The sequence below is a fragment of the Bacillus sp. LJBS17 genome, assembly GCF_019334685.1.
GTDB lineage: Bacteria > Bacillota > Bacilli > Bacillales > Bacillaceae > Bacillus > Bacillus subtilis.
The window spans coordinates 1,034,400-1,149,742 of sequence record NZ_CP079759.1 but is presented as its reverse complement, the minus strand read 5'-3'; the positions used below and the strand labels follow the sequence as shown (position 1 = coordinate 1,149,742).

The window sequence follows — 115,343 nt, the reverse complement described above, 5'->3', positions numbered from 1 at the left end:
CTGCGGAATGTTTCATTCGAGGAATGCCACGGACATTTCAGCTCATTTTCGTATTCAAATATGAAACAAGTTCGATTTGATCACTGTGCTCTTATGCAAAGTGAATGCAGCGATACGGTGCTCCAGCAGACACACTTTGACGGATGCGAATTGGAAGGCGCCAGCTTTACCGGCACGTCCCTTCAAAACATGGACATCAGCACATGCCGTTTTGAACAGCTTCATGTCTCCCTCGACAAATTGAAAGGCTGCAAAATCGCACCTGAGCATGCGATTGCCTTCGCCAGGGCACTGGGAGCTGTCATCGTATAACCAAAGCTTAGGACATCATCAGGCGGCGTGCTGTTTCAGCTGCCGCTTTAATGCCAGTTTCCAAATCTCCAAGAGATGCATAGGAATATGACAGCCTGATGCTGTTTCGGTCTTCACCGTCATAAATATAGCCGGGATTCACAAGCACCTGCCGTTTCAGCAATCCATAAAAGAAACGGCTAACAGGCAGGTTTTTGTGAAATGTCACCCAAATATAAAAGCCGCCTGCGGGAATCCGCCACGTGGCAATGTCCCCGGCATACCGCTCGAGAAAATGAACGGCGGCGTCTCTCCTTTCTTTAAGCTTCCTGCGTACCCAAGTCAGATGCTCTTCATAATACCCCTGTGACAGCCACTCGGCAGCCGCCCACTGGGACAGTCCGCTTGATCCGTAGTCTGTCTGCATTTTAATGTCCGCCAGCCTTTCAATAACCGGCTCCGGACCGGCAAGCCAGCCGATTCGCAGACCGGGGCTAACCGTTTTTGAAAACGTGCCCAGATACAGAATATTGCCCTCATGATCCATTGCTTTCAACGGCTGCGGCGGTTTTTCTTCAAACCATAAATCACCGTACGCATCATCCTCAATGATGGGCAGCTGCTCTTTTTTTGACAGGCTGATGATCTCTTTCCTTCGCTGCTCTGACATGACTGTGCCTGTCGGATTATGAAACGACGGAATCGTGTAAAGCAGCTGTCCTCCATATTGTTTTCGATTAGAAGAAACAAGCCCCGCTTTGACCCCTTCATCATCCATCGGCAAGCCGCGAAGCCGCATCCCAGCTGATTGAAATACATGCAAGGATTGAAGGTAGGACGGCTTCTCCGTCAAAATGACAGAATCTCGTTTTAAAAGTCCAATTGAGATGAGCTGAAGTGCCTGAAGTGCACCGGACACAATTAAAATTGCAGACGGTGACACATGGATCTTCTTTCCTTTTAAATGGTCGGCCACTGCCTCCCGCAGCTGACGGTTTCCTTTCGGCTGCTCATATCCTAAAGACAGGACGCCCGGATTGATTTGCTGAAACATCCGTCCAATTGTGTCAGCAGGCACAAGATCCGGTGAAAGTTCTCCAGTTCCTAATCTGATGATATCCGCTCTTGGTTCGTTCTGATTAATAGCTTGAATGATGGAAGAATTGGCGCGATGAATGCCCGAACGGACGTAATCGCTCCAATCAAGCGGAGGCTCAGCCGCCAGCACGCTCCAAGTACTGTTTACAACCTTCGTACCGCCGCCTCTTCTTCCCTCTAACAAGCCTTGAGACGTGAGTTCATCTATGGCTGCTGTGACTGTGCTGCGGTTGACTTGAAACATGTCGGCCAGCGTTCTCTGTGAGGGGATTTTCGTCCCTACAGCCCACTCTCCGTGAAGAATCTTGTCTTTCATATATTGTTCGATCTGCCGATGCAGCGGAACATCCGACTTTCGGCTTGGCTGCCATTGCGACAAGGTCATGCCCCCCCTTTTTTACACATTATACATTTGGCTGGTTCCTAACCCAACCAAATGGCTGGAGACTTTAGTGACAATCTCTCTTATGATTGAAAAAAAATGTGAAGGGAGCTTTTTCAGCATGAATGCAATCATTCACGGAATTGTGCTCGCGTTTGGCTTAATTTTGCCGCTGGGAGTGCAGAATGTGTATATTTTTCAGCAAGGCGCGTGGCAAAAGCATATTTGGCGGGCTCTCCCAGCTGTCATCAGTGCTTCAGTCTGCGATACCCTGTTAATCGTATTAGCCGTTGCGGGCGTGTCTGTCATTGTGCAGGAGCTGCCTGTGTTTGAGACAGTCATGATGGTCGGCGGATTTTTATTTTTGCTCTATATGGGCTGGGTGACTTGGAACAGCCGTCCGAACACAAGCCAAAACGAGAAACATACGTTCACACCAAAAAAGCAAGTTGCATTTGCGGCCGCTGTTTCTCTTTTAAACCCGCATGCCATTCTGGACACGATCGGCGTCATCGGCACGAGCTCTCTTCAATATTCGGGGCTTGAGAAATGGCTCTTTATGGCCGCCTGCATCGCTGTGTCTTGGATTTGGTTTATCAGCCTTGCAATAGCGGGCCGGTTGTTTCAGACGATAGATACGAGCGGCAGGCTTATGCTGATCGTAAACAAATGCTCTGCAGCGGTAATGTGGGCAGCGGCAGGATATTTTGGGGTGTCACTCTTTTGCAATTGAAGGAGAAACAGATGAAAAAAACGAATTTCTTAGAAAAGGAGGCATGCTGATGACTGATGCAAAACAGTTTTATGACTATCATTCTTGGGCAAACAAGAAAATATTTACCCATATCGAAAACCTGCCGGAGGAAACTGCCTACCAAGAAGTAAAGAGCGTATTTCCTTCTGTCAGCGACGTGCTGCTTCATATGTGCAGGGCTGACTACATTTGGCTGAATGTTCTTTCGGGAGTGGCCTACCAAGAGATTATAGACAGCGCAGGCAAATTAGAGTCCGCGCAAGGTAATATGGCAGCGATTAAACAGCACGCTGCCGAGCTGGAGTCACAGTATCATGATTTCTTCAGCCGCCAGACGGACTTAGAACAGACCTTCACAATGCAGCATCCGAAACTAGGTACACTGGAATCAACCTATGCAGACACCATCCTGCATGTCGTCAATCACGGCACTTACCACAGAGGGAACGTAACCGCCATGCTGAGACAGCTGGACCATTCAGGAGTACCTACTGATTATATGTACTATTTATATGAGAAAAGAGAAAGCAAGGGCTAAAATGTCCTTGCTTTTTTTTGGCGGAAAGCCTCAAATGCAACATGTTAGCTTTTACATACCTGTATAAGCGCGCTTCACATCTAGCTGTACCGGCCTGCCGCTTCGAAAGGAATTGGTTGCGGCGATACCCACTTCTAAATTGATCGTCGCATCAATATCTGTCACAATCGGTGTTTTTCGATCACGGACACACTCGGCAAAATGCTGAAGCTCCAAGAAGTAGGCTTCATGAAAACGAGTTTGAAAGTCTGGAATGATATCAAAACTGCTCCCTTTAGCCGATAGGATGGTCACATGTTGATTTCTCAATGTCCCTATGAAAATACTGCCCTCTGTCCCGATCACCTCCGCCCGGATGTCATGTCCGTATGGAGAGGTTCTGCTTGCCTCGACGTCCCCCGCTGCGCCGGAGTCAAATTCAATATACGTCAGCGCCTGATCCACATCGCCATACTGCTCCATAAACGGATTGTTCAGAATCCTGCCGTGGCCTGAAACAGAAGTGATTTCCGCCCCTAGCAAATAACGGGCAATATCATAGTCATGGATGGAACAGTCAATAAAAATTCCACCGCTGTGTTTGATAAATTCTGCGGGAGGCGCGCCTTGGTCGCGCGTAAAGCCTTTATAATAGATAGGTTTGCCGATTTCTCCAGCGTCGATCCGCCGTTTGGCATCTGCGTATGCTGGATCGAACCGTCTCATAAAGCCGACTTGGCAGATGACACCTGTCTCCTTCACTTTTTCAGAAACTGCTCTTGATTCCTCAAGGCTTAATGTCAGCGGTTTTTCAACGAAGATCTGTTTGCCGTTCTCGGCTGCTTTGATGATCATATCACCATGTGTGCTTGTCGGCGTTACGATAATGACAGCGTCAATGCCGGGATCTTCTAACACTTCATACGGGTCCTCTGACCATTTTTCGATACCGAGTTCTCTGGCAACCTGCTCCGCTCTCCCTTTTAACGGATCACCGACACTAACCAGCTTTGCCCCCGGCACACTGGTGACGAGATTTTTCGCATGATAATAACCGAGCCTTCCTAATCCCAATACTGCACATCTTACTTGATGTTCCACGTCCCATCCTCTCCTTTATCTCATTTCAGGCTCGCTTTGAGAAAGCGCTTTCTCTTAACAACTAAAAAAACAGCGGTTCTATCCGCTCTGCCATTTTGCGCAAGCGCTTTCTCAAAAGATGGTTTCATTTTACACTGCCATTGGTTTACACGCAATATGTTTTTTTTTGCTTCAACTGTCATAATGAAAAAACCCGCTCATTAGCGGGCTCATGTGTTGAGCGGTGATGTAGAATGTCTGACTACAAGCTCAGGCGGGAGCACTATTTTTTGTTTCGCCTTTCGTTTTCCCTCTATTGCTTCTGCCAGCAGTTCGATGACGCTCCGCCCCATCTCTTTTATCGGCTGGGCTACGGTTGTCAGGGGCGGAGCCGCCATTTCTGCGAGTATCGTATTATCAAAACCAATGATAGAAAGATCATCCGGCACTTTTATGCCTCTTATTCTCGCAGCTTGTATGGCGGCACAAGCCAATACGTCGTTGAAGGCAAAAATAGCAGTCGGAGCGTTCCTGTCGAGTAATTTTCCCGCTTCTTCCTTGCCGCTTTCCAAGGAAAACCGCGTCTGGATGATAAGTGATTCATCAATGGGCACGCCCGCTTCCTCCATCGCCTGACGGAAGCCTTTGATTCTATTTTTTTCGCCTGTCGTTGACCCGTCTCCGATAATGCAGGCGATGTTCGTGTGGCCGAGTGACAGAAGATGCTTGGCAGCCTCATATCCGCCACGAACGTCATCTATCACAACAATATCCATCGGAAGAAGCGGCTTATCCTGAGAAATCATGGCAATCGGAATTTGTTCACTGGCGATTTCCTCCAAAGCAGACATACTGTCATGGCTTTCAATCCCTGTTGCAAAAATAATGCCATCCACCTTTTTCTGTTTCAGCACTGAAAAATACTTTGTTTCTTTTTTCGGATCGTAATCGGTGCTGCAAATCAACATTTGAAAACCGAGCTCATCCGCTCTTTCCTCAATGCTTTTGGCCAGTTCGCCGTAAAACGGATTTGAAATATCAGGCGCCACGAGAGCAATCATATTCGTTCGTTTTCCCGTTAACGCCGCGGCGTGGACATTGGGCGTGTATGCCATTTCATTCATGACATTCATGACCTTCTGCCGTGTTTTATCGCTGATTCTCCCCGTATTGTTTATCACACGGGACACAGTTGTGATCGAGACACCCGCCGCCTTTGCCACATCGTAAATTGTTGTTTTCATGTTCATCCCTCGTCTGGTTATTGAACTTTCCGGCTGACAATTTTCCGGTATTCAATTGGTGAAATGCCTTCTATCTGCTTAAAGAGTTTTGAAAAGTATGTCGGATCTTCCATTCCGACCGTTTCCGCAATAACGCCCATTTTATCATTTGTAGAGGATAAAAGACGCTTCGCTTCCGTCATTCTCACCCGGTTCGTGTATTGTGCCGGAGTTACGCCGAGCACCTGCTGCATGCAGCGGCTCACATAATCCTGATGATAGTGAAGGGCGAGCGACAGATCCTTGATTGTCGTCTTTTCCTTATAGTGCTCCTGTAAGTACCGGGCCGCCTCCCAGGCTACCCGCTCTTTCGCAGACGGTATTTGGAACGCTTCTTTTTGAAGATGCAGCATCAGCTCCTCAAATAAGATTTGCTTTCTGAGGGGCAAATCAGAGTTTTCCGCGGAGTAATCAATCAGTCTTTCAAACTGCTGGGCCATAAACTGCGGGCGCTGCACCTTGCCTTTTCTCGGCAAAGCCAATCCGTAGCGGGCCGGCTCTTCGAAGCTCCCTTTTTCCTGCTGAAGCTCAGACCAGTTGCTGCCTCCCTTTGCCGTAAATTCATATCGATGTTCATCGAAGTGAAGCCAATAGTAGGAGGTTGCTTCATCACTGCCCTTCGTCCCGTAGTGTTCAAGACCGGGAGAAAGCAAGATGTACTCGCCGCCTTCAACAGAAAACGATGTTTCATTTTCCGTTATATATAACGTTCCCTGTTTGACATATATCAGATCAAACACGGAGAATACACGTCTCACATGGGTTTCTCCTTTTTTAAAAACCCCTTCCCCAGCTGCGATAAATACCGGAAAAGGCGGGACTGTAAACAGGATGCGAGGCATTTGAATCATCCTCCTTTTTAAGTCGGATTTTTACAAGAAGTATCGTTTCTATCCCTTTTTATTATAAGGAAATGGAGGTACACTTTAAAACGTTGATTTTATTTACGAAAGGGGTTAGACACTATGAAACAAGCTGTCTTCAAATCAACTGCTTTGAAAAAACCCGCTGACAAAACGTTCTCATTATTTTCGCTTACTTGGCCGATCTTTATTGAGGTCTCATTATATATGTTTATGGGTAATGCCGATACACTGATGCTCAGCCAATACTCGGATAACAGCGTGGCAGCAGTCGGCGTCAGCAACCAGATTTTAAATTTAATTATCGTGATGTTCAGCTTTATCGCAACAGGAACGACCGTTATCATTTCACAATTTCTAGGCTCACGGCAAAAGAAAGAAGCCATGGAAGTCGCTTATGTGTCAATCGGCGCCAACTTCTTCATCAGCCTGGCCATCAGCGCCGTCGTCTTTTTCGCGGCTGTCCCTCTGCTTCATATGATGGGATTATCAGACGCACTGATGCCTGATGCGAAAGTCTTTTTACAAGTTGTCGGAGGTCTGTCCTTTATTCAGGCTTTAATCATGACATTCAGCGCGATCTTAAAAAGCTACGGCTACACAAAAGATACAATGTTTGTCACTATCGGCATGAACATTTTAAACATTGCCGGAAACTTTGTTGTGATTTTCGGTTTGTTCGGCTTTCCTGTTCTCGGTGTTGCCGGTGTGGCCATGTCCACATCTATCGCCCGCGTCATCGGATTAATCGCGATGATTGTGATTGTCAACAAACGCATCCAGCTGAAGATGTCGCTGAAAAAAGTCTTTCATATGCATAAAGAGCATTTGCGCAAGCTGCTGAAAATCGGCATTCCTTCTGCGGGAGAGCAGCTTTCATACAACCTGTCGCAAATGATAGTCACGTATTTTATCGCCATCATGGGCGCGCAGGCGTTGACAACAAAAGTGTATACGCAAAATATTACGATGTTTATTTTGCTGTTCGGCACTGCGATCAGCCAGGGTACACAAATCTTAATCGGCCGTTATATCGGCGGCAAACAATTTGATGCCGCTTATGAGCGCTGCATGAAGAGCTTATATTGGGCACTCGGAATTGCTGCGGCTACATCTGTTTTGATGACGATCTTTTCAAAAGACCTGATCGGCCTCTTCACACAAAGCCCTGATATTATAGCAACTGCAAGCCTATTGATTGCCATGACCATTATTCTTGAACCAGGCCGCTCGTTTAATGTCATCATCATTAACTCTCTGCGGGCCGCAGGGGATGCGAAATTCCCGGTTTACATGGCAATGATTTCAATGTGGGGCATCGGCCTCCCGCTTGCTTATCTTTTCGGCATCCACCTCGGTTTCGGTCTTGCCGGCATTTGGATTTCTTTTATCGCGGATGAATGGGTCCGGGGAATCTTAATGTACAGAAGATGGCGCTCACGTATCTGGATTCAAAAAGGTATGGCTTAACACCCGGCTCAATCAAGGCCGGGTGTTTTTTTAGATATCAGAGAGAATCTGCTTCACTTCGGTCTCTGTGAGAGCGAAGTGATGTTGAAATACATCGTGCTGCTTCGCCCGGATTTTTTCTAAAACAGCCCGGTGCAAATGAAGAGCGGCTTTCACCGATTTTTGAGAATACTGCGGAAATAGCGGCAAGGCATCCTGACACTCTTCAAGGTAGGCTTCTGCTTCAAAAGCGATATACTCCCACGTCATTGTGAACGCTTTATTTACGGTGCCTTTTTGGAGATCAGCCTCTGTATAGCCGAATTGCTGCATTACCTGACGGGGAATGCGGTTTTTTTGCTGATCTGTGCCAAGATCACTTAAGAAGCGAACCAGCTGTATGGCCAAGCCGAGAGAGACGGCTGCTTGTTTGAGCTGATCTTGTTTTCGGCGTGTCAGTATCGGCAGCAGCATCAATCCGGCAGAACCGCCCGTCCGATATGCGTACATGAGCAGTTCATCAAGGTCATCATACGGCTTGGCGTCTTCTTTTTGTACGGCAATAAACTCCCGAAAAGGTTCGCTTTCCAATGTAAAGGTCCGATACGCATGATCAAAAGCCTTCCATAGATGTTGATTACCGTTATTTGTCCTTTGGTAAACATGATCAGCTTTAGCTTCAAATGCGGGCAATACCTTTTCGTCTGCACTGGCCACCGTGTGGCAAAACGACAATACTGCCGAAGAGGCTTGTCTTTGCTTTAGCGGGAGATATGATAATGCTTTGAAACAGGCTGGCGCGTATTCGCCAACAATCTGTCCGCATTGCTGGTAAGCTTCTTTTATCTCTTTCATTTTTCTCACTCCTATGTATCACTGCTTCTTCAAGTCTAGTATGTTTTTTCCTAATTGTATATGAAGAAAATGCCGATTCTTACTTTGTAAAAGTAACAAGACGTACAGCATCATCGACGAGATATACATTATTATTTTTAATGCCATACAACAGGTAGAATGTAAACATTTCTCAATCATCACTTCAATAATAGAGGAATCACGGAAAAAAGGGCTAATTGTTATGATACATGATAGTATTGGAGTGAGTTCAGTGATAAAATTTTTTGAATATAACTGGCAGGTTAGAGATCAATGGTTTACTTGGTGTCATCAACTAACCACTGAAGAATTACTTAAAAACCGTCTTGGCGGAGTAGAGAATATTTTATATACCCTTTTTCATATTATTGATGTGGAATATAGTTGGATTCGTGCTATCCAAGGAAAAGAAGATATCGCTGTTCAGTTCGCTGATTATCAAACACTCAATAAAGTGAAATCTCTCTCAAATACATTCCGAACTGAAATAATTGATGTTTTACAAACACATTCAGATCAAATAAAAGATGAACTTGTAAGCGTTCCTTGGGAGACAGGTGTTTTATATACGCGAGATGAAATATTACACCATATCATCGCTCACGAAATTCACCATATTGGTCAACTTTCTGTATGGGCTAGGGAATTAAAGTTAAGCCCGGTATCAGCTGGTTTTATCGGCAGAACATTAAAACCTATTCATTCTTATTGAAGGAATGCGGGGGCAATTCGATAGTGCGTTGTACAAAAAAGGATAGATAGAGCATATATTTCCCTGCTCATCTATCCTTCTTATTTAAATCTATACATCTCTGGATTTTAATCACATTTGCATTGAACCTACCTCTCGTCAATATCAATGCGATACGCTTCAAACCATGTATGAATTTGAGCAAGATGGGCGATTAGCTGAGGCCCCTTCATGAGCTGCCCGAACCACGGCACCTTGAAGGAGGAGCCTTCCGTTTCTAAAAGCTGATCTAATTGTTTTCTGTCTAGCAAGGTATGGAGCACGGAGTCCTTTTGGCTTCTGATCGTTTTCAGCCATTCGCTGACGCCTTTTGTATATTCCGGATGATGGGTTTTCGGATACGGGCTTTTTTTGCGATACAGAATGTCATCAGGCAAAATACCTTCAAGCGCTTTGCGTAAAATGCCTTTTTCCCGATTATCATGCATTTTCATTTCCCACGGAATATTCCAAACATATTCCACAAGCCGGTGATCGGCGAACGGCACCCGCACTTCCAGGCTCGCCCCCATGCTCATGCGATCCTTCCGATCCAAAAGGTTCGTCATAAACCAAAGCATATTTAAATAGAACAGCTGTCTTCTTGCTTTATCCACACCCGTTTCACCATCTAATAATGGCGTTTCTGCCAAGGTTTCTTCATATTTGCCATTTACGTATTCTTTCAGATTCAATTTTTTCTGCCATGAGTCAGAAAGCAGCTTGATCCGCTCCTCCGTTGATCTCATCCATGGAAAGCCAGACTCAACATCTGCCGTATGGAACCACGGGTACCCGCCGAAAATCTCATCCGCGCACTCTCCCGATAGGCTGACGACAAAGTCCTTTTTGATTTCCCGGCAAAACCACAGCAGGGATGAGTCGACATCCGCCATTCCCGGCAAGTCTTTGACCAGTACAGCTTCCTCCAAATGATCAACGAGATCTTTTTGGCTGATGACGCATTTGTGGTGCGTCGTGCCGAAAGTCTCTGTCATTTTTTCAATCCATGGTCCGTCATCATTCGGCTGAAATGCGCTTGCTTGAAAATATTTATCGTTCTCTTCGTAATCAATCGAATAAGTATGAAGCGGTGCTTTTCCTTCCTTTTCAAAATGGCCCGCCGCAATCGCTGTAATTGCGCTTGAGTCCAGACCGCCTGATAGGAACGTACAAACAGGCACATCCGACACAAGCTGCCGCGTCACCGCGTCCTGAAATAACGATCTGACATTGGCAACCGTGTCATCAAAACTGTCCGTATGTTTTTCGCTTTCAACATTCCAATAACGCCAAATATTAAGTCCGTCTTTGGAAAATGTCAGCGCGTGAGCCGGGCGGATTTCTTTTATGCCTTTAAATATGCCAGTGCCCGGGGTTCTGGACGGTCCAAGACCGAAAATTTCAGAAAGTCCCGTTCTGTCCACTCGCGCTTTTATATCAGGGTGCGCGAGGATTGCTTTGATTTCCGACCCGAAGAGAAATGAAGAGCCTTCCTTCGTGTAAAAAAACGGCTTTACGCCGAGACGGTCTCTCGCGGCAAACAGCAGATTACGCTTTTCATCCCACACAGCGAAAGCGAATATGCCATTGAGATGGTCGACACAGTCTTCCTGCCATTCGATGTAGCTGTGCAGAAGCACCTCGGTATCTGACGTACGTTCGAATTGATGGCCCCGCGCCCGCAATTCTTTGCGCAAATCTTCCGTGTTATAAAGCTCGCCATTGTAAATAATGGTGTACGTATCCCCTTTATAGGTACACGCCATCGGCTGGCGTCCGCCTTCAATATCAACAACCGCAAGTCTTTTATGTCCGAATAAAACATGGTGCTCCCCCCAAACGTTTGAATCATCAGGCCCTCGTTTGGAAAGAGTGTCTGTCATTCTGTCCATCGTTTGTTTTTCCTGGACGAGCTGCTTTTTAAAATCGACCCAACCCGTAATTCCACACATGTGATATCAGCTCCAATCCCGTTTCTGTCGTAACAATTTCGTTTCTTTCAGCACCTTAGTAAGTTTATGCATCTATAGGCAGATAGTTGATTTGTCCATAAAAGAGTTGTATGGGACAGGCTTGAATTGGAAAGAAAAGAGAGGAATGAAGAAAAAGGAGACAGCATGGATGAAACGGAAACAATTGATATATACAGAGGAACGAAAATGGGAATACGGCACCATCCTCATCGAAGACGGCATCTGTTTAATCGAAAACGGAGAAGGTGATATACTTTTGGCGGACACTCTCCAACACAGCCCAATCTGGGTCCATCATAAAGGAAAGTGGGAGCAAGCCGGCTTCCAGGATCAATTGGTTCTGGCATGCGGTGAAGAAAACATCTCCCTTTCCGGGGGAGAACGCATCCGCTATGAGAAATCAGTCAAGCGGCCGCTCATGGCGCTTTTGGATTCGCTTGACGACGAAACCTTTCTCGCATTTCTGCAGCACTTGCACAGCTTCGGCTTATCGGTATTCGATTGCGTCTTTTCTTATAATAAAGGAGTCTTTTCGAATACTTCGGCGGGGCAGGGTGTGTCCTTTTATCACTTTTCAAATGACACCGCACAATGCGCGATGCAGCATCACTACAGCAACGAAGGGACAGGAGACCGTTTTGAATGGACGGCTTCAAACGGAAAGCGATCCATTATGTATTCAGCAGTCCAACGGGGGCGCAAATAAAAAAGCGGTGCATCGAGCACCGCTTTTTGGTTACTTTTCAACAACAACTTTTGCTTCCTTGCTTTCTTTTTTATCTGTATCCGCAGCCGTGACGTACAGCACCGTTCCGGCTTTTTGTTTTTTGATTTTCACCGAAAACGTTCCTTTTGCGTCAGCTTTGGCAGAAGCAATGACTTTCTTTGATTTGTTTTTCACTCTGATCATCGCTTTGCTGTTTGCCTTCCCTTTTACTGCCGTATCCTTCGTTTTCACCGCGTTTACTTTCGGTGTGCCGGAAGGTTTTCCTTTGACGACGACAACTTTATACGATGTTTTCGCATCGCCTTTTGTTGCTTTCACATACAGTACTTGATCCTGTTTTTGAGGCGCGATATTAACCTTGAACGCATTGTCTTTTCCGGCTTTGGCGCTGCCGAGTTTCTTTTTGCCGTTCATCACCTCGATAAGTGTGCCTTCCTTCGCGTTTCCTCTGACAGCTGTTTGAGTGCTTTCCAGCTTGTTGACCTTAAGCTGTAAATCAGCTGCGCTGACAGCCTTCATGACGTTCAGCCGCCCGTAGCCTGAATGCCAGTCTACACCAGGTGTCTTCGGAATTTCAATCGGATCGCCATAATCGTCATACAACTCTTCTTCTCCGCCATCGACACTTTCAAAGGAAATATCATCTGCCGTCTTTTTCAACATATCCTCAACTTCTGTTCTTTTCAGCTTAGGATTTTGAGCAAACAGCAATCCTGCAGCAGCGGCAGCATACGGCGTCGCCATAGACGTTCCGCTCATGTACGTGACATTTCCGTTCGGCACTAAGCTCGGGATATCAGACCCTGGAGCAGAGATGTCCAGACCTTTTCCATAGTTAGAGAAATCAGCGGTCATATCCATGCGGTTCGTTGCGCCGACTGACATCACATATTTAGAAGATGCAGGATAAGATAAGGCATTTTCTCCATCATTCCCGCTGGCTGCGGCAATCAAGACATTTTTGTCAGCTGCGTACTTCAAAGCAAATTCAAGCACGCGGCTGTAGCCTCCGCCTAAACTTAAATTAATCACCTTTGCTCCTTTGTCAGCAGCATATTTGATGCCGAGAGCAATTTGTTCAGTATCTCCGGAACCTGCGGAATCAAGCACTTTTACAGGGATGATTTTTGCTTTGGCATTCAATCCAGTCATTGAATAGCCGTTATCGCTTTGGGCCGCAATAATGCCTGCGACATGCGTCCCATGCCCCTGATCATCCATTGCATTGTTATTCCGTCCGACAAAATTGTGTCCGAGATCTGTTCTTACTTTTCCTTTTAAATCAGCAAGCGTGCTGTCTACGCCTGTGTCTACTACTGCAATGAGTGTATCGTTAAGCTTGCGTTTGGACAGCAATGTGTTGGCAGGCTCATATTTCACATCCGCATTTTTGACACCGCCGTTTTCACCGTTGTTTTTAAGCGGCCATTGATAAGGGTACTGAATATCGTTTGCCAGGCTTTTGTATTCCTGCACGGGTTCCGCAAACTCTACATTGGACATCTTGGATAGTGTCGCAGCAGCGCTTTTGACCCTTTTGGCGCTTGCCGTATATGCGCCGTTCTGTTTCTCGTCTTTCGGAAGTTCAAATGAATACAGATTGTCAAACAGTTTCTTTGCCTTTTTCACATTGGATATGTCTTTTTTCGATTGCGCGCTTGCAGAAAAGCCCTTCATTTCATTATGTACGGATGAGAGGCTTTTATTGTCCTTCACCTTGAAAATAACCTTTGTTGTCTGAACTTCACTTTTTGCTGCAATATTGTTTTCTGTTAAAATGGCTCCGGCTGTTTTGCCTTGCAGCTGCTTCATATTTAGTCGGTCCGCTTGTTTCTTTATCTCCTCTTTAAGGAAAGACGGGACTGATTGCAAAGCTTTATCATATAGCCGGTTGATCGCTTTTTGATCTTTTTCAGTTACCTTATACGAAGATGATGCTCCGTTTTCTGACACATCGTCAAATAACGGCTTTAATGTCACAAGATCCTGATAGATTTCATTTCTTGCTGTTTTATTGAGTGCGAGTTTTGCAACGATAAACGGTGCTGCTTTGTAATAAAGGCTTGTCAGTTCTTTGCCTTCTGCTGTTTGGCTCAGCTGCTCATCACGAATCGCTCTCAGCTTATCCAGTATGCCTTTTCCTGATTTCTTCTGATCGACACTCATTTCAACCGGACAAGCTTCTTCCTCTTCTAAATCTGACGGCTGTTTTTTGGTGCCTTTATACCCAATCGTATACTTGGCTTCTGCAGCTGCTTCTGCCGTTCCTTCGTCCTCTGGCTCTTCTTCTCCGAGGTATTCAACTTTTACATAGTAAGGGCCGCTCCACGCGTATGGAAAGATGACTTCGCTTTTTCCATCCTCCGCTGTGAAAGAACGGTACATCTCAAACGTCTCATCTTTAAGCGCTTTTTCCTTACTTGGATATACAGATACATTCAGTACTGAATCACTCTTTACGGTCAGTGCCATATGTGAGTTTTTCTGAATATCCGTTGCTCCCGGGGTCACTTTGTACCATTTCACCTGTTCCGGCTCCTTCATGGCGCCTGTCTGCTCTTTGCCGTTTTCCAGAGCAGCCGCCTGATCGATCGCGCCGGCCGCTGCAGCTTTGGTTCCCGGAGAAAAAAGGCTGAAAATCAGTGCAAAAATAAGCACTGCCGCCACAACCGAGCTGAATTTTCTGCGTTTCATGTTATCCCTCCTGCAAAATAATGAATCTCCTTGAAGGTATCATAATTTCATAGGACGAGATACCGCTTACAGGGAATTTTAAGGTTATTTTAAATGATTTGGAATATGAGGGGATAAATATAAAAAAACCCAACTCTATCAAAGAGCCGGGTTCATAGGTTTTTCTATTAAAACAATTGAAAACCAATTGGCAAATGCAGACCGAGCAGCACTGTCAGCAAAAGGACAATGACGAAGCCGACCCACAGGCCTCCTGTTGATTTTTCTTTTTTCTTGCGGATGAGGAGCATTTCCATCAGGCCGATGGTGATAATGCCCAGAATCATTTTGCCGGCGTATTCTCCGTTCCAGTTGGCGAAACGGACAAACAGCTCAGCTCCTGTCAAAATAATAAGGATATAGAATAACCGCAGAATCATATGAGTGATTTTTGCGCCCTTTGCACTTCCTGACGAATACAGCGAGTAGCTGACGAAAAGCAGAATCAGCGCTACCACCCATGTCGTAATATGTAGGTGTGTCATACATGTTCCCCCTATCAGATAAATTACCCCACTTATAGTACCATGAACTTGTCCTCTGCCACAAAGATGATTATCAGAAAAAACGGGCGGGTCCGGGTCCGCCCTCGAGTTTTATTCAGCCAATTTGGTTTGACAGCGTTCCGATCGGGTCAATTGTAATATCAATTTTGTCACCTGACCGCAAGAATTTTGGAGGCGTAAACCCCTTGCCGACACCAGACGGCGTACCGGTGGCAATAATGTCGCCCGCTTCAAGCGTCATCCCCTTTGAGAGGGTTTCAATTAATTCCGGAATGGAAAAGATCATATCGCTTGCCGAACCGGATTGGCGCAGCTCGCCGTTGACTCTTGTTTCAACCTTGAGGCGCTCTGGCTCCTGAATCGATGATTTATGTACAAGCACGGGCCCCATCGGACATGTCGTATCCAAGCTTTTTCCGATAAAAAACTGCTTATGCCTTTTTTGCAGATCACGCGCAGTGATATCATTCACAATCGTATATCCGAAAACATGGTCATATGCATCTTCTTTTGAAATGCGAGTCCCGCTTTTTCCGATCACGACAGCAAGTTCTCCCTCATAATCAAGCTGAGAGGTAACCTCTTCATGGCTCTTTACGATATCACCATGCCCCGTAACCGTTACCGGCGATTTTGTAAATACCATCGGATGCTCCGGAATATCAGCCTCGCTCCCCATTTCAATCGCGTGATCCCGGTAGTTTTTGCCGATGCAGATGATATTTTTTGATGGCTTCGGAATGGGTGCATGGAGCTTCACCTCAGATAATGAATACATAAATGATCCCAGCTCATCATTCGGTTTCTTTGCCCACTCGGCCAGCTGCCTTGCATGCGCAACGAATTTATCCCCTTCTGCGATACATTCAATCAGCGATCCCGGAATCGTCTCAAGTTCAAACAGTTTTTTTTCAGCCTTCTGCAAATCCATAATTTTCTCATCGTCAATGATCAGGCCGACAAACATTCGGTTGTAAAGTTCCCCTGTCGCAAATTTCATGTTATTCCTCCATCATCTTTTAAATCAGAATGCTCCTTCATGTATTCTCTGTCGAATGCTGAAATCCCTTTTTCTCAATTCCGTTTTCATTTCGTTTCAGGACGGGCTTGCTCTACATATCATACAAATGTCGTTTTGAGAAGGAGGAAAGAATATGGAGCGCGTGCATTTATTTTTTCATCGGGAGCAGCTGAAAAGGAAAGGTACTGCCAAGGGGCTTTTCGTAACAGATCGATCTGTTTCTCCCATTCTTCTCACACAGCGTGACAGAGCGGAAAAGGCATCCTATGAAATCAGCTGGGAAAAGTCTCTGCTTGGTGAAAGGACACTTTTTTTGAATGCAGAACAGGATGATCCGTCCCTGATGCGGCGCAGACTCGCCTATTGTTTTTTTGACCAGATCGGCGTACCTGCTCCCGTTGCCTCGTACAGCTTTCTGACCATCAATGGCCAGCCTGAAGGCATTTATTTGAACATCAAGAACCATCAACCAGCCGGTAAAAGGAGTTACGGAGTGAAGACGGCCGATCCAAGGGTTCCATTGTCCCTTTTTAACAATGATTCCTCGGCATTCTTACATGAATTTTTCATACTGATCCGCACAGCCGGAGATGACGAATTGGCTGAAAGGATTAAATTGTATCTGGATGTCAAGCTGTTTTTTTTGTGGCTGATCGGCAACGCCTGCACCAATCAAGGCTTTTACTGCACATTTTGTTTAAACGAATCCGGTCGGCTTTACGTTTCCCCGATGGAGACAAGATCGCTTGCCGTACAAGAATGGTATGAAGAAGACCCGCTTCTGACAAAAGGAAAGACGCTTTCGTCAAGGCTTCTATCCATTCCCGCCTTCAGGTCGCAATATCACACCTTAATGAAAAACGTGCTGAAGCGGTCGTTTACTATTGAACGATTATCTCCTCTCATCAACGAATGGCACCTTGACATTTGTCAAAGTGCTGCTGATGATCCTTTTATCAAAAAAAGCCCCTTTCAGATCGAAAAGGAGCAGACCAACATACTTAGAGAAATTGAGGAACGGCAGGACTTTTTGCAAGCACACTTAGCAAGACTTTAGTCCTTTCTCCATTAAAAAAGACCGCAGCAAAAATTGTCGCTTTTTTAGTCAAATTGACGAAAGGCAACCTTTTGAGCCAAAATAGGTTATACTAACGATATCCTGTATTTATATCAAAATAAAATCTAGAATTGGAGATAGCGTAATGAACAGTAAAATTGAAGAAATGAGGATCACACTAATTGAAACCGCACAAAAATACGGCATGAATTCAAAAGAAACAATTCAATGCAGCCAAGAGCTGGATATCCTGCTGAATACCCGGATTAAAGAAGAAATGATTTTTGGGAGATATCTTGAAAACTCCCGTATGTAAATCATTTTCTATAACAATTAGAATACACCACATGTAACTCCGATTTTTGCTCAGCACTTCTGAGATATACCTCAGGGCGAGAATGTGCCCGCCCAAAAATCGAATACCGCAGCACGACATACTCCAAAAAGCATTCTACACGCAAAAACACCAAAGAAATAAACAAAAATCACCATAGGCGGATAGCGGCATCCTTCGCCGCATTTCCGCTCAATTTATACCCAACATCCTCTTTTGCCATGTTTAAACATAACGGCCCAAAAAATAAAACGCTTTCATCAAAAGCCGATATATCCCCTTTAAATTTCTCTCACACATATGTGCGTTTGTCATAAGCTATCGTGAATAGCCCAATTGAAATCAGAATTGTCATTTCACTTTACCTGTCTTTTTTCAATTTTTCAACAAAGGATGTGCTCGTATGCCGGCCATTGTCGGAGCGTTTAAAATTAATGCGATTGGTACGAGCGGAGTCGTTCACATCGGGGACTGCATTACGATTTCTCCTCAGGCTCAGGTCAGAACGTTTGCCGGTGCTGGCAGCTTTAATACCGGCGACAGCCTCAAGGTGATGAATTATCAAAACGCGACGAATGTGTATGACAATGATGCGGTTGATCAGCCGATCGTGGCCAATGCGTAAAAGGAGTGAGGCTCATGAACTTCTATATTAATCAAACCATTCAAATCAACTATCTCCGGCTGGAATCAATCAGCAACTCCTCCATTCTGCAAATCGGGAGCGCCGGATCAATCAAGTCTCTGTCAAATTTGTATAATACAGGGAGTTATGTAGAACCGGCACCAGAAGTTTCTGGCTCAGGGCAACCGCTCCAGCTGCAGGAGCCCGACACAGGTTCATTGGTCCCGCTCCAGCCTCCTGGCCGTTAATCATATGAAAGAGGTGAAAGAACATGTATGATCAATCTGTTTCCTCTTACCTGCAAAACTTGAATTCCTTCGTTCAGCAGCAGGCGATTCACATTCAGCAGCTCGAACGTCAGCTGAAAGAGATTCAAACTGAAATGAATACGATGAAACAGCGGCCGGCCACTACCATTGAGCGTGTGGAGTATAAATTTGATCAGCTGAAAATTGAAAGGCTCGACGGGACTTTGAATATCGGCTTAAATCCGACTGACCCGAACAGCGTCCAAAACTTTGAAGTCAGCCAGTCGACACCGCAAATCGGGATGATGCAGCAGGAAGAGAGCGCTCAGCTCATGCAGCAGATCCGCCAGAATGTCGACATGTACTTAACCGAAGAAATCCCAGATATTTTGGAACAGCTTGAAAACCAATATGACAGCAGACTTGACGATACAAACAGACATCATGTTATTGAAGACATCAGAAAACAAATGGACAGCCGGATTCACTATTATATGTCCCATATCAAAAAAGAAGAAAATACACCGCCTGCACAATATGCAGAACATATCGCTGAGCATGTGAAGCGTGATGTCATCCGCGCTGTAGAACACTTTCTGGAGCATATTCCATCAGAAATGAAAGGAGATGAGCAAGCATGATCTTTACAGTCATCAACCGCAGCTTGGAAGTCGGGGACATCCGGATGAACGGTGTGTCCAGTTCCTCCGTTTTCCACATCGGAGACACTGAATCCATCTACCTGTCTTCTATTTTTGATACACCGCCTGAATCTCTTATTATCGGGCCGTTTGCTCCGATTACGCCAGAATAATGCTTAAACGCATATCACGCATCAGACTAGTTAAGTGTAATTCCCTCGGGATCGCAAGTGTGTTTCAAGTTGGCGACACAAATGAAATCGATATGAGTGTAAAAGTATTTGCTGTTCAGCGTTCTCTGTCCACGTTTTACAATAATGAAGGCTCATTTAACAAAAAGGAGTACCAAATCTTTCAGCAGCAGGCAGTGAAGCCGATTCGCGAAACAGGTGTACAAAGCGCATTTTGCCACGAGGTGCCGGCTATTTATGTTCGCAGCATCAAAATTCAAGGGGTGTCCGCCTCTTCTGTTTTACATGCTGGTTCAGCTTCGCTTATCCGCGGTGATGCGAGAATCAAACATATCAGACAGATTCAGTCTCCGCGCTCACAATCGCCCGCCAAGAACATATAATAAACAGAGACTTCGATAAAGGGTGTCGTTTATGCCAGCAATTGTCGGGCCTATAGCTATCAATTCCATATCGGGCGGAGTCGTAAACTTTGGTGATTCCTTTTACCTTTCTCCGAAAAGCTCTTCAAAATCTGCGCTCGGTTCGGGAGCAGGAAACACGGGAGATTTCCTTCTATTAAATAATGCAGTCAACGCGACAAATTATATAGACCCCGATGTCAACGATCAGGATATGGTTGGAAACGGATAAAAGCAGCCGCTCTGCAAAGAGAGGGCTGCTTTTAGTCATTTTTTCTTTTTTCGTTCATTTGATTTCTTAGTTTTGATCAGCTTCTCAGGCGGCTGTTTTCTGATCCATTTGACAAACCGGGCAAGCTCTGGATCGCTTCTGAGTTCAGCCATTCCGTTTAAACGTACAGCGAGCTCTTGATTGGTATATAAGGCATGAATCTGTTTATGACAAGGAATACAGAGCATCGCTGTCGGCAAAAACGTTCCGCCTTCCTCTTTCGGTGTGAGATGATGCTCTGTCAGCTGGACATTGCTCCGGCCGCACAGCTCACATATTCCGGCAGTCTGCTTTGCCATATCCGCTCCTCCCTTACATCAACTCAAGTGATACCCGCGTACCGCGGCCGCTCGGTTCAGCCGGATGGACAATCAGCTTTTTCGGAAGCCGTGCACGCAGTTCCTGCACATGGCTGATGACACCGACAGCCAGATTGTCTGACTGAAGTTTTTCCAAGGCCGTTACAACCGTATCAAGCAGATCTTGATCCAGTGTGCCGAAGCCTTCGTCTAAGAAAAAGAACTGAAGCGGGTATTCCCCGCGAAGCTGGATCTGCGCAGACAGCGCAAGAGCAAGTGAAAGCGAGGTGAGGAAGGTCTCTCCTCCAGACAAACTGGAAACCGGGCGTCTTACGCCTCCATTCGCGTCATCCCGCATCACGAAGCCGCCTTCTGAATCTACTTCGATGGCATAGCGCTGTCTTGTCAGCATACTGAGTCTTGCTGAGGCGTCCCTCGCAACGCTTTCAAGCTGCTCCTCAGCTAAAAATTCGACGAAGGTATTGCCTTTAAACACAGCTTGCAGCTTATCCAGCCTGTCGATATGCGTCTGCCATTTTTTCAGTTCAGCTTCAATTTCATTAAACCGTTTATGATGGTCGCGAATGACAGCCAGTGCTTTTGCGGCCGCGCCTTTTTCCTCTATAGCAGCGCCAAATGCGTCCTCAGCTTCTTGTAATGCTGCAACGGTTTCGTTCCATTCGCTCTCTGATAATGCTCTGCCGGCAAGTATCTCTGCTACTCGTTTTAAGTTTGCAGCATTTTGCTTCAGTTTATCCATAAACTGGTCTATGCCGGTTTTCATCTTTTCAAGTTCATCGGCTGGGATGAGACTTTGTTCAACCTCCTCAGTCCGGGTAATGGAGGTGTTTTTTGTATGCTCAAGCCAAGCAGCTTTTGCTTTTTCCAATCTGCCCTTCGCCTCTTGAAGAGTGAGCTCGCTTGCCGAAGCGCGGCTTTTCGCCTGGTTGAGCTTCATTTGGGCGCTTTGCAGTTCTTCATATAAAGATTGTTCTTTTTCCTTTAACAGCTTTAGATCCTGCTGGATAGAGCGGAGTTTGATTTGAATCGAATCTCCTTTTGCATAATCTCCGAGTTCGTGCTCATAATCAGCTATCACGCTCTTGATGCGTTCAGCCGCATAATGAAGCTCCAGCTTTTCCCGCTCAAGCCGGTGTCCCAATTCCCGCAGTTTTTCCTTTTGTGCTTCATGCTCAGCAAGAAACGCGATACTCTTCTCAATTCGTTTTTCACATTCTTCTGCAGCCCGGTCCTTTTCTTCAATGGATTTCTGCCATTTTTCTGCTTCGTCCACAGATTGATTCTGAAATGCTTCTTTAAACATGTTCAGACTGCTGTCCATTGAGGATTGAAGCTCGCTGATGATGCTTTCAATACGGTCAGCTTCTCTTTTTTCAAAACCGATTTTTTCATTAAGCTGCTCGGCCTTTTTTAAAGATTCCTGATAGGCGCCGATCATTTGTGCCATTCGTGTCTTAACAGAAAGAATGTCCTGCTTGATTCGTTTCCATTCAAATTTGGCAGTTTCAAATGCTTCATACACCGGATGATGTTCAAAGGAAGCTGCCGCTTCAAGGTTCTGTGCTTGAATTGTCTGCAAAAACGGACACTGTTCAATAAAGCGCGCGGACTGTTCTTCAAGCGTAATTTTGGCTGAAAGAATCTCCTGGCTGAGAACTGCAGCTTCCGTCAATAACACATCTGTCCGTTTGATGTCCTCTTCAAGATGGCTGTCGGCTTCATACGTTTCATGTACTGAGGCAGATGGATCATGATCGGTTGAACCGCATACCGGGCAAGGCTTTCCGGCAGTCAGCTTTTGGGCTAACTCTTTTGTCAGCAGTGCCACCCTTGCTTTTTCACGCTGTAAGTGAAGCGTGTGTTGACTCTTTCTAGCCTCTTCCGTCATACGTGTTAATGAGCGTTCCGTTTCGCACACCAAATGATACACAGTTTGAACTGCCTCATATGCCTGAATGATGTTGTTTTCTTCCGCTTCCGTCTTTTGAACGAGTGTATTCTTCTCTTCATTCATCTTCTGCAGCACGAGGTTCAATTCTTCACTTCGTTTTTTCTCTTTTTTGATTTGCTCCTCGGTTTGTCTGATGCGCAATACCATTTCTGCGGCCTGATGGCAGCTTTTTCGCTCATTGGATGTTACCTGCAGGGATTTGAGCTGCTGTTTCAATTCTGTCTGTCTGTTTTGTCCCCGCGTCAGGCGGTCTGTTACCGTCTCCAATTCATTCATGACAGATTGAAGAGCCTCTTCTTTCTGCTGGAGTTCAGTCTTTTTGCGCTCTTTCTCTTGCTTGGCCTCACTCAGTTTGATTTCGATTTCCTGCAAGCGTGAAAGCTGTTCCTGCTCAGTTAAAAGCTCAGGCTCTTTCTCGCTTTTATGCTGGCGCCACGCTTCATACTCTTCATGTTTTTGCTGAAAGAAAGCTGTCCGGTCTGCTAAATCCTTTTGGGCTAGCGTTTGTTCCTTTTCAGCTTGTTCCTCATGCTGGATCGCTTCTGCGTACCGGTCCGCATAGGGCTTAAGAGCTGCTGCTGTTTCTGCTTCCAGCAGGCGTTTTTGCATGCTGTCTATATGCGGCTGTTCTTCTGCGAGACGTTTTTCCTCTTCTTCATAAGCGGATTTTTCCTTTTGGACATTCCATATCTCCTGATGCTCTGTAAACCGCTCCTTCGCCTGATCACGGTTCTTCCTCATCGCTTCCAGCCGGGCTTCAGCTTGTTCGAGAGCCTTTTCAGCCTGCTCAACTGCCTCTGAGCTCGCCTCACCGAGACCGGACTGTTCAGCAAGCATTTCATTTTTTCTCGCATTGGCTTCCTGCGCCTGCCGTCTCAGCTTTTTCACAAGCCTGTCTCCATATTGCTCCAAATTAAATAAACGCTGAAGCATATGCCTGCGCTCTGCCCCTTTTAAAGACAGAAATTCAGCAAATTTCCCTTGGGGCAGCACCACCGCTCTCGTAAAATCGTCGATCGTCAGCCCTAAGAGCTCCTCAACTCTTTTATTCACTTCGCTGGCTTTATCAGCCAGCACCGTATGCTCGTCCTTGATTTCGATGAAGCGGCAAAGTGCCGTTTTTACCTTCATTTCATCCGTTCTCTTAAACACACGCTCGACTTTGTATGAGATTTGGTGATTCGTCTGAAGCGCAAAGGTAAAGGAAACAGACAGCGTATCTTCCGCCTGGTTTAAGATACCGTGCGTATTATTCGCCGCCCGTTCCACCTTTCCGTATAAAGCAAGCGTCATTGCGTCGAGAATAGAGGATTTACCGCTTCCTGTCGGGCCGAAAATGCCGAAAACACCAGCACCGGAAAGGCCTTCAAAATCTATCGTCTGCTCCTCTCTAAAGCTGTGGAGCCCCTTAATGCTTAAGGCGATCGGCTTCATTTCGCATCCTCCTCTTCAACGCCTGATGCAAGCTCTAAAAACAGCTTCACCATTTCTTCATCCGGCACCGCACCGCCAGTTTGTTTTTCATAAAATTTCTTAAAGCGGTCCTCGATTGAGACATGTTTAACCTCGATCCGTTCCCGGTCTTTGTTCCGTTCTTCAAAAACCGGCCTGATATGGATAAAGCCCGGGTGCGCCTTCCGCAGCCTGTGAATCTCTTCAAGTGACAGCTGGTCCGCGACACGGATTTCCAGGTCAATCCAAGCATTCTGATCTCTGTCTTCATCCAGCCAGCTGTACACCTCACTCAATCCATTTGCCGCTTTCCACTTCACAAGTGGCTTGCCGCTTGATAATAACACCTCTTGCCAAGTGGCCTCTTCCCCAGGCTTTGCGTCCACAATCGTCACTGATTTAGCGTAGCCCGCTTCAGAAAAGCTGTAGGCGAGCGGAGATCCTGAATAACGCGCAAGCGTCCGCGCCCGCTTGATCGTTTGCGGGCGATGCAAATGGCCGAGCGCAACGTAAGCGGCATCTGCCGGCAGGCTTTCAGCAGCCACCGTGTATGCACCGCCGACTTCAATCGGCCGCTCTGAATCGGTTTGGTTTCCGCCTGCCACATAAATATGGCTGGCGGCAATCTTCACTGCATCGTTCCGGAACCGGCTTGTCATATGCTCAAACGCCTGCCTGATTTTCACATCATAGTGATCACGGAGCAGCTTTTCATCAAACGTATCGGATAGCACTTCATTTAACCGCGCTTCAGATGGGTACGCCAGCGCTCCAACCGCCAAAAGCTCTCCTGCTGAAGGCACTTCAATATGAATCGGCTCTGTTGTCGGATAACCGATTAAATGAATGCCGTTTTCATGTGTCAGCGGTGAAGCGGCGGACAAACGGTCAGGATTATCGTGGTTTCCGGCAATGACTACGATCGGGCGCTTTCCTCTGTCGCTAAGCGCAGACAGGCTTTCATAAAACAGCTGCTCGGCTAAAGCTGGCGGGTTTACGGTGTCAAATGCATCCCCCGCCATTACAATGGCATCGATCTGCTCATCCTTTACAATCGTATTTATTTCATCCAGCACATCGGCCTGTTCACTCAGCCTGCTTCTTCCTTCAAGCGTTTTTCCAAGATGCCAGTCAGCCGTATGTAAAATCCGCAAATGCTTTCACCTCTCTTTTATATAGAAAACGAGACCCGCTCCGCCTGAAATTCCGGAGCTTTTGGATCTCGCTATAATGTCAGAATGTGCCCTCCGTCAAAGAAATAAAGCGCACATCCCTTTACCTTTGTTTTTGCAATTTGCTCCACTGCCTTCGTGTACAGCTGAATTTGCGTTTCATATCGTTTCTTCAAGATCGGGGCCGCTCCTTCAAATCCATGCTGGAATTTGCCCTCAATCCGGTCCGACTTATAATCCAATAGATATAATCCGTCCTCAGTTTCATAGAGACAGTCAATGATACCCTGCACTAAAAGCGGCTCATCTGCCTCCTGTGCATCAGGATAGATCTCCTTGGCCGGAAGCGCTAAGCTGAATGGTATTTCCCGGTCCTTCCACTTAGCACCGATCAGCTGTCCGCCGATTTCCGTATGGAAAAATTGCACGATTTCTTCTATATCAATAGCGTCTTTTTGTTCTTCAGTGAGAAGCTCTTTTTCATAAAGCCTGTGAACCGTCTGCTCAGCTTCTTCTATCGACGGCACATGTGACAGCGGGATATGCTGCATAACCGTATGCATGGCAGTCCCTTTCTCTGCCGCTGTCAGGCCTTTTTTCATCATAAAAGCGGGACGTCTGTACAGAATGCTTCCATCAGCCGGTTTTACAGGGGCCCTGCCGCTGTATTCATCCTCGTACTCTCTTTTTCTTTTGATCTCAGAAACCGATTGCTTTGTCCGAATTTGCGTCACCTCGTGATGCGGGTATGTCCAGCTCAGCTGCTCGCGGGCTTTTTCATCAAACGCAAACGAGCCGGGAACTGGTTCACCTCGGCGGATTGCTTCTAGGCGCTCGCTTTTTTCTTCCATTCTTTCTTCCAGATCATCATCAAGCAAATCATAGGAATGGATCATTTGAACGGCAAAACGAGCCGGGTGATCTGAGATGTCAGCGTGTGCTGGCACACCAGCCAAATCCCCCAAGTCTCTGTGCCTGGCAAGAGCCGGGCCGATGAAATCTAGATACGTTTTCGCCTGATAGCGGTCAAATTCCGGCAGAAGCCAATCAGTTTGGGACGCGGATGCCTGCCATTTTGCAAGCTGTTTCTGATGATCCTTACATGAGCCAATCAGAAACAGCTTTTCCTTCGCTCTCGTTAATGCAACATAGAGCACACGCAATTCCTCTGACAGCAGCTCCCTGCGCATTTTTTTCTTCATCGCAATGAGCGGAAGTGTCGGATAGCTGATGCGTAATTGCGGATGAATATACTTCGTGCCAAATCCGAGCTCCTTATCCAGCAGGTACGATTTATTTAAATCCATCATGTTGAAATTCCGGCCGAGACCTGCTGCAAACACGACTGGAAATTCGAGCCCTTTGCTGCTGTGGATCGTCATTAAGCGGACAACATCCTCCTGCTCGCTGAGCGCTCTCGCCGTACCAAGATCATCGCCCCGCTCCTGCATGCGTTCGATAAACCGCAGGAAACGGAACAAGCCGCGAAATGCCGTTGATTCATATTGACGCGCCCTGTCATAAAGAACACGCAAATTGGCCTGGCGCTGTTTTCCGCCCGGCATGCCGCCGACATAATCCATATATTTGGTGTCGCGGTACACTTCCCAAATCAGCTCAGATACTGAGTGGTTTTTCGAAAACGCGCGCCATTTTTGCAGATGTCCGTAAAACGTATTTAGCTTTTGATAAAGCTCATCGTTCCGGTCACCAGCAGCCAGGTAGTCTTTCATCGCCTCATAGTACGGCGCTTTTTTATTTTCAAGCCGGATCAAAGACAGCTCGTTTTCATCTGCTCCGACAATCGGTGAGCGCAGCACAGAGGCAAGCGGTATATCCTGATACGGATTATCAATCACCTTCAGCACAGAAAGCGCGACGGCGACTTCGACCGCTTCAAAATAGCCTGACGTTAAATTGGCGTAAACCGGTATGCCCTGTGCTCTCAGCTCCTCCATGATTTGCGGAGCCCACGGCATCGAACGGAGCAAAATCACGATATCTCGGTACTGAATATTGCGATGTGTTTTCTTTTTTCCGTCATACACCTTAAATGGCGATGAAATCAGCTTGCGAATTTCCTTAGCGATGGCTTTTGCCTCAAACTGCACCGTTTCAAGCTCTTCTGCTTCCTCGCTTGCATCCGTATCTTCTGCGTTGTCGATCAGCAGCAGCTCTGTTTCCGTCTCGTCATTGTCCGGATACGCTGCACCAAGTTTCAGCTCAGCCTGCTCGTCATAATCGACCTCACCGATTTTGCCGCCCATCAGCTGTTTAAATAAAAAGTTTGTGCTGTCTAAAATATCAGCCCGGCTTCGGAAATTTTTATTTAAATCGATTTTCCGCCCCGTGCCTTCTCCGCTCTCTGTAAACCGTTTGTATTTAGAGAGGAAAAGAAGCGGCTCCGCAAGCCTGAATCGATAAATCGACTGTTTGACATCTCCTACCATAAACAGGTTACCAGTCTCCTCCGGACCGCTTGTGACGAGCTGCAGAATCGATTCCTGCACGAGGTTGGTATCCTGATATTCGTCAACGAGCACCTCATGAAACTGTTCCTGATAAAACCTCGCAGCCTCGCTCGGCTCACGTTCACCTTTGTCATTCTCAGCTGTCAAAATCGCTAAACAGTAATGCTCCAAATCAGAAAAATCGATGATTGATTTTTCCTGTTTCGCAGCTTCGAATCGTTTTCCATAGCTGATGACAAGCTGTACGAGCGTTTCAATGACAGGCTTCATCTCGGCTAGGCTTTTCAAGTGCTGTTCAGGACTTCGCGTGAAGTAGTCGTTTTTGAGCTTTTCAAGCAGTTTTTTTGCACCGTTTCTCAAATCTGTCGCCTCATCAAGGAGCGCTGGATCGAACTCATCCCCTTTTACTGCTTTGGCACGCTTAAAAGAGACGGCGGGCACCCGCTTATATAGTTCACTGAAATCGTCCTGATGCTGAATCAGTTCATCAATCTGCGCAAGATCATCAAGAAAATTGTCAGCACGCGGCGCCGGGCCGCCCGGCGCTTTCGTCAGCTCAAGCGCGCGCAAGAGCTTTTCCTTCGCCCCGTTAAGCACCATTGCAATATCTTCTTTGACATATTGATAAAACGGCAGCTCCTCGATGGCGCTCTTTTCTGATACATCATACAAATGAACAAAGCTTTCCAGCCACGCCTCGGGGTTGGGATGGGATCGGGAATACTCGTACACCTGTTTAACGAGAAATTGCAGATCCAGATCGTGCCGGTCTGTCGTATAGCGGTCAACAAGCTCAAAAAATGCCTTTTCACCCTTTGCATATTCGTCTTCAAACAGCTCGTCAAGCACTTCATCACCGAGCAGCTCGCCTTCCGTCTGATCAGCTATCCTAAAGCCCGGATCAAGATCGATCAAGTAGTAATATTTCTTCAGCACTTGCAGGCAAAAGGAATGAAGCGTCGAAATGCTGGCCCGGTTTAAAAGAGACAGCTGGCGTCTGATATGCAGCGAGCCGGGGCGCTGTACAAGCTCTTTTTCCAAGGCTTCTGCGATTCGGTGCTTCATCTCTGCCGCTGAGGCGTTTGTAAATGTCACAACGAGAAGACGGTCTACATCTATTGGGTTTTCCTCCGCGGTGATTTTCCGAATCATTCGTTCAACGAGCACAGCGGTTTTACCAGAGCCCGCAGCCGCTGCCACAAGAATATCCTGGCCGGTTGAAACAATGGCATTCCATTGGTCATCTGTCCATGTGCTGTCTGCCGGTTTAGGAATGTTCATTGCCATCCGCCTCCTTTTTTATCCACTCAAGTATTGTCTTGTCCTTTTCAGCCTTTAATGGGCGATACTCGTTTTCTTCCAGTGATTCATCAAATTGGCATACTGATTTGAACGCACAGTATGTGCACGGCGTCTTGTTCTTCATTTTGTACGGCTCAATGGATACGCGCCCGTCGGTGATTTGTTCGCCAGCTTCCTGGAAGGTGCGGCGCACATGCTTTGTCAAAAGATCAAATTCCTTTTCACCGACTGCTGCCGAGTCTGATCTAAGAGATCCGTCTTTTTTCAAGCCGGCGTTTATGATATTTGACCGTCCCTCTTGAAGGGTTGTATCCATGAGGCGAACCACTTCCTGATCACCGAGGAGCAAGCCCTTCATTTTAAATTTCTTAAAGATCTCCTGTTCAATCTCGTCAAGCCCAAGCGGGAGATTAGATTGAATCATCGGGTCATGAATATGGAAATACAGCACTCCGGCAGGCGTCGCCCTCATCCCGAGCCAGTCAGCTGAATGTGTAATCGATAAATCAAGGTACGTCAGCATTTGCAGTGCCAATCCGTAATATACTTCCGCTAAGTCAAGGCCTTTGTCGCTTGATTTATAATCGACAATCCTGAGGAGCAGGCCTTTTGAGCTTTCAGCCTTATCAACACGGTCAATTCGCCCGACGAGTTCCATCGTACAGCCGTTTTTCAGTTGAAAGGTCAGCGGCGGAAGCGGCCCTTTTCCTCCAAAGCCCAGTTCAAGCCCGATCGGTACGAATCCGCTCGCTTTCGCATGCTCGCTTAAAATGCCGGACACACGTGTCACAATTTTTTGCAGTTTTTCCTTCACATAATAATGCCGGTTTGAGCTGAGCAGAATTTCCTTTTGCAGTTTCGGTGCCAGCCGTTCTACCGCATCATAGGAAAACAGCTCGCACTGCTCCTTCGTTAAATCGCGCCAATCCAGCTTTTGCTCACGCAGCCTGTCAGAAATCAGCTTTAAGCTGGAATGAAACAGCTGGCCGATATCCGGTGCTTCAAGCTTGAAGAATTGCCGTTCCTTCAAATGCAGCCCGTGTGACGCAAAATGGGAAAACGGGCATGCGTTAAAGGTTTCCATTCTCGATACACTGCCCTGAATGCGTTCACCATAGAGCTGTCTCGACACGCTGCGTTCAAGCTGCTTCACTTCATTCCGGAAAAACAGGCTTGAGAACAGCTTTTTCGACTGCAGCCTGTCCGGCTCACTCATCAGCACATTGTACGTGCTCCACCAGACGTCGCTGATGTCGTATTCCCGTGTCCATAACCTGAGCTGGCTCGCGGTAAAGGACTGTGCCACGCTTTTATTCACGACATACATCAGCTGTTCCTCATCGCTGACCTGTTCAGGTTCATTTGTTAACAGGCGCTCCTTATGATGCGGAAACAGTTCTTCCAGCCGCTTAACGATCATCGACGGCAAAAGCGTTTTTCCTTCCGCATCAGCAATCGGATACGATACGTAAAGCCGGTCAGACGGACTTGAAAATGCCATGTAGATGAGGAAATGCTCATCAAGCAAACGCTCCCGTCCGCCTGAGGATAGCTCAACCCCAATCGTTTTCAGCCATTCCCGGTCATCATCCGACAGGACTCCGTTTTCATCAGGGCGTGCCGGCAGAACGCCGTCGTTTGCCCCGAGCACAAAGGTGCAGGAGATGCCATACATTCTGGACAAATCCATATTGCCGACAAACACCTGGTCAAGCGCAGGCGGAATTAGAGAAAATGTAAGCGACTCCGCGCCGGCTTCTATCATTTGCTGAAACAAATCAAGAGAAATCTCATCATCTCCCATCATTTCAACAAACTCCTCAAGCAGCTGAATGACTGCGTCCCACGCCTGCTGATGCTGCTGCGCTTCAATGATTCTGCCGTCATCCTCAGCACGCTGCCTTTCCTGATCCAGCTTCAGCGGCACATCCGTCTCTTCTAAATAACGATAGAGCGCCTCCGCCTTCTCTTGAACCGTCTTCGCTTTTTTCATGCGTATTTGAAGCTGAAAAAGCGGCGGAACAATCCAATCGCGGGTGTCATTCAACATGTTTTCCATTTCTATTTCCTGATCAGTCTGCGCAAAATCATCATCCAATGACACAAAACGCCTGTATTGGAAACGATCGCCCTTTGTCCAGCGGTCGCCTTTAATACCATAGGCGATACAGTAATTTTCGAGCTGATCGACCTGTTCTCTCACTTTGGCCTTCGGTTCATTGAGCGGGAATAGCAGTTCGGTTTTCACGCAGCGAAACACCGCTTCATAACGCCAATTCCCTTTCAGAACATCAAGGCTTGACCGGATAAATTCAATTAACGGATGGTTCAGCATAGATGCTTTTCCGTCAATGAAATAAGGAATCTCGTAATCTGCGAAAACTTCCTTCACCATATCCTTGTAGTCTTCCGGCTGGCGCGCAAGAATGGCTACATCCTTATAGCGATATCCCTTCTCTCTGACTAGGGCGTGAATTTCCCGGGCAATGCCTTCCAGCTCAGCTCGTCTGTTTGCGGCCTGCATCACAGTAAGGGCTTCTTGTTTTTCTGCGTATGGAATGGCCGGACGCGCTTCATACTGTGCCTCTAGATGCGCCAATTCCGGCGTCTTTGTATGCCGCTCAGTCCCGCTCAGCTCTTTATACGTAATGTCCAAATTCAGTTCCTTCGCCTTCTGATGCAGGCGGTAATAGGTTTTCCCCGTCATTCTGAACAATTCCAGTTCATGCGGCTCCCGCTCATATGACGGCTTGTCCGCTGTGAGCGAAAACGTGATATGCTCCGCATGAACCATAAGCTGCTCCAACACCCTGAATTCCTGCGGGGTAAACTGATAAAAGCCATCCACATAGATATAGGCGCCTTTTATATCTTCCGCAAGCGGGATATGCTCTGCCAGCAATGTCAAATAATCCTCAGAGTGAAGATATTGATCTGCGAGGCTTTTTTCCATTTGCTGATACAGAATTGATAAGTCATGGAGCTTTTCAGATAAAACACGTTCTCCGCGATACTCGGAAGCCGTTCCGCTTTCCGCCATCCGGCGGATATCCTCCGGTTCCAGACAATAGCGCTTAAACTCTGTCAGCATCCGCTCAACCTGTGCGGTAAACCCGCTTTTGTCACTCGCTTTTTGATAGACTTTGAACTCCTGTTTATGCTCCTCAATGAGCTTCCGCAGGAGCATTTGTACGCCGGTGCTCGTCAGAAACGGCCTGCTCATTCCTCCCGTATGCTGGAGGATGCGCCAGGCCAATCGTGAAAAACTGAATACTTGAGCGCGTATCATCCCGCCCATATCTGGCGTTTTAGCAAGCTCGTATTCCATTAAAAACGTCATTTGATCCGGGACTAGAAAAATGATCGGCTTCCCGAATGGAGCCCGGCGCAATTCATCCTGAATGCTGTCGATGATCAGCTTCGTTTTTCCACTCCCGGACCTGCCTACTAAAAACTCTGCTCCCAAATTAGAAGACCCCTCTCTTTTTATCTCTATATATTTTATCGAATGTTGACGAAAATGACCAATCTGATCTATTGGTAAAAACGGCCTTTTCACATATAAAAAGCTGATTATCTCCGCACATCTCTCCCTGCCCAACATATACTTTTACAGAAGCCCAATTCCTAAGAATGGAGTTGAATCCCCTTGCATTACAGCTACTATCCCTATCCGGTGCCATACAGGGAAGATCCTGTTTTGATTCGGAATTTGCAGAAGGCCATCAACGGAGAATTCAGTGCCATTCAATGCTACCGCAAGCTTGCCGAACTCGCCCACAGCGATGAGGTCAGAAAACAGATTGAAGAAATCAGGCGTGACGAGATTCGCCACCTCCGTGAATTTTCCACACTGTATGGTTCAATTACCGGCAAACACATCATGCCGAAACAAACGGAAGAATGCCCGGACAATTTCACAAGAGGACTGGACGCCGCTTTTAAAGATGAACAAGAAACCGTCGACTTTTACTTGCGTGCGGCCGAGGAAACGTCAAACCTAAAAGCGAAAGGCGTCTTTACGCGCGCAGCACGTGATGAACAAAATCACGCTGTCTGGTTCCTATACTATCTGGTGGAACGTTAGATATACCCGTTCAGGGTATATGTACATATCCCCTTAGCTAAAAACACACTCCCCTGTTTTTTTCAAATGCAGCCGGGAAACATAAAACCATATACTGCGTATACAGGGGGAATCAACCATGGAGCAATATTCTGAAGCTTGTATTGAGGCTTGCATCGATTGCATGAAAGCTTGCAATCATTGTTTCACTAAATGCTTGGAAGAAAGCGTGCAGCATCATCTCAGCGGATGCATCCGGCTTGACAGGGAATGCGCGGATATTTGCGCGCTGGCGGTCAAAGCCATGCAAACGGACAGCCCGTTTATGAAAGAAATTTGTGCACTTTGCGCCGATATTTGTGAAGCATGCGGCACTGAATGCGGAAAGCACGATCATGATCATTGCCAAGCATGTGCGAAAGCCTGCTTCACCTGTGCTGAACAATGCCGCAGCATGGCAGCGTAAAAAAGAGGGTTCAAAAAAGAACCCTCTTTTTATTTGGACAGCCATACGGAGTACAAATCAATCCATCCCTCTTCATCAAGCACCAGGCCTTTTACATTTTTACTTGATGTCACCTGGAGCACATTTTGATACAGCGGGATCGCGTTCAGCTCCTGTATCATCTGCCGGTCAATGTCACGCAGGATGTTGATTCTCGAACACCGGTCAGGCATGGAAAACATCCGCTCTGTCATTCCTGAGCAAATCTGTGTCAGCTTTTTAGATAGATGCTGATACAAGAAACTGTTCTCCGACAGCAGCAAATGCAGAAAACCAAACTCGCTGTCTTGATAAAACGTCGCACTGTCATGAATGATATCCGCCATCTGCACGGTTTCCGGCCGTCGCAGATCAGCAGCATCACAGAATTGAAGTGTAAGCCTGATACCGTGCTGGGCGCAAATATTTTGAATCCATTCGGCGTCCTCACGATGATCCGTTTCCGAAAAGGTATAAAGCACGATTGTTTCGCCCTCGTAACCGCTTTTCTTCAACAATTCAGATGGCGAAACGCCCTCCCACTCAAAAGGACTCGGATGCAAAAAGGACGTAACCGGGATTCTTCGGTGCCCTCCCGCTTCACGAACGAGCCGTTCAGAGGAAATCAGCAGCCGGAGCGCTTTTCTAAAGCTTTGGTGCTGAAGAGGCCCCTTCTTTTTCAGATTGAGCGACAAATACTGAACATGCCGCTCATCAAAAACAGTTTGCTGCTCAGGACATGTTTGTTTTTCTTGAATGGTAAAACCGTTCATCTCTCCGGCTTGCTCAGAAAACACAAACTCAACGCGATCCAAATAGGGGCGTCCCTTGAAGTAGCGCTCATTGGCTTCAAGCACAAGCATCCCGCTGTGAAGCTGATTCACCTGAAAAGGCCCTGTTCCATTTTTCCCGCCGCCCTGTTCTGCCGGCAGTATGGACAGCCGTTCATCACAAAGAGCATACGGCAAAAGCGCATTCGGCCTATCGAGTATGAGCGCCACACAATAAGGGCCCTTTTCTAAGACTTGTTTCACTCCGTGCAGAAGCCATTTATACGGGTTGTCACCCAGTTCCAAAAAGCGCTGAAACGTAAACGCAACGTCCCGCGATGTCAGCGGCTGTCCATTATGAAATGTCACACCTTTTCGAAGAAAAAATCTCCATTGTTTTTTTCCGACCTCTTCCCATCCATGAACCAAATGAGGCTTCGGCTCCTGTATATCCGAATCAAACGTCAAGAGTGTATCAAATATCTGTTTGACGAAATGGCCCTCAGACCGCAAAAATATGTGGCATGGATCCAAACTGCTGACAGATTCAGGCGCGATGAACAGCCGCAGAACATCCTTCGCCCCATTCTCGCCCGTCTCCGTCACAAATCCGAACACCTCTGAAAGCCACATGTTATATTCGTTTTGAAGCCCCGGAAATGCGGACTGATACTGCTGAAGCAGCTTCTTTGCCTTTTTAAGCTTTCCTGACATGGTATATTCCTTTGCAGTTTGAAGAAGCAGTTCCTCAGGCCTCCGAAGAAACGCGATTTTAGATTTGCGGCCGCGCCCCGCCCCGCTTTTCCGGATAATCCAATTGCTGTTCTCCAGCTTATGTAAAATGAGCTTTGCATTTCTTTCTGTACAAAATAAACAGTCGGCAATCTCAGTGAGTGTCATTTCGTTCATTTGTCCATACTCGGCGCAGCCTGTTTTTACAAGCGCCACGTAGTGCTCTATCAGCTTCAATCCCCGCACCTCCCGACAAAAGGGGAACTTTTATCTCTTCTTTTCTTCACTTTTTGGGCCGCCGCCCCTTCTATACACTACTACTATATCAAACAGCGAAAGGCGGCGATCACATGTTGACCAGTTTTCACTCTATAAAATCGAGATATACCGCTCCCGTTCGGCTCCGCTTTTTCGGCGAATTGCTGACAAGCCTGACAGGTGCAATGATGGGACCTTTTATGGTGCTGTATCTGCATGAACAATTAAACGGCAGTATCATGATGCCAATGCTGATCATCAGCCTTCAGCCATTTGCTGATATTTTCCTGACGCTCGCTGCAGGAAAGGCGGCGGACCGGATTGGGCGGCGCACAGCGATTTTGACCGCATTGCTTCTTCAATCAGCGGCAATGACAGGGTTTGTATTTGCTGAGCATGCGTATGTTTTCGCTATTCTCTATGTCATGAATGGCATCGGAAGATCGTTGTACATTCCCGCTTCCCGCGCCCAAATCGCTGAAAGCACGCCGGAAAGCAGACGTTCGGAAGTGTTTGCGGTCATCAATGCGATCTATTCGGCGGGTCTGACGGCAGGGCCGCTAGTGGGGATGCTTCTTTACAATCATAACCCCGTGTGGATATTCGCATTAGATGCTGCGGCATTGTTTATCTACTTTCTGATCGCTGCACTGAAACTGCCTGAGACAAAGCCGCTACACCCAGCTGTTACCCCGAAAATATCTGCGAGCTTTATGATATACAGGCCTGTCCTGCTTCTTTTGCTGCTTTCTCTCCCCATAAGCATGTTATATGCACAAACAGAAACAACATACAGGCTCTTCAGCAAAAACATGTTTTCTGATTATCTGTCAATACTGACGATCTACTCGGCGGCAAAAGCTTTATTCAGCTTTGTTCTCCAAGTTCCTCTTGTCAAAGGGACCGAAAAGCTTTCAATGAAAACAATCCTTTTCATTACTTATATTTGCTACTCCCTTGCGGCTGCCGGTTTTGCATGCTCAACCTCCCTGACAATGCTTTTAGTGACGGCAGCGGTGATGACGGTTGGCGAAAGCATCGGGCTAACCCACATCCAGACCTTCATAGCGAAATTGGCGCCGCCTCATTTGCTGGGCCGGTTTTATGCTGTCTATGGTCTGCATTGGGATATATCCCGCTCAATCGGACCGCTGGCAGGCGGGCTGATCCTGACATCATTTGGCGGAGAAGTGATTTTTTACGCTCTTGCCGTGTGTCTGCTGGCAGCGGGTTTATCTCTGACTTACACAATAGAAAAGCTCGAACACAAGGTCATAAGAAAAGTGAATCGCTTATAGAAAATAATTCATAATTTCTTTATCAACAAAAATATACTATAGTAATAAATACATTCACTACGTGAACAATTGGAGTGTTACGTGAAAAAGGAAGAAGGGTTTTACATTGAAGAAAGACGAAAATCTCCTCAAAGATCTATGGTTTATCGCAATCAGTGCAGCCGGGGGGTTTATTCTTTCATTAACCGGAATATCAATTGGATGGATGATCGGAACACTGATTGTCGCCTGCTGCCTCGCCATGATACGGCCGGCATGGCTGATGATGGCACCAGACCAAAAAGGAATTAACCGGCGATGGCTCGCCCTCGGGCAGATGATCCTCGGCATTGAATTGGGCCAAAAGCTGAATTTATCCGTTCTCTCTGTTCTCAAAGACCATTGGTTTTCAGTCGGCGTTATGCTGATATTGTCTATCCTGCTGGCCATGCTGTCAGGATATGTGCTTTGGCGTTTCAGCAAAACGGATATGATGACTAGCTTTGTCGGCACCGCTCCCGGCGGGCTTTCCGCCATGCCGAGCATCGCACAGGAAGTAGGCGCCAATACCGCAATAGTCAGCCTCGTTCAAATGATGCGTGTGCTGCTCGTGGTGCTTTCCATTCCGTTTTTAGTCATTCTGATCTATACAAAACAAGATCGTACCGCAAGTGCCGCAGCAGAGACGATTTCTTCTGCAACGACAGATTTTAGGCTCGCTCCCGTTTTGTGGACCGTCATTCTTATTCTCGCTGCCTGGGGAGCTTGCAAAGCTGCGAAATTTTTAAAATTTCCAGCTCCATGGCTGCTCGGCAGCATGCTCGGTGTAGCAATTGTACATGTTGGCGGAGCTGCGGTGACAGGGCACGACATGACGGCATGGTGGCCGTCACAAGCTAACCATGTATCACAAGTATTTCTCGGGGCAACGATCGGCTCTAAGATGTATAAAAGCATGTTTGCCGGCGTCACCCGTATTATCATCGTCGGGTTTGTCTCGTCCGTCGGTTTAATCGCAGCAATGTTTTTGAGCGCCGTGATCGTTTCCGAGCTGACAGGAATTTCGCTCATCACTTCTGTTCTGGCATTTGCGCCCGGCGGGATTGCAGAGATGGCGACGACGTCTGTTACCTTACATGCTGATTCCACCTTTGTCGTTGCGGTTCAGGTCATTCGCGTCATTCTGGTTATTGCCCTGCTGCCGCCGTTTTATCGCCTGCTTCACCATCTTCATGGTGAAAAAAAAGACAAAAAGAGCTCGATCAGCGGCAGTAATGCCTAGTTGAAAAAAGGGTTCAAGAACTTTTAATTCGCAAACCATCGAGATGGGGAAATATAAGCGGATATTTCGTTGTTAATGGATCAGATTTGAAGTGAGTGCTGCCAGAGGGTGAAATGAAAGAAATAATTGACGACTTACGATTGAAAAAGAGGTTAAAATGAATAACCTCTTTTTCTTATATAAAGATATAAAATGATAAAGGGAAATCTATCGTTACGTTGATTCTCTTATAATAAGCTTTGTTGGCAGTTTAATAATTCTTCTGTTTAAAGAGGCATTACCCGAAATGGACTCGATGATTTTCAACACAGCCTGCTGGCCTAATTCTATTACGGGAATATCAATTGTTGTTATGGTCGGAGTAACGACTTGGCAGATCAATTGGTTGTCAAAACCAATTACAGCTAAGTCTTCTGGAACTTTAAAGCCATTTTTCATCGCCTGTTTAATAATCCCTGCGGCGACTTGATCATTTCCTGTAAATATTGCTGAGGGTCTGTCCTTTAGATCCTTTATCTTATGAAAAACACGAAAGCCATCCTCGATATTAAACATTTCGCCGAATATCCATTCGCTTCTATGATGTAAATTGTAATCTTGTAAAGCTTTCAAATAACCCTCTTTCCTCTGACATTGAGCTTCGCTATATGGAGTATCAAAACAAAACCCAATTTTTTTATGCCCTCTTTCAATTAAATGTACTACCCCCATGTATGCGGCTTCAAATTCATCATACCCAATTATCGTGATGTCCGCTGAGTGATGATATTCATTACATAATAAGATAGGACCATACTTTAAGAAAGGGGATATCTGATCCCATTCATTTTCTAAAGTTCCAAGAATAATACCATCCACTTCTTTATGCTTCAATAACTCTAACAATTCTAGCTCTGTCTGTTTGTCATAAAAGGTCTGAAATACAATTACCTTGTAATTCTTAAACAGTGCTTCATGTGAGACCCCTTTTATTAATTGAGCAAAAAATGGATGGTCAATACTCGGAACCGATAAAGCTATCGTTTGTGTCTTATTTCTCCTAAAATTCCGAGCTAAATAATTGGGAGTGTAGTCAAGTTCGTTAATTGCCTTTAAGATCATATCTCTTTTTTCTTTCGACACATACGGATGATTATTCAATACTCTTGACACTGTGGTTTTAGACACATTGCATAATTTTGCTATTTCATCAATTGTAGGCATATTTTCCCTTCCTTAAAAAAGTTGTTGACATGTTACCGATTTCAGAAATTAGGATAAATTTGTAATAAATTTTTAGATTATAAAATCATTGGAGGTACTGTTCATGCAAAAACAGGTTAAGATTTCAGGTAAAAGCAAAGAAAACATGTCACTATTAAAACACTTAAAAGGTGACGTACAAGGAAAAGAACTTGTTATTGAAGACAGTATTGTAAACGAGCGGTGGAAACAAGTATTAAAGGAAAAGATAGATATTGAACATGATCTTTTCAACTATCAAAAAAATCGTGAAATCAGTAAAGTCCCTTTTTTGCCTGTAGACAGATTAATAACCAATGATGAAGTGGAAGATATCTTAAATACATTAACTGAAGTTTTGCCAACTGGAAAATTTACGAGTGGTCCCTATTTAGAGCAATTCGAAAAAGTTTTATCTACATATTTACATAAAAGGTATGTAATTGCAACCAGCAGTGGAACCGATGCTATTATGATAGGTTTATTGGCTTTAGGGTTAAACCCAGGGGATGAAGTTATCATGCCGGCTAATAGCTTTTCAGCTACTGAAAATGCTGTGTTAGCTTTGGGAGGCGTTCCTATCTATGTAGATATTAACCCACAAACATTCTGCATCGATCCTGACAAAATTGAAGAAGCAATAACTTCTTATACAAAGTTTATTCTACCTGTGCATTTATACGGAAAACATTCAGACATGCAGCATATCCGTCAAATCGCAAATCGTTATAAATTAAAAGTAATTGAAGATGCCTGCCAAGGAATTGGACTGACAGACTTAGGAAAGTATGCAGACATCACTACATTAAGTTTTAATCCCTATAAGAATTTTGGTGTATGTGGCAAGGCTGGGGCAATAGCAACTGATAATGAAGAACTCGCTAAAAAATGCATTCAATTTAGTTATCATGGTTTTGAAGTAAATGTAAAAAATAAGAAAGTCATCAATTTTGGATTTAATTCAAAAATGGACAATTTACAGGCAGCAATTGGTTTAGAGAGAATGAAGTACCTTTCATTAAACAACTTCAAAAGACTGTTCTTGGCGGATAGATACATTACCCAATTAGCAGAGTTGCAGAATAAAGGCGTTATTGAATTACCAGAATTAAGTGAAGATCATGTATGGCATCTGTTTCCTATTAAGGTGAGAACAGAAGATAGAGCAGATATCATGACTAAATTAAATGAAGATTTTGGTGTTCAAACAGATGTATATTATCCAATACTGTCTCATATGCAAAAAACTCCTTTAGTACAGGACAAGTATGCAGGACTCCAATTGGTTCATACGGAAAAGGCTCATAGTCAGGTACTGCATTTGCCTTTATATCCGTCATTTACTTTAGAAGAACAAGACAGAGTAATGGAGGGACTGTTTCATGTTATTAAGCAAGAAATCGGAGTATAAAACGTTATCCACGGTTGAACATCCTCAATATATTGTTTTTTGTGATTTTGATGAAACGTATTTTCCGCATACAATCGACGAACAAAAGCAACAAGACATTTATGAACTCGAAGACTACCTAGAACAAAAAAGTAAAGATGGGGAACTAATAATCGGATGGGTTACTGGGAGCAGTATAGAATCTATTCTCGATAAAATGGGACGAGGAAAATTTAGATATTTTCCGCATTTTATAGCTAGTGATCTTGGAACTGAAATTACGTACTTTTCAGAGCATAACTTCGGTCAGCAAGATAACAAGTGGAACAGTCGCATTAATGAAGGGTTTAGTAAAGAAAAGGTTGAAAAACTTGTGAAACAGCTACATGAAAAACATAACATTCTTTTGAATCCTCAAACTCAATTAGGAAAGTCACGGTATAAGCATAACTTCTACTATCAGGAACAAGATGAAATAAACGACAAGAAAAACCTATTAGCAATTGAAAAAATCTGCGAGGAATACGGCGTTTCAGTAAATATAAATCGGTGTAATCCCTTAGCAGGCGATCCAGAAGACAGCTATGATGTAGATTTTATCCCCACAGGGACAGGAAAGAATGAAATTGTAACGTTTATGTTAGAGAAATACAACCTAAATACCGAAAGAGCTATCGCATTTGGGGATAGTGGAAATGATGTTCGTATGCTACAGACAGTAGGGAATGGATATCTGCTCAAAAATGCAACACAGGAAGCCAAAAACTTGCACCACCTTATAACTGATAGTGAGTACTCAAAAGGAATTACTAATACCTTAAAAAAATTAATTGGATCATGAGGAGGAAATAAAAATGAAGAAGATCGGCATCATAGGTGCAGGTGGTATTGCAAGAGCGCATGCAACTGCTTTATCTACAATAAAAAATGCAGAGTTGGTAGGGGTATATGACATAAATCAACAAAATGCAGAAAGCTTTGTGAAAACTTTCGGCGGGAAGTCATTTGAAAACGTAGATGAACTAATTGATGCCTCAGAAGGTTTAATTGTAGCATCACCAAACTTTTGCCATAAAGAACATGCTTTGCAAGCATTAGGAAAACATAAGCATGTATTGTGTGAAAAGCCTATGGCTATTTCTCTTGAAGAAGCAAGCATAATGAAAGATACTGCTGAAAGGTTGAGCGTAAGAGCCAGTATGGGATTTAATTATAGATATTTATCTTACGTAAATATCTTAAAAAGCTTAATTATCAATAATGAACTAGGTAACATCCTGTCCATAAAAGTACACTTCAAGAAAAATAGTGCACTTAGGCGCAAGAAGTTTACTTGGAGAGATGACGCTAACAGTAAGAAGACGAGTGGTTCATTGGGGGATCTGGGTATTCACCTTATCGACATGGTATGGTATTTGTTTGAGAGTGATTTCATCACAGAATCAGTAAGGGCAAAGATGAACACAAATGTAAAAACAAAAGAGGATAAACAGGTACTAGTAGATGACTATGCAGAAATTTATGGCCAGCTGAAGAACAAGGTATTTGTAAATATCATCACATCAAAATGTTCTGTACCTGAAGACTGTGGTTTTAGCATTGAGGTAGTTGGACACAAAAAAGAGTTTAAATACCACACAGGTAATCCTCACGTTTACAAGCTCATAGATGGCTTGAACGTGGTAGACTGCCCAGTACCGCAAAGCCTATTAAACGATCCGCCAAACGAGTTTTATGGATGGGCTGATTCTTTTAGAAGCGAGTTAATCAATTGGATTGCATCAACTCAGAATGATTGGGTTGAGATCCCTACTTTTAGTGATGGTTTTAGATCTCAGGAAGTGTTAGAAATGTTCTTTGAGAAAGACAGCAACTCTCAACCAATGTCTGTTTCAGCAGTCAACTAGTATTTCAAAGAGAGAAGTTACTAAAAAAGCAGGAATTTACTTTCCTGCTTTTTCATATAGGGGTGTAATGAATGTTAAGAGGGACATATTTATTCGGATATGCTTTCTTTTTTACAGTAGGTATTATCCATATATCAACAGGGAGTTTGACACCATTTCTATTAGAGGCTTTTAACAAGACAACAGATGATATTTCGGTCATAATCTTCTTTCAGTTTACCGGATTTCTAAGCGGAGTATTAATCACACCGTTAATGATTAAGAAATACAGTCATTTTAGGACACTTACTTTAGCTTTGACAATAATGCTTGTAGCGTTAAGTATCTTTTTTCTAACTAAGGATTGGTATTATATTGTTGTAATGGCTTTTCTCTTAGGATATGGGGCAGGCACATTAGAAACGACAGTTGGTTCATTTGTTATTGCTAATTTCGAAAGTAATGCAGAAAAAATGAGTAAGCTGGAAGTTCTCTTTGGATTAGGCGCTTTATCTTTCCCATTATTAATTAATTCCTTCATAGATATCAATAACTGGTTTTTACCGTATTACTGTATATTCACCTTTTTATTCGTCCTATTCGTAGGGTGGTTAATTTTCTTGTCCAAGAACCGAAAGTACGCTAAGAATGCTAACCAACAAGTGACCTTTCCAGACGGAGGAGCATTTCAATACTTTATAGGAGATAGAAAAAAATCAAAGCAATTAGGCTTTTTTGTATTTTTTGCTTTCCTATATGCTGGAATCGAAACAAATTTTGCCAACTTTTTACCTTCAATCATGATAAACCAAGACAATGAACAAATTAGTCTTATAAGTGTCTCCTTTTTCTGGGTAGGGATCATCATAGGAAGAATATTGATTGGTTTCGTAAGTAGAAGGCTTGATTTTTCCAAATACCTTCTTTTTAGCTGTAGTTGTTTAATTGTTTTGTTGATTGCTTTCTCTTATATAAGTAACCCAATACTTCAATTGGGTGGTACATTTTTGATTGGCCTAAGTATAGCGGGCATATTTCCCATTGCTTTAACACTAGCATCAATCATTATTCAGAAGTACGTTGACGAAGTTACAAGTTTATTTATTGCCTCGGCAAGTTTCGGAGGAGCGATCATCTCTTTCTTAATTGGATGGAGTTTAAACCAGGATACGATCTTATTAACCATGGGAATATTTACAACTATGGCGGTCATTCTAGTAGGTATTTCTGTAAAGATTAGGAGAACTAAAACAGAAGACCCTATTTCCCTTCAAAACAAAGCATCAAAAACACGTGTAAATGAAAGATACTAATAGACATATCGTAAGTAAGAAGAGGACTTAATGTCCTCTTTTTACTTTTCAAATAAAAATAAAACAAATGAATGAATTGAGGTAAATACATGTACAAATTTATATATATAGAAGATACATTGAGTGAAAAAGATCAGTGGTTCCAATTATTAGAAAGTAAAATCACAAGTTACTTGGGTATTCTAGAGATCTCTGACCAATTTCAGAATAGGTTGATTCATAACGAATTGTTGGATGGTACGGCATCTCTGCAGAAGATATTGGCAAGTTAACAACAGACTTAGCTGAGAAATGACAGGGTCTATTAAGTGGGGGTACGAAAATTCTTATGCGTGAAAATGAAACAAGTATTACATTTGTTGATTCTATGGGAGTATTAGCCGAAATAGAAAGTGAGACATTCCTCCCAAGAGGAAATAAAAGGACTAAATAGGTGGCTTGCTACAGAAGGTCTTTCCTTGTTTATATGGAGAAAACAGTGTTTTAGCAAGGGAGATAGTAGATGATAGAAGTGGGCAGAGCTATCAGAAAACATATCTGTAAAAAAATAATTCTAAAATTCCCTCGAAATATTTTGAGAGCATCAAAAGCCAAAGAGCAAATTTTGAGATGAACCGAAGATGCATGTAAACTAAAGGGAAATCCTAAAATTAATAGGGGCGATATGATGAAAAAGATTATTAAAGGAAGTTTGCTGCGCGACAATCCCGAGAAGGCAATGCACTTATATTATGGAATATGTTTAGGAATCTGGCTGATTTATAATTTGGTGACATCCGGCTCCCCTGGACTGCCGCTTATGATTTTAGTCGGAGGAAATCTGATTTACGTTACAATCTTGAAAAAGAAAGAAGAAACGTGAAAAACACGCACCGCAGTGCGTGTTTTTTATTTAAAAATGCTAGGAAGCCCCCCTTCAATTTCTTCTGACGACGGATACCATTTTGTCACCAGATCCCGAAACAGCCGTTCCGCAAAAAGAATCTCTTCCTCGGTATAGCGGTCAAAAAATGACAGAAAACGCTGTTCAGCCTTCTGATGATAATATTTGTGCAAACTGTGCAGCTTTTTTCCAGCAGGCGTCAATCGGAAGTAGACCTCCTTTTTATTATCGCTGAGCTGTGTTCTGTGAAGGAAGCCTGCGCCGAGCAATTTTGTGCAGATGCGTGATACAGTCGCTTTTGTCGTATTCATTTTTTCTGCTATCGACGTGACATTAATTGGTTCATTGTCCCCGACACAGGATAGAACATGAATTTCTGTCATCGTCAATTGAGATTTACTCCCGTGCTCTACATCCAGCTTCCTCAATTCGTCAGATAAAAAGGCTTTAATAAGCCCCTCCCATTTCTCCTGTTGATGAATGAGCTCCGCATACAATTCAAAAAGATTGCGTTTCGTATGATCTGTGTTCATCGGGTTTTCCATCCTTTTTCATTCGATTGTTTCTTCTATCATACCGTTTTGTTACAGATGAAACAATCGAATTGAATTATACTCGGCTGGTGACGGAAAACCAGCGGCTTATCCCTTTTGGAATCACCTCGGAACAATCGGGCGCTGATGCATCCACCGCCCAGGCTACATGTCCATCGGGACGAATCAATATGGTATGCACATCCCGCAACTTTTCATTCGGTTCTGCAAGCGAGGCGGTTACCATACGTAAGCCTTTCACTTCGATATGATCATCAGCTTCCTGCCTCAATGACAGCAAAACGAATGTCCCGTTTTGGAGAAAGCTGTACAGCCGTTCCGAATTGCCGTCGGAAAGAATCAGCTTCATGTCAGGGAGCCTTGCCCCGTTCAAACGATTCGGCGGCATGGTACGATCAGCTTCATATCTGACATCGAGTGCAGAAATTTGCCCTGCTACATATCGATTCACATCAGGGAAGGCCAGCAGCTCCGACATCATGCTTCGCAAATGGAGGCCTGCTTGAGTGAAATCGATCAGCTTTGTCTGTGCCTCCGTGTTTCTGAGGAGCCCTTCAGCTGCCGGGTGCCGCTCGTCATGGTAGCTGTCCAAAAGCCATGAAGGCGCAGAGCCTTTGATGGCCGCCGCCAGTTTCCACCCAAGGTTCATTGCATCCTGAAGGCCGACATTCAGTCCTTGCCCGCCCGCCGGAAAATGAATATGCGCGGCATCACCCGCAAGAAAGATTCTGCCGTCCCGATACCGTTTCGCTTGGCGCGCGGCGTTCCCGAACCGCGACATCCACGAAGGGTCGCTTAAACCAAAGTCAGTTCCGCAAATTCGCAGGAGGTCAGCTTTCAGCTCTTCCTCAGTCACAGGCACATCTTTCGGCGTTTGCGTGCGATAAGGACTGATCACAACGACACGGTATCGGTCTGGAGATAACGGAACAATCATAACACCGCCCTCTTTTGTGCAAAGGGACAGCACGCCTGACGGCGGCGGAGAAAGGAGCGCCACATCCCCAAGCGCAGCGGTGACAGTGCTGTCTGTTCCCGGAAACTCAATTTTTGCCTGTTTCCGGACGGTACTCCCGGCGCCATCTGCCCCAACGGCAAACTTGCTTGTGATCGTCCGTACACTGCCGTCCCGATCCTTAAAAATCGTTTGGACCGCTTCCCCGTTTTGCGTAACCGACAGCGCCTCTGCACCCCGAAACACCTCTGTTCCCAGCCTTCGTGCATGATCTTCAAGCAGCTTTTCTGTTTTGGACTGCGGGAGCAAAAGCGTGTAAGGACAGCTCGTATCCAAGCCTGAAAAATCCAGACGGGTATCCAGCATTGAAAAATGTCCGGAAGGTATCTTGCTTCCCTTGGATACGAACCGCTCTAAAATCCCTCTCATCTCAAGGAGCTCCAGCGTTCGGGGATGCAGCGTCAACGCCTTGGAATGCGGAACAGGTTTTTCAAGCCGTTCAATCACACATGTTCCCACTCCGGCCATCGCAAGCTCAGAAGCCAGCATAAATCCAACCGGTCCTCCTCCTATAATCACTGCTTCATATTTCATCATCATTCACCACTCCTTTTGTTTCATGAAAAACGAACAAAAACCAATAAAAACGACCCTCCAATCAAAAAAATATATAAATTTTGTTACGCTGGTAACAATTTTGATTATAGCTCCTTACAAATTTTTCTTCAACACATTTTTCCAAACGGCATACAAAAAGACGCCTCTTCCATTAGCGTCTTTTTATTCGGCATCAGAAATCACACCGACAATATTTTTTTCTCTTATCGGACCAAAATGCCGGCTGTCGAAGCTGTATATGCGATTATCTCCAACGACAAAATATTTTCCTTTCGGCACCTTGCTTGTTCCCGTCACATCTTTCAAAGAAAAATCACCCGTTACATGGCTGCCGGCAGAAACAGATTTCAAATGCTTCAAAAATGGCTCAGCAACCTGCTTTCCGTTCACATACAGCTGATCATCTTTATATTTGATCGTTTCACCGGGCAAGCCGATTACCCGTTTAATCAGCACTTTATGATCAGGGCCTTTAAAAAGGACGATGTCAAAACGATGGATGGTTTTAAATCGATGCGAAAATTTATTGACCAACAATTCGTTTCCTTCCTGGAAGGTCGGGTTCATACTGACGCCTTCTACCTTGTAATCAATAAAGACAGCATTTTTAACCTGAATGGCGAGAACAACGGACACTACACCGGCAAGAAACCAAAACCGTTTTTTCATGTTACTGTCTCCCTCCATCATGCTCACGCTGACTGGCTCTTACATGCAGATACCGCTCCACCTTTTTGCCGACATACCATAAGACAGTGATCACCAATACGGCGATGACCGTTCGAATCGGCTGTGTAATCAGCGCGTGCAGATCATATCCGATGAAGCTGATCATAAAAATCATGACAAGCTTCCCCGAGGCTGCCGCCAAAATAAACGGCCGCGTTCCGATCCTTGACAAACCGGCAACAACATTCACCGCGGCTGACGGTGTAAATGGAAAACAAAGCAGAAGAAACATGGGACCGAAGCCGTGTCTTTCCACCCATAACATCAGCTTTCTTACAGACGGATGACTGCGGATAAATCCAAGCAATTTTCTCTGTCCGTATTGACGGACAATCAAAAATACGAGAATGGAACCAGCAGTTGATCCCGCCCAAGACAGGATGAATCCTTCCCACAAGCCAAACGAGTTCGTATTCGCCACCACAAACACGATCAGCGGCAAAAACGGGAGAAATGCTTCAATTAAAGGCAGCAGCACAGCTATGAGCGGACCGAAAGCCCTATAGCTTTGAAATAATTCAGTTAAATGTTCTTGTGTCAAATAGGATAAAAAATGCTCCAACATTTATACTCCTTACCGGGTTTGTCTATCCTTATTCTACACATTATCAGCAGAAAACTAAAAAGTTTTGGTGATTTTTTCTGTCTTGAAACATTTCACCAGCCGATATAGAATACAAATAGAACAAACGTTCCCTTAGAAAGAAGGAGTCAATATGCCAAATCTGCAGGAGGAAATATACGATTTAATTGAACGGGCTCTCTTTTTGCCCATGGCCATTACGATTTTTAACCGTGATCTCGCCGGAATTGAAGAAAGCACATTAAAATTGAAGCATCCTTATAAACAGCTTATCAGCGAATCATTAAAAATAGCACAAAAGGATTTGATGGAGGTCAGAAAAGAACTGAGGAAAAGAAAAATTGCAATCCGCGAGACGGAACGCGATGAAGCCTTTACGCTCTATACATTTGTCATCGACGGTTATGAAGAAAACCATCGCTATTTTAATCCGCGAATCCGTGAGCAGGTCAGCGAATTATTAACATACTATCTATTTGCCCCGGACAGACTCCGAGCCTTTTGAATCATACTGCCCGTTCCCTCTTCGGGCGATTCAGATCATTAATTTCAGACAATTCACACTATACAAACAAAATAAATTTATTTATAATTCGAACCACAGCCTTTCCCCTTAAAAAGTGACATGTGCTGCCATATCTGCGACATCATTTTCAGTACGCTTAGGCTTGTACACCCCAATCCTAAATAGAAGGAGGATTCTATGAAACTGATTCACGTTCTTGCCGCTTTGCCCTTTATCGGAATCTTACTCGGCATCCCTTTTGCAAATAAGGTGACCCCCTATGTGTTCGGCATGCCGTTTATTCTTGCCTATATTGTGATGTGGGCTCTTTTGACCTCTGCGCTGATGGCGATTGTGTATGTCCTCGACAAGGAAAATAAAAAGGAGGAAGCAGAATGAATGCAGCTCTCATCATCATTTTCGGTATCCTGCTCTTGAGTATTTTTCTCGGTATACGCGCCCAAAAAGGAAAAGACATGAACCTGGAGCAGTGGACGGTTGGAGGGCGCGGCTTCGGAACTGTGTTCGTCTTCCTTTTGATGGCAGGCGAAATTTATACTACTTTTACGTTTCTCGGCGGCAGCGGCTGGGCCTACGGAAAGGGCGGTCCAGCCTTTTATATCATCGCCTACGGATGTCTGGCCTACATCCTTTCTTACTGGCTTCTTCCAGCAGTTTGGACGTACGCGAAACAGCATAAACTAATGTCGCAATCTGATTTTTTCACAAAAAAATACAACAGTCCGCTGCTTGGCATTCTCGTTTCACTGGTCGGCATCGCCGCACTCATTCCCTATCTTGTACTGCAGCTGAAAGGCCTCGGGCTGATTGTATCGGAAACCTCGTACGGCAAAATCACCCCGACCGCCGCCATCTGGATCGGCGCTGTTTCCATCACGGTTTATGTTATGGTTTCAGGCATTCACGGGTCTGCCTGGATATCGGTTGTGAAGGACATCATGATTCTGGTTGTCGTTCTGTTTTTAGGTGTGTATTTGCCAATTCATTACTACGGCGGATTTCAAGACATGTTTCAGCAGATTGAAACGGCAAAGCCTGGCTTTCTTACGCTATCCGAATCGGGACAAAGTGTGGCCTGGTTCAGTTCAACCGTACTCTTGACAGCGCTCGGGTTTTACATGTGGCCTCACACGTTTTCCGCTTCGTATTCAGCCGAAAACCCAAAAGTGTTTCGTAAAAACGCCATCATCATGCCTTTGTACCAGCTGGTCCTGCTCTTCGTCCTTTTCGTCGGCTTCGCGGCTATCCTGCAAGTTCCAGATCTGAAAGGCGCAGACGGGGATCTATCGCTTTTGAAACTGTCTCTGCAAGCATTTGACCCTTGGTTTGTCGGAATTATCGGTGCTGCCGGACTGCTGACAGCACTTGTGCCAGGGTCTATGATCTTAATGTCCGCCTCCACGCTGTTTGCAAAAAATGTGTACAAGGTAATTGCGCCCCGCACGACAGAACAACAGGTATCGGCTCTTGCTAAGTTTTTAGTGCCGGTGATTGCGTTGATTTCGGTGTATTTTACCTTCAAAGGCGGGAATACCATCGTTACGTTGCTTTTGATGGGCTACAGCCTTGTCACACAGCTATTCCCCGCCCTTTTGTTCAGCCTGTTCAAGCATAATATGGTGACAAAGCAAGGAGCCTTCGCCGGCATTATTGCAGGTGTCGGAGCAGTTACTTATATTACAATGACGGAAACGACGATCGGCACTTTATTTCCGGCGCTGCCGCAAGCCGCAAAAGACCTGAATGTTGGCATCGTCGCCCTGCTTTTGAATATCTCGGTCATGATGGCAGTCAGCCTAATGACAAGGAAGGCGAAAAGCGCTGCGGCCGATCAGGCTGCATAAGCATAAAAAAAGCAATCTGGACACCAGATTGCTTTTTCTTATTTACCGTTCACAGGCGATAAGATCTTTATCGCGGTCTTTGTTTTTATTGGCATCGTAAAGCGCCTTAGAAACGTAAGGCTTGTACTTCGTTTTTCCGCCTTTGTTTTTCACCTTCGATGTGCGGGCCACTCCGCCTTTGTATACTTTGTTTAGCTCCTTGCAGTTCTTATAGACCTTCACCTTTGTTTTGGCTTCTGCCACATGGTCAGCTCCGTATGAAAAACCGAAAACGAGACCGAGTGACAGCAAAACCGCGGCAGCTTTTTTCATGACGATTCACTCCCCCAACACCCAATATTTAGTTGATTTATAGCTCGAATTTATCATAATTCATATAGTCTTATTTGACAAGATAAATATGGAAGAAGTCTTTGTTTTTTCTTGTTTTCTTTTTCCTTCACTATTCAAACTGCCAAAACATGTTTTTCTGCTTATGCTCAGGGGTACACATACGAATGTACACCAAACAGAAAAGGAGCGTTGATGATGTCTGATTCAAATCTTACGAATCCTATAAAAGCATTTTTTCATGATGAATTTCCTGAACAATATCAAGAGCCGCCAGGCCTGCAAAAGAACATGAAGCCTGTCCCTGATTGCGGAGAAAAAAGCTACAAAGGATCAGGTAAACTAACGGGTCGAAAAGCGCTTGTCACGGGCGGCGATTCCGGTATCGGCCGCGCTGCCGCGATTGCTTACGCCAGAGAAGGTGCCGATGTGGCCATTAACTACTTGCCCGAGGAACAGCCAGATGCTGAAGAGGTAAAAGAGCTGATTGAAGCAGAAGGCCGAAAAGCAGTGCTGATCCCCGGAGATTTGAGCGACGAATCCTTTTGCCAAGATCTAGTCAAACAGTCGCATCACAAACTCGGCGGACTTGATGTGCTAGCGCTCGTTGCAGGCAAACAGCAAGCGGTCGAAAACATCGAAGATCTGCCTACTGAACAAATCTATAAAACATTTGAAGTGAACGTCTTTTCCCTTTACTGGGTTGTAAAAGCGGCGCTTCCGTATTTGCCGGAGGGAGCTTCAATTATCACAACTACCTCAGTTGAAGGCTATAATCCAAGCCCGATGTTGTTAGATTACGCAGCAACAAAAAACGCCATTATCGGCTTTACCGTTGGACTGGGAAAACAGCTTGCTTCCAAAGGCATCAGAGTAAATTCAGTTGCACCCGGACCAATTTGGACACCGCTGCAAATTTCCGGCGGACAGCCGACGGAAAACATCCCGAAATTCGGACAAGGCACGCCGCCAGCTCCATTAAATCGCGCTGGTCAGCCAGTGGAATTGGCCGATGTTTATGTATTTCTAGCTTCAGAGAATTCAAGCTATGTGACATCTCAGGTATATGGCATCACCGGAGGAATTCCGACGGCATAGCTTTATGAAAGGAGCTGCCCTGTGGGTCAGCTCCTTTCTATTTTCTAATACCGCTCCCCGAGCTCACGCAAAATAAAATCATAAATCATCTTCGTCCGCTCTTCCTTCGGGTACAGCATAAATTCCTGCCTTTTCGGCACGCGGTGGTCGATTCTGTCTTGGAATTTGGTTCTGAGCCACGCTGTTCGGTATACCTGGTTCTCGAACGAATTATAAGAGATCGGCAGCTCCATCGTTTTCCCATTGGAAAACGTCACTTCCGTATCGTCGAATTCAGTCGCTTTGAATTCTTTTACGTGCACATGGGAAATCCAGCCGCATTGGGGTCTTGTCGAAGAAAGTGTAGGGAATAAAAAGATTTGGTTCGAAGGGTCCACCATGATCGGCGGCTTGTGTGAAATTTTTGTCACTTCATAAGTTCCTGCTTTTCTTCCCGCATAGCTTGATCCAAAAAATCGGCAGCTTCTGTCGACAATTTGCAGCGGCTTCATGTTGACATAAAACACGCAATCTTTTTCAATAATTTTGGAACAGATTTTGCCGTCTATTTCTTCTGGCAGCACTGCAATTGTTGCGCCGTTCACTTCATACGATTCTAAAGGTGCGTCTGTTTTCTGACTCATATTATGGCCTCCATCCTTTTTCTGCAAAATTTATACTAATAATCTATCATCTGTTTTTATAAAACGACAGGTTTTTTTAACATTTAAGATAAAATCATCTTTTAATGATATTTAATGGTACTAAATGACTAGTAATAAACCGATTTTACTTTCATAAGATTTGCCGGTTTACGGCATTTTGCAGGATATGTCGATAGATTGCCAAGTATTAGTTGTCTAAAAATTATAAAAATTTATTGATTTTTTCGACCGTTATCCATATACTATAAAAAAGGCATTGGGGGGATTCTTTATGAAAGAGAAAAAATCGTACACTGAGCTCATGAAGTCCCGCAACACGCAAAAAACAAAAGAATTCGATGTCACAATGACGGATATTTACATTCAAATGGTGCTCGATGAATCCTTGTATAACCGTCGGCTTGCCATGCTGACGGACCAAATTAACAAAGCCTTGGACGAAAAAGATAAAGATGCGTTTCTTACGCTCTCTAAAGAATATGCAGCGCTCAAGCAGAGCGAATAAGCCAATCCTTCAAGGATTGGCTTTTTATTATCCGTTCACAATTGTTCCGCCATTGACGTGAATCGTCTGCCCTGTGACGTATGTGGAATCGTCGCTGGCAAGGTATAGATAGCTTGGCGCCACTTCGACCGGCTGTCCCGGGCGTTCCATCGGCACGTCTGAACCAAACACTTCCACGTCTTTTGCGGCAAAGCTGGCCGGGATAAGCGGTGTCCAAATGGGACCCGGTGCCACTGCATTGACCCGTATGCCCTGCTGAACAAGCGACTGGGAAAGGGACCTTGTAAACGTAACGATCGCGCCTTTTGTCGCTGAATAATCGATCAGCGTTTTATTGCCTTTATAGGCGGTAATTGAAGCGGTATTAATAATAGAGCTCCCTTTTTTTAAATGAGGCAGCACTGCCTTTGTTAAGTAAAACATGGAAAAAATGTTTGTTTGGAAGGTTCTCATCAGCTGGTGGCTGGTGATTTTTTCAATGCTTGGCTGGACATGCTGCTCAGCTGCATTGTTAACCAATATATCAATGGATGGAAACACTTGGCTTGCCTGCCCGACCACATCATTGCAAAACGCTTCATCCCCGACATCTCCTGCAATCAGCAGGCATTTTACCCCTTCCTTTTCTACATACTGCTTTGTTTCCTCGGCGTCCTGATGTTCATTCAAATACACAATGACCACATTAGCCCCTTCTTTTGCGAATAACACCGAGACAGCGCGTCCAATCCCGCTGTCTCCTCCAGTAATAATAGCGGTTTTGCCCTCTAATTTTTTCGCTTTCTTCGGCTTATCAAAAACCGGACGCGGGTCCATCAGATATTCAAAACCAGGCTGCTGGTTCTGGTGCTGAGGCGGTAATGTTTTCTTTTTTTGATTCGCCAATGAAATCACTCCTTTTCAACCTTATTATGTTATGAACAATGCCTGCTTCCTATGTATGAAAAGATAGAATATGGAAAAATTAAGAATAAATCTGATTGGAGGTATAACGGCTTGGCTAATCAACATTTTGCAAAGGAAGCACCTGAAACATACTGGAAAACATCAACTGACCTGCCTTCTTTTCCTGCGCTTCAAGAGGACACTGAATGTGACGTCACCATTATCGGAGGCGGGATTACGGGAATCACAACGGCATATGAACTTACGAAGAGAGGCTTCCGTGTCGTTTTGATTGAAGCAAATCAGGTTCTTAACGGAACCACTGCGCATACAACTGCTAAAGTTACCGCACAGCATGACATGATATACGACGAATTTATCCGCCATTTCGGATTAAACCATGCGAGGCTTTATTATGAAGCAAACCAAAACGCAATTGATTACATAAAAGGCATTGTGGATGAACATCAAATTGATTGTGAATGGATCGAGCAAGACGCATATCTTTATACGGCAAATGAAAACGCTGTTCAAAAAATCCGCACCGAGCATGAGGCATACACAAAGCTCGGAATTGAAAGAGACCTTATCAAGGATCTTCCAATTCCCTTAGGTTCTAAGCTGGCGCTTGTCATGAAGAATCAAGCTCAATTTCATCCGCTTCAATACTTAAAAGCGCTTCTGGAGCAAATTGTTCAAAAAGGCGGCCGAATTTATGAAGAGACCGTTGCGCTTGATATCAAAAAAGGCGAAAGGCCCGAAGTGGTAACAAAAAGCCGGCACGCCATTAAGAGCCGCTTTATCATATGCTGTTCCCACTTCCCTTTTTATGACGGAGGCGGATTATATGCTGCGAGAATGTACTCCGACAGATCTTATGTCCTTGCCATCAAGCCGAAGATCGAGTATCCCGAGGGCATGTATTTGAGTATCGATCAGCCGTCAGTGGCGCTCCGCTATACGGTTGTAAACGGTGAAAAGCTGATTCTCTTCAGCGGAGTAAGCCATAAAACAGGCCAGGGAAAAGCCATGTCTACACATTATGAAACACTGAGACAACTGGCCGAAAGCTCCATCGGCATCGAAAGCATTCCATATTATTGGTCCACACAAGATCTAGTGACGATCGACAAAATCCCGTTTATCGGGCCGATGTCGGAAAATGAGGACAATATTCTAGTAGCGACCGGGTTCAAAAAATGGGGCATGACGTCCTCAGCAGTCGCAGCCACTCTATTGTCAGACCTTGTGGAGAAAAAAGACAATCCATACGAAAGCATTTTCACTCCGTCCCGTTTCCATCTGAATCCCGGGTTGCAGAAAGTGATTTCCTACAATGCCGATGTCGCCAAGCATTTGATTAAAGGAAAGCTTGAAAAGCCTGATGTCCAATTTGAAGACATTTCGCCAGGAGAAGGGAAAGCCGTCACCATAAACGGCAGGCGAGCGGGAGCATTTCGGGATGAGACAGGCTGCCTCCATCTCGTTGATACGACTTGTACCCATTTAGGCTGCGAGGTCGAGTGGAACGACAGTGAGCATACGTGGGATTGTCCGTGCCACGGGTCACGCTTTAAGCCATCTGGCGAAGTTGTAGAGGGTCCGGCCATTAAACCATTAAAACAAATAGATCTCGATTAAACCGTTCATTTTAATGAACGGTTTTTCAAATATTTTTCATCTGCAGCTTCATTCATGTTTCCCTTGGCCGATAAAAAAGAAAAAGGCTTAAAAAGCCAAAAAGTAAAAATTATATTTTTCCCAAGGGGGATCATTGTATTGTTATTTAAAAAAGACAGAAAACAAGAAACAGCTTACTTTTCAGATTCAAACGGACAGCAAAAAAACCGCATTCAGCTCACAAACAAACATGCAGATGTCAAAAAACAGCTCAAAATGGTCAGGTTGGGAGATGCTGAGCTTTACGTGTTAGAGCAGCTTCAGCCACTCATTCAAGAAAATATCGTAAATATCGTTGATGCGTTTTATAAAAACCTTGACCATGAAAGCTCATTGATGGATATCATTAATGATCACAGCTCAGTTGACCGCTTAAAACAAACGTTAAAACGGCATATTCAGGAAATGTTTGCAGGCGTTATCGATGATGAATTCATTGAAAAGCGTAACCGAATCGCCTCCATCCATTTAAGAATCGGCCTTTTGCCAAAATGGTATATGGGTGCGTTTCAAGAGCTTCTTTTGTCAATGATTGACATTTATGAAGCATCCATTACAAATCAGCAAGAACTGCTAAAAGCCATTAAAGCAACAACAAAAATCTTGAACTTAGAACAGCAGCTTGTCCTTGAAGCGTTTCAAAGCGAGTACAACCAAACCCGTGATGAACAAGAAGAAAAGAAAAACCTTCTTCATCAGAAAATTCAAGAAACCTCTGGATCGATTGCCAATCTGTTTTCAGAAACAAGCAGATCAGTTCAAGAGCTTGTGGACAAATCTGAAGGCATTTCTCAAGCATCCAAAGCCGGCACTGTAACATCCAGCACTGTTGAAGAAAAGTCGATCGGCGGAAAAAAAGAGCTAGAAGTCCAGCAAAAACAGATGAACAAAATTGACACAAGCCTTGTCCAAATCGAAAAAGAAATGGTCAAGCTGGATGAAATCGCGCAGCAAATTGAAAAAATCTTCGGCATCGTCACAGGCATAGCTGAACAAACAAACCTTCTCTCGCTCAATGCATCTATTGAATCCGCCCGCGCTGGAGAACACGGCAAAGGCTTTGCTGTCGTGGCAAATGAAGTGCGGAAGCTTTCTGAGGATACGAAAAAAACCGTCTCTACTGTTTCTGAGCTTGTGAACAATACGAATACACAAATCAACATTGTATCCAAGCATATCAAAGACGTGAATGAGCTAGTCAGCGAAAGTAAAGAAAAAATGACGCAAATTAACCGCTTATTCGATGAAATCGTCCACAGCATGAAAATCAGCAAAGAGCAATCAGGCAAAATCGACGTCGATCTGCAAGCCTTTCTTGGAGGGCTTCAGGAAGTCAGCCGCGCCGTTTCCCATGTGGCCGCTTCCGTTGATTCGCTTGTCATCCTGACAGAAGAATAACCATCAAAAACCGGTCTGCGATACGGCCGGTTTTTTTGCGTTCATTATGTAAACTTAAATTAAAAATCAGTTGACATAATAATTACCTGCATTTATTGTATAACCATATTTGATTACTGTTTGGAGGATTTCACATGCTGAAATTAATCGACATGATGCATATTGCGATTTTCACCGCGCTGATGGCAGTGCTCGGCTTTATGCCCCCTCTCTTCTTATCCTTTACACCTGTTCCGATTACATTGCAAACGCTTGGTGTCATGTTGGCAGGCAGCATCCTCAGGCCAAAGTCTGCTTTCTTAAGCCAGCTTGTCTTTTTGCTGCTCGTCGCCTTCGGAGCGCCGCTGTTGCCCGGCGGACGAGGCGGTTTTGGTGTGTTTTTCGGACCGAGCGCAGGCTTTTTGATTGCTTATCCCCTCGCTTCATGGCTGATCAGTTTAGCCGCTAACAGGCTGCGGAAGGTGACAGTATTGCGTCTCTTTTTCACTCATATCGTATTCGGCATCATCTTTATTTATCTGCTTGGTATACCGGTACAAGCTTTTATCATGCATATTGATTTGTCACAGGCCGCCTTCATGAGCCTTGCATATGTGCCTGGTGATTTGATAAAAGCGGCTGTATCTGCATTTCTGGCGATAAAAATCACTCAAGCCTTGTCTCTTTCTGATACGATGTTTACAAAAGGAGGATGACACTACATGACAATTACTCATACCTATTCATCTACTGCCGAAACATCGCCCGGCCGTGTAGCGATCCAGACTGAATCGGAGCAAATCACGTACCATGATTGGGATCGGCTTGTCTCTCAAACCGCAAATTGGCTGCGGTCACAGCCGAGCATGCCGAATCGTGTGGCGATCCTGCTCCCAAATAGTCTGGCGTTTTTACAGCTGTTTGCCGGAGCCGCAGCGGCTGGATGCACAGCCATTCCCATCGACACACGCTGGAGCCCGGCTGAATGTAAGGAGCGGCTGTCCATAAGCAATGCGGATCTTGTGGTTACTTTAGCCTTTTTTAAAAACAAACTGACAGATAGCCAGATACCTGTTGTTTTGCTGGATAACTGTATGGCAGATATTTCTGAAGCAACCGCTGATCCCTTGCCTACCATTGATCCGGGGCACCCTTTTTATATGGGATTTACGTCGGGCTCGACAGGAAAACCGAAGGCCTTTACGCGATCTCACCGCTCATGGATAGAGAGCTTTACCTGTACAGAAACAGATTTTTCGATTTCATCAAATGACACGGTATTGATTCCCGGGACGTTAATGTCCTCTCACTTCTTATACGGGGCAGTCAGCACTTTGTTTCTTGGAGGAACCGTTTGTTTGCTGAAAAAGTTTTCTCCTGCCAAAGCGAAGGAATGGCTGTGCCGTGAATCCATCAGTGTTCTCTATACCGTACCGACGATGACAGACGCCCTCGCAAGGATTGAGGGTTTTCCCGACAGTCCCGTCAAAATCATTTCATCCGGCGCAGACTGGCCGGCAGAATCCAAGGAGAAGCTTGCCGCTGCATGGCCTCATCTCAAGCTGTACGATTTTTACGGCACATCAGAGCTTAGTTTTGTGACGTTTTCTTCACCGGAAGACAGCAAACGGAAGCCGCATTCAGCGGGCCGCCCTTTTCATAATGTCCGGATCGAAATCCGCAACGCTGGAGGAGAGCGCTGTCAGCCAGGGGAAGTCGGAAAAATATTTGTCAAAAGCCCGATGCGGTTTTCCGGCTATGTGAACGGCAGCACACCAGATGAATGGATGACAGTAGATGATATGGGCTACGTTGATGAAGAGGGCTTTCTATACATATCAGGAAGAGAAAACGGGATGATCGTGTACGGAGGATTAAATATTTTCCCAGAAGAAATTGAACGTGTGCTTCTCGCCTGCCCAGAGGTTGAAAGCGCGGCTGTCGTTGGCATTCCCGACGAGTATTGGGGAGAAATCGCTGTAGCTGTCATTCTTGGAAACGCTAATGCCAGAACACTGAAAGCCTGGTGTAAACAGAAATTAGCCTCCTATAAAATTCCGAAAAAATGGGTGTTTGCAGACAGCTTGCCGGAAACGAGCAGCGGAAAAATTGCCCGTTCCAGAGTGAAAAAATGGCTGGAAGAGAGTATACAGTATAAATGAATGCGGTTATTGTTGATGCAAAACGAACGATCTTTGGAAATCAAAACGGACTGCTGAAGCCCTTCCTGCCGGAGGATTTGGCGGCTCCCATCATCCGCTGTCTCAGCCGAAAGCTAGAGGATCAAGTTGACGAGGTCATTCTCGGAAACGCTACTGGCAGAGGCGGCAACCTGGCCAGACTGTCAGCCCTTCAAGCCGGACTGCCTTTATCGGTTCCCGGAATGACAATTGACAGACAGTGCGGCTCAGGCCTTGAAGCTGTACGCTATGCCTGCAGCCTTATTCAAGCGGGAGCCGGCACGATGTATATCGCGGGCGGCTCAGAAAGCAGCAGCCAATCCCCTTTTTCAGAACGGGCCCGCTTTTCTCCAGATGCGATTGGCGATCCAGACATGGGCATTGCAGCAGAATATACGGCTGCACGCTATTCCATCAGCAGAAGCATGCAGGATGAGTACGCGCTTCTCAGCCATCAACGCAGCAGGAACGCGCATGATGAAGGATTTTACCGTGAAGAAATTGTTCCTCTCGGGGAATTGGAGACGGACGAAGCATTTTTGAAAACGCGGCCGATAGAAGCGATTATTCCCCGTGCAAAGCCGGTTTTCGACACCAGCTCCGGAACAGTCACAGCAGCCAACAGCAGTGGCATAGCAGACGGAGCAGCCGCTCTTTTGGTAATGGAAGAAGAAAAAGCGGCAGCCCTGGGACTTAAGCCTGTGCTCCGGTTTATCGGCAGCGCAGTCAGTGGGATTCACCCCAACTATCCGCCCGCGGCACCGGTTGATGCGATCCGTAACCTCTTACATACACACGATGTAACACCTAAGGATATCGGTTTATTTGAAATCAATGAAGCCTTTGCCGTCAAAATTTGTGTCTGCTCGCAAGAACTCGGCATTCCCTTTTCAAAAATCAATGTGCGCGGCGGCGCCTTAGCTCTTGGCCACCCGTACGGTGCATCAGGTGCAGCTCTGGTAACCAGATTGTTTTATGAAGCGAAAAGACGGACAGACTGTCAATATGTGGTTGCAGCCATCGGAAGCGGCGGCGGAATTGGACTGGCTTTATTATTTGAAGTTCTTGCATAGGCTTTTTCATAGGACACACGCTTTCGATTTAGTATAATAGCGATATGAATAAAGTCAGGAAGGGGATTTTATGACAGCCGTTTGTTTAGTAAGACATGGAGAAACCGATTGGAACCTGCAGCAAAAATGCCAAGGCAAAACCGATATCCCGCTAAACGCAACAGGTGAACGCCAAGCAAGAGAAACCGGAGAATATGTAAAGGACTTTTCTTGGGATATTATTGTGACGAGCCCGCTGAAAAGAGCGAAAAGAACCGCGGAAATTATTAATGAATATCTGCATCTTCCGATAGTCGAGATGGATGATTTTAAGGAACGCGATTACGGCGACGCGGAGGGCATGCCGCTGGAGGAACGGACAAAGCGCTATCCAGATAACATCTATCCGAATATGGAAACCTTAGAAGAACTCACTGACAGGCTGATGGGCGGTTTGGCAAAAGTGAACCAGGCGTATCCAAACAAGAAGGTGCTGATCGTGGCGCACGGTGCGGCAATTCACGCCCTGCTGACGGAAATATCCGGCGGTGACCCGGAGCTTCAAAGCACCCGTCTCGTCAACGCCTGCCTCAGCAACATTGAATTTGCAGAAGAAAAATGGCGGATAAAAGACTATAATATCAACAGCCACTTATCCGGCTTTATCAAATAAGAAAAAGACAGGCGTTTGCCTGTCTTTTCTTTTATTTCTTAGCAGCCGGCATCTCTTTTTGAAGCTCGTCCAAAATGGCATTCGCCCCGTCTACACTGCGGCGCAGAGACCACACCGCACGGTCCACGTGGTATACATGCCCGTTTTTCACTGCCTTCAGTTTTTTCCAAAGGACATTCTTTTCGATCGGGCGTTTACCGTCGGCGTCGAGGTCATCTGTTTTTCCTGTCATCAGGATGATCACATCCGGATCTGTTTTCAGCAGCTGCTCCAGTGTCATTTTCATATTCACAGAGTCGCCGCCATTGCTTGAATCGCTATTGCCTGACGTACTGATTGCATATCGATAGCCGACCTGTGTTAAAAGTCTCGATGTAAAGAAGTTTTCATCCCTGGCCATAATGGTATCATTTGTATTTCCGATCAAAAGCACGGACTGGCTGTTCGCGCTGATTTTCTGCTTTGTCTCGCTAAGCTTTTCTTCATGCGCCGTCAGCTTTTTCTCCATTTTCTTCTCCTTGCCGACTGCTTTTGCAATTGTAAGCGAAGCGTCAATTGTATCCTGATAATCAGCATTTAAATTATTAAGTGCAATCGTCGGCGCTATTTTTTTCAGCTGATCGTACACCTTCTTATGTCGGGTCGTGTCAGCAATAATTAAATCGGGTTTTAATGAAGCGATTTTTTCCATGCTTGGCTGTGAGCGAGTGCCGACAGATGTGTAGCCGTCAATTTTCTTCAGCACATCCTTGTTGATCAGCTGCTTCGCTTTGTTGTCATCGGCAACCCCGACAGGCGTAATGCCGAGATCAAGCAGTGTATCAATAAAACCTAGCTCAAGAACAACAACCCGCTCCGGATGCTCAGGTACATTTGTCTTCCCTAAATCATGTGTTACCGCCACTTTATGGTCTTTACTGTTTTGATTGCCGCTTGAAGACGAGCAAGCAGCCGTTAAGACAGAAAGAAGTAAAACTGTAAGAATAATCAGTGTTTTTTTCATATGTTCCAGTCTCTCCTGTTGGTAGTTTCTATGGTTAAGATGTCCAAGAGTAGTATAACACGGAATGAGAATCATTATCACCAATTATTTTTTAAATGAGAAGAGAAAGTTCGGCTTACAGGAAAATCTTGTTTCACGACACAGCAGTTCAGCAGCTGATCATCCTGTCCACAAAAAAGCTTGCAGAAAAATAACATTCTCTGCAAGCTGATCCTGTTAAAGCTTCACAATCACTCTTCCTTGAATGCGATTTTGCAAAATATCTTTTAACGCACCCGGCGTTTCTTCCAATGATACTTCCCTGTCCACGATGGTCAGCAGCTGATCAGGCTTGAGATCAGAAGACATGCGCTCCCAAACAGCGGCTCTGACGTCCATCGGACAGTATACTGAATCGATTCCGAGCAGGCTTACTCCGCGAAGAATAAAAGGATACACCGTTGCCGGAACTTCTCCTCCGCCGGTTAAGCCGCTCACTGCGACAGATCCGCCGTATTGAATTTTGCTTAAAAGCGAGGCAAGCTGTTTTCCGCCGACTGGATCAACCGCCCCCTGCCATTGCTGCTTGGACAGCGCCTTAAGCGTTCCGTCATAGACATCTTCCCTGCTGATTACTTCGCTTGCACCGAGCTGTTTCAAATAATCAGCCGCCTCCCGGTTTCCGGTACTTGCCACCACATCATAGCCCCGCTTGTTCAGCATCGATACCGCAATTCCGCCGACACCGCCAGTTGCTCCTGTGACTAGCACGCTGCCTTTTTCCGGAGACAGACCGTTCTGTTCAAGCCGATGCACTGATAACGCCGCAGTAAATCCCGCCGTTCCGTACACCATCGCTTCTTTTAACGAAAGATTCTGTGGCAAAGGCACCAGCCAGTCACCAGGCACCGAAGCGTATTCACTTAATCCGCCATCACGGGAGACACCGAGCTCATAGCTTGTCGCGATCACCTCATCCCCCTCCGTAAAACGCGGATCATTGGAAGAGACGACCGTACCCGCAGCATCAATGCCTAAAATAAGCGGATACTCTCTGACGATATTGCCTCCTGCTTTTCCGGCCAGACCATCTTTGTAATTAATGCCGGAATAAGCAACTTTAATCAGGACACCATCCTTCGGCAAATCCTCTGTTGATATGGTTTTCACATGGACTGAAACATCATCGGCATTTTTTTCTGCCTGCAATGCTTGAAATAACGTTGACATTCGGCACACTCCTTTTCATTTATATCGTAACCGAAGAACGTTCAAAAAACCAAATCATCAAGCCGCCATTTTCACTTCGCCGGCACATTGAGAGAATAATGGACAAATCCGGTATCCTCTTCATAGCCGTTTTGCTCATACAAGCTTCTTGCCTTCCGGTTGTGGTGCTCAGTCTGAAGTGTTAAACATTTTGCCCCGTTTTCCTCTGCATAATCCTTTGCGGCAGAAAGCAGCCGGCCGCCGGCTCCCTTTGTACGCGCATGAGGAACGACAAATAAGTCATTTAATATGTATATCCTTTTCATTGACACAGAAGAAAACGTTGGATAGAGCTGGGTAAAGCCTATGAATTCTCCATTTTCTTCTGCTATCAAAATAACAGACTCGTGATTTTCCAAACGAGCTTTCAAAAAAGCCTCTGCCCCTTGCAAATCGGATGCCTGTCTATAAAATTCCCGATATTGGTTAAACAACGGCGCAATGGCGGCCGCATCTGATGTCTTTGCTTGGCGAATGTTCATCTTATTTCTTCCTCCCTCTCAATAATTTTTTCATTCTATCCCTTTTCTGTAAAGTTTATTTTTCAGAATACTTTTATCATCATGCTTTGAAAAAATATCACGATAATATCCATTGTTCTCACGGAAGCACACGCAGGTCATTTGAACGAATTTTTTCGACAGAAATTTGCCGGGACTCAGGAGCATTTAACCTAAAAAAGCATGACATTTCAGCATAATGAACATTTACTCATGTCTATTTTCGTTCTTTTCTGTATGAAAATAGTTATTTCGAGTCTCTACGGAAATAGCGAGAGATGATATACCTAAATAGAGATAAAATCATCTCAAAAAAATGGGTCTACTAAAATATTATTCCATCTATTACAATAAATTCACAGAATAGTCTTTTAAGTGAGTCTACTCTGAATTTTTTAAAAGGAGAGGGTAAAGAGTGAGAAGCAAAAAATTGTGGATCAGCTTGTTGTTTGCGTTAACGTTAATCTTTACGATGGCGTTCAGCAACATGTCTGCGCAGGCTGCCGGAAAAAGCAGTACAGAAAAGAAATACATTGTCGGATTTAAACAGACAATGAGTGCCATGAGTTCCGCCAAGAAAAAGGATGTTATTTCTGAAAAAGGCGGAAAGGTTCAAAAGCAATTTAAGTATGTTAACGCGGCCGCAGCAACATTGGATGAAAAAGCTGTAAAAGAATTGAAAAAAGATCCGAGCGTTGCATATGTGGAAGAAGATCATATTGCACATGAATATGCGCAATCTGTTCCTTATGGCATTTCTCAAATTAAAGCGCCGGCTCTTCACTCTCAAGGCTACACAGGCTCTAACGTAAAAGTAGCTGTTATCGACAGCGGAATTGACTCTTCTCATCCTGACTTAAACGTCAGAGGCGGAGCAAGCTTCGTACCTTCTGAAACAAACCCATACCAGGACGGCAGTTCTCACGGTACGCATGTAGCCGGTACGATTGCCGCTCTTAATAACTCAATCGGTGTTCTGGGCGTAGCGCCAAGCGCATCATTATATGCAGTAAAAGTGCTTGATTCAACAGGAAGCGGCCAATATAGCTGGATTATTAACGGCATTGAATGGGCCATTTCCAACAATATGGATGTTATTAACATGAGCCTTGGCGGACCTTCTGGTTCTACAGCGCTGAAAACAGTCGTTGATAAAGCCGTTTCCAGCGGTATCGTCGTTGCTGCCGCTGCCGGAAACGAAGGTTCGTCCGGAAGCTCAAGCACAGTCGGCTACCCTGCAAAATATCCTTCCACTATTGCGGTAGGTGCGGTAAACAGCAGCAACCAAAGAGCTTCATTCTCAAGCGCAGGTTCTGAGCTTGATGTGATGGCTCCTGGCGTATCCATCCAAAGCACACTTCCTGGAGGCACTTACGGTGCTTACAACGGCACGTCCATGGCGACTCCTCACGTTGCCGGAGCAGCAGCGTTAATTCTTTCTAAGCACCCGACTTGGACAAACGCGCAAGTCCGTGATCGTTTAGAAAGCACTGCAACATATCTTGGAAACTCTTTCTACTATGGAAAAGGGTTAATCAACGTACAAGCAGCTGCACAATAATAGTAAAAAGAAGCAGGTTCCTCCATACCTGCTTCTTTTTATTTGTCAGCATCCTGATGTTCCGGCACATTCTCTTCTTTCTCCGCATGTTGAATCCGTTCCATGATCGAAGGATGGCTGCCTCTGAAAATCTTCACAAGCACCGGAGGATCAACCTGGCTCAGCCCCGTCACGGCCAAATCCTGAAACGTTTTAACAGCGGCTTCTCTGTTCTCTGTCAACTCGATCCCATACTGGTCAGCCTTATTCTCCTGATAACGCGAGACAGCATTTGAAAAAGGCGTAACCGCAAAGCTCAAAACAGAAAACAAAAGCAATAACAGCGGAAGTGCCGCAAGATCATGCCGCCCTTCTAAATGAAACATGCTGCGGGTTAGGCGAACCGTCCGCTTGTAAAGCTTATCAATGACATAAAATCCGGCGAGCGACACGAGCAAATAACCAGCCAGACCGATGTAAACGTGCTTCATGACATAATGGCCCATTTCGTGGCCCATAATAAACAGGATTTCTGAATCGTCAAGTTTGTTCAGTGTCGTATCCCACAATACAATCCGTTTGTTAGCCCCGATTCCTGTAACATAGGCATTCAGCGCATTTGTTTTTTCTGACATGTTCACTTCATATACATGATCAGCCGGAATATTGGCTTCATCTGCCAGCTCTAAAATTTTGCTTTCAAGCTCTTTGTTTTTCAGCGGATAAAATTCATTGTATAAAGGATCGATAATGACCGGCTGAATAAAAAACAGAAAAAGCGAAAACGGCACTGTTAACAGCCAGGCGTATAACCACCATTTTTTTTCATGCCTTTTGATCAGCCAATAAAAAACGAGAACGCAAAGCGTAAAGATTGGAAAGCTGATCCAAAAGCTGATAACCTGATCCTTAGCCCAGCTGGCCGTTGTCTGTGTGGAAATGTTATAGTCAAGCGATACTTGATAGCCTATCCAATCTAAAGGCAACGTCACCAATGTTGTAATCAGCGAAAGCACAAACACAAAACCAACGGTCTGCAAAAACCGAAAAGGCACGGCCGCTTCGATCCATTTCTTGATTTTCTTTGAAACACCGCTGACCAGCAGAACAAAAAACAGAAACCAATCAAGAGGTACCCCGATAAAAAATAAAAAATTCTTGATATTTGAATACTGCTCGGCCACTGCCAAATCAGACGGCTTCATGAAAGAAGCCGGATCAGCCTGCGTTCCTTTCACGGCTTCCGGTATTGCGGAATCACCCGACAGGAAAAAATACCAATAAAAAAACAGCCCGTACAGCACGTAAGCAAGTCCTGCTGCCGCTATCCACTTGCGCATAACGCCTCACTCCTCACATCAACCCGTTACTTCTATTGTAATCATAAATTCAAATTCTTAGAACCAAGCTGTGTTCCGCACTTTTCCACCCTTTTAAGCATGGAAAACCCGATCGCTGGGAAAACTAACAATGTTTGGAGTGATGCAAATGAAAAAAATAGTGGCAGCCATCGTGGTAATCGGTCTTGTGTTTATAGCATTTTTTTATCTTTACAGCCGATCAGGCGATGTGTATCAATCGGTAGACGCGGATTTGATCACACTGTCTTCAAGCGGCCAGGAAGATATCGAGATTGAAAAAAGACAGCACGTCAAAGATATGCTGGATATTATGAATCAGGGAAAACAGGTGAAGACAGAAAAAACATCAGCCCCTGATTACGAAGGGACAATCAAGTTTCATAAAGACCGGTATGACTCATTCAGACTATGGATTGACGGCAGCCAGCAAGCCGTTTTTTCGAAGGATGGCACATACTACAAATTGAGCAAAAATGATACAAAGGCGCTGCTAAATATTATTAAAAAAGAAGCAAAGGATTGAAAATGAAAAAGCGAAGCTAACCGCTTCGCTTTTTCATTTTATTGGGGCAAAATATCTCTCAGTGCCCGTCTGAGCATTTTCCCCGTCGCATTTTTCGGAATATCGTCAAGAAACGTAATGGCGGCAGGCCGCTTGTATTTTGCCAGATGCTTTTCGCAGTGCTGCATGATGTCCTCCTCTGTTACCCCAGAGCGTTTCGGCACCACATATCCCTTTACCGCTTCCCCGCTTTGGGGGTCCGGCACGCCGATGACAACCGCCTCCTTGACGTCCGGATGGCTGTACAGCACCTCCTCCACCTCCCGCGGATACACATTGTATCCTCCTACAATGATCATGTCTTTTTTCCGGTCAACAATGTAAAAATAGCCGTCCTCATCCCGTCTTGCCAAGTCCCCCGTATAAAGCCACCCGTCTTTTAATGCATGCTCTGTTTCCATCGGCATTTTATAATAGCCCTTCATCACATTGGGGCCTTTCACGATCAATTCACCGACCTGGTGAGCGGGCAGCTCGCGTCCGAGCGGATCTACGACCTTGTTTTCGACATGTAAGATACTTGTCCCGATGGAGCCCGGCTTTCTGCCCCTGTCAAACGGGTTAAAGCACGTGACGGGTGATGCTTCCGAGAGCCCGTAGCCTTCCAAAATGGTAACACCGAATTTTTCTTCAAACGCCGTCAGCAACGCGACTGGCATGGCCGCGCCTCCCGAAATGCACAGCCGGATGGAAGAAAAATCATCTTTCTTTCCGTATTCATGCTGAAACAAGTAGTTATACATTGTAGGCACACCGGCAAAAATGGTCGCCTGCTGCTGCTTGACAAGCTTAAAAACAGATGCCGGACTGAATTGAGGCTCAATCAAGACAGTTGCGCCGCTCATCAGCGGTGCATTCATACAGACGGTTAAACAAAACACGTGAAACATGGGAAGAGCGCAGACCACATTGTCCCTCTCATCCATTCCCAAATAGCCTGCAACATCGTTGGCATTGCTGTACAAATTCTGATGAGTCAGCATCGCGCCTTTCGGTTTTCCAGTCGTTCCTGACGTATATAAAATAACCGCGGTATCATCAGGGACAAGTTCTTGGTTTTGTTTAGCGGCAGATGTCGGCCGCAATATTTTTGCAAACGTTGTCATTTTCATCCTGACCTCTGGGTCCGCAGCTTCCGGCTCGGCCTCCCCCGTCTGGCATAAAATGACGAGCTCAACCTTTGGCAGCGACTCATGCATGCTCTCATAAAGCGGCAAAAGCTGGCTAACGCCCACGATTGCCTTTACATCGCCATTTGTCAGCATATAACCAATTTCTGTCGGCGTGTACAACGGATTGATGGGAACAACCACGATCCCAGCTTTTAAAGCGCCAAAAAACGCGATGATAAAATCAGGCGAATTGCCAAGCAGCAAAGCTAAATGGTCCCCTTTCTCCATACCGGCTTCCTGAAGGCCGTCCGCAAATCGCTGAATATATTCATTCAGCTCTTGATACGTCATCATGTGATCTTTAAACCTGCATGCGATGCTGTCGGGCTTCTCAGATGCTGTTTCTTCCAATTTTGAAACAAGATTCATTCTCCCACCCCTTAAAGTGAATGAATAGTCATTCATTATTGAAGCCAAGCTTTCTCCTCCATTATAGAGAAACAGAAAAAAACACTCAAGAGCAAAAAGCCCTGAGTGTCAGTACTGTCATAGTTTCTTCAATGCTTCGGCAATCGGCGTATCTCCTTCTGTCAGATCAAAGGCCCGATTTTCCGTATTCTTCTCATCTAAAGAAGCAATGACCGTTTTTGCAACGTCATCACGGGAAATAAATCCCCGCTCAAGATCCTTCGCTGCTGAAACAGTTCCCGTTCCAGGCTCATTGCGAAGGCCTCCCGGACGGATAATCGTATAGGTTAAACCGCTCGCTTCCAGAATTTTATCAGCATAATGCTTGGCCACATAATAAGGCTTGAGTGCCTCATTCCAATTTTCACGGTTATGGGCTTGCAGGGCGCTGACCATAATAAACCGTTTGATTCCGGCAATGTCCGCAGCTTCAATGGCTTTTGCCGCTCCATCAAGATCCACCAGCAGCGTTTTATCATAGCCTGTGCTGCCGCCGGAACCGGCTGTGAAAATGATCGCGTCACAGCCTTTTGCCGCAGCGGCGATTTCTTCCGGGCTGCCCTCCAGATTCGCAAGCACAGCTTCTGCACCGGCAGCTTCAAGAGACGCTTTCTGTTCTTCTTTTCTGACCATCGCTCTGATGGAATGATCAGGATTACCTTGGAATAAAGAGACAAGTCTTTGCCCGATTTGTCCGTTCGCTCCGATTAAAAACACTTTCATGTGAATCCCTCCTGCCTCCATTATTTCAAAAACACAACCGCTCTTTCAAACGATGTGTTTTGCCTTAATAAATCAGATCAAGGAAATCCTCTTTCGTAATGTTCCCAAAGTAATGCTGGAGATTCACACCTTCGAGCACATCAGCGATGACGCTGCGTTCGTATTGTTTTCCGACCAGCAGGTTTTCAATTTCAGATACATCACCGACACCGAAGAAATCTCCGAAGATTTTGCAGTCCTCGATTTTGCCTTTCTTGACTTCCAGGCGCAAATCGATCGATCCAACCGGATAACGCTTCGAATGATTAAGGTTAAATTTCGGCGAGCGGCCGTAGTTCCAATCCCAATTCTGATAGCGCTCTTTCGAAATTTGATGAATGGTCTCCCAATCTTTTTCCGTCAGCTTATACTCCGGCACGTTTCCAATGTCGTTTGTGTTAAAAATATGGCGAAGCAAATGGCTGCGAAATTCTTCGGTGGTCATTTTATCATCGAGAAACTCACTGATGTTTGCTACTCGGCTTCTGATCGATTTGATGCCTTTTGATTCAATTTTATCCTTTTTCACCTTTAATGCTGATACAACATGATCAATGGCTGAATCAAACATGAGGGTGCCGTGGCTGAAAATACGGCCTTTCGTTGCAAACTGAGCGTTTCCGGATATTTTCCGGCCATCCACTACAATGTCGTTCCGGCCGCTTAATTCAGCTTCAACCCCAAGCTGATGTAACGCCTGAATCACCGGCTCAGTGAATTTTTTAAAGTTATGAAAGCTGTCCCCGTCATCCTTGGTAATAAAGCTGAAGTTCAAGTTCCCCAGATCATGGTAAACAGCGCCCCCGCCTGATAAACGGCGGACGACGATAATCCCGTTTTCCTCAACATATTTTGTATTGATTTCTTCTATTGTATTTTGGTTTTTCCCAATGATAATAGACGGTTGATTCACATAAAAGAGCAAATATTGCTGTTCAGGGTCTAAATGCTTTACACAGTACTCCTCGATAGCAAGATTGATCCGCGGATCATTGATATTTTGATTGTCTATAAATAACATGGTGCTCCTCCTTTATCCTTCCCACACAAAACCTGATTTCGCAATATTCACTTCTCCGTTAAAAACGGTTTTCGCTTCTTTGCGAAGGTTGTCATGCACGCCAAAATGCGGCAAATGGGTCAGCAGCAGTTCTCCCGCTCCCGCTTCTTTTGCAATGCGCCCGGCTTCCAGGCTGTTCATATGGCCTGCACTTGTTCCGTCTTGATCGGCATAAAAATTGCATTCTGAGATCAATAAATCAGCATCTTTCGAAAACGGTATAAATGAATCCTGATAGCTGGAATCAGCAGTATAAACGACAGTGTGGCTGCCGTCAGTAATCCGCATGGCATAGCACGTCACCGGGTGAATCGTTTTTAAAAAGGTGATCGTAAACGGACCGGCAGTCAACGGCTGATCCGGCTGATAGGCGATCCCTTTTGTATGTGTTTTATATGTAAGCTTTTGAAACTGTTCTATATCAGCATCATGTCCGTAAATCGGAAGCGTATGCTCTCCTTTGCCGAGAAACGAACCGACTTGCTTGGCAAATTGTAGCGGTCCGATATCAGCGATATGGTCATGGTGATAATGAGACAGAACGACCGCATCCAGCTTTTCCGCCGGCACATATCCGAACAGCTTAGACAAAACGGCACTGCCGCAATCAACAAGCAGAGAGTAATCACCTGACTGAAACAAATAGCCTGACGTCGCTTCATTTGCGGCCGGAAAACCGCCATAGCATCCGATAACTGTAACTTTCATAATGTCCTCCTATCTTTTCAAAAAAATTGATCCTCCTTCAATATACCCATTTTTCTTGAAAAAAGCATGTTTTAAACATTGTATCAAAACAGTTATTGATTTTTGTAATCTGTTATATTACAATGAAATCACTACAAAGGGGAAAGAGGGATTGGTTATGCTGGGGAAAATCACAGAATTTTTTAGAAACCTGCCTTCGAAAAAGTGTGCGGAATGCGGAAAAAAGATAGAAGAGCAGCATGAGTGTTATGGTAATATCTGCAATGACTGTATAAAAGTAAACGATTTGTAATGAGCGAAAATCCCGCGCCTTATGCGTGGGATTTTCTTATTTTTTCACATATCTCTTAATTTTGAAATAATAGTCAGGTTAGGTCAAAGCTCACCTGTTTTTAGATAATTCTGGTGATTATCATAATGTCATTGAATATTCTTTATTTTCGAAATATAATTTACTATAGACGAATTGATTTCTTATCTATTATAATTTGATCTAATAGTGAGATTAAATATATGTCTATTCATGATATATGTTGATACTTTGTTTTTTGGGAGGTAATCTATGAAAAGAATTAAGTTTGGATTAGCCACACAAATATTCGTTGGACTTATTCTAGGTGTCATTGTTGGCGTCATTTGGTATGGCAACCCAGCATTGCCTACTTACCTGCAGCCAATCGGGGATCTCTTTTTACGCTTAATCAAAATGATAGTGATTCCTATTGTTGTCTCCAGCTTAATCATCGGTGTAGCCGGTGCAGGAAATGGAAAGCAAGTCGGTAAATTAGGCTTCAGAACGATTCTGTACTTCGAGATCATCACGACTTTTGCCATTATTCTCGGACTAGCCCTTGCAAACATCTTCCATCCGGGTACAGGAGTTAATATACACGAAGCTCAAAAATCGGACATCAGTCAATATGTTGAAACTGAAAAAGAACAAAGTAATAAATCAGTGGCGGAAACGTTCCTCCATATTGTGCCGACAAACTTCTTCCAGTCATTGGTCGAAGGGGATCTTCTAGCCATCATCTGCTTTACAGTACTATTTGCATTGGGTATTTCCGCGATCGGTGAAAGAGGCAAGCCTGTATTAGCCTTTTTTGAAGGTGTATCCCATGCCATGTTCCACGTTGTAAACCTTGTGATGAAAGTGGCGCCATTCGGCGTTTTCGCTCTTATCGGAGTGACTGTGTCTAAATTTGGACTCGGTTCTCTTATCTCTCTCGGAAAGCTCGTCGGATTGGTTTATGTCGCGCTTGCTTTCTTCTTAATTGTTATTTTCGGGATTGTCGCAAAAATTGCCGGCATCAGCATCTTCAAGTTCCTTGCTTACATGAAGGACGAAATCTTACTGGCGTTCAGTACGTCCAGCTCTGAAACGGTTCTTCCGCGTATCATGGAAAAAATGGAGAAAATCGGATGTCCAAAAGGCATTGTTTCATTTGTCATTCCGATCGGTTACACGTTTAACTTAGACGGTTCCGTTCTCTATCAATCTATTGCCGCACTCTTTTTAGCACAGGTATATGGCATTGATTTGACGATTTGGCACCAAATTACGCTTGTGCTCGTCTTAATGGTGACATCCAAAGGGATGGCTGCCGTGCCTGGTACTTCTTTTGTTGTCTTGCTTGCAACGCTTGGCACCATCGGCGTTCCGGCTGAAGGACTTGCCTTTATTGCCGGCGTAGACCGCATCATGGATATGGCACGTACAGTTGTCAACCTGACTGGTAACGCGCTTGCTGCCGTTGTGATGTCTAAATGGGAAGGCATGTTTAATCCTGCGAAAGCAGAAACTGTTATGTCCCAATCGAAAACAGAACAAAACGCAACCATTTCTGGTTAATGAAAAGCCTGCGGGGTTCTTGCCCCGCAGGCTTTTTTTAATCTTTAACAAGCACAAACAGTTCTGTAATCAAAACAGTATCCTCATTCAGCTCCAGTTCACCGCTTTTGATCAGTTCCGCCCATGCCATCCGATGATCCTCTTGAAACTCCTCAATTCGGTCTCCATTGCCCTCTCCTTTGACTAACCTCATATCAGGCGCACCAAAGGTGGTTTCAAAGACATCTGTCACTTTTATATTGCATCTTGGATTGTCATGTTTATCATAAACGGTAACAAGCTGACCCGCTGTTTGATAAACGTCCCTCAATTCATCTTTTGAATACAATGATTTCGGCGCGCACGTGGCGGTTTTTTCTCCGGCAAGGATCTGCTGAATCAGCTGTTCTCCCAACCCGTCATCACCTTCCCAGCCGAATGTGCTTTTCAGCTTATAAATCTTCATTGGTCCTCCCCCTTATACCATTGGTGACTGTACATAGTAATACAGAAGCTTAGCGGTATGGCGAAGAGATGATTTATGGGTGCGTTCAAATGCATGGGAAGCGTCAATTCCCGGCCCTATGAGGCCATGCACAATATCATGCCCGGATTTGATCGCTGCTGATGCATCAGACCCGTAGTACGGATATATATCAAGCTTATAGTCAATATGATGCTTCTCGGCTAATTGAACTAAATGCTTTCTGAGCTGATAATGATACGGCCCGCTCGCATCCTTCACACAGATTGATACTGAATATTCATCTGTCGCCTGCCCGTCACCGATAGCGCCCATATCAACCGCCAAATATTCAACTGTTTCAGGAGGAATATTCGAATTCCCGCCGTAACCGATTTCTTCATTATTGGAAATAAGAAAATGGGTTGTATACGGCAGCTCAATGTCTTCTGTTTGAATTTCATGAATTAAGCGGAGCAATAAGGCGACGCTTGCTTTGTCATCCAAATGGCGCGATTTAATAAATCCGCTTGATGTGATCTCGACACGTGGATCAAACGACACAAAGTCTCCGACGCCAATGCCAAGCTCCTCCGTATCTTTCCGGCAGTGAACAGGTTCATCTAGGCGGATCTCCATATTCTCTTGATTCCGCTCAGCCTTTCCCGCGTCTTTGTATACGTGCACAGACGTTTGATGCATTAAGATTGTGCCTGTGTACGTTTTTCCTGAGGCGGTTTCAATTTGGCAATACTCCCCCTCAATCGAGTTGTAGCGGAACCCGCCGATTAAATCGATTTTCAGCCGGCCGTCCGCTTTAATTTCCTTTACCATAGCGCCGAGGGTGTCAACGTGCGCAGTCAGCATGCGATGCCGGGATGTGTCGCGTCCTGGAAGCGTTGCAATTAAGCCGCCCTTGTGGTTCCGAACCGTTTCTACCTTCCATTCTTTTAAAAGGCTTTCAATATAATTGATCACCTCATATGTATTTCCGGTCGGGCTTGGGATCGATACCAGTTCTTTAATGAGCTCCATCGTTTTACGTACAGACGTCATAGGGCATTCCTCCTTTTATTTTCTACTTAAAATATACTCTTTTCCCGAGGGACCCGTCCAATCTTTTCCTATCAATCTCTCATATGCTGTAGAGAGCATGGGAAGAGGAGGGATTTCTATGTGCTGTCGTCATTCACATGAACAGAAATGTCGTTGTCACGATTGGTTCGATGATTTTTGGTTCTTTGACGAGTGGTTCGATAAAGATTTCCACGACCATTGCAAGAAAAAGAAAGAATGCCATGACCCTTGCGAGAAGAAGAAAAAGAAACACCATTGTTTCTCTTGTAAAAAACACAGACATTCTTGCTGTCATTGTAAAGACTGAATCAGAAATATTCTGATGACCCATGCTTAATGAATATTTCCATTCACATTTTTCCAAGCGGGCATTACTGCTGCTTGGACCTTTTATTGAAACACCCTTTTTGCTTTTACAATCCAATAAACTGATAAAGCCGCTATAAGAGCAATAATGATTTCAACAGCTGCAGCATGCTCTATGATTCCTCTCTGATATAAAACCGCCGGTACATTAAACAGTGCATGTAAAAGAATAGAATACAACAAAAACAGCGGCCGGCGGCTTTTAACCGCGTACAAAACAAGCAGAGACAGCCCAATTTGGACGGCAATGGCACTGACTCTTTCTATTCCGCCCAGCATCCATTCATACGAAGGAGTATGCAGCAGCTGCTCCTGTATCGGCAAAAGCGCCTGTTTGACGTCGCCATTGACCAAAAGCTGTTCAAACGTCCCGCTATTGATTGCAAATGCGTATACAATAAGTGAGATAGAGGACAAGCCTGTAATCAGGATGGCTTCAAGCCCGCCATGGCCTGCCCCGAAAGCCAGACCATCCGCCCAAGTATGATGGCGCTTCATAAAAAATCGCATCATCATATACCTTCCGCACTCCTCAAAAATTCCGGCCATCAAGCAGCCGTAAATACCATACCATAATGGATGTTGCATCGCTTCTTTCGTCATTTCATTCACTTGCAGTACATAAACATGAACGCCGCCTTCCAGCAGCTGAGCGAAGACAAAAAACGTGAGAGCGCCAATAAAAAACACTTTAAGCGAGGCGCCATACTTTCGCTTAAACCATACAATCAGCCCGATTGGCAACAGAAACGCAATAGCCCCGGATAATGCCAAAAAGACTACTGCTTCTTGACTGACCATTTTTCAGCCTCCTTTTTCTTTTTCATAGATTCCCTATTCTACACTTCTCTTTTTTTGTAAAAAAACCTTCTTTTTAGTACCAGATACTAATATCTAGTGTTATAATCTGACCATAAGGAGTGATTCATATGTCAAAAGCAAAAATTACAGCTATCGGCACCTATGCGCCGAGCAGACGTTTAACCAATGCAGATTTAGAAAAGATCGTTGATACCTCTGATGAATGGATCGTTCAGCGCACAGGAATGAGAGAACGCCGGATTGCGGATGAACATCAATTTACCTCTGATTTATGCATAGAAGCGGTGAAGAATCTCAAGAGCCGTTATAAAGGAACACTTGATGATGTCGATATGATCCTCGTTGCCACAACCACATCCGATTACGCCTTTCCGAGTACGGCATGCCGCGTACAGGAATATTTCGGCTGGGAAAGCACCGGCGCGCTGGATATTAATGCGACATGCGCCGGGCTGACTTACGGCCTCCATTTGGCAAATGGATTGATCACATCTGGCCTTCATCAAAAAATTCTCGTGATCGCCGGAGAGACGTTATCAAAGGTAACGGATTATACCGATCGAACGACATGCGTTCTGTTCGGCGATGCCGCTGGTGCGCTGTTAGTGGAACGAGATGAAGAGACGCCGGGATTTCTTGCGTCTGTACAAGGAACAAGCGGGAACGGCGGCGATATTTTGTATCGTGCCGGACTGCGAAATGAAATAAACGGTGTGCAGCTTGTCGGTTCTGGAAAAATGGTGCAAAACGGACGCGAGGTATATAAATGGGCCGCAAGAACCGTCCCTGGCGAATTTGAACGGCTTTTACATAAAGCAGGACTCAGCTCTGATGATCTCGATTGGTTTGTTCCTCACAGCGCCAACTTGCGCATGATCGAGTCAATTTGTGAAAAAACACCGTTCCCGATTGAAAAAACGCTCACTAGTGTTGAGCACTACGGAAACACGTCTTCGGTTTCAATTGTTTTGGCGCTCGATCTCGCAGTGAAAGCCGGGAAGCTGAAAAAAGATCAAATTGTTTTGCTTTTCGGGTTTGGCGGCGGATTAACCTATACAGGATTGCTTATTAAATGGGGAATGTAACAAAAAAAGAACTTGTTTCCAAGGAAACAAGTTCTTTTTCTTTATGAAGCCGGCTGTTCTTCTGATGATTCTTCCTTCCGGCTTAACATTGTAAAGTAAGTAATGCTTAGTGCAATCATGACGAGGGCGATGCCGATTAAGACGCCGGCCATCTGCCACATGTAGCCAAAGTCACCGTTTGAAATGACCGCTCTGAATCCGTTAATGCTGTAGGTCATCGGCAACGCGCCATGGATGACCTGATAGAAATTCGGGAGCAATTCAAGCGGGAAGGTTCCTCCGCTCGCTCCCAGCTGCAGCACTAAAATAATGACTGCGATAAAACGTCCAGGGTTGCCCATCGTGGTAGCCAAAAATTGAATCATCGCCAGGAAAGCGAGACTCGTAATGATCGTAAACACGTAAAATCTCCACGTGCTCTCTACCTCGAGACCAATTCCCAATAGAAGAACCGTCGCCACAATCAATGATTGAATGATTCCTACAAGCATCATGACATTGAATTTGCTGAAGAACCACTCAAAACCGTTTCTCGGACGTCCTGACGCTTCCTTCAGCGGGAAGACAACCGTCAGCATGATGCCGCCGACATACAAGCCCATTGACAGGATATAAGGTGTCAGCCCTGTTCCATAGTTAGGAACGGAATGAATGGCATCATCTTTGGTTTTAACCGGATCCGCAAACATGCCGTATGTTTGATCATCAGCATCGATATCTCCTGTTTGGTCAGCCGCATCCTTCAGCTTACTAGACAGCTCTCCTGTGCCGTCCAATAGCTTGCCTAAACCTGTATCAAGTGATGCAGATCCGTCTGCAAGTTTTGATGATCCGCTTTGGACCTGTTTAGACCCGTCTAACAGCTTAAACAATCCGCCGGATACTTGGCTGCTTCCTGTCACCAATTGCTCTGAGCCCGCTTTTGCTTTTGCGAACTGCTTATTATATTCACCGATGCCCGCTGTCAGTTTATTTTGGTTTTCTGTCAGCTGCTGTGAACCATTGTATATCTTCTCAGATCCAGCAGTTAATTTGTCAATCGCATCTTGAGTGGCTTTTGCGCCATTATAAAGCTTAGAGGTAGCTTCCGGCAATGCCTTCACCTGGGCAACCTCCGCTTTCACATCTTCCAATGAGCTTTTTATCGTTGCGATGTCAGGCAGCTGATCAGCTGAAGGAAGCCCACTTAAAATTTCATCAAAATCAGGCGCATCAACTTTCGGAAGCTGCTTTTCAACAGAATTGATCAACTGGCTTTTTTGCTCCGCTGTTAAGAAATCACTCGAGTTGATGAGATTTTTGAATGCCTGATCACGGTTTTTCAAGCTATTTTCAAAGTCAGACAGCTGTTTTTTAAATTCCTTCATCGCAGTTTCTGACTTTTCCAGATTGTTCACAGCTGTTTCAAGCTGTGTTAAATCAAGCGCATTTATGAGTTTTTCCGCTTTTGCTGCTTTCTCCGACTCTTCTTGTGCTTTACTGTTGAGCTGATTCAGCCCGTTTGTAAGATCAGGTAAGCCCTGCTGCACCTTTTGAAGGCCGGCATTCAGTTCATTTAGTTTGCCAGTCAGCTTGCCTGATCCTGCTGCAAGTTGACCAGATTTATCATAAATCTGGTTGCTGCTGTCCTGGAATTTACCGAGCGAGCTGTCAAGTGATTGGATGCCGCTCGTCACCTGAGCCGCTCCATCTGCAAGCTGCGCTGTTTTGTCACTGATGGTAGCGGTGCTTTCCTTCAGCTTCGCCAGATTTTCTTTCAGCTGTGCGCTTCCGTTTTTCGCATCCTTTGTGCCGTCATCAATTTTTTTCGCGCCGCTGCTCGCGTCGCTCAAACCTTTTGCGATATCTTTAAAGTTATCAAAAATAACTTTCGTATATTGCTCGGTCACTTCTTTTGAAACAGAGGCTTTCAGTTTATCAATCGCTTTTTCGCCGATCGTTGCCCCTACATAGTTAGAACCTGCATTTGTGTGGTATTTCAGATCCAATTTTTTCGGATTTTTGTCTAATACAGTGCTGGCATTCTTAGAAAAATCCTCAGGAATCTCGACAACTAAATAATATTTTTGATTCAATAAGTCCTTTAACGATTGGTCGAGATCATTGGAAAAATGCCAATCAAAGTTGTTATTATCCTTTAATTCTTTGACCAGATCATCACCGATTTGAAGTTTTTCTCCTTCATACGTTGCTCCCTTGTCTTGGTTGACGACAACGACAGGCAGCTGGTCAACTGTGCCGTACGGGTCCCAATAAGCCTTTAAGAATACGCCGCTGTAAATAAGCGGGACAAACAAAATGGCGATGATGGGAATCAATAATTTTTTACTTGTTACGATGTCTTTCCACTGACTTCGTATTGTGTTCATCCTGATGCCTCCATTCTAAAACTGACTCATCATGAAAAATGGTCATTTTCTTGCAAAGAGAAAGGATTATCTAGTTCGCTGACAATCCTTTGACAACATACAATTCAAGCAGTCCCGCAATTGTCTCTTTATCAAGCGGGGGGTGTTGTTTTTCCCAGTCAAAAATGAGCGCGATATAAAGCTTCAGCATCACAAAGGCTGTCAGTTCAGGGTCGCACGGCTTGATTGCGCCGCTTTTGATCCCGTCTTCAATCTTACTTTTGATATAAGACAGTATGGCTCGCTCCATTTTCTGGATCACTTCCTGAACTGCCATTGTACCAATCTCGGCATTCTCTTGGAAAATTTTAATCGTCAGCTGATGTGTTTTCCTGAACTCCAGAATAGCAAACAATGCTCTGTGCACATTTTCATGGAACGGAAGGTTCGGCTCCATCGCTTCATCCGCTTTTTGCTTCATTTCCTTTAATAAAGTAGTGAAAATCTCGTCAAACAGCTCTTCTTTGTTTTTGAAAAAAGTATAAATGGTTCCCTTCCCCACGTTCGCAAGTTTTGCGACAAGATCCATTGTCGTCGCTTTATACCCGAACTGCGTGAAAGACTTTGTAGCCGCCTCCAAAATGAGCTTTTTTCGATCTATTGACATTGTATTCACCTCGAAACTGACCGTTTGAACATTTTAGTCATTAAGTACATATGCAAATGTATCATAACCTGCTGTTCAATTCAATCATTTTTTTACACAATATTGCCATTGAACATCAAAAAAACCTCCGCGATAAAGCGGAGGTTTTAGCTGAATAAATAGGTAAGCGCGTCAGACACGGCAGCTTTTCCTTGATCAATGCAGTCGGGAATGCCGACACCTTCGAAAGAAGCGCCTGTCATATAAACACCCGGATACGCAGATGCAAGTGCTTCACGCAGCTCCTTGATACGCTGCTTATGGCCGACATGGTACTGCGGCATGCTTTCATGCCATCGGGTGACACATGTCATTTCCGGCTCGCCGTTTATGTTCATGACTTTCTTTAAGTCTTCTAACACAATGTTGATAATGTCATTATCTGATAGATCGACAATGGATTCGTCTCCAGCTTTTCCGACATATGCCCGAAGCAGCGTTTTGCCTTCCGGCGCTGCGTGCGGCCATTTTTTATTCGTCCACGTACAGGCTGTGATCGCAAAGTCACTGTTTCTTGAAATGACAAAACCCGTGCCCTCATGCTCCATTTGGACGGAGCCTTCAGGGAAACCTAAAGCGACGTTTGCCACGGATGTGGAGTGCATATTTTTCAAATGAGAAATGGCAGGAAGCTCAGAAAGCATTCCCGCAGCCGCTTTATGCGGAGCAGTCACAATTACTGAATCAGCATCAAGTGTGACGCCGTTATCCAGTTCGAGCGAATAGCCAGAGCCGCTATGGCTGAGTTTGGTCACTTTTGTGCCTTTATACACCTTCGTCAGCTTTAACTGCTTTTCGATCTCTTCTACAAGGGTCTGCAAACCGGTTGACAGAGTCTGGAACTGCCCTTGTTTTTTTGCCGTCAGCTGCTGGCCTGAGCCTTGAGGCCTTGTTTTTTTCATGCCGAGAATCAGGCTTCTATGCTTTTGTTCCGTCTGGTAAAATTGCGGGAATGTCGACATCAGGCTGAGCTTGTCAATGTCGCCTGCGTAGATCCCTGATAGAAGCGGCTCGATTAAGTTCTCGACCACTTCATCTCCGACACGTCTGCGGAAGAATTCTCCCAATGACTGATCATCCTTTGTTTTGCTAGCAGGCAGGATGAAATCCATAGCAGCTCTCGCCTTCCCAGACAAAGAAAACAGACCCGTAGAAACAAACGGCGCAATTTTTGTCGGTATCCCCATTACAGCGCCCTTCGGCATTGGATGCAGAGTGCGGTTTACAAGCACATAGGATTGTCCGGTCGCATTGTTGACAAGCAAATGCTCAAGACCTAAGTCTTTAACAAGCTGCGGGGCGCTTTTCTTTCGTTCCAGAAATGAGTCTGGCCCTCTTTCGATGATATAGCCGTCCTTCTTGACAGTCTGGATTTTTCCGCCGACTCTCGGACTTGCCTCAACAAGCGTCAGTTCAAGCGGCAGATTCTTTTCTTTGATTTCTTTTTCCATATAGAAGGCGGCGGCTAAACCGGTAATGCCGCCGCCGATGATGACTACATGTTTTTTGCCGTCACTCATGTTCATCGCCTTCTTTAACGTCCTAATTTTTTTAATACGACTGTTGCCAAAGCATCAATAAATTCAGGCTTGGCATTTGGCATTTCCGGCCGGTAATAGCTTGCGCCGATATCGTCAGTAACCACTTTGCATTCATAATCATTATCATAAAGCACTTCTAAGTGATCCGCGACAAATCCAACAGGAACATATACAAATGCTTGATAGCCTTTTTGTTCGAATAAATCACGTGTTAAATCCTGAACATCGGGTCCGAGCCAAGGATCAGGCGTGTTCCCTTCACTTTGCCAGCCGACAGCATATTCGGAAACGCCTGCGCCTTCAGCAATTAATTTCGCCGAGTCATGCAGCTGGTCCGGGTACGGGTCTCCAAATTCTTTGATTTTTTCCGGCAGGCTGTGTGCGGATACGATGAGCATTGCGTTTTCTCTTTCATCCTCAGGCATTGACGCATATGTTTCCTTCACTCGGTCAACCCAATATTTCACGAACTTCGGTTCATCGTACCAGCTTTCAACTGACGTAATCGTTAAGCCGCCGAGTTTTTCAGCCTCTTCTTTGGCGCGTTTGTTGTAGGACTGAACGCTGAACGTGGAGAAATGCGGCGCCAGCACGATGCTGACTGCTTCTGTAATGCCATCCTTATGCATCTCTGCTACGGCGTCTTCAATAAACGGCTCGATATGCTTCAGTCCGATATACGCTTTAAACGTAATCTCATCCTGAATTTCATTCAAGTGCTGTTCCAGATTATGCGCCTGCTCTTCTGTGATTTTGGCAAGCGGTGAAATGCCGCCAATCGCTTCGTATCTGTCTTTCAAATCTTGAAGCATTTCAGGTTCAGGCTTTCTGCCTCTTCTGATATGTGTATAATAACGTTCAATATCTTCTTCCTTATAAGGCGTGCCGTACGCCATCACGAGAAGCCCCATTTTCTTTCTACTCACTGTTTACACCCTCTTTAATGATCTGATACAAACATTTTGACAGGATATCATTAAGATACCAAAAGATATGCTTAGGAATATTGACCCATTTTTTTGTTTTGTGAATATTCATGGACAAATGCTGTCAGTTTTTTCAAAACCTCGGGACTGACATCAGGAAATACCCCATGGCCAAGATTGAAAATGAAGCCGTCTGACTCCATACCCTGATCAAGTATTTCCTTCGTTTTCTGCTCAATGACTTCCCATGGCGCAAGCAAAATGGACGGGTCCAGGTTGCCCTGCACTGTTTTAGTAATTCCTTTTGATCTGGCTTCAGCAATGCCGAGTCTCCAGTCAAGCCCGACAACATCGAGAGGAAGGTCATGCCAATCACCTGCAAGATGGCTTGCGCCGACGCCAAACATGATCAGCGGCACATTCTCCTTTGCGAGCTCTGAAAAAATCCGGTTCATTACGGGTTTGATGTATGTTCTGTAATCTGCCTGATTCAATGCGCCGACCCACGAATCAAAGATTTGAATCGCTTTTGCGCCTGCCTCAATCTGCGCTTTCACGTACACGATGATCATGTCGGCAAGCTTGGACATCAGCAGATTCCATGCATCTGGCATGCTGTACATGAAGGCTTTTGTTTTATTGTAGTTTTTCGACGGGCCGCCTTCGATCATATAGCTTGCAAGCGTAAAAGGCGCACCTGAGAAACCGATGAGCGGGACGTTCAGCTGCTCATTGACAAGCAGTTTAATTGTCTCAAGCACGTACGGCACGTCCTGTTCCGGATCAATTTGGCCGAGTTTTTCAATGTCCGCCAGAGACCGGATTGGCTGATCAATCACAGGGCCGATCCCGTTTTTGATTTCAACATCCACACCGATTGACGGCAGCGGCGTCATGATATCTTTATAAAGGATTGCAGCATCGACTCCGTATTGCTCAACCGGCAGTCTTGTGACATACGCACAAAGTTCGGGCTGATGGGTAATCTCAAACAATCCGTACTTTTCCTTCAGCTTGCGGTATTCCGGCTGTGAGCGCCCTGCTTGCCTCATATACCACACAGGCGTGTGATCCGCTTTTTCTCCCCGCGCAGCTTTTAAAAACGTCTCGTTAAACGTTTCTCGTTTACTCATCTGATTTCCACCTTTCATACGGCAACCATACGTTCGTATTTCTTGACTTATTACACTATACCTTGTTTTAGGCAAATGGTATAGAAATGTAGCTCAAAGTTCAAAAAATCGCCGAATTCCATTAAGAGGAAAACAATTTTGGCTGAACGTAATCGGTTCCTTCCCCTTCTCTTTTTGTCTGTGTATTATAAGGCACAATTTTATAAGACGCGCCCGAAAATAAGTTGGCATAAGGAATTTCATAGCTTCCCTTCCCTTCAACCGAATCAAGAAGCGACTCCTCGCCGTCCTTGTTTACATAAATTCTGTATACGGCCCGATCATCCTCTTGAGCGTCCCACTTTAATTCAATAGTAAAGAGCCCCGCTGCTTTAAATGTGTAATCAGCTGTGAGTGTTTTGACCGGCTTCAGCTCAATCGGGCTTTCCAGTTCTTTAACGTTTTTAAGCTTTGTGAACACATGACCGGTTTCTCCTGCCTGTGTCAAAATATCCTTAAACAGCCGCGTCGGGTATGAGCTCCCGGCTTTCAAATAATGGTTTTGATCCGTTTTGTCATAGCCCATCCAGACTGCCCCGGTTATTTTCGGCGTATAGCCTGCAAACCAGGCGTCCTTTGTCGCGCCGGAGACGCCTGTATAAGATGTAGAACCTGTTTTTCCCGCCAGGTCGCCGTGATAGGTGCCGGACGTGGCCGTTCCCTTTTTGACTACCTGCTGCAGCATTCTCGTCATATTCCAAGACGTCTGCTTGCTGAAAACCCGCTTTCCTTCCTCTTTATGATCGGCTATTGTTTCTCCGTCTTCATCTATTATGCTCGAGATAAAGAAGGGTTCCGTATACGTTCCATTCGCGGCAAATGTATGAAACGCGCCGGCAAGCTGGAGCGGCGAAACGCCTTTTTCCAAGCCTCCTAGAGCGAGAGCAAGTCCTTCATCAGGGATATCAATGCCGTTTGCTTTCAAATAAGATTTTCCTGTTTCGACGCCGATCTCATTCAGCGTCCAGACAGCCGGCGCATTTTTGCTGTACGTAATGGCGTCAGACATAGTGACTTCGCCCTCATACCGGCTGTCGTAGTTTTTCGGCGTATAATCTCCGTAGGACTGCAACTCATCCTTCAATAGAGAATATGGCTTAAATTTCTTTTCCTGCATCGCCGGTCCGTATACGGCAAGCGGCTTAAATGTGGAACCCGGCTGGCGGACAGCTGTGACACGGTTATATCCTTTGGATGTGTAATCCCTTCCGCCGATGGCCGCTTCTACACCGCCTGTCTTGTTATTAATAAAGACCGCGCTTCCCTCGGCATTCTGATCTGTTCCGGGATAATAGCTTCCCTCTTTCATCACCTGGTAAGCCGTCTTCTGCAGCTTCGAATCGAGCGGCACCTTGATCGTGTATCCGCCTTGAAGAAGCTGCTCCCCAGAAATGGAATACTTGTCCTCCGCTTCTTTGATCACAAGGTCAATGTAGCTGTCAAACCAAGGTGTTTCCGACTGTTTCTTCACATGCAGTCCAAGCGTTCGGCCTTGCGCGGTGACAGCCTCTTTCGCACTGATATAGCCTTGGTCATTCATCATGCCTAGAATTGTATCACGCCGCTCCTTATTTTTATCAGGGTGCAAAATCGGAGAGTACGTAGAAGGCGCCTTCGGAATAGCGGCCAAAACAGCGCCTTCAGATACAGTCAAATCTTTTACTTCTTTATTAAAATAATAGTGGGACGCCGCTTGTATGCCGTAAACCCCGTGTCCGAAGTAAAGCTGGTTTAAATACATTTCAAGCAGCTTGTCCTTGCTGTAATCCCGTTCAAGATTGATCGCAATGATCACTTCTTTTGTTTTTCTTAGAAACGTTTTGTCATGTGTCAGAAAAATATTTTTGGCAAGCTGCTGGGTGATCGTGCTTCCGCCTTCCACCTTTCCGCCTGCTAATATATCGCGATACACTGCCCTTCCGACAGATTTTGCATCAATGCCGTGATGCTCATAGAACCTTTTATCCTCAACAGCGATAAACGCTTCTCTGACCTGCTTTGGAATCTCATTGATCGAGACCGGCTCGCGATTTTCTGTATACAGGCTTGCAACCTCATCTCCGTTTTGATCAACAATTTTTGAAGAAGCATGAAGAATAAGCTTTTTTTCATCTATGACATAATGGCCGAGAAAAATAATTGAAATATATCCTATTAAAGCGAGAAAAGCAGTTAACACTAAAATAATGATAGGTATAAAAAGTTTCTTTTTCTTTATCTTAAACATGAACTCACCTCGCCTTTCTAAAGGTAGTATGGGAAAAATTGTTTGGAATTATGTTCGAAGCACTCGCCAATAGAAACTTATACCATTGTTTTGATATACTAGCAAGCAGGAGGTGGCTGATATGAAGGTTTATATTACATATGGGACAGCCGATTTTTTAAAAACGATCGTACAGAAGCATCCCTCAGAAAATATCCTTTTGATGCAGGGGCAGGAAAACGCCATTTTAATTCATGAAACAAACGGAGATACCGTTTTCCAGGCACCACACGCTTATGAAGTCATTGACCAAGTCGGAGAGATCAAACATCCCGGTTTTGCAGTATTGAACAATATTGCCGTTACTCAGGAAGGGCGTCCGCTGTTTGAAAACAGATTTAAAAACAGAGCGGGAAAAGTCGAAAACGAGCCTGGCTTTGAAGCAATTCGAGTGCTCCGTCCGCTTGACAGTGACACCTATGTCATTCTGACCTTGTGGGAAACGGAAAGCGCCTTTCAAGACTGGCAGCAGTCCGGTTCTTACAAAGAAGCCCACAAAAAACGCGATACATCTGCCGGAATTGACACAACGTCGATCTTCTCCCGGCCTTCCTATGTCACCACATATTTCGCTGTCGAATAGCTGCCGGCATGTCCGGCAGCTTATTTTATTGGGAGGAAAGCAAAATGAAGCATACTTGCCCAGTCTGCGGGTTTAAGGGATTGGCTGAACCGCCATATGATCATGAAGGCAATCATTCTCATGAAATCTGCCCGTGCTGCTGTTTTCAGTTCGGATTTGATGATTACGAGATGCAGCACGAGGATGATTCATATTTAGAGCCATCGGAAAGCATCATCGCCTATAGAAAAAACTGGCTTGCTGAAGGGTGCGTCATTTTTTCTCCTGAATGCTTCCCAAAACATCTGCAAAAAGCGAATAGAGTATTAAGGCATCATCTGATTGAGCAGCTGAAACAGATCAATGTTCATCTTCCATCATAACCCTCCCCTCTGTCCCGGCACCTTCCGCCCGCCTATGAATAATCTGTAAGCGGAAGGAGTGATCGATGATGGAAGTCGGGATTTTGTCTGTCCATGTTCTGTATGTGTTTTTTATCGGTGCAATTATCCTATTTATGCTGCTGAGAAAAGACACGACATTTATTTCTCTATTCGGCATTTTTATCATATCGCTATGGGCCAGCCATTCACTTTCAGCTTCTGTCAGCAGTTTATTCCACAGCTTTATCTATGCGGCCGGCGAACTGCTGCCCACGATTTTCATCATTTGCTTTATCGTTTCAATGAGTGATTTGTTAACAAAAACAGGGATAAATGAAGCGATGATTTCTCCCTTTGCAAGCCTTGTGAGAGGGCCTGTGACTGCCTATTGGCTGATTGGGGGCCTGATGTTCGCCATTTCTCTCTTCTTCTGGCCTTCTCCGGGTGTCGCTTTAATCGGCGCCGTCCTGCTCCCCGCAGCCGCACGTGCCGGTTTGACGCCTCTTGCCGCGGCCATGGCCATGAACTTATTCGGACACGGTTTTGCCCTGTCAGGAGACTTTGTCATTCAGGCGGCGCCAAAGCTGACTGCAGATGCAGCAGGCATTCCAGTCGGTGATGTCGTCTCGGCCAGCATTCCGCTTGTGCTGATTATGGGTGTGACAACAACAACCGCTGCCTTTATCATGATTCAGCGCGAACGCAAAAAACAGGAGCATCCCGCTTCTTTTTCCCCCGTTCTTTCCGGCGAACAAGACCACTCGCTGTACTTGCCAAAACGCCTGCGGTCCATACTGGCTTTTTTGATTCCGCTTGCCTTTCTTGCAGATATCGCCTGCATGCTCTTGTTTAACCTACAAGGAAATGATGCCACCGCGTTAATTGGCGGGTCTGCAATTTGTATCCTCTTTACCGTTCATTTTTTCGTGTATAAGCATAAAGGGCTTGAAAAAATCACCGGCTATTTTATTGACGGATTTAAGTTCGGTTTTAAGGTTTTCGGCCCCGTCATCCCGATTGCCGCTTTCTTTTATCTTGGCGACTCAGGCTATGAGAGCATACTGGGCACTTCACTCCCTAAAGGTTCCCACGGCATTGTCAACGATCTTGGCATTGCTTTATCCCATATGATGCCTATGTCAAAGGAGCTTGCCGCCGCTGCATTAACTGCCGCTGGAGCCATAACAGGCCTTGACGGCTCAGGATTTTCTGGCATTTCTCTCGCCGGCTCCATCGCAAAGCTCTTTTCGTCCGCTCTCCATGCCGATCCCGCCGTTCTGACCGCGCTCGGACAAATCTCTGCCATCTGGGTGGGCGGAGGAACACTGGTCCCATGGGCGTTGATTCCCGCGGCGGCCATTTGCAAAGTTGATCCTTTTGAGCTTGCCAGAAAAAACTTCATTCCCGTCGCGATTGGCCTTTTGGTGACAACCCTCGCAGCTGTGATGATGCTTTAAAACAGCACGAGTTGAAATATTCAGACTTTTTCTATACAATCATGGAAAACATAGAAAAGGGGGAAGCGGCTTTGTCCATATCCACACTGCAGAAAGAGATAAACAAACAGCTCGACGGCTGTTTTGAAGAAATGGTTGAGATCAGGCGCCATTTTCATATGTATCCTGAGCTTTCATTTCAAGAAGAAAAAACCGCCGCATTTATTGCTTCCTATTATGAATCGTTAGGAGTCCCAATCCGCACAAACGTTGGCGGCAGAGGGGTTTTAGCATATATAGAAGGAAGCGAACCCGGCCCTACAGTCGCTTTGAGGGCCGACTTTGACGCTCTCCCCATTCAAGATGAAAAAGATGCCCCTTACGCCTCCAAAGTGCCTGGTGTCATGCATGCATGCGGCCACGACGGCCACACCGCAGCTCTTCTCGCAGTGGCCAAGGTCCTTCACCAAAACAGACATGAACTGAAGGGAACATTTGTGATGATCCACCAGCATGCAGAAGAATATTATCCGGGAGGCGCAAAGCCAATGATCGATGACGGCTGTCTAGAAAACACGGATGTGATATTCGGCACTCATCTTTGGGCAACTGAGCCGCTCGGAACTATTCTTTGCCGCCCCGGCGCCGTAATGGCGGCGGCGGACCGATTTACGATTAAAGTTTTCGGAAAGGGCGGCCACGGCGCTCATCCGCATGATACTAAAGACGCCGTCCTGATCGGTTCGCAAATCGTTTCCTCTTTGCAGCACATTGTCAGCCGCAAAGTCAATCCGATTCAATCCGCCGTCATTTCGACAGGCTCCTTCATCGCCGACAATCCGTTTAATGTCATCGCAGACCAAGCAGTACTCATCGGCACAGCGCGTTCTTTTGATGAAAATGTCCGGGACATTCTGGAGAAAGAAATTGAAGCGGTTGTAAAAGGAATATGCAGCATGCACGGCGCGTCGTATGAGTACACCTATGAACAGGGTTATCCGGCGGTTGTGAACCATCCTGCCGAAACGAGCCACTTGGTGAGCACCGCAAAGAATACCGAGGGCGTTCAGCAGGTCATTGACGGTGAACCGCAAATGGGCGGCGAGGATTTTGCTTATTACTTACAAAACGTGAAAGGCACTTTTTTCTTTACAGGTGCAGCTCCCGAACAGCCAGATCGAGTTTATTCCCACCACCATCCGAAATTTGATATCAACGAAAAAGCCATGCTGACAGCGGCCAAGGTCCTTGCCGGCGCTGCGATCACCTATCATCAGCTATAAAAAAACAGCCGGAGTGTTTATTCTCCGGCTGTTTCCTTTAATATCCTCAGATGAAAAACATGTCTTGCCGTTTCTCCAAGCTGAGCAAGCAGCTTATAATTGGCAATTCCGCCGACTGCCGCTCCTACGCCCGGCAAAAGCTGAAAAAGCTTCACGACGTCGATATAATCGCGATATTCCTGCTGGAACACTCTCCAGTCGATGCTCTTTTTCTCCGTCTCCCAATTTTCGATGACAGAAAAAAGCGATTTACGGCCATCGTCACTCGAAAATGCAAGCTGAAACACGAGCAGCAAAAACATCCTTTCTTGTGCATCCTTCACATCAAAGCCGTAAATGGAAGACAAGGTAAATAAACACTTCATCTTAATTGAAAGCAGCAGCGGAAAATCAGCAATGCCTAAAAAAATGCCGCCCGCTCCGGTGCCGACTCCCTCAGCAGCTGCCACTTTCTGATAAGAAACAATCGTTTTTTTCGCCAATTCGTTTTTTTCACTGAGCGACAGTGCACTTGTATCCTTTTTATAAGTAATGATATTGGAGCCGGTCATTGTCGCTTCTACCATTTTTTTCACACTCTCGGTGACGACCGTATGGATTTTTTCAGGAATCCGTTCATTCACCTTCGTCTGGACACGCTTCGAAAAGCGTTCAAACATGGAATCCTTTCGCAAAAAATGCATTTTCCATTGCAAAGCTTCCTGCATCAGCAGCTGATTATCTGTCATTTGATTACCCCTTTTCAGTTCACAGCTTTCCGTGCTTTTTCAGCCTGGTTGTCATATAAGAAGGCAAAACAACAAAAATCAGAACGGCAGAACCGATCAGCGCGTACAGAAAACCGGTCAAGCCGGCTGCATAGGCAGACGCAACAGACATCAGCAGCGCTTGAATACTAAGTGAAGTTTTTAATAGAGAGAAATAGCTTTTCAGCTTTGTTTCTTTTTTCACAGGGTACAGCTCTTGAAGCGCCAGATGGTCAAAGTGGCCGAAGAGCGGCAGAAGCTGAATGCCCGTAATGAAAATGGCAAACACAGTCAAAACCGCTGCAATCAGCGGGCTAGCTGAGACATACATAATGATCAGCGCGAAAACGATCGTTAATCTGACAAGAATGCCCAAATAATCACTCGAACGCAAAAAGGCGCGGGTGAACATATAGGCAAATGTTTTGCGCTGTTCAAACGGCACAAGCCGCAGCAAAAAGTCGAGATAAGCTCTGCGTTTGGCTTGCTTTCGCAAATGCGGTACATCAGTAAACAGGTTGGCAATCCGATAGAAACGCTGCTTTCGTCTCAATTCGGACTCAATATGGCTTTCCCATTTAAATGTTTTCCGTTTTGCTGCGGAAGACATATACAGATAAAGAACAGCCATAATGACATAGACGAGAAGCGCATACATATAAACAGATTGGAAAACAAAATAAAGAACGAGTGTATTCGCCGCAAAGCGAATGATGACGTCCATCCGTTTCATGCTGCGGTCGTTTTGGAAAGTCGTACGCCATTCCATTACCTGATTCCACGCTTTCAGCAGCAACAGTTGGACAAAGACCGCGGCATACGATACGAGCGAAGCTCCCGGAGTGACTGCGAAATAAAGCGGCATCGCAACGATGCTCAGCGCAATAAGCGGAAACAGCTGAGACACATAGCTGTAGACAAACGCCTGCTTCAAGTAAGGCTCCATTTTTGCTTCAAGAGGCAATAAGAAAACAAGGTCAGCCTCCTTCAAAAGCGTTCGCACATAAGAGCTTGTCAACACGAGCGAAAACAGCACGGCCATCACCCAAAAGGACGGAAAGTGAGCGGGAATGTCCCGTATCCATTTGCTGTACCAGCTTGCAGCGCCCGCTAGAAAAAAAATCAAAACAATGACGAGGTGATCATTGAGCATATATTTCATGTATGTTCTTGTTTCTTTGATATGCTCCTGCAGCCGCGACTGCCAAATATCAAGCATATTATTCATGGCCAGCGTCTTCCTTTGTAAGCTCAAGATACAAATCGTCCAGCGCCGCGTCCTTCATTCCAAACTGCTCTCTGAGCTCTGACAGCGTGCCGCGCGCCCGCACCTCGCCGTTATGTAAAATAATAAACGAATCGCAATAGCGTTCTGCCGTTGCCAAAATGTGCGTTGACATCAGCACGCTCGCCCCGCCCTTTTTCGCTTCATTCATCCGCTCAAGCAGCGCGTTAATGGCAAGCGGATCAAGCCCTAGAAAAGGCTCATCAATAATGTAGAGCGCAGGCTCTGCCAAAAATGCGCACATAATCATAACCTTCTGCTTCATTCCTTTAGAAAAATGGGCCGGGAACCACTTCAGCCTCTTTTCCATTCGGAATTCCTTTAAAAGCGGAGGCAGCCTTTTCTCCATCGTTTCTTTTGACAGTCCATATGCCATGGCTGTTAGTTCAAGATGCTCCATCAGCGTCAATTCTTCGTATAAAACAGGTGTTTCAGGTATATAGGTAAATTGTGAACGGTAGCCTTCCGGATCCTCAGCAAACGTTTTACCGTTTAATTCGATTGAACCTTTATGCGGGTCCATCAGCCCGATGATATGTCTGATTGTTGTACTTTTACCAGCACCATTCAGCCCAATTAAGCCGACAATTTGATTCGGTTCAAGGGTGAATGATACGTTTTTTAAAACCGGATTCCTTGTATATCCGCCGGTTAAGTCTTTTACCGATAGCAGAGACATAGTTTCTCCCCTTATAGTGTTTTTCTTCATAGTACCAAAAACAAGGCCTGATTTGAAACAATTCCCTTTTAACAAATGATGAATTTGCTGTCATAAAGAGACAGGGTTCTGGACATCATAATAGTTGTAGAGGAAAAGCATATCAACTGAAAAATGAGGTGTTTGTCAAAGACGTCTTAGAAACAGTTGGATAGAAAATAAACATGTCCAATGCTCAAACCATTTCTCTTCACTGAATTGATGAATTCTTCATGTATGAAGCAAATTGTCAAATGAGGTGTTTATCGCAGGAATCGTTAGGCATTAAACAAGTCTTCATTTTATTGACAAATGAGGTGCTTACCAAAGGCATAACACATTTTCTTCATATAAGCTCTTCCTCTGCATTCAGGGTGAACGCTCGCCGTTCATCCTGTTTTCTATTTTCTGCATTTCTGTGGTACGATGAATGTATACATACTAAACAATTTCATAAGGAGGAACCCTCATGCATTGTGCAGAGAATTGTATCTTTTGTAAAATTATTGCCGGCGACATTCCATCCGCGAAGGTGTATGAAGATGAACATGTACTTGCCTTTCTTGATATCAGCCAAGTGACAAAAGGCCATACGCTTGTCATTCCGAAAACACATATTGAGAATGTATATGAATTTACAGATGAATTAGCAAAACAATATTTCCATGCTGTTCCAAAAATCGCCCGCGCTATCCGGGATGAATTTGAACCGATCGGCTTAAATACGCTGAACAATAACGGCGAAAAAGCTGGACAATCTGTGTTCCACTACCATATGCATATTATCCCTCGCTACGGAAAAGGAGATGGATTCGGAGCGGTTTGGAAAACGCATGCTGATGATTATAAACCGGAGGATCTGCAGAACATCTCTTCCTCTATCGCAAAACGCCTGGCCTCATCATAAGATGAGGTTATTTTATTTTGTGAACATTTCGCAAACATCCGTCAATTTCTTTTGATAATTCTAATTTTTTATCAAAAAACTGAATTTTTGTGATAGGATAATTGTATTATTTTATACATTAACGTGGAAAACAGGGAGAGATCATAATGGAACGTACAACGAATTTTAACGCAGGTCCTGCAGCGCTGCCACTGGAAGTTCTGCAAAAAGCACAGAAAGAATTTATTGATTTTAACGAATCCGGCATGTCTGTTATGGAGCTTTCCCACCGCAGCAAAGAGTATGAAGCGGTGCACCAAAAAGCGAAAACCCTCTTAATCGAACTGATGGGCATTCCGGAAGATTACGATATCTTGTTTCTTCAAGGCGGGGCAAGCCTTCAATTCTCAATGCTTCCGATGAACTTTTTAACACCTGAAAAAACCGCACATTTTGTCATGACAGGCGCTTGGTCTGAAAAAGCACTGGCAGAAACGAAATTGTTCGGGAACACGTCTATCACCGCTACTAGTGAAACAGACAATTACAGCTATATTCCAGAGGTTGACCTTACGGATGTAAAAGACGGCGCATATTTACATATCACATCCAACAATACAATTTTCGGCACTCAGTGGCAGGAGTTTCCGAATTCTCCAATTCCACTCGTAGCCGACATGTCCAGCGATATTTTAAGCAGAAAAATCGATGTGTCTAAATTTGACGTGATCTACGGAGGCGCCCAAAAGAACCTCGGCCCTTCCGGCGTGACTGTAGTCATCATGAAAAAAAACTGGCTGAAAAATGAAAATGCGAACGTCCCAAAAATCCTGAAATATTCCACGCATGTCAAAGCGGATTCACTCTACAACACTCCGCCGACATTTGCGATTTATATGCTGAGCCTTGTTCTGGAATGGCTCAAGGAAAACGGCGGTGTGGAAGCTGTTGAACAGCGCAATGAACAAAAAGCGCAGGTTCTCTACAGCTGTATTGATGAAAGCAACGGCTTCTATAAAGGACATGCCAGAAAGGACAGCCGCTCACGCATGAATGTCACCTTCACGCTTCGGGATGACGAATTAACGAAAACATTCGTCCAGAAAGCAAAAGATGCGAAGATGATCGGCCTTGGCGGACACCGTTCGGTGGGAGGCTGCCGCGCTTCTATTTATAACGCGGTCTCTCTCGAAGACTGTGAAAAATTAGCTGCGTTCATGAAGAAATTCCAGCAGGAAAATGAGTAAAAAGTCTGGCTATGCAAACCGTCCGTTTGGTATACTGTTTGCATAACACATTCTGTAAAGCCTTCGCAATAAATGATGAGCATATTATTGGAGGGCAAAAAGCTTAGCAGAGGAGAGCATAGTTATGAAAACAAAAGAGTTAGTCATTATGGCTCTGTTTGCCGCAATCGGCGCAGCGCTTCATTCCATTATTCCGCCCTTTTTAGGCGGCATGAAACCAGATATGATGCTGATCATGATGTTCATGGGCATTCTGCTGTTCCCGCGAGTGCAAAATGTACTCGTCATCGGGATCGTGACCGGAATCATTTCCGCGCTTACAACCGCGTTTCCAGCTGGACAGATCCCTAACATCATTGATAAACCGGTATCAGCGTTTCTGTTCTTCTCCCTGTTTCTCTTGTTCAGAAAGAGCCGCAAAACAGGTGCAGCCGCTGTGCTGACAGTGATCGGGACCATCTTATCAGGAATTGTGTTTCTATCGTCAGCTTTATTGATCGTCGGTTTGCCGGGCGGTTTCGCCGCATTGTTCGCGGCTGTTGTTCTACCGGCCGCTGTGCTGAATACAATCTCAATGATCATTATTTATCCGATTGTGCAAACCATTTTAAGACGTTCAAGCTTTATGGAAGCTGCTAAATAATTGTCACACAAAACCTCTTCCGCTTCCGGGAGAGGTTTTTTGAACAGAGCGTCCGCAGCATGTCAGCATGTTTTAAGCGAGGAGTTTTGTGAAAAAGATAAGACATAGTGTAAAGGCGGTTCCGGTTGAACAAACAAGCGCTTTCTGCCGGATGACTTTCTTGGGCGGATAAGAAGCAGCCTGGCTGAGAAGTCTGATATAGTAAACAGCGCCTGAAGCGAAGGCAAGGGTGATGCAGGATAACACAATCAAAAAGACAGACAACCTTCTCCCTCCTTTTCACTTAAAAAATATGCTAAAATAAAGCAAGCTATGTATAGAAGTTCAGGCTTTCAACAAAAATGAAAAATGCTGAATGAATCCTATTTGAAGAAAAAGACGGGGTGATTGTAATGGCGAGCGGACGTTCTCTATTAACAGGACTATTCGTAGGCGGCATCATCGGAGGAGCAGCGGTTCTTCTTACTGCACCTTCCTCAGGAAAGCAGCTGCGTGAAAAAATGAAAACCAATTATGATTCTTTTGAAGAAACAATCAAACGCTTAAAGTCAGACGGGCTTGCTTTAAAAGACCAGCTGATCAAAGCGGCAAAAGAAAGCACGGATGTTATTAAAGACGTGGGCGGCGAGCTCCAAACGTCAATTAAAAAATGGCAGGAAGAGATCAAGCCTCACCAGCAGGATCTGCAAAAAGAAATTGCCGATATCGAAGAGAAAATCAGACAGCTGGAGAAAACCTTACAAAACTAATATCCTATTCAAAAGAAAAAAATGCGGGCCAAAATTGGACCCGTATTTTTTTTGGCCGAAAAACCCTTCCGCCACAATGGTTTGTGAATTTATTAAAAAATTCTTACATTTTCATCTTTATTAATCTTTATTTTATTGGCATAATAGAGAAAAAGAAAAAGAGAAGCAGGTGACGTAATGAATCGAGTGGAACCGCCCTATGATGTGAAAGAAGCTCTGGTCTTCACCCAGAAAATGGCTCAGCTTAGCAAGGCGCTTTGGAAATCAATCGAGAAGGATTGGCAGCAATGGCTCAAACCGTATGACCTGAATATTAATGAGCATCATATTTTATGGATTGCGTATCAATTGAATGGAGCTTCCATTTCTGAAATCGCGAAGTTCGGGGTCATGCACGTATCAACCGCATTCAACTTTTCAAAAAAGCTGGAAGAACGGGGATATTTAAGGTTCTCCAAACGGCTGAATGATAAAAGGAACACATATGTCCAATTGACTGAGGAAGGTACCGAGGTATTCTGGAGCTTGCTTGAGGAATTTGATCCGACACGCAACGCTGTTTTTAAAGGGTCACAGCCTTTGTATCATTTATTCGGAAAATTTCCTGAAGTGGCAGAAATGATGTGTATGATACGCCATATCTACGGCGATGATTTTATGGAAATTTTCGAAACGTCACTCACCAATATTGACAATGACTTTGAAAGCGTAAACGGAAAACTGAAGAAAAAAGCAAAGGACAGTGCGGCGGATGAACCGGCTGAAGAGCTTGAACCTGTAAACAGTTAATCAAAATGCTTCATGATGTCGATAAAGACTTCCATCAGCTCTTGATAAAGCCCCTGCTCATACAGGGCAAAAATCGTTTCATGAACATCTAATTTTTCATTCAGCTGTCCGGCAAAAAGCGCAAGGAGCTTATCAAAGGTTACAAATCCTTGCGCTTTTTGTGTTGCCAGCTCTTCCGACAATTCATCGCATATCCTCATAACCGCTTCCCCTTCTTCCTTGCTCAGCCCTTTGTCAATGAGAAGCGCATAGAAGGGGTACCTGTCCATATCTACTGTTTTCACTAATAATTGTATGTAATATTCTAATCGCTCAATGCGATGATCCATCGAATCCATCCACACCACTTCTTTCTATCTTTAATCTTATTTTAGCTGATAATTCACTGAGAAGAAAGTTCTAACCCCATATTTCGCAGTTTGTTTGCTTGTTTCAAAAAAATACCTGCCGGATGATATTTTTTCTTAAAAAAGCATTGATTTTTTCTCTTGGGAGGAGTAAATTATTTTGAGATTCTATTCAAGATGTATGGAAGGATGACTTTGATGAATTGCTGGAAGACCATAAATCTCATGAAGGATTATGGCGCCGTTCGCATAATATTAACTGCTGTATGTTTTATGATTTTGGTTTTTATATCTACCTTTTTAGCTTTTGAGCTGCTGCGGCCTGGCACAAGCTTAAGCGATGAATATGTATCTTTATTCGGCGGTTTGCTCGTCGTTATTTTATTTGTACATAAAGTCATCCATGTCCTGCCAATCATCTGCAAAAAAAGAAAAATAGAAAAAAAGTTTTACATATTGCGCATGCGCACATGGAAACGTATACCAAAAACAACAATGCTGATTTCACTCGTCAGCCCGTTCTTGCTGATTACACCGGTATTGTTTTACGCAGCACTGGCATTTCCGAATCACGCTCATTATTTTTGCATGATCTCGGGCATTCACGCCGGCTACTGTCTGCCTGATTTCCTGCTGGCTCTCAAGCTGATAAAAGCACCGAAAACCGCTTTTATTGATCAGGAAGCTGACGGCTTGGATATTCTTGTTGAAAAGTAGTCAAACCCTGGTGCTGGTGGCGATTTTTCAATTTGCATTCTATCTTTTTTAATAAATATTTGGTAATGTAATATGGGACAGTTCAGAGAGAGGGGGAATCTCCCATCATTTTATTCTATTTTATCGTGGCTGCCGTGTTTATTTTATATTTCATAAACAGGCTCACCAATACATTATGCCTTGTCAGAGAGATTCCTGAAGAGCGGCAAGATAAGGTATTCCGATTTATTAATGTATCTATATTAATTTTACTGATCTCTTCGTTTGTGGAGATCTCCTTTACAGTGTAAATACGAAAGAAAGCATAGCTGCTGATTAAGCAGCTATGCTTTTTTATGTTGATTAGTACAGCCAAGAAGCGCCGATGATAATCAATAAAATAAATAACACAACCAATAAAGCGAATCCGCCTGCAAATACTTCACCCATCTTAAATAGCACCTCCTGTAATAAGCTTTATTTACCAATTACATGTTATGCAATTCATGTTTGAAACGATTAGGCGCTAGTGAAAATAAAGGATCGCTTATGTTGCAAGCGATCCTCGGGCTGCTTAGTAGATGTAAGCTGCACCTACGATGATAAGCAAAATGAACAGTACTACGAGCAACGCGAATCCGTTAGAGTATCCTCCGCTCATGTTACATACCTCCTTTTCTTGATCAATATATAAGTATGTCATCAGCAAAAGTTTGACTAGACGAATGCCCTTTATTTAAAATCTTTTTACAGAAAGCCACAATATGTTATGATACGCATAGGTAATTTAATTTGGAATGATTAGGAGTGTTTGAAAACAATGAAGAAAATCGCAATAGCAGCTATCACTGCTACAAGCATCCTCGCTCTCAGTGCTTGCAGCAGCGGCGACAAAGAAGTCATCGCAAAAACAGACGCAGGCGATGTCACAAAAGGCGAGCTTTATACAAACATGAAGAAAACAGCTGGCGCAAGCGTACTGACACAGCTAGTGCAAGAAAAAGTATTGGACAAGAAGTATAAAGTTTCGGATAAAGAAATTGACAACAAGCTGAAAGAATATAAAACGCAGCTTGGCGATCAATATACTGCCCTCGAAAAGCAATATGGCAAAGATTACCTGAAAGAACAAGTAAAATATGAATTGCTGACACAAAAAGCGGCTAAAGATAACATCAAAGTAACAGACGCCGATATCAAAGAGTACTGGGAAGGCTTAAAAGGCAAAATCCGTGCAAGCCACATCCTTGTTGCTGATAAAAAGACAGCTGAAGAAGTAGAGAAAAAGCTGAAAAAAGGCGAGAAGTTTGAAGACCTTGCGAAAGAATATTCAACAGACAGCTCTGCTTCAAAAGGCGGGGATCTTGGCTGGTTCGCAAAAGAAGGCCAAATGGACGAAACATTCAGCAAAGCTGCATTCAAATTAAAAACAGGTGAAGTCAGTGATCCTGTCAAAACGCAATACGGCTACCATATCATTAAAAAGACAGAAGAACGCGGCAAATATGATGATATGAAAAAAGAACTGAAATCTGAAGTGCTTGAACAAAAATTAAATGACAACGCAGCTGTTCAGGAAGCTGTTCAAAAAGTTATGAAGAAAGCTGACATCGAAGTAAAAGATAAAGATCTGAAAGACACATTTAATACATCTTCAACAAGCAACAGCACTTCTTCATCTTCAAGCAATTCTAAATAATAAAAAAGCTGTGCAGGCTCATTGAGCCGCACAGCTTTTTTTATGCGATGGAATGGTTTTGATTTTCTTCTTCATGCTGCTGAGAACTGCGGCGTTCTCGCTCCTTTTCCATCCTCTCCATATAAATCTGTCCTTCTTTTTCAATAAAAGCCTGGTCTACTTTTTCTTCCTCTTTGGCTGCCGCCACAAGTTTATATGCGCTGAAAATGATGCCCACAATACAAAGATACACCCACCATGGAAAAAATAACACGGGCTCTTCCCCCTTTGCATAGATTCTTTATTCTTAACCATATGCGGGAATGAGACGAGTTATGTGCGGGAAAGACGCATCAAAAAGGACTGAGCTGAATATGTCAGCATCAGTCCTTTTTAAGTTATTTATGAAATGTCGGTTTATAAAAGGAACGGTTTTCCAGTGCGAATACACGTTCAGTATACTCGCCCGGCTTCACGCGCTCAAGCGCTCTGTCCATCATATTCATTTTTGCATCCAGATTGTCTATATAGTGAAGAATTTCCGCTTCTTTCACCATCGGCGGTTTCGGGCTGCCCCATTCTGCTTTGCCGTGGTGACTCAAAATCAAATGCTGAAGAATTAACACCTCTTCAGAATCGATTTGAAGCTCCTCAGCAGCTTTTGAAAGCTCTGTCACCATGATGGAAATATGGCCGAGCAAATTGCCTTCAACCGTATATGAAGTGGAAACAGGGCCGGACAGCTCCTTCACTTTTCCAAGATCATGCAGGATAACACCGGCGTAAAGCAGATCACGATCAAGAGAAGGATATAAATCTGCTATTGCTTTCGCCAGGTTCAGCATAGAGACAACATGATACGCCAAACCTGAGACAAACTCATGGTGGTTTTTCGTAGCCGCCGGATAATCCATAAACTCAGCTTCGTGTTTTTTAACCAAAAACCTTGTGATTCGCTGGATATTCGGATTTTTCATTTCAAATATATATTGAGTGATGGTATCCATCATTTCATTTTTCGGAATCGGCGCGGTTTCTAAAAAATCATCAATATTGACGTTTTCTTGCTCGCTTACCGGTCTGATATTTCTTAGCTTCAGCTGGGTGCGTCCGCGATAATGATGAACATCGCCGACGACCTTGACAATCGTCTGCGGCGCATAGGTCACTTCATCACTTTGCTTGGCATCCCACAGCTTCGCTTCAATATCGCCTGACTGGTCTTGCAGCATCAGCGTCAAAAACGGTTTTCCATTGCTTGCAATCCCTTTCGTCGAGGATTTAATCAATAGATACTGGTCCACCTGTTCGCCAACCTCATGTAGCATAATCCCTTTAGCCATTCTATTAAAGCTCCCTCCGTATCTTACATAATACCAGTATATCACATACCGATTTTCAGCTATAGAACCTCTTTTATGACACCAAATGGATGATTTGGCTGCTATGAAATGCATCTTTTACGTGCTCATGGCATGTAAAATACAAAATCTGCCTACCGCCTTCAGATAAATCATACAGAACATGTAATACACGTTTCAGCCTTTCCTGATCAAAATGAACAAAACTGTCGTCAAGCTGGAACGGAAGCTTTGACTCACCCTGGCGCGTAACGGCCAAAGCAAAGCGGATCGCTGTATACAGCTGTTCACACGTCCCTTGTGACAGCTCTTCCGCATGATAGACAGTGCCATCGCGATGCATAACCATGATCGAATCATCCGTTTCGGAAAAATAAATGGTTTGGTAGTTTCCGTCAGTCAGAGGGCGGAAAAATTCTCCTGCCGTCTCCAGAAGGCGCGGAAGCTCGATTTTTTTATGCCGCTCCAATTTGTTTCTGATCACCTGTTTGACCATTTGTATGGAGGCCCATTTTTTAGCCGTTTCTTTCACACGTTCTTTTTGCATTTCGGTTTGAAGCTTGAGGTCTGAGACCATTCCCGAAGCCTCTAATTGTTCCTGTTTGACTGAGAGCAGTGCGATTTGGCTGCGGAGCTGCTCGATCTCCTCAGTCAGCCGCTCTTTTCTTTCATTCTCAACAAATTGCTTATCTTTCAATTCAGAAAGCGTATTGGAATCCGCCAGTTCAAGTTCCTCCGGGTACCCGCCTTGAAGCTGTGCGTTTACGTGATGAAGCTTGTTCTCCGTATCCTTCAATTGCCTGCTGATGTCGGCTATGGCAAAAAACGCATCTCTGTCTTTTGCAGCAGCCTCGGCAAATAACTGTTCAATCTGTGCGTGGAAATACTGTATTTCTTGCTCAAGTTCAAGCATCTGTTCCTTTGTATAATGAATATCTGTTTCAATTTCCTTTTTTTGCTTCTCAATTTCTTTTTCACGTTCAATGTTTTTCCGCAATGTGTGAAGGGCGTCCGAAATGGAGATATCCTGACTCTGATTCACGGGAAGAAGCATACTGACGCGTTCTTCGAATGTTCTCCGGTGCTTTTTCAGCCTGCCTGCTTCTATGGTCAGCTCATGCTTTTTCTTCACTTCTTTTTTAACATCCTTCATTAAGCTGTATGCATCAAGCAAAAATGATGGATCTTCCTTAAATCCGAGCTCATTCATAAAACGCTCAACCTGTGTAAAGGACGGCGCCATTTCGGCTTCCCACTGTTCAAACTGCTGGATGACCCTTTCATACGCCGCCTCTTTTTGCTGGAGCGCTGCACGCTGTGTGAGAAGGTGCTGCTTATTGCGGTCATCCTCCCATAACGCTTCTCTAAGCATTTCAGCTTCTGCTGGTGAAATATCCGTCATGGGCTGTCTTGTCTCTCGGCTGTTTCGAGAAGACGATTTTCCTGAAACAAGCCAATACACAATAAGTGCAGCGCCGAAACTTATGGCGGGAATCCATTGCTGCAGCAGAGAAAAGAGAACGATGAACAACATACCAGCTGCAATGACAGTCTTTTTCTGTTTAGCCTGCTGTCTTTCAAAAAACGTTAGCTGTTCTCTGAGCTTCGCTTGCTCTTGGTGCTGCCCCTGTGTTTCATCATATGCTCTAAGAGCTGCTTCTTTATCTTTTCTTTGGCTGTTTTCAAGAATCGCGGACGAAGCGGCACGAACGGCCTTTTCCGCGTCTTCCAGCTCTTGCCGGGCAAGTTCAAACGTCTCGTCAAGCTGCCGTTTTCTGTCTCTTGCCTGTACATATTGCTGCACCGCTTGCTGAAGCTGCCATTCATAATCATATGAGGTGTTCATATTCAGGAGCTCATTTTCATCAGTTTTATTGAGCTGTTCCAGCCCTGCCGCTGTCTGCGCAGACGTCTGGCGCAGCTGTGCCTGAATGGCTGCCAGCTGTTCTCCCCAGGATTGGTACATATGAAACGCTGCCGAAAGCTCTTGTATCAGCGTTTCTTTCGCCAATAGTTCTTTATCGGGGATAAGCTTTTGCCTCTGTTTGTCCAACTCCGCCATCTTCACCCGAAGCGCCTCAAGCTGTGCTGATTTCGGGTGAAGATGGGATTCATATTTTTCCAGCTGATGCAGTCCGTCAGCAGGAAATTGTCCTGCGTGTTCCGGAAATTCTGCAATCACCTGTTCGAGTGTCGCTTTTTCATTTAGCAGCGGCTTTCGCTCAATCGCTCCCTCAATCATTCGGATATGTCCCGCCGTCTCTTTCAATTCGGTTTCCGCGGCTGCAAGGCGGGCTTCAAGCGTTCGTTTTTCCTCGAGAAGCTGATGATAGCCCGCTTCCTCTGCTTCAGCCTGTTTTAGCTTAACTGCCAGCTGCTTAAGCGTTTCCAGCTCCTGATTCAATTGAGGGTTTCGCCCATTTGGTTTATAGAGCCTTTCGCTTTCCTTCGTCAGCCTTGAATCAAGCTTTGATACGGCTTCAGCACCAAACAAGCTGGAAAAGAGCAAAAATTCCCCTATCTTGTCCCGATTAAAGGCGTGAATTTCCTGCAGCCCGAATACGTCGAACGAATATATGGCTTTGTACAACGACCTGTCTGTGCCCTGGAACAGCTGCTTTAAAACATCTCCCTGCTTTACTTCGCCCTTTTCTGTGTACACGCTTAGTTTTTCGGCAGTCCCTTTCGTCCGTTCGATCTTCAGCACCCCATACTCAGGATGTTCAGCTTCAAGAACACCGCCGTAGACACCGCCTGTTTTCGGTTCATACTTTTTCGTTTTCGGAAAACCGAACAGCATGCTTTCAATGAATGACATCATCGTCGTTTTTCCTGCCTCATTTAATCCGTAGATGACTTGGACAGGAGAGGCGGAAAAGTCAAAGGTCCGATTGGAAAATTTTCCGTATTGGTAGATATGTAAAGATATAATTCGCAAAGCTGTCACCGCCTCATGTATCAAGCACCTTAAGCTGTCTTTTCAATATTATCTGTGCCTGCTCTTTTATTTCCTTTACCTCCTCTTGGCTAAACCGGTCCGCGTGCCTTCTATACACTGGATGCCGCTCAAGCCCTTCCAGCACGTCTGACAGATCGCTGCGATCAATGTCTTCAAATAAACCGCCAAAAAAAGGATCAAGGTTTGTTAGGTTTGCTTCGTTTTCTGTCTCATCGTCCAATCTAAGAGGCCAAACGAAATGTTCCTCTTCCGCTTCTTGTTCCTGAAGAGCTTCAAGAAACTCATCCAAGGTGCCTTTTGGCGCCTCCAGCAGCCATTCCGGCGCCGTCCCTTGTAAAACAAGCCTTACACAAACAGGGCTCCCCTTTTTCCGCAGCTTCGAAAACGTGTCCTCCACCATTTGGAAGAGGGCTGTCATATTCTTTGCCTCCGTCACATCAACCGCCGCTTTTTCCCACAGGACATCATGCGCTCTCTGAAATTCATAAGATATATCTCCGTTTGTCACATGAACGAGATAATAGCCTTTATCTCCCGCCTCCTTTATATGGCGTGCTTGCGTGTTTCCCGGGTAAATGACTGCCGGATGCTCGGCAGATAGAACCTGGCGTTTATGTATATGGCCAAGCGCCCAATAATCCATCCCGCTTTTCACGAGGTCGTCATGTGTAAACGGGCAATACGGATCGTGTCCTTCAGATCCTGACAGCGTGCCGTGGAGCATGCCGATATGAAACGGTGCGTCAGTTGATCTCCGATAGCGGGCGGCTTGGTTTTCCGTCACTGCTCTGGCTTGATAGCTGAAGCCGTAAATGCTTGCTATGCGCCTGCCTTCTTTAAAAAACGATTTTTCTTCTGGAACAGCGGACGAAAAAATATGGACATTCTCAGGCCATTCAATCGGTGTCCACTCCCCGCCAAGATGATCGTGATTCCCAAAGATGACGTATACCGAAATCCCGCACTCTCTGAGTCTTTCAAACTGTTTTTTCAAAAAGAGCTGAGCCTTTAAGCTTCGATTGGCTTCATCAAACAGGTCTCCCGCCAGCAAAATGAAATCAACGTGCTCTTTCACTGCGGCGTCTATCATATGTCTCACGCTTGCAAACGTGCTTTCTTTAATCCGGGCAAAAATCGGCTCCGGCAGATGCGATATCCCGTAAAACGGGCTGTCAAGATGAAGATCTGCCGCATGAATAAAGGTTAGATCAGTCAACATTCTGCTCCTTTCCAGGATGAAGTACCCTTATTTTAGCACCGAATTCTTGCGAATGCACGTTCTGTCAATAAAGAAACAGCCTGAGAATCCCCAGGCTGTTTTCCAATCAGTTTTTCGCTAAACGAAGCGCTTGTTTGATCGCTTTGAACGCGCTTGAATTGCCGTAAATTAATACACCGCCTTTATAAATTCTGGCGCCGATAACGGCCAGTATGACAATGGTGAGCAGTGTGATTCCGATTCCGACAGCCGCCTGCCAGAACGGAATATCAAGCATGCCGACGCGCAGAAACATAATCATTGGCGTAAAGAACGGAATAAACGAAGTTACCGTAATAAATCCTGCGTCGGGCGCATTCAAACCGAACATCGCGATCATAAAACCGGCGACAACCAAAAGCGTCATCGGCGTGATCGTTTGCTGCACGTCCTCTATTCTGCTGACGACACTGCCAAGAAACGCGGCAAGTGTCGCGTACAAAAAGTATCCGAGCAAAAAGAAAATGACAGCATAGATGACAGTGGTTGCAGATACGTCGGTCAAATTAAGGAATCCGCCGACAGATGAAGCCGTTTCGCTCTTTTGGTTCAGCTTAAGCGACAGAGAGCCGGCTCCTATAATAATAGCAAGCTGTGTGATCCCGACAAGCCCAATACCAAGCAGCTTTGCAAACATTTGCTGGATCGGCGGCATACTTGAGATCAGGATTTCCATAACTCGCGAAGATTTTTCTGTAGCGACCTCCATCGCAATCATGCTGGCATACATAATCACCGAAAAATAAATGACGAACAGCATAATGTAAACAAGCCCTACCGTCTGGCCAAGCTCTTCCTCAGACTTTGCCCCTTCTTTCAGCGCCTTCTGCCCCACAGTAACGGGCGCATAAAGGCTGCTAATCGTTTCCTGCGACACGCCGAGCTCCGCTGTTCCGACAGCTGTTTTGGTTTGCGTCAGCGCCTGCTGCAGCGTTTGATACGTGCTTTCATCAGAAATCGTTAACGCTTTATATGTTCCTGAAATGGTCCCTTTTTCATCTCGTTTGATGATGAGCATGCCATCGAGTGATTCATCTTTGACTTGCTTTGTGACCTCATCCTCCGATTGCTTCGACAGCTTCACATCAAGATCGCCGTCAGTATCCACCGCTTTCAGCTGCTTTGAAAAAACCGGATATAATTCGTTTGTTTCATCAACAACGGCGATTTTTTCTTTCGCATCGTCACCTTGAAACAAAGAAATGATCGACTCCAGATTCGTTACAACTAAAACAAGCAGCACCGTGATGACAGTCGAAATAATAAAGGATTTTGCCATAATCTTATTTTTGTATGTATGAGAAAGCATGATCCAAAATTTATTCATAGACGGCCCCCACCTTTTCTATAAAAATATCATGCAGTGACGGCTCTTCAAGCTCAAACTTTCTGATAAACCCTTTTCCCTGTAGCATCGCAAAAATCTCTTGAGAAATGTCTTCATTGGCAATCTGCAGCTTGACGCCGTCGGCCGTCTCCTTCCATTGTAGAATGCCTTCATGAGACTGCAAAAAGCTTAGATCGTCATCGGAGTGAATGGTGACGTTCTTTTTGCCAAAGGAGCGCTTGATCTCCTTCAGCTTGCCTTGCACGACCGGTCTTCCTTTCTGCAATATGCAAAGGTTCTCACAAAGCTCCTCCACATGTTCCATCCGGTGGCTTGAAAATAAAATAGAAACGCCGCTGTTTTTCAGCGAGATCACAGCCTCTTTTAGCAGCTCAACATTGACAGGGTCCAGGCCGCTGAAAGGTTCATCGAGAATAAGCAGCTCCGGCTTATGCAAAACTGCCGAAATGAATTGGATTTTTTGCTGATTCCCCTTTGAAAGCTCTTCCACCTTCTTATTCTCGTAATCTGTAATATTGAAGCGTTCAAGCCATGTCCCGAGCTCTTTTACAGCCTCCCGCTTCTCCATCCCTTTTAATCTGGCGAGATAGACAAGCTGATCCTTTACCTTCATTTTCGGATAAAGGCCCCGCTCTTCCGGCAAATAACCGATTTTGTTGCTGATATGATAATTCACAGGTCGGCCCTTCCAGCTGATTGAGCCCTCCGTAATGCTTAATAATCCTAGGATCATGCGAAACGTCGTCGTTTTTCCCGCTCCATTTGCGCCTAACAGACCGAACATTTGCTGTTCCGGAATATCTAAGTCCAATCCGTCAACGGCTTTATAATCTCCAAATGTCTTCGTTACGTGATCAATTGTAAGCACTGAATCTCCTCCTTCCCTGACCCATTATATACTAATTTTGGATAAAGCATAATAAAGGATTTTGATTTCCTTTTTAGAATATAAATGAAGAAAGACTGATAAACCTTAAAATGGAGGAGAAACCTGATGGCTGATTATTTCCTTACCGTATTTGATCCTTCGGGGAACACGCTGGTAAACGAGCGATTCGAGGCAGAACATGAAGAAGCGGCAAAAACGCATGGTGAAGCCCTCTTAAAAGAAAAAGAGCTTCATAGTCATACTCATCGTTTAGTCAATGCAGCCGGAAAGCTGATTTTGTTTCACAGATGATCAGCTTCCGGCTGATCTGTTACGCTTGAAACTTCGGCTCCCGTTTTTCTAAAAAGGCACGGATTCCTTCTTGGTGATCCTTGGTCCTTCTCATTCTCTCTTGGGCGCTGCGCTCAAGGGATAGCACTTTTTTCAGTTCTTCAATCTGGAGGCTTTGAAAAATAGCTTTCGTTTCGATCATCGCCAAAAGAGGGGAGGCCAACAGGGTTTCGATAATGGGTCTTGCGCCTTCGGCAGGGTCTCCGGCAAATGTCCCATCAAGAAGCCCCATATCGGCAGCTTCTGAGGCAGATAGTTTTTTTCCGCTCCAAATCAGTTTTTTCGCTTTTGCTTCACCGATTCTTTTCTTCAGCAAATAATGTCCTCCGCCGTCCGGAACAAGCCCAATGCCGATAAAATTCATCGCGAGGACGGCGTTTTTTTCAGCGAGCACAATGTCCGCACAAAGCGCCAAACTCAGGCCCAGTCCCGCAGCAGCGCCATGAATGGCTGCAATTGTCACTTTCTTCATCTGATATAAATTCAGGGTGACAGCCTCAATCGTATCCATCAGCCGTTTAAATTGATCAGAGTCATGCTCTGATGTCATCATCTTGATATCACCGCCGGCCGAAAAGCCTTTCCCGCTTCCTCTCAGGAGAACGATGAGCGCCTCGCTTGCAGCCGCCATTTCGACTGCCTCTTTCAATTCAGACAGCATCTGTTCATTCAGGGCGTGATGGGCATCAGGCCGATTCAGGATAATCTCTGCAACAGCCCCATTACATGCATATTGAACAAACTCCATATAAAGCACCTCCATGTATGCGCTTACTTTTTTTCTTTCTCCTATACATTCCCCGCCATCCTCAAATAAACCTTTTTATTTTTCAAGGTCAATAGATACTGAAAAATGCATATTGTTTGAATGGAAACATAAAGTTTTATATAGTGAAAAAGAAGGGATATCTTGATGAGAAGGGAGGAAAGGAACATGGATAAATTGCTGATCAGTTTTCTGTTAAGTTTATTTATGGTGTACTTTCCCCCTTCGGACGTGGTTCTGCCTTCCCAGTTTGAAGCAAGCACTGACAGCTATGTGCCTATGACTTCATATCCGCAGGAAACACAATCGGCAAAAACCCCGTCGCCGGGCAGCATGCACCCGGCTGAGCTGATCAAAGAGTACAGCCCGCTGGCACAGTCTGTCAGGCAGCTCTCTGTCAAACCACTTGACGAACCGCTGATAAACAGGCTGGAAAAGGCTTGGGCCGTCCCTGTCAAATACCAGTCTAATTACCTCCGAATATAATTTGCTCAAGTTTTATTTGTAACTCACCCCATACTGCCAACACTACATTCGGAGGGATTTTCATTGAATATTAAAGAAAACGATCTGCCGGGCATCGGCAAAAAGTTTGAAATCGAAACAAGAAGCCACGAAAAAATGACGATTATCATTCATGATGACGGAAGAAGGGAAATTTACCGGTTTAATGACCGGGACCCGGATGAGCTTCTTTCAAATATTTCATTGGATGATTCTGAAGCAAGGCAAATTGCAGCTATTCTCGGGGGCATGGTCTATAAACCGCAAGCTCTGGAGTCCATCGAAATGGCCTTCAGCGATCTTATTATTGAATGGTTTAAGGTCGAAAAAGGCGCCAAATCGATCGGGCGCACACTCGGAGAGCTTGATGTTCGCCAGAATTACGATGTCACTGTGATTGCCATTATCAAACACAACCAGGAAAAGCTCCTAAATCCCGGAGCCGATTCGATTATTGAAGAAAATGACACCCTTGTCCTCTCAGGTGAGAGAAAGCATCTGAAGAAACTGATTCACGATTTTCTTTCTGGAGAGGGCGTGTGAGCCCCGATGGACCATCTTGTATTTGAAGTCGGAACTGCACTTGTGCTTGTGGCAATCGCCAGTGTGATCGCCAATAAAATTAAATTTTCGATTATTCCGTTTCTGATTGTGCTGGGGATGCTTGTTGGACCGCACGCGCCGAAAATGGGGATTATTGATCTAACATTTATTCAAAGCAGTGAAATCATCGAGTTTTTCGGGCGAATGGGCGTACTGTTCCTCCTCTTCTATCTCGGACTCGAATTCTCTGTCGGGAAGTTAATCAAATCAGGAAAATCAATCGCGGTCGGCGGGACGATTTATATTTTGATTAACTTCAGCCTCGGACTGCTTTACGGGTTTATCACTGGATTTTCCTTTCTGGAAGTCCTCATCCTCGCAGGAGTCATCACAATCTCGTCAAGTGCGATTGTCGCAAAAGTGCTCGTTGATTTAAAAAGAACCGCCAACCCGGAAACCGAATTGATTCTCGGCATCATCATGTTTGAAGATATTTTCCTTGCCGTATATCTGTCCGTTGTTTCCGGCCTTATACTAGGTGATGCGACATCCGTAGGGAGTGCACTCTTGTCCATTTTGATCGCCTTCGGTTATATGCTGCTGTTTTTTATCGCAGCAAGAAAACTCCCGCCGCTGTTGAACAAACTGTTGGACATTCGCTCAAACGAAGTGTTTATTATCGTCATTTTCGCAGCGCTCTTTTTTATCGCCGGGTTTTCCGAGACGATTCATGTAGCAGAAGCAATCGGCGCGCTGCTGCTCGGTTTGGTCTTTTCAGAAACAGAGCATTCCGATAGGATTGAACACCTCGTTGTTCCGTTTCGCGACTTCTTCGGTGCGATGTTCTTTTTCAGCTTCGGCCTCAGTATCGATCCGTTTTCGCTTGGTGAAGCGGTTTGGCTTGCGTTGGGTGCAGTGATTTTGACCATTCTGGGAAATTTTATCGCCGGAATGGTGGCAGGACGACGCGCAGGGCTTTCTCATAAGGCTTCATCGAATATCGGGCTGACGATCGTATCGCGGGGAGAATTTTCGATTATCGTTGCGAATCTCGGAATAGCCGGCGGACTGTCGGCCACATTAAAGCCGTTTGCCGCATTATATGTCCTCATTCTGGCGATTTTGGGACCGCTTGTCACAAAGGAATCAAAACGAATTTACCGCTTGCTGAACAAGGTATTTAAATGGAAGCCTGAGGTTCAGCCCGCAAAAAAACAGGGATAAAAAAAGCAGCACTGTAATCAGTGCTGCTTTGTCGTTTTTTCAAAAATCTGCTCTAAATATTTGATTTTTTCGTCCGTGTAGTGCTCGAAGCGGTCATTGTACGATTTCGGATCTTTCGGATTCGCAAAATGCGTAATTTTCCCTGTATCCCGATCAATAAATTTACTAGCAGCGCCGCAGCCGATGCCAATAATCGTCTGCACCTCTTCCATAATCATAATGTTGTAGATGCTTTCTTGTCCCGGCAAAGAGTATCCGACGTTTTCAAGGTTTCCAAGAATGTTTTTCTGGCGGTATAAATAATAAGGCACGTACCCATGCTCTTTCGTCCAGGCTACCGCGTCTTCCATCATTTGAGAAACCTCTTCCCTGCCGGCAACTTTGTACTTATGTTTGTTTCTCGTCATTTCTGACGCCCGTTTAAATGAAAGAGTATGAACGGTAAGGGATTCCGGCATCAGTTTTTCTGTTTCTGAAAGACTGTGCCTGAACTCCTTCACGCCTTCCCCAGGCAAACCAATAATCAAGTCCATGTTGATATTATTCATGCCATGCTGGCGTGACAGATGATATTTCTCAATGGTCTCTTCAACCGTATGGTGCCGCCCGATCGCCTTTAGCGTTTCGTTTTCATAGGATTGCGGATTGATGCTGATCCGATCAATGTCATATTTGTTTAAAACGGCGAGTTTTTCTTCTGTAATCGTATCAGGACGACCGGCCTCCACCGTAATCTCACGAATGTTTTTCACATCCGGGAAGGAGCGGACCATTTCTTCATACAGCAGATCCATCTCCTCCGCTGTAATGCTTGTCGGCGTCCCGCCGCCAAAGTAAATGGTTGTAACCTTAACATCATGCTCCTTCAGCCATTCACCGATCTTCTGCATTTCGTAATGCAGTCCCCATAGGAATGAGCCGACTCTGCCTGCCTGTCCCTGGATGGCATACGCAGGGAATGTGCAATACGCGCATTTTGTCGGGCAGAACGGAATGCCGATATAAATGCTGACTTCATCCTTTACTCGGTACAAATCCGGCACTGCCGCCAGCTGACGGTCAACAATTTCCTGCATTAGCATGATTTTTTCATCATGAATTAAATAGTCTTTTTTCAACTCAGCATGCGCTTGCTCCTTGGACATTCCGCTTTGCAGTTTTTTATGAAGCAGCTTTGTGGGCCGGATTCCTGTGAGGATTCCCCACTTCTGCGTAATGCCCGTATGCGCCTGAAGAAGATTGAGATACACATAAGAAATTGTGTTTTTCACTTGCTTAAAAGCTTCTTTTTCATTCATGCCGGGAGAAAAGAATTTTGTATGCTGTTCCTTTATGCCAGTACCCTTCACTTCTCCCGAAACCGTCACATGCTCATCCGTTTGTGACAACGCTAAAGAAATGACAAAATCTGCGGGCTCCTCTCCGCCATACGCAAGCTCGCACTCTTCATAAAACAAATTTGCAATATTTTGCAGAGGCCGATGCAGGCGGTCATCATGTATGCCTTCTATTTTAATTTGCAACTTCATCACCTAATTTATCAGATTCAAAACTTTCTTTAGTGTACAGAAATAAACTGCTAAAATCAATCCGGCAAAAAAGCCGCCGCACCTGTCAGGGCGCGAGCGGCTTTTTTACACACGTTTCATGTGGAACTTATCAAGAAATCCTTTTCGCTGCTGCATTCGGAAATATTCCTTCATCATATAAGCGACACCTTGCTCGTCATTGGACCTTGTAACCCAATCTGCCTTTCTCTTAATTTCCGGAACGGCATTCCCCATCGCTACCCCAAGACCGGCAAGTTCGATCATCGGCAGATCGTCATACTGATGCCCAATGGCCACGACATCATCCATACTCAGGCCCAGCTCTGAAGCGACGAGGGCCAAACCCGCTTCCTTCGAGACACCTTTCGGAACGATATTCAGCTTCTCATCGTTTACGCGAATCACGTCCACCGCAGGGAAGGCTTTTGTAATCGTTTCTGTAATGTCATGCTGAATGTCGTGCTCCGTGTACACCTCGATGACGGGTGCACTCACCGGCTCATCCATGAGGAGATCGCTTAATGATTCAACGAACTGGACTGGATAAAAGATCGGGTCAGACGGATGAATGAGTGCTTTCCCCAATAAATTCGAATTCACCTTTTTCTTGTTTCCGATGGAATACTTTTCGTGAAGAAGCCGAATATTACATTGATAGCTCTCCAGCACTTGAACAATGTTAAAGGTATGATCATCAGAAATTCTTTTTTCAAAAAACGGGGCGTCAATTTTCTCAGCGATATATGCCCCGCTATGGGTGATCAGCTTGGCATCAAGCTTTAGCGATTTCGCTATTTTCTGTGCTGAGCGAAAATGACGGTTGGTCACAAGTGTGACGTAAATCCCTTTTTTCTTTACATATTCAATCGCGTCTTTCGTTGCCTGATGAATCTTCCCGTTCGACCGAAGCAGCGCTCCATCTATATTTAAGGCAAGCAATTGTTTTGACACAGAGATGTCCCCCTCCTTGATGACTGTACTTGTGTATAGGATATGACCCTGTCTCTGTGTTTAGAACAACCTTTTCTTAAAGCAAAAAAAGCCTGGCTCAGCAGACTTTATGTATGGCTTGTTGATAGGATACGATCGAAGCAGCCATTCTCCCTAATATCGTTATTTCGATTTACGAAAAATCATGTATCAGGAACCCCTTGTTTGACCAATGATGCGCTCCGAACACTTACTCTCTGTTGCTTATCCCCTCTATATAACGGCATGATATGCGACCGTATCCATTTGAAATAGGTAAGTGTAGGCGCTTTCAATGTTATTATCTCAGTTTTCCTTTCCGATGACAAGGGTTTTTTTAACTAAAAAAAGTAACCAACTTTTGTATATCCGTGGTAGGATCAGTTGTTAATTTTTAGGACTATACACTTGATCCAGAACGTACATTCCCATACAATATAAATAATAAACGAAAAAGCGGTGTTTATATGGCTGATTTAAAAGAAATATATAATGAAGAACTGATATCTCAGTTGATCCATCATGTAAGGTCATCCTATCCTGATTTTAACAAAAACAGATTCTTGGGTACATTACGGCTGGAGGACTGGCCTGAACTCACTTTAAAAGAGCGGATGCGCCGCGTGACAGTTTCTTTATACGAAACTTTGCCAAAACAATACGTTGAAGCGCTCACAATTTTACGGGATACAGCCCCTCATTTTAAAGGACTCAGCGGAATTTTATTTCCAGATTATGTGGAACAGTACGGGTTAGCGCATTGGGAAGAATCAATAAAGGCATTGGAATACTTTACGCAATATTCGACCTCAGAATTTGCTGTAAGGCCTTTTTTGCTGTTAGATCAAGAAAAGATGATTGCACAATTGCTTGCATGGTCTGAGCATAAAAATGAACACGTGAGAAGACTTGCGAGCGAAGGCAGCAGGCCCCGCCTGCCATGGGGAAAATCGATACCGGCTTTGAAATCGGACCCTTCCCCCGTATTGCCGATCCTTGAGAAGCTGATGCAGGACGAGTCCTTATATGTAAGGAAAAGCGTGGCCAACAACCTTAATGATATATCAAAAACGCATCCTCATTTACTGAGAAAAGTCGCAGATCAATGGTACGGAACACATCCCCATACAGACTGGATTATCAAACACGCCTATCGGACCTTATTAAAAAAGGGTGATAAACAGGCCTTAGCGCTTTTTGGTTATGAAAATGCTGATTCGATACAACTACATGATTTAACATGCCAGCCCAAACGTATAGTTATTGGCGAAAGCCTTGAATTTTCTTTCTATATTCATTCAGACAGGGATCAAAAAGTAAGAATTGAGTACGCAATTGATTTTGTAAAAGCAAGAGGCCAGCGTCATCAGAAAGTATTTAAAATAACAGAAACAAATATACGAAAAAACGAAACGAAGTCATACACAAGAATCCAATCCTTTAAGGATTTAACCACCAGAAAGCATTACAAAGGAATTCATACATTATCAGTCATCATCAATGGAGAGGTAAAAGATTCATTGGATTTCCAAGTTTGCTGAATGAATAAAAAATCCCTTCTTATCCAAGAAGGGATTTTGCTGATTAGCCTTCAACACTGCCGTAAAGCTCTTCTAAAGGCTTCATAATGATTTTGTTCAATTCACCAATCAGCATGCTCATGCGCTGCTCCGCTTCCATCAGCTGAGAAATTTTTTCGTGCTGCTGTACAAGCGCAACTGTTTTTTGAGCCTGCGTCACTTCTTCTTGTGTAATCTCTTCTCCTGCCATTTGTTTTTGCTGGAGTCTAAGCTGTACATCACGGAAGTTTTCGAACATGCGCTTCGCTGATTCATCTGCGTTAACTTCGTCGTAAAGGTTTTTTAAACGGGTGAACTCTTCGCTCCCGCGTAATGCATTTTCCAGATCATACGCTACATCATAAAAATTAACAGCCATTGTAAATAGCTCCTTTCATCATTGCCGTTTGACATACCACTCCACTATAACAGACTATGGAGATCCTTTCATTAATCAAAACCCATTTCTTCTTAAAAAAGGATGACAAACAGTGCTTGAATCGCGCCTATAATTCCGCCGAGAAGGCCCCCCAAATAGGTAATCATTTTAAATTCTTTTTTTGAAATGGACAGCACCATTTCTTCAAGACGCTCCACCGGGAACTGATCCACCTGCTCCTTGACGATTTCCTCAAGACGCAACCGTTTTAAGACACTTTCAAGGTTGGACGAAATCCCTTCAAGCAATTTGTCTAACAGTGCCGGCAGCATTTGCTGGGTCAGCTCAGATTCATAGCGGACGGTAAGCGTGCCAATCGTATTGTTGAAGAAAGGGGCAGTCGAAAATACTTGCAGCATTCTTCGTTTCAAACTGAAAATGAGCGCCTTTGCATTCCATTTTTCGTCTGCTTCATTAAACGTATACTCCCTCAGCTTGCCCCATTCGTTTTTTAAGAGATCAGAAAGCAATTTATTTGTTTCCTCATTCCGCAAGAATTTCAGCAGCTCCGGCAGCACGCGATCCGCAAGGCTTGAATTGCCAAGAAACATTTGCACCATGCTTCCAAGCATGCCGCGCTCTTTTAAAAAGTCATCAATCATATTGCCAAGACGGATTTTTCCTTCATCACTTTCAAAATAACGGACACTCCGTGACAATATATATCCTGAAATCATCGGAATTTTTTCCTCAAGCTTTTCCTGCACCTCTATAGGCACCAGCTCTTTTAACGATTGGTCCCCGTATTGGCGGAAAAGCTCATTCAGCTTATC

General features: G+C 44.9%; 113 protein-coding genes and 3 pseudogenes (2 of these 116 cut by a window edge). 57 read left to right on the top strand and 59 right to left on the bottom strand.

Annotation, left to right across the window (positions count from 1 at the left end; translation table 11 throughout):
• Positions 1–312: the final stretch of a pentapeptide repeat-containing protein gene (locus tag KXZ66_RS05860; protein ID WP_049140709.1), read on the top strand. Its footprint begins 327 nt before the window's first position; 312 of the gene's 639 nt are visible here — the last part of the coding sequence; its start codon lies beyond the left edge, outside the window; it ends in the stop codon at positions 310–312.
• 7 nt (positions 313–319) lie between these two features.
• On the opposite strand, the gene KXZ66_RS05855 is transcribed toward KXZ66_RS05860, so the two are convergent.
• On the bottom strand, positions 320–1,774 hold the full coding sequence (locus tag KXZ66_RS05855) for an aminotransferase-like domain-containing protein (RefSeq protein ID WP_103803898.1): 1,455 nt from the start codon (positions 1,772–1,774) through the stop codon (positions 320–322).
• A 67-nt stretch (positions 1,775–1,841) separates the two neighbouring features.
• Between KXZ66_RS05855 and KXZ66_RS05850 the strand changes: the two genes are divergently transcribed.
• Both KXZ66_RS05850 and KXZ66_RS05845 read left to right on the top strand, forming a co-directional pair.
• Positions 1,842–2,504: a LysE family transporter gene (locus tag KXZ66_RS05850; protein WP_172861752.1), complete on the top strand. Its 663-nt coding sequence runs from the start codon at positions 1,842–1,844 to the stop codon at positions 2,502–2,504.
• Positions 2,505–2,553: 49 nt separating this feature from the next.
• Positions 2,554–3,063 (top strand): DinB family protein, encoded by a 510-nt coding sequence (locus tag KXZ66_RS05845; protein ID WP_019712359.1) that lies wholly within the window; start codon positions 2,554–2,556, stop codon positions 3,061–3,063.
• A 51-nt stretch (positions 3,064–3,114) separates the two neighbouring features.
• On the opposite strand, the gene iolX is transcribed toward KXZ66_RS05845, so the two are convergent.
• The 3 genes from iolX to KXZ66_RS05830 form a co-directional block, all read right to left on the bottom strand.
• Positions 3,115–4,143 (bottom strand): scyllo-inositol 2-dehydrogenase, encoded by a 1,029-nt coding sequence (gene iolX / locus KXZ66_RS05840; RefSeq protein ID WP_049140707.1) that lies wholly within the window; start codon positions 4,141–4,143, stop codon positions 3,115–3,117.
• Between the two features lie 209 nt (positions 4,144–4,352).
• The gene (gene degA, locus KXZ66_RS05835) at positions 4,353–5,366 is read right to left on the bottom strand and encodes a transcriptional regulator DegA (RefSeq protein ID WP_003245813.1); all 1,014 of its coding nucleotides are present in this window, start codon (positions 5,364–5,366) and stop codon (positions 4,353–4,355) included.
• 17 nt (positions 5,367–5,383) lie between these two features.
• Positions 5,384–6,247, bottom strand: coding sequence for an AraC family transcriptional regulator (locus KXZ66_RS05830; protein ID WP_032725368.1), 864 nt, complete (start codon positions 6,245–6,247; stop codon positions 5,384–5,386).
• 123 nt (positions 6,248–6,370) lie between these two features.
• On the opposite strand from KXZ66_RS05830, the gene KXZ66_RS05825 reads away from it, so the two are divergent.
• The gene (locus KXZ66_RS05825) at positions 6,371–7,738 is read left to right on the top strand and encodes an MATE family efflux transporter (protein ID WP_003233074.1); all 1,368 of its coding nucleotides are present in this window, start codon (positions 6,371–6,373) and stop codon (positions 7,736–7,738) included.
• A gap of 30 nt (positions 7,739–7,768) precedes the next feature.
• On the opposite strand, the pseudogene farP reads toward KXZ66_RS05825, so the two are convergent.
• A pseudogene (gene farP, locus KXZ66_RS05820) lies at positions 7,769–8,594 on the bottom strand (farnesyl diphosphate phosphatase).
• A gap of 231 nt (positions 8,595–8,825) precedes the next feature.
• Between farP and KXZ66_RS05815 the strand changes: the two are divergent.
• Entirely contained in the window at positions 8,826–9,305 is a 480-nt protein-coding gene (locus KXZ66_RS05815) for a DinB family protein (RefSeq protein ID WP_080351446.1), read from the top strand.
• Positions 9,306–9,433: 128 nt separating this feature from the next.
• On the opposite strand, the gene asnB is transcribed toward KXZ66_RS05815, so the two are convergent.
• Positions 9,434–11,278 (bottom strand): asparagine synthase (glutamine-hydrolyzing), encoded by a 1,845-nt coding sequence (gene asnB / locus KXZ66_RS05810; RefSeq protein WP_032725365.1) that lies wholly within the window; start codon positions 11,276–11,278, stop codon positions 9,434–9,436.
• A 145-nt stretch (positions 11,279–11,423) separates the two neighbouring features.
• Here asnB and KXZ66_RS05805 point away from each other — a divergent pair, with 145 nt between their 5' ends.
• Positions 11,424–12,005, top strand: a complete 582-nt coding sequence (locus tag KXZ66_RS05805) for a DUF2777 domain-containing protein (RefSeq protein ID WP_072173901.1) — start codon at positions 11,424–11,426, stop codon at positions 12,003–12,005.
• Between the two features lie 30 nt (positions 12,006–12,035).
• Here KXZ66_RS05805 and wprA read toward each other — a convergent pair whose 3' ends face one another.
• The 3 genes from wprA to KXZ66_RS05790 all read right to left on the bottom strand — a co-directional run bounded on the left by wprA (position 12,036) and on the right by KXZ66_RS05790 (position 16,265).
• On the bottom strand, positions 12,036–14,720 hold the full coding sequence (gene wprA / locus KXZ66_RS05800; RefSeq protein ID WP_032725363.1) for a cell wall-associated protease WprA: 2,685 nt from the start codon (positions 14,718–14,720) through the stop codon (positions 12,036–12,038).
• A 167-nt stretch (positions 14,721–14,887) separates the two neighbouring features.
• Complete coding sequence (locus tag KXZ66_RS05795; protein ID WP_003244937.1) at positions 14,888–15,244, bottom strand: YisL family protein; 357 nt, start codon at positions 15,242–15,244, stop codon at positions 14,888–14,890.
• Positions 15,245–15,359: 115 nt separating this feature from the next.
• Positions 15,360–16,265 (bottom strand): fumarylacetoacetate hydrolase family protein, encoded by a 906-nt coding sequence (locus KXZ66_RS05790; RefSeq protein WP_003245441.1) that lies wholly within the window; start codon positions 16,263–16,265, stop codon positions 15,360–15,362.
• A 154-nt stretch (positions 16,266–16,419) separates the two neighbouring features.
• On the opposite strand from KXZ66_RS05790, the gene KXZ66_RS05785 reads away from it, so the two are divergent.
• From KXZ66_RS05785 to KXZ66_RS05750, 8 genes are all read left to right on the top strand, one after another.
• Positions 16,420–17,343, top strand: a complete 924-nt coding sequence (locus KXZ66_RS05785) for a CotH kinase family protein (protein ID WP_038829180.1) — start codon at positions 16,420–16,422, stop codon at positions 17,341–17,343.
• A gap of 145 nt (positions 17,344–17,488) precedes the next feature.
• Complete coding sequence (yisI, locus tag KXZ66_RS05780) at positions 17,489–17,659, top strand: aspartyl-phosphate phosphatase YisI (RefSeq protein WP_003233086.1); 171 nt, start codon at positions 17,489–17,491, stop codon at positions 17,657–17,659.
• A gap of 421 nt (positions 17,660–18,080) precedes the next feature.
• Positions 18,081–18,302: a spore germination protein gene (locus KXZ66_RS05775; RefSeq protein WP_003233088.1), complete on the top strand. Its 222-nt coding sequence runs from the start codon at positions 18,081–18,083 to the stop codon at positions 18,300–18,302.
• 14 nt (positions 18,303–18,316) lie between these two features.
• The gene (gerPB, locus tag KXZ66_RS05770) at positions 18,317–18,550 is read left to right on the top strand and encodes a spore germination protein GerPB (RefSeq protein ID WP_003233090.1); all 234 of its coding nucleotides are present in this window, start codon (positions 18,317–18,319) and stop codon (positions 18,548–18,550) included.
• Positions 18,551–18,573: 23 nt separating this feature from the next.
• On the top strand, positions 18,574–19,191 hold the full coding sequence (locus KXZ66_RS05765) for a spore germination protein GerPC (RefSeq protein ID WP_014476381.1): 618 nt from the start codon (positions 18,574–18,576) through the stop codon (positions 19,189–19,191).
• Complete coding sequence (gene gerPD, locus KXZ66_RS05760) at positions 19,188–19,364, top strand: spore germination protein GerPD (protein WP_021479597.1); 177 nt, start codon at positions 19,188–19,190, stop codon at positions 19,362–19,364. Before KXZ66_RS05765 ends, gerPD begins: the two co-directional genes overlap by 4 nt.
• Positions 19,364–19,765 carry a spore germination protein GerPE gene (locus KXZ66_RS05755; protein WP_041851009.1) on the top strand — a complete coding sequence of 134 codons (402 nt, stop codon included), beginning with the start codon at positions 19,364–19,366 and terminating at the stop codon, positions 19,763–19,765. The genes gerPD and KXZ66_RS05755 overlap by 1 nt, the downstream gene beginning before the upstream one ends.
• A gap of 31 nt (positions 19,766–19,796) precedes the next feature.
• Positions 19,797–20,015, top strand: a complete 219-nt coding sequence (locus KXZ66_RS05750; RefSeq protein WP_003233096.1) for a spore germination protein — start codon at positions 19,797–19,799, stop codon at positions 20,013–20,015.
• Between the two features lie 35 nt (positions 20,016–20,050).
• Here KXZ66_RS05750 and hlpB read toward each other — a convergent pair whose 3' ends face one another.
• From hlpB to addB, 5 genes are all read right to left on the bottom strand, one after another.
• Complete coding sequence (gene hlpB / locus KXZ66_RS05745; RefSeq protein WP_015252406.1) at positions 20,051–20,353, bottom strand: HNH nuclease-like protein HlpB; 303 nt, start codon at positions 20,351–20,353, stop codon at positions 20,051–20,053.
• Between the two features lie 13 nt (positions 20,354–20,366).
• A complete protein-coding gene (sbcC, locus tag KXZ66_RS05740; protein WP_219144845.1) occupies positions 20,367–23,759 on the bottom strand; it encodes an exonuclease subunit SbcC in 3,393 nt (1,130 codons plus the stop codon).
• On the bottom strand, positions 23,756–24,931 hold the full coding sequence (gene sbcD, locus KXZ66_RS05735; protein ID WP_014479390.1) for an exonuclease subunit SbcD: 1,176 nt from the start codon (positions 24,929–24,931) through the stop codon (positions 23,756–23,758). The genes sbcC and sbcD overlap by 4 nt, the downstream gene beginning before the upstream one ends.
• Before the next feature lie 71 nt (positions 24,932–25,002).
• A complete protein-coding gene (gene addA / locus KXZ66_RS05730; protein WP_049140696.1) occupies positions 25,003–28,701 on the bottom strand; it encodes a helicase-exonuclease AddAB subunit AddA in 3,699 nt (1,232 codons plus the stop codon).
• A complete protein-coding gene (gene addB, locus KXZ66_RS05725) occupies positions 28,688–32,188 on the bottom strand; it encodes a helicase-exonuclease AddAB subunit AddB (protein WP_219144844.1) in 3,501 nt (1,166 codons plus the stop codon). Before addB ends, addA begins: the two co-directional genes overlap by 14 nt.
• A 183-nt stretch (positions 32,189–32,371) precedes the next feature.
• Between addB and KXZ66_RS05720 the strand changes: the two genes are divergently transcribed.
• Positions 32,372–32,809, top strand: coding sequence for a ferritin family protein (locus KXZ66_RS05720; protein ID WP_015715637.1), 438 nt, complete (start codon positions 32,372–32,374; stop codon positions 32,807–32,809).
• A 118-nt stretch (positions 32,810–32,927) separates the two neighbouring features.
• Positions 32,928–33,254 carry a four-helix bundle copper-binding protein gene (locus tag KXZ66_RS05715; RefSeq protein WP_009966950.1) on the top strand — a complete coding sequence of 109 codons (327 nt, stop codon included), beginning with the start codon at positions 32,928–32,930 and terminating at the stop codon, positions 33,252–33,254.
• 29 nt (positions 33,255–33,283) lie between these two features.
• Here KXZ66_RS05715 and KXZ66_RS05710 read toward each other — a convergent pair whose 3' ends face one another.
• On the bottom strand, positions 33,284–35,011 hold the full coding sequence (locus KXZ66_RS05710) for an SgrR family transcriptional regulator (protein ID WP_219144843.1): 1,728 nt from the start codon (positions 35,009–35,011) through the stop codon (positions 33,284–33,286).
• A 113-nt stretch (positions 35,012–35,124) separates the two neighbouring features.
• Here KXZ66_RS05710 and KXZ66_RS05705 point away from each other — a divergent pair, with 113 nt between their 5' ends.
• Together KXZ66_RS05705 and KXZ66_RS05700 are read left to right on the top strand one after the other, a co-directional pair.
• A complete protein-coding gene (locus KXZ66_RS05705) occupies positions 35,125–36,330 on the top strand; it encodes an MDR family MFS transporter (RefSeq protein ID WP_015715635.1) in 1,206 nt (401 codons plus the stop codon).
• A gap of 106 nt (positions 36,331–36,436) precedes the next feature.
• Positions 36,437–37,591: an AbrB family transcriptional regulator gene (locus KXZ66_RS05700; RefSeq protein WP_015383286.1), complete on the top strand. Its 1,155-nt coding sequence runs from the start codon at positions 36,437–36,439 to the stop codon at positions 37,589–37,591.
• A gap of 213 nt (positions 37,592–37,804) precedes the next feature.
• On the opposite strand, the gene ntdR is transcribed toward KXZ66_RS05700, so the two are convergent.
• Positions 37,805–38,794: an NTD biosynthesis operon transcriptional regulator NtdR gene (gene ntdR / locus KXZ66_RS05695; RefSeq protein WP_003245736.1), complete on the bottom strand. Its 990-nt coding sequence runs from the start codon at positions 38,792–38,794 to the stop codon at positions 37,805–37,807.
• A 103-nt stretch (positions 38,795–38,897) separates the two neighbouring features.
• Here ntdR and ntdA point away from each other — a divergent pair, with 103 nt between their 5' ends.
• From ntdA to KXZ66_RS05670, 5 genes are all read left to right on the top strand, one after another.
• The gene (ntdA, locus tag KXZ66_RS05690; protein ID WP_015715634.1) at positions 38,898–40,223 is read left to right on the top strand and encodes a 3-dehydro-glucose-6-phosphate--glutamate transaminase; all 1,326 of its coding nucleotides are present in this window, start codon (positions 38,898–38,900) and stop codon (positions 40,221–40,223) included.
• Entirely contained in the window at positions 40,195–41,043 is an 849-nt protein-coding gene (ntdB, locus tag KXZ66_RS05685; RefSeq protein WP_122895183.1) for a kanosamine-6-phosphate phosphatase, read from the top strand. The genes ntdA and ntdB overlap by 29 nt, the downstream gene beginning before the upstream one ends.
• 13 nt (positions 41,044–41,056) lie before the next feature.
• Complete coding sequence (ntdC, locus tag KXZ66_RS05680; RefSeq protein ID WP_021479609.1) at positions 41,057–42,109, top strand: glucose-6-phosphate 3-dehydrogenase NdtC; 1,053 nt, start codon at positions 41,057–41,059, stop codon at positions 42,107–42,109.
• A gap of 71 nt (positions 42,110–42,180) precedes the next feature.
• Entirely contained in the window at positions 42,181–43,401 is a 1,221-nt protein-coding gene (gene glcP / locus KXZ66_RS05675; protein ID WP_219144842.1) for a glucose/mannose transporter GlcP, read from the top strand.
• A gap of 664 nt (positions 43,402–44,065) precedes the next feature.
• Entirely contained in the window at positions 44,066–44,263 is a 198-nt protein-coding gene (locus KXZ66_RS05670) for a hypothetical protein (protein WP_014479377.1), read from the top strand.
• 26 nt (positions 44,264–44,289) lie between these two features.
• Here the strand turns inward: KXZ66_RS05670 and KXZ66_RS05665 are convergent, their stop codons facing one another.
• From KXZ66_RS05665 to KXZ66_RS05650, 4 genes are all read right to left on the bottom strand, one after another.
• Positions 44,290–44,817 (bottom strand): MarR family transcriptional regulator, encoded by a 528-nt coding sequence (locus KXZ66_RS05665; protein ID WP_134991607.1) that lies wholly within the window; start codon positions 44,815–44,817, stop codon positions 44,290–44,292.
• Between the two features lie 76 nt (positions 44,818–44,893).
• Positions 44,894–46,393: a monooxygenase gene (locus KXZ66_RS05660; RefSeq protein WP_134991608.1), complete on the bottom strand. Its 1,500-nt coding sequence runs from the start codon at positions 46,391–46,393 to the stop codon at positions 44,894–44,896.
• A gap of 180 nt (positions 46,394–46,573) precedes the next feature.
• The gene (gene lepB / locus KXZ66_RS05655) at positions 46,574–47,080 is read right to left on the bottom strand and encodes a signal peptidase I (protein ID WP_003233128.1); all 507 of its coding nucleotides are present in this window, start codon (positions 47,078–47,080) and stop codon (positions 46,574–46,576) included.
• Position 47,081: 1 nt separating this feature from the next.
• Positions 47,082–47,705, bottom strand: coding sequence for a TVP38/TMEM64 family protein (locus tag KXZ66_RS05650; protein ID WP_010886465.1), 624 nt, complete (start codon positions 47,703–47,705; stop codon positions 47,082–47,084).
• A 151-nt stretch (positions 47,706–47,856) separates the two neighbouring features.
• Between KXZ66_RS05650 and KXZ66_RS05645 the strand changes: the two genes are divergently transcribed.
• The 3 genes from KXZ66_RS05645 to KXZ66_RS05635 all read left to right on the top strand — a co-directional run bounded on the left by KXZ66_RS05645 (position 47,857) and on the right by KXZ66_RS05635 (position 50,093).
• Entirely contained in the window at positions 47,857–48,228 is a 372-nt protein-coding gene (locus KXZ66_RS05645) for a YhjD family protein (RefSeq protein ID WP_014476361.1), read from the top strand.
• A gap of 198 nt (positions 48,229–48,426) precedes the next feature.
• Positions 48,427–48,627, top strand: a complete 201-nt coding sequence (locus KXZ66_RS05640) for a DUF3311 domain-containing protein (protein WP_003224377.1) — start codon at positions 48,427–48,429, stop codon at positions 48,625–48,627.
• Positions 48,624–50,093 (top strand): sodium:solute symporter family protein, encoded by a 1,470-nt coding sequence (locus tag KXZ66_RS05635; RefSeq protein WP_032725349.1) that lies wholly within the window; start codon positions 48,624–48,626, stop codon positions 50,091–50,093. Before KXZ66_RS05640 ends, KXZ66_RS05635 begins: the two co-directional genes overlap by 4 nt.
• Before the next feature lie 42 nt (positions 50,094–50,135).
• Here the strand turns inward: KXZ66_RS05635 and KXZ66_RS05630 are convergent, their stop codons facing one another.
• The gene (locus tag KXZ66_RS05630) at positions 50,136–50,405 is read right to left on the bottom strand and encodes an excalibur calcium-binding domain-containing protein (RefSeq protein ID WP_021479615.1); all 270 of its coding nucleotides are present in this window, start codon (positions 50,403–50,405) and stop codon (positions 50,136–50,138) included.
• Positions 50,406–50,621: 216 nt separating this feature from the next.
• On the opposite strand from KXZ66_RS05630, the gene KXZ66_RS05625 reads away from it, so the two are divergent.
• A complete protein-coding gene (locus KXZ66_RS05625; protein WP_041851019.1) occupies positions 50,622–51,521 on the top strand; it encodes an SDR family oxidoreductase in 900 nt (299 codons plus the stop codon).
• A 44-nt stretch (positions 51,522–51,565) separates the two neighbouring features.
• Here the strand turns inward: KXZ66_RS05625 and comK are convergent, their stop codons facing one another.
• Positions 51,566–52,144: a competence transcription factor ComK gene (gene comK / locus KXZ66_RS05620; RefSeq protein WP_003245329.1), complete on the bottom strand. Its 579-nt coding sequence runs from the start codon at positions 52,142–52,144 to the stop codon at positions 51,566–51,568.
• Between the two features lie 292 nt (positions 52,145–52,436).
• Between comK and KXZ66_RS05615 the strand changes: the two genes are divergently transcribed.
• The gene (locus KXZ66_RS05615) at positions 52,437–52,670 is read left to right on the top strand and encodes an IDEAL domain-containing protein (RefSeq protein ID WP_003233142.1); all 234 of its coding nucleotides are present in this window, start codon (positions 52,437–52,439) and stop codon (positions 52,668–52,670) included.
• Between the two features lie 27 nt (positions 52,671–52,697).
• Here KXZ66_RS05615 and KXZ66_RS05610 read toward each other — a convergent pair whose 3' ends face one another.
• Positions 52,698–53,555 (bottom strand): SDR family oxidoreductase, encoded by an 858-nt coding sequence (locus KXZ66_RS05610; RefSeq protein ID WP_021479616.1) that lies wholly within the window; start codon positions 53,553–53,555, stop codon positions 52,698–52,700.
• A 111-nt stretch (positions 53,556–53,666) separates the two neighbouring features.
• Between KXZ66_RS05610 and KXZ66_RS05605 the strand changes: the two genes are divergently transcribed.
• The 7 genes and pseudogenes from KXZ66_RS05605 to phoE all read left to right on the top strand — a co-directional run bounded on the left by KXZ66_RS05605 (position 53,667) and on the right by phoE (position 60,517).
• Entirely contained in the window at positions 53,667–55,196 is a 1,530-nt protein-coding gene (locus tag KXZ66_RS05605; RefSeq protein ID WP_049140685.1) for an FAD-dependent oxidoreductase, read from the top strand.
• A 54-nt stretch (positions 55,197–55,250) separates the two neighbouring features.
• Positions 55,251–55,877, top strand: a pseudogene (locus KXZ66_RS22815) (protoglobin domain-containing protein); the annotation flags it as partial.
• A gap of 240 nt (positions 55,878–56,117) precedes the next feature.
• A complete protein-coding gene (locus tag KXZ66_RS22810; RefSeq protein ID WP_326255844.1) occupies positions 56,118–56,633 on the top strand; it encodes a methyl-accepting chemotaxis protein in 516 nt (171 codons plus the stop codon).
• Between the two features lie 134 nt (positions 56,634–56,767).
• The gene (locus KXZ66_RS05595; protein WP_003233151.1) at positions 56,768–57,328 is read left to right on the top strand and encodes a biotin transporter BioY; all 561 of its coding nucleotides are present in this window, start codon (positions 56,768–56,770) and stop codon (positions 57,326–57,328) included.
• A 6-nt stretch (positions 57,329–57,334) separates the two neighbouring features.
• The gene (locus KXZ66_RS05590) at positions 57,335–58,774 is read left to right on the top strand and encodes an acyl-CoA synthetase (RefSeq protein WP_219144841.1); all 1,440 of its coding nucleotides are present in this window, start codon (positions 57,335–57,337) and stop codon (positions 58,772–58,774) included.
• Complete coding sequence (locus KXZ66_RS05585) at positions 58,771–59,865, top strand: acetyl-CoA C-acyltransferase (RefSeq protein WP_159376750.1); 1,095 nt, start codon at positions 58,771–58,773, stop codon at positions 59,863–59,865. Before KXZ66_RS05590 ends, KXZ66_RS05585 begins: the two co-directional genes overlap by 4 nt.
• Before the next feature lie 70 nt (positions 59,866–59,935).
• Positions 59,936–60,517: a phosphatase PhoE gene (phoE, locus tag KXZ66_RS05580; protein WP_003233157.1), complete on the top strand. Its 582-nt coding sequence runs from the start codon at positions 59,936–59,938 to the stop codon at positions 60,515–60,517.
• Positions 60,518–60,548: 31 nt separating this feature from the next.
• Here the strand turns inward: phoE and KXZ66_RS05575 are convergent, their stop codons facing one another.
• From KXZ66_RS05575 to KXZ66_RS05565, 3 genes are all read right to left on the bottom strand, one after another.
• Entirely contained in the window at positions 60,549–61,520 is a 972-nt protein-coding gene (locus tag KXZ66_RS05575; RefSeq protein WP_064671198.1) for an ABC transporter substrate-binding protein, read from the bottom strand.
• Between the two features lie 216 nt (positions 61,521–61,736).
• Positions 61,737–62,729, bottom strand: a complete 993-nt coding sequence (locus KXZ66_RS05570) for an NADPH:quinone oxidoreductase family protein (protein ID WP_219144840.1) — start codon at positions 62,727–62,729, stop codon at positions 61,737–61,739.
• A gap of 71 nt (positions 62,730–62,800) precedes the next feature.
• Positions 62,801–63,250, bottom strand: coding sequence for a GNAT family N-acetyltransferase (locus KXZ66_RS05565; protein WP_064671197.1), 450 nt, complete (start codon positions 63,248–63,250; stop codon positions 62,801–62,803).
• Positions 63,251–63,683: 433 nt separating this feature from the next.
• Between KXZ66_RS05565 and aprE the strand changes: the two genes are divergently transcribed.
• Positions 63,684–64,829 carry a subtilisin AprE gene (gene aprE / locus KXZ66_RS05560; protein WP_015715621.1) on the top strand — a complete coding sequence of 382 codons (1,146 nt, stop codon included), beginning with the start codon at positions 63,684–63,686 and terminating at the stop codon, positions 64,827–64,829.
• A gap of 38 nt (positions 64,830–64,867) precedes the next feature.
• Here aprE and KXZ66_RS05555 read toward each other — a convergent pair whose 3' ends face one another.
• The gene (locus tag KXZ66_RS05555; RefSeq protein WP_134991613.1) at positions 64,868–66,148 is read right to left on the bottom strand and encodes a M48 family metallopeptidase; all 1,281 of its coding nucleotides are present in this window, start codon (positions 66,146–66,148) and stop codon (positions 64,868–64,870) included.
• Between the two features lie 148 nt (positions 66,149–66,296).
• Here KXZ66_RS05555 and KXZ66_RS05550 point away from each other — a divergent pair, with 148 nt between their 5' ends.
• Positions 66,297–66,692 (top strand): YhfM domain-containing protein, encoded by a 396-nt coding sequence (locus tag KXZ66_RS05550; RefSeq protein ID WP_014479359.1) that lies wholly within the window; start codon positions 66,297–66,299, stop codon positions 66,690–66,692.
• A 38-nt stretch (positions 66,693–66,730) separates the two neighbouring features.
• Here KXZ66_RS05550 and lcfB read toward each other — a convergent pair whose 3' ends face one another.
• The 4 genes from lcfB to KXZ66_RS05530 form a co-directional block, all read right to left on the bottom strand.
• On the bottom strand, positions 66,731–68,272 hold the full coding sequence (gene lcfB / locus KXZ66_RS05545) for a long-chain-fatty-acid--CoA ligase LcfB (RefSeq protein WP_159376748.1): 1,542 nt from the start codon (positions 68,270–68,272) through the stop codon (positions 66,731–66,733).
• A 117-nt stretch (positions 68,273–68,389) separates the two neighbouring features.
• Positions 68,390–69,034, bottom strand: coding sequence for an SDR family oxidoreductase (locus tag KXZ66_RS05540; protein ID WP_064911670.1), 645 nt, complete (start codon positions 69,032–69,034; stop codon positions 68,390–68,392).
• Between the two features lie 64 nt (positions 69,035–69,098).
• On the bottom strand, positions 69,099–70,094 hold the full coding sequence (gene lplJ / locus KXZ66_RS05535; RefSeq protein WP_125121286.1) for a lipoate--protein ligase: 996 nt from the start codon (positions 70,092–70,094) through the stop codon (positions 69,099–69,101).
• A gap of 12 nt (positions 70,095–70,106) precedes the next feature.
• On the bottom strand, positions 70,107–70,841 hold the full coding sequence (locus tag KXZ66_RS05530; RefSeq protein ID WP_003233185.1) for an MBL fold metallo-hydrolase: 735 nt from the start codon (positions 70,839–70,841) through the stop codon (positions 70,107–70,109).
• Positions 70,842–70,998: 157 nt separating this feature from the next.
• On the opposite strand from KXZ66_RS05530, the gene yhfH reads away from it, so the two are divergent.
• Both yhfH and gltT read left to right on the top strand, forming a co-directional pair.
• A complete protein-coding gene (gene yhfH, locus KXZ66_RS05525; protein WP_003244802.1) occupies positions 70,999–71,133 on the top strand; it encodes a protein YhfH in 135 nt (44 codons plus the stop codon).
• Between the two features lie 270 nt (positions 71,134–71,403).
• The gene (gene gltT, locus KXZ66_RS05520) at positions 71,404–72,693 is read left to right on the top strand and encodes a glutamate/proton symporter GltT (protein ID WP_003245579.1); all 1,290 of its coding nucleotides are present in this window, start codon (positions 71,404–71,406) and stop codon (positions 72,691–72,693) included.
• 37 nt (positions 72,694–72,730) lie between these two features.
• On the opposite strand, the gene KXZ66_RS05515 is transcribed toward gltT, so the two are convergent.
• The 4 genes from KXZ66_RS05515 to KXZ66_RS05500 form a co-directional block, all read right to left on the bottom strand.
• Complete coding sequence (locus KXZ66_RS05515; protein WP_003233192.1) at positions 72,731–73,138, bottom strand: ASCH domain-containing protein; 408 nt, start codon at positions 73,136–73,138, stop codon at positions 72,731–72,733.
• Positions 73,139–73,150: 12 nt separating this feature from the next.
• The gene (locus KXZ66_RS05510) at positions 73,151–74,191 is read right to left on the bottom strand and encodes a M42 family metallopeptidase (RefSeq protein WP_014479351.1); all 1,041 of its coding nucleotides are present in this window, start codon (positions 74,189–74,191) and stop codon (positions 73,151–73,153) included.
• A gap of 133 nt (positions 74,192–74,324) precedes the next feature.
• On the bottom strand, positions 74,325–74,576 hold the full coding sequence (locus KXZ66_RS05505) for a hypothetical protein (RefSeq protein ID WP_015715616.1): 252 nt from the start codon (positions 74,574–74,576) through the stop codon (positions 74,325–74,327).
• A gap of 26 nt (positions 74,577–74,602) precedes the next feature.
• Positions 74,603–75,379, bottom strand: coding sequence for a YhfC family intramembrane metalloprotease (locus KXZ66_RS05500; RefSeq protein WP_021479628.1), 777 nt, complete (start codon positions 75,377–75,379; stop codon positions 74,603–74,605).
• Between the two features lie 128 nt (positions 75,380–75,507).
• Between KXZ66_RS05500 and fabHB the strand changes: the two genes are divergently transcribed.
• Positions 75,508–76,485: a beta-ketoacyl-ACP synthase III FabHB gene (gene fabHB / locus KXZ66_RS05495; RefSeq protein WP_003233200.1), complete on the top strand. Its 978-nt coding sequence runs from the start codon at positions 75,508–75,510 to the stop codon at positions 76,483–76,485.
• 41 nt (positions 76,486–76,526) lie between these two features.
• Here the strand turns inward: fabHB and KXZ66_RS05490 are convergent, their stop codons facing one another.
• From KXZ66_RS05490 to KXZ66_RS05465, 6 genes are all read right to left on the bottom strand, one after another.
• A complete protein-coding gene (locus KXZ66_RS05490) occupies positions 76,527–78,854 on the bottom strand; it encodes a YhgE/Pip domain-containing protein (RefSeq protein WP_124073100.1) in 2,328 nt (775 codons plus the stop codon).
• 70 nt (positions 78,855–78,924) lie between these two features.
• Positions 78,925–79,500, bottom strand: coding sequence for a TetR/AcrR family transcriptional regulator (locus KXZ66_RS05485; RefSeq protein WP_014479348.1), 576 nt, complete (start codon positions 79,498–79,500; stop codon positions 78,925–78,927).
• A 146-nt stretch (positions 79,501–79,646) separates the two neighbouring features.
• On the bottom strand, positions 79,647–81,059 hold the full coding sequence (gene hemY, locus KXZ66_RS05480) for a protoporphyrinogen oxidase (protein ID WP_032725328.1): 1,413 nt from the start codon (positions 81,057–81,059) through the stop codon (positions 79,647–79,649).
• 14 nt (positions 81,060–81,073) lie between these two features.
• Entirely contained in the window at positions 81,074–82,006 is a 933-nt protein-coding gene (hemH, locus tag KXZ66_RS05475; protein ID WP_108029365.1) for a ferrochelatase, read from the bottom strand.
• Positions 82,007–82,077: 71 nt separating this feature from the next.
• On the bottom strand, positions 82,078–83,139 hold the full coding sequence (hemE, locus tag KXZ66_RS05470) for a uroporphyrinogen decarboxylase (protein WP_077670583.1): 1,062 nt from the start codon (positions 83,137–83,139) through the stop codon (positions 82,078–82,080).
• Positions 83,140–83,260: 121 nt separating this feature from the next.
• Positions 83,261–85,405 carry a transglycosylase domain-containing protein gene (locus KXZ66_RS05465; protein WP_049140677.1) on the bottom strand — a complete coding sequence of 715 codons (2,145 nt, stop codon included), beginning with the start codon at positions 85,403–85,405 and terminating at the stop codon, positions 83,261–83,263.
• A 121-nt stretch (positions 85,406–85,526) separates the two neighbouring features.
• Here KXZ66_RS05465 and hmoB point away from each other — a divergent pair, with 121 nt between their 5' ends.
• From hmoB to sndC, 4 genes and pseudogenes are all read left to right on the top strand, one after another.
• Positions 85,527–86,027: a heme-degrading oxygenase HmoB gene (gene hmoB, locus KXZ66_RS05460; RefSeq protein WP_003244748.1), complete on the top strand. Its 501-nt coding sequence runs from the start codon at positions 85,527–85,529 to the stop codon at positions 86,025–86,027.
• 44 nt (positions 86,028–86,071) lie between these two features.
• Positions 86,072–86,389 (top strand): annotated as a pseudogene (locus tag KXZ66_RS05455) (hypothetical protein).
• Between the two features lie 65 nt (positions 86,390–86,454).
• Entirely contained in the window at positions 86,455–87,846 is a 1,392-nt protein-coding gene (locus tag KXZ66_RS05450) for a hypothetical protein (RefSeq protein ID WP_219144839.1), read from the top strand.
• A gap of 71 nt (positions 87,847–87,917) precedes the next feature.
• Positions 87,918–89,108: an N-acetyl amino acid acetylase SndC gene (gene sndC, locus KXZ66_RS05445; RefSeq protein ID WP_219144838.1), complete on the top strand. Its 1,191-nt coding sequence runs from the start codon at positions 87,918–87,920 to the stop codon at positions 89,106–89,108.
• A gap of 17 nt (positions 89,109–89,125) precedes the next feature.
• Here sndC and KXZ66_RS05440 read toward each other — a convergent pair whose 3' ends face one another.
• The 3 genes from KXZ66_RS05440 to ecsA are packed head-to-tail and all read right to left on the bottom strand — an operon-like array spanning position 89,126 to position 91,818.
• On the bottom strand, positions 89,126–89,836 hold the full coding sequence (locus tag KXZ66_RS05440; protein ID WP_049140675.1) for an EcsC family protein: 711 nt from the start codon (positions 89,834–89,836) through the stop codon (positions 89,126–89,128).
• A gap of 19 nt (positions 89,837–89,855) precedes the next feature.
• Positions 89,856–91,082 (bottom strand): ABC transporter permease EcsB, encoded by a 1,227-nt coding sequence (gene ecsB, locus KXZ66_RS05435; protein WP_049140674.1) that lies wholly within the window; start codon positions 91,080–91,082, stop codon positions 89,856–89,858.
• The gene (gene ecsA / locus KXZ66_RS05430; protein WP_003233230.1) at positions 91,075–91,818 is read right to left on the bottom strand and encodes an ABC transporter ATP-binding protein EcsA; all 744 of its coding nucleotides are present in this window, start codon (positions 91,816–91,818) and stop codon (positions 91,075–91,077) included. The genes ecsB and ecsA overlap by 8 nt, the downstream gene beginning before the upstream one ends.
• 487 nt (positions 91,819–92,305) lie before the next feature.
• Here ecsA and KXZ66_RS05425 point away from each other — a divergent pair, with 487 nt between their 5' ends.
• From KXZ66_RS05425 to trpP, 3 genes are all read left to right on the top strand, one after another.
• On the top strand, positions 92,306–92,743 hold the full coding sequence (locus KXZ66_RS05425) for an HIT family protein (RefSeq protein ID WP_003233231.1): 438 nt from the start codon (positions 92,306–92,308) through the stop codon (positions 92,741–92,743).
• 146 nt (positions 92,744–92,889) lie between these two features.
• The gene (gene serC / locus KXZ66_RS05420) at positions 92,890–93,969 is read left to right on the top strand and encodes a 3-phosphoserine/phosphohydroxythreonine transaminase (protein WP_219144837.1); all 1,080 of its coding nucleotides are present in this window, start codon (positions 92,890–92,892) and stop codon (positions 93,967–93,969) included.
• 124 nt (positions 93,970–94,093) lie between these two features.
• A complete protein-coding gene (gene trpP, locus KXZ66_RS05415; RefSeq protein WP_003233236.1) occupies positions 94,094–94,612 on the top strand; it encodes a tryptophan transporter TrpP in 519 nt (172 codons plus the stop codon).
• 72 nt (positions 94,613–94,684) lie between these two features.
• Here the strand turns inward: trpP and KXZ66_RS05410 are convergent, their stop codons facing one another.
• Positions 94,685–94,876, bottom strand: a complete 192-nt coding sequence (locus KXZ66_RS05410; protein WP_014476318.1) for a membrane protein YhzF — start codon at positions 94,874–94,876, stop codon at positions 94,685–94,687.
• Positions 94,877–95,004: 128 nt separating this feature from the next.
• Here KXZ66_RS05410 and KXZ66_RS05405 point away from each other — a divergent pair, with 128 nt between their 5' ends.
• Positions 95,005–95,361, top strand: coding sequence for a YtxH domain-containing protein (locus KXZ66_RS05405; RefSeq protein ID WP_003245875.1), 357 nt, complete (start codon positions 95,005–95,007; stop codon positions 95,359–95,361).
• A gap of 177 nt (positions 95,362–95,538) precedes the next feature.
• Positions 95,539–96,150, top strand: coding sequence for an HTH-type transcriptional regulator Hpr (locus tag KXZ66_RS05400; protein WP_003239501.1), 612 nt, complete (start codon positions 95,539–95,541; stop codon positions 96,148–96,150).
• Here KXZ66_RS05400 and KXZ66_RS05395 read toward each other — a convergent pair.
• On the bottom strand, positions 96,147–96,488 hold the full coding sequence (locus tag KXZ66_RS05395) for a YhaI family protein (RefSeq protein ID WP_009966921.1): 342 nt from the start codon (positions 96,486–96,488) through the stop codon (positions 96,147–96,149). The genes KXZ66_RS05400 and KXZ66_RS05395 overlap by 4 nt on opposite strands.
• Before the next feature lie 207 nt (positions 96,489–96,695).
• Here KXZ66_RS05395 and KXZ66_RS05390 point away from each other — a divergent pair, with 207 nt between their 5' ends.
• The gene (locus KXZ66_RS05390) at positions 96,696–97,214 is read left to right on the top strand and encodes a DUF3267 domain-containing protein (RefSeq protein WP_003245590.1); all 519 of its coding nucleotides are present in this window, start codon (positions 96,696–96,698) and stop codon (positions 97,212–97,214) included.
• Positions 97,215–97,321: 107 nt separating this feature from the next.
• Positions 97,322–97,504: a hypothetical protein gene (locus KXZ66_RS05385; protein WP_024571667.1), complete on the top strand. Its 183-nt coding sequence runs from the start codon at positions 97,322–97,324 to the stop codon at positions 97,502–97,504.
• 52 nt (positions 97,505–97,556) lie between these two features.
• Here KXZ66_RS05385 and yhzE2 read toward each other — a convergent pair whose 3' ends face one another.
• Together yhzE2 and yhzE1 are read right to left on the bottom strand one after the other, a co-directional pair.
• Positions 97,557–97,643, bottom strand: coding sequence for a sporulation protein YhzE2 (gene yhzE2, locus KXZ66_RS05380; RefSeq protein WP_003155248.1), 87 nt, complete (start codon positions 97,641–97,643; stop codon positions 97,557–97,559).
• Positions 97,644–97,767: 124 nt separating this feature from the next.
• A complete protein-coding gene (yhzE1, locus tag KXZ66_RS05375; protein WP_003327753.1) occupies positions 97,768–97,854 on the bottom strand; it encodes a sporulation protein YhzE1 in 87 nt (28 codons plus the stop codon).
• A 159-nt stretch (positions 97,855–98,013) separates the two neighbouring features.
• Between yhzE1 and prsA the strand changes: the two genes are divergently transcribed.
• Positions 98,014–98,892: a peptidylprolyl isomerase PrsA gene (prsA, locus tag KXZ66_RS05370; protein ID WP_003245079.1), complete on the top strand. Its 879-nt coding sequence runs from the start codon at positions 98,014–98,016 to the stop codon at positions 98,890–98,892.
• Positions 98,893–98,932: 40 nt separating this feature from the next.
• On the opposite strand, the gene yhaL is transcribed toward prsA, so the two are convergent.
• The 6 genes from yhaL to KXZ66_RS05340 all read right to left on the bottom strand — a co-directional run bounded on the left by yhaL (position 98,933) and on the right by KXZ66_RS05340 (position 106,665).
• The gene (gene yhaL / locus KXZ66_RS05365; protein ID WP_003233252.1) at positions 98,933–99,145 is read right to left on the bottom strand and encodes a sporulation protein YhaL; all 213 of its coding nucleotides are present in this window, start codon (positions 99,143–99,145) and stop codon (positions 98,933–98,935) included.
• Positions 99,146–99,269: 124 nt separating this feature from the next.
• Positions 99,270–100,214 (bottom strand): 3'-5' exoribonuclease YhaM, encoded by a 945-nt coding sequence (gene yhaM / locus KXZ66_RS05360; protein WP_003245698.1) that lies wholly within the window; start codon positions 100,212–100,214, stop codon positions 99,270–99,272.
• A gap of 73 nt (positions 100,215–100,287) precedes the next feature.
• Positions 100,288–103,179 carry a DNA repair/recombination ATPase SbcE gene (gene sbcE, locus KXZ66_RS05355; RefSeq protein ID WP_151870309.1) on the bottom strand — a complete coding sequence of 964 codons (2,892 nt, stop codon included), beginning with the start codon at positions 103,177–103,179 and terminating at the stop codon, positions 100,288–100,290.
• 4 nt (positions 103,180–103,183) lie between these two features.
• The gene (locus KXZ66_RS05350) at positions 103,184–104,410 is read right to left on the bottom strand and encodes a metallophosphoesterase family protein (RefSeq protein WP_151870310.1); all 1,227 of its coding nucleotides are present in this window, start codon (positions 104,408–104,410) and stop codon (positions 103,184–103,186) included.
• 106 nt (positions 104,411–104,516) lie between these two features.
• Positions 104,517–105,776: an ABC transporter permease gene (locus tag KXZ66_RS05345; RefSeq protein WP_003244912.1), complete on the bottom strand. Its 1,260-nt coding sequence runs from the start codon at positions 105,774–105,776 to the stop codon at positions 104,517–104,519.
• On the bottom strand, positions 105,769–106,665 hold the full coding sequence (locus tag KXZ66_RS05340; protein WP_032725309.1) for an ABC transporter ATP-binding protein: 897 nt from the start codon (positions 106,663–106,665) through the stop codon (positions 105,769–105,771). Before KXZ66_RS05340 ends, KXZ66_RS05345 begins: the two co-directional genes overlap by 8 nt.
• Positions 106,666–106,791: 126 nt before the next feature.
• Between KXZ66_RS05340 and KXZ66_RS05335 the strand changes: the two genes are divergently transcribed.
• Positions 106,792–106,977, top strand: a complete 186-nt coding sequence (locus KXZ66_RS05335) for a YhzD family protein (RefSeq protein ID WP_015715596.1) — start codon at positions 106,792–106,794, stop codon at positions 106,975–106,977.
• Between the two features lie 19 nt (positions 106,978–106,996).
• Here KXZ66_RS05335 and KXZ66_RS05330 read toward each other — a convergent pair whose 3' ends face one another.
• Positions 106,997–107,764 (bottom strand): enoyl-CoA hydratase, encoded by a 768-nt coding sequence (locus KXZ66_RS05330; protein ID WP_015715595.1) that lies wholly within the window; start codon positions 107,762–107,764, stop codon positions 106,997–106,999.
• A 165-nt stretch (positions 107,765–107,929) separates the two neighbouring features.
• Here KXZ66_RS05330 and khtS point away from each other — a divergent pair, with 165 nt between their 5' ends.
• From khtS to khtU, 3 genes are all read left to right on the top strand, one after another.
• On the top strand, positions 107,930–108,268 hold the full coding sequence (khtS, locus tag KXZ66_RS05325) for a K(+)/H(+) antiporter modulator KhtS (RefSeq protein WP_080286178.1): 339 nt from the start codon (positions 107,930–107,932) through the stop codon (positions 108,266–108,268).
• 63 nt (positions 108,269–108,331) lie between these two features.
• The gene (gene khtT, locus KXZ66_RS05320; protein WP_003233269.1) at positions 108,332–108,829 is read left to right on the top strand and encodes a K(+)/H(+) antiporter subunit KhtT; all 498 of its coding nucleotides are present in this window, start codon (positions 108,332–108,334) and stop codon (positions 108,827–108,829) included.
• Positions 108,830–108,835: 6 nt separating this feature from the next.
• The gene (gene khtU / locus KXZ66_RS05315; protein ID WP_003233272.1) at positions 108,836–110,053 is read left to right on the top strand and encodes a K(+)/H(+) antiporter subunit KhtU; all 1,218 of its coding nucleotides are present in this window, start codon (positions 108,836–108,838) and stop codon (positions 110,051–110,053) included.
• A 17-nt stretch (positions 110,054–110,070) separates the two neighbouring features.
• Here khtU and KXZ66_RS05310 read toward each other — a convergent pair whose 3' ends face one another.
• Together KXZ66_RS05310 and KXZ66_RS05305 are read right to left on the bottom strand one after the other, a co-directional pair.
• Entirely contained in the window at positions 110,071–111,576 is a 1,506-nt protein-coding gene (locus tag KXZ66_RS05310; protein ID WP_032677416.1) for a coproporphyrinogen III oxidase, read from the bottom strand.
• Positions 111,577–111,687: 111 nt separating this feature from the next.
• Positions 111,688–112,554 carry a Cof-type HAD-IIB family hydrolase gene (locus KXZ66_RS05305; protein WP_003233277.1) on the bottom strand — a complete coding sequence of 289 codons (867 nt, stop codon included), beginning with the start codon at positions 112,552–112,554 and terminating at the stop codon, positions 111,688–111,690.
• Between the two features lie 485 nt (positions 112,555–113,039).
• On the opposite strand from KXZ66_RS05305, the gene KXZ66_RS05300 reads away from it, so the two are divergent.
• Positions 113,040–114,113, top strand: a complete 1,074-nt coding sequence (locus tag KXZ66_RS05300) for a DNA alkylation repair protein (protein WP_003233279.1) — start codon at positions 113,040–113,042, stop codon at positions 114,111–114,113.
• A gap of 43 nt (positions 114,114–114,156) precedes the next feature.
• Here the strand turns inward: KXZ66_RS05300 and KXZ66_RS05295 are convergent, their stop codons facing one another.
• Together KXZ66_RS05295 and KXZ66_RS05290 are read right to left on the bottom strand one after the other, a co-directional pair.
• Complete coding sequence (locus KXZ66_RS05295; protein WP_003224239.1) at positions 114,157–114,510, bottom strand: YlbF/YmcA family competence regulator; 354 nt, start codon at positions 114,508–114,510, stop codon at positions 114,157–114,159.
• Between the two features lie 92 nt (positions 114,511–114,602).
• Positions 114,603–115,343, bottom strand: the 3' portion of a protein-coding gene (locus KXZ66_RS05290) for a DUF445 domain-containing protein (protein ID WP_046160226.1). The gene runs 393 nt beyond the window's last position; the window shows 741 of its 1,134 coding nt (coding positions 394–1,134); its start codon lies beyond the right edge, outside the window; its stop codon occupies positions 114,603–114,605.

Bases quoted from the DNA above. Each gene is read 5' to 3' on its own strand.
- KXZ66_RS05855 (WP_103803898.1), bottom strand. From the start codon at position 1,774: ATGACCTTGTCGCAATGGCAGCCAAGCCGAAAGTCGGATGTTCCGCTG.
- yhaM (WP_003245698.1), bottom strand. From the start codon at position 100,214: ATGGCTAAAGGGATTATGCTACATGAGGTTGGCGAACAGGTGGACCAG.
- serC (WP_219144837.1), top strand. From the start codon at position 92,890: ATGGAACGTACAACGAATTTTAACGCAGGTCCTGCAGCGCTGCCACTG.
- yhzE2 (WP_003155248.1), bottom strand. From the start codon at position 97,643: ATGGGTGAAGTATTTGCAGGCGGATTCGCTTTATTGGTTGTGTTATTT.
- fabHB (WP_003233200.1), top strand. From the start codon at position 75,508: ATGTCAAAAGCAAAAATTACAGCTATCGGCACCTATGCGCCGAGCAGA.
- sbcC (WP_219144845.1), bottom strand. From the start codon at position 23,759: ATGAAGCCGATCGCCTTAAGCATTAAGGGGCTCCACAGCTTTAGAGAG.
- lepB (WP_003233128.1), bottom strand. From the start codon at position 47,080: ATGAAAAAACGGTTTTGGTTTCTTGCCGGTGTAGTGTCCGTTGTTCTC.
- KXZ66_RS05330 (WP_015715595.1), bottom strand. From the start codon at position 107,764: ATGGAGTTTGTTCAATATGCATGTAATGGGGCTGTTGCAGAGATTATC.
- ntdR (WP_003245736.1), bottom strand. From the start codon at position 38,794: ATGCCTACAATTGATGAAATAGCAAAATTATGCAATGTGTCTAAAACC.
- KXZ66_RS05805 (WP_072173901.1), top strand. From the start codon at position 11,424: ATGAAGAAAAAGGAGACAGCATGGATGAAACGGAAACAATTGATATAT.
- yhfH (WP_003244802.1), top strand. From the start codon at position 70,999: ATGCTGGGGAAAATCACAGAATTTTTTAGAAACCTGCCTTCGAAAAAG.
- KXZ66_RS05795 (WP_003244937.1), bottom strand. From the start codon at position 15,244: ATGACACACCTACATATTACGACATGGGTGGTAGCGCTGATTCTGCTT.
- KXZ66_RS05405 (WP_003245875.1), top strand. From the start codon at position 95,005: ATGGCGAGCGGACGTTCTCTATTAACAGGACTATTCGTAGGCGGCATC.
- prsA (WP_003245079.1), top strand. From the start codon at position 98,014: ATGAAGAAAATCGCAATAGCAGCTATCACTGCTACAAGCATCCTCGCT.
- KXZ66_RS05395 (WP_009966921.1), bottom strand. From the start codon at position 96,488: ATGGATTCGATGGATCATCGCATTGAGCGATTAGAATATTACATACAA.
- gerPB (WP_003233090.1), top strand. From the start codon at position 18,317: ATGAACTTCTATATTAATCAAACCATTCAAATCAACTATCTCCGGCTG.
- KXZ66_RS05625 (WP_041851019.1), top strand. From the start codon at position 50,622: ATGTCTGATTCAAATCTTACGAATCCTATAAAAGCATTTTTTCATGAT.
- KXZ66_RS05400 (WP_003239501.1), top strand. From the start codon at position 95,539: ATGAATCGAGTGGAACCGCCCTATGATGTGAAAGAAGCTCTGGTCTTC.
- degA (WP_003245813.1), bottom strand. From the start codon at position 5,366: ATGAAAACAACAATTTACGATGTGGCAAAGGCGGCGGGTGTCTCGATC.
- KXZ66_RS05650 (WP_010886465.1), bottom strand. From the start codon at position 47,705: ATGTTGGAGCATTTTTTATCCTATTTGACACAAGAACATTTAACTGAA.
- KXZ66_RS05705 (WP_015715635.1), top strand. From the start codon at position 35,125: ATGTTGACCAGTTTTCACTCTATAAAATCGAGATATACCGCTCCCGTT.
- KXZ66_RS22810 (WP_326255844.1), top strand. From the start codon at position 56,118: ATGAACAAAATTGACACAAGCCTTGTCCAAATCGAAAAAGAAATGGTC.
- KXZ66_RS05555 (WP_134991613.1), bottom strand. From the start codon at position 66,148: ATGCGCAAGTGGATAGCGGCAGCAGGACTTGCTTACGTGCTGTACGGG.
- addA (WP_049140696.1), bottom strand. From the start codon at position 28,701: ATGAACATTCCTAAACCGGCAGACAGCACATGGACAGATGACCAATGG.
- lcfB (WP_159376748.1), bottom strand. From the start codon at position 68,272: ATGAATCTTGTTTCAAAATTGGAAGAAACAGCATCTGAGAAGCCCGAC.
- hemE (WP_077670583.1), bottom strand. From the start codon at position 83,139: ATGAGTAAACGAGAAACGTTTAACGAGACGTTTTTAAAAGCTGCGCGG.
- KXZ66_RS05630 (WP_021479615.1), bottom strand. From the start codon at position 50,405: ATGAAAAAAGCTGCCGCGGTTTTGCTGTCACTCGGTCTCGTTTTCGGT.
- KXZ66_RS05670 (WP_014479377.1), top strand. From the start codon at position 44,066: ATGATGAAAAAGATTATTAAAGGAAGTTTGCTGCGCGACAATCCCGAG.
- KXZ66_RS05440 (WP_049140675.1), bottom strand. From the start codon at position 89,836: ATGACAGATAATCAGCTGCTGATGCAGGAAGCTTTGCAATGGAAAATG.
- KXZ66_RS05485 (WP_014479348.1), bottom strand. From the start codon at position 79,500: ATGTCAATAGATCGAAAAAAGCTCATTTTGGAGGCGGCTACAAAGTCT.
- KXZ66_RS05755 (WP_041851009.1), top strand. From the start codon at position 19,364: ATGCTTAAACGCATATCACGCATCAGACTAGTTAAGTGTAATTCCCTC.
- KXZ66_RS05585 (WP_159376750.1), top strand. From the start codon at position 58,771: ATGAATGCGGTTATTGTTGATGCAAAACGAACGATCTTTGGAAATCAA.
- hlpB (WP_015252406.1), bottom strand. From the start codon at position 20,353: ATGGCAAAGCAGACTGCCGGAATATGTGAGCTGTGCGGCCGGAGCAAT.
- KXZ66_RS05775 (WP_003233088.1), top strand. From the start codon at position 18,081: ATGCCGGCCATTGTCGGAGCGTTTAAAATTAATGCGATTGGTACGAGC.
- yhzE1 (WP_003327753.1), bottom strand. From the start codon at position 97,854: ATGAGCGGAGGATACTCTAACGGATTCGCGTTGCTCGTAGTACTGTTC.
- KXZ66_RS05490 (WP_124073100.1), bottom strand. From the start codon at position 78,854: ATGAACACAATACGAAGTCAGTGGAAAGACATCGTAACAAGTAAAAAA.
- ecsA (WP_003233230.1), bottom strand. From the start codon at position 91,818: ATGTCTCTGCTATCGGTAAAAGACTTAACCGGCGGATATACAAGGAAT.
- KXZ66_RS05540 (WP_064911670.1), bottom strand. From the start codon at position 69,034: ATGAAAGTGTTTTTAATCGGAGCGAACGGACAAATCGGGCAAAGACTT.
- KXZ66_RS05615 (WP_003233142.1), top strand. From the start codon at position 52,437: ATGAAAGAGAAAAAATCGTACACTGAGCTCATGAAGTCCCGCAACACG.
- KXZ66_RS05830 (WP_032725368.1), bottom strand. From the start codon at position 6,247: ATGCCTCGCATCCTGTTTACAGTCCCGCCTTTTCCGGTATTTATCGCA.
- KXZ66_RS05300 (WP_003233279.1), top strand. From the start codon at position 113,040: ATGGCTGATTTAAAAGAAATATATAATGAAGAACTGATATCTCAGTTG.
- KXZ66_RS05715 (WP_009966950.1), top strand. From the start codon at position 32,928: ATGGAGCAATATTCTGAAGCTTGTATTGAGGCTTGCATCGATTGCATG.
- KXZ66_RS05645 (WP_014476361.1), top strand. From the start codon at position 47,857: ATGCCAAATCTGCAGGAGGAAATATACGATTTAATTGAACGGGCTCTC.
- comK (WP_003245329.1), bottom strand. From the start codon at position 52,144: ATGAGTCAGAAAACAGACGCACCTTTAGAATCGTATGAAGTGAACGGC.
- KXZ66_RS05825 (WP_003233074.1), top strand. From the start codon at position 6,371: ATGAAACAAGCTGTCTTCAAATCAACTGCTTTGAAAAAACCCGCTGAC.
- phoE (WP_003233157.1), top strand. From the start codon at position 59,936: ATGACAGCCGTTTGTTTAGTAAGACATGGAGAAACCGATTGGAACCTG.
- KXZ66_RS05510 (WP_014479351.1), bottom strand. From the start codon at position 74,191: ATGACGTCTGTACGTAAAACGATGGAGCTCATTAAAGAACTGGTATCG.
- KXZ66_RS05845 (WP_019712359.1), top strand. From the start codon at position 2,554: ATGACTGATGCAAAACAGTTTTATGACTATCATTCTTGGGCAAACAAG.
- KXZ66_RS05500 (WP_021479628.1), bottom strand. From the start codon at position 75,379: ATGGTCAGTCAAGAAGCAGTAGTCTTTTTGGCATTATCCGGGGCTATT.
- wprA (WP_032725363.1), bottom strand. From the start codon at position 14,720: ATGAAACGCAGAAAATTCAGCTCGGTTGTGGCGGCAGTGCTTATTTTT.
- KXZ66_RS05345 (WP_003244912.1), bottom strand. From the start codon at position 105,776: ATGAATAAATTTTGGATCATGCTTTCTCATACATACAAAAATAAGATT.
- glcP (WP_219144842.1), top strand. From the start codon at position 42,181: ATGTTAAGAGGGACATATTTATTCGGATATGCTTTCTTTTTTACAGTA.
- ntdC (WP_021479609.1), top strand. From the start codon at position 41,057: ATGAAGAAGATCGGCATCATAGGTGCAGGTGGTATTGCAAGAGCGCAT.
- KXZ66_RS05465 (WP_049140677.1), bottom strand. From the start codon at position 85,405: ATGTTTAAGATAAAGAAAAAGAAACTTTTTATACCTATCATTATTTTA.
- ecsB (WP_049140674.1), bottom strand. From the start codon at position 91,082: ATGAATAATATGCTTGATATTTGGCAGTCGCGGCTGCAGGAGCATATC.
- ntdA (WP_015715634.1), top strand. From the start codon at position 38,898: ATGCAAAAACAGGTTAAGATTTCAGGTAAAAGCAAAGAAAACATGTCA.
- KXZ66_RS05590 (WP_219144841.1), top strand. From the start codon at position 57,335: ATGACAATTACTCATACCTATTCATCTACTGCCGAAACATCGCCCGGC.
- KXZ66_RS05425 (WP_003233231.1), top strand. From the start codon at position 92,306: ATGCATTGTGCAGAGAATTGTATCTTTTGTAAAATTATTGCCGGCGAC.
- lplJ (WP_125121286.1), bottom strand. From the start codon at position 70,094: ATGTTATTTATAGACAATCAAAATATCAATGATCCGCGGATCAATCTT.
- ntdB (WP_122895183.1), top strand. From the start codon at position 40,195: ATGTTATTAAGCAAGAAATCGGAGTATAAAACGTTATCCACGGTTGAA.
- KXZ66_RS05640 (WP_003224377.1), top strand. From the start codon at position 48,427: ATGAAACTGATTCACGTTCTTGCCGCTTTGCCCTTTATCGGAATCTTA.
- KXZ66_RS05550 (WP_014479359.1), top strand. From the start codon at position 66,297: ATGAAAAAAATAGTGGCAGCCATCGTGGTAATCGGTCTTGTGTTTATA.
- KXZ66_RS05295 (WP_003224239.1), bottom strand. From the start codon at position 114,510: ATGGCTGTTAATTTTTATGATGTAGCGTATGATCTGGAAAATGCATTA.
- asnB (WP_032725365.1), bottom strand. From the start codon at position 11,278: ATGTGTGGAATTACGGGTTGGGTCGATTTTAAAAAGCAGCTCGTCCAG.
- yisI (WP_003233086.1), top strand. From the start codon at position 17,489: ATGAACAGTAAAATTGAAGAAATGAGGATCACACTAATTGAAACCGCA.
- KXZ66_RS05790 (WP_003245441.1), bottom strand. From the start codon at position 16,265: ATGAAATTTGCGACAGGGGAACTTTACAACCGAATGTTTGTCGGCCTG.
- KXZ66_RS05750 (WP_003233096.1), top strand. From the start codon at position 19,797: ATGCCAGCAATTGTCGGGCCTATAGCTATCAATTCCATATCGGGCGGA.
- khtS (WP_080286178.1), top strand. From the start codon at position 107,930: ATGAGAAGGGAGGAAAGGAACATGGATAAATTGCTGATCAGTTTTCTG.
- gltT (WP_003245579.1), top strand. From the start codon at position 71,404: ATGAAAAGAATTAAGTTTGGATTAGCCACACAAATATTCGTTGGACTT.
- KXZ66_RS05350 (WP_151870310.1), bottom strand. From the start codon at position 104,410: ATGTTGACTGATCTAACCTTTATTCATGCGGCAGATCTTCATCTTGAC.
- hmoB (WP_003244748.1), top strand. From the start codon at position 85,527: ATGAAGGTTTATATTACATATGGGACAGCCGATTTTTTAAAAACGATC.
- KXZ66_RS05515 (WP_003233192.1), bottom strand. From the start codon at position 73,138: ATGAAGATTTATAAGCTGAAAAGCACATTCGGCTGGGAAGGTGATGAC.
- KXZ66_RS05665 (WP_134991607.1), bottom strand. From the start codon at position 44,817: ATGAACACAGATCATACGAAACGCAATCTTTTTGAATTGTATGCGGAG.
- KXZ66_RS05530 (WP_003233185.1), bottom strand. From the start codon at position 70,841: ATGAAAGTTACAGTTATCGGATGCTATGGCGGTTTTCCGGCCGCAAAT.
- KXZ66_RS05660 (WP_134991608.1), bottom strand. From the start codon at position 46,393: ATGATGATGAAATATGAAGCAGTGATTATAGGAGGAGGACCGGTTGGA.
- trpP (WP_003233236.1), top strand. From the start codon at position 94,094: ATGAAAACAAAAGAGTTAGTCATTATGGCTCTGTTTGCCGCAATCGGC.
- KXZ66_RS05335 (WP_015715596.1), top strand. From the start codon at position 106,792: ATGGCTGATTATTTCCTTACCGTATTTGATCCTTCGGGGAACACGCTG.
- khtU (WP_003233272.1), top strand. From the start codon at position 108,836: ATGGACCATCTTGTATTTGAAGTCGGAACTGCACTTGTGCTTGTGGCA.
- KXZ66_RS05765 (WP_014476381.1), top strand. From the start codon at position 18,574: ATGTATGATCAATCTGTTTCCTCTTACCTGCAAAACTTGAATTCCTTC.
- KXZ66_RS05785 (WP_038829180.1), top strand. From the start codon at position 16,420: ATGGAGCGCGTGCATTTATTTTTTCATCGGGAGCAGCTGAAAAGGAAA.
- KXZ66_RS05450 (WP_219144839.1), top strand. From the start codon at position 86,455: ATGATGGAAGTCGGGATTTTGTCTGTCCATGTTCTGTATGTGTTTTTT.
- KXZ66_RS05635 (WP_032725349.1), top strand. From the start codon at position 48,624: ATGAATGCAGCTCTCATCATCATTTTCGGTATCCTGCTCTTGAGTATT.
- hemY (WP_032725328.1), bottom strand. From the start codon at position 81,059: ATGAGTGACGGCAAAAAACATGTAGTCATCATCGGCGGCGGCATTACC.
- KXZ66_RS05575 (WP_064671198.1), bottom strand. From the start codon at position 61,520: ATGAAAAAAACACTGATTATTCTTACAGTTTTACTTCTTTCTGTCTTA.
- gerPD (WP_021479597.1), top strand. From the start codon at position 19,188: ATGATCTTTACAGTCATCAACCGCAGCTTGGAAGTCGGGGACATCCGG.
- KXZ66_RS05390 (WP_003245590.1), top strand. From the start codon at position 96,696: ATGAATTGCTGGAAGACCATAAATCTCATGAAGGATTATGGCGCCGTT.
- KXZ66_RS05595 (WP_003233151.1), top strand. From the start codon at position 56,768: ATGCTGAAATTAATCGACATGATGCATATTGCGATTTTCACCGCGCTG.
- KXZ66_RS05565 (WP_064671197.1), bottom strand. From the start codon at position 63,250: ATGAACATTCGCCAAGCAAAGACATCAGATGCGGCCGCCATTGCGCCG.
- KXZ66_RS05570 (WP_219144840.1), bottom strand. From the start codon at position 62,729: ATGTCAACGTTATTTCAAGCATTGCAGGCAGAAAAAAATGCCGATGAT.